The following is a 105648-nucleotide window of genomic DNA, read 5'->3' on the forward strand; positions in this document are numbered from 1 at the left end:
CCTTTGGGGCACGGTCGTTACTGTGCCCCGCTTGACCGCGTCCAATATAAAATTTTCCTCAATAGGTAATTTTACTGATTGAAGCAAAAACCAAAAGAGATAATATCTTAATTAAGTTATTAAGGTATTTGAATACCTTAATTAAGGTTGGTGAAAATGCATGGCGAAAGTAGCGGGTTTCAGCGAGGCAACATACATAGGGCTTCATGCAATGGTCCTGATCTCACAGAAAGATGGCGAAAGGATATCTATAAGAGAAATGGCAGAGACGATCTGCGTCTCGGAGGCACATCTTGCTAAGGTTGTTTTGAGACTGGCCCATACCGGACTAATCAGTACAACAAGAGGCCCGGGCGGCGGTGCGGTCCTTGCCAAAAAGCCAAAAGAGATAAGCTTTTTGGACATCGTCGAAGCAATAGAAGGTCCATTGGAAAATTCGAAATGCGTTTTTGGAAAAAGCAAGTGCTCTCGTGAGGGATGCATATTCGGGGATTTCCTCGTAAAGATGACCAAAGAAGCAAAAGAGTGGCTTAGATCTAAAACATTGGATGAATTTTAAAAATAGAAATTAATTCTGAGGAGGAAAAAAAATGAGAAAGATAATCAAGATCGACGAGGAAAAATGTGACGGATGCGGACTTTGTGCAGATGCTTGCCACGAAGGTGCGATAGTTATAGAGAACGGCAAGGCAAAATTAATAAGCGACAGCTACTGTGACGGCCTTGGAGACTGTATCGGGGAGTGTCCTCAGGGCGCAATCTCCTTTGAAATGAGAGAAGCTGCTGCCTACGACGAAGCAGCTGTTAAGGCGAGGATGGCAGCCAGAAAGAAAGAACCCTGCAGCGGGACCCTTCCCTGCGGGTGTCCCGGAAGCATGGCTAAAGAACTGAAGTCAGACAAGCCTGTACAGAAAGAAGAAAAAACTTCATGCAGGCAGGAGTCTGAACTCCGTAACTGGCCTGTACAGCTCTCCCTGGTGCCTGTTCAGGCACCATACCTTGAAGGGGCAAAACTTCTTTTGGCAGCAGATTGTACAGCATTTGCATGCCCCAACTTCCACAAGGACCTTCTTCCGGGCAAGGTGTGCCTCGTAGGATGCCCGAAACTGGACGAGGTAGAGCCATATATTGAAAAACTTGCACAGATCATAAAGCTGAACGGGATTGAAGAGATCGACGTGGCATACATGGAAGTTCCCTGCTGCGGCGGACTTGTCAAACTTGTTGACACCGCGGTAAAGAAATCAGGCCAAGCTGTGACTTTGAAACTTATCAAACTTTCGATGACAGGCAAGTTTCTTGAGGTAAGGCAGATATTCCCGAACTAGGGAATTTATTTTACATCGCCGGGATATCGGCAGAATAATTAAGGAGAGTGACTTCGATGTTTTGTTATCAGTGTGAACAGGCAGCAAAGGGTACAGGATGCACAGCAATGGGAGTATGCGGCAAAGATCCGCAGACAGCGGCACTTCAGGACCTTCTTCTTTATGAGACGATGGTTCTTTCAAAAGCAGCACTTGAATCAGGAGACAGTTCCGACGAAGTGTCCAAGATGGTCATCGAAAACTTATTTACGACAGTAACAAATGTAAACTTCGATCCCGAAACTCTTGCAGAGATGGTCAGAAATACAAGAAAGGCAACAGACGAGTTTGCCGGCGGATGCTCATGCTGCTGCGGATGCGGAGCTTCAGAAGAGCCTACGACCGACGAATTGGTCGAAGAGGGACAAGAGTACTCACCCCAGGCCGACATCGACAAGTACGGCGCAGACCTTGGCGGCCTCAAATGGCTTGCAGTATATGGACTTAAGGGCGTCGCCGCTTATGCCGACCACGCATGGATCCTTGGCCAGAAGGACAGGGAAGTCAACAAGTTCTTCCTGGAAGCAATGTCAGAACTCCTAAACGAGGATATTACAGTTGATTCAATGCTTGCGCTCAACCTCAAAATTGGCGAAGTCAATCTCAGAGTGATGGAAATGCTTGATGCAGCCAATACCGGAACATACGGACATCCCGAACCTACTATGGTCAGAGTGACCCCCGTGAAGGGCAAAGCTATCCTTGTCTCAGGACACGACCTTGGCGATCTTGAAGAGTTGCTGAAGCAGACAGAGGGCAAGGGTATCAACGTCTATACGCACGGTGAGATGCTTCCCTGCAATGCTTATCCTGAACTTAAGAAATACCCCCATCTCGTTGGCAACTACGGCGGAGCATGGCAGGATCAGCAGAAGGAATTCGACGAATTCCCCGGTGCGATCCTTATGACGACCAACTGCATCCAGAAGCCCAGGGAGAGTTACATGGCAAGGATCTTCACATGTGGACTTGTCCAGTGGCCCGGAGCAGTACACGTTGAGAACAGGGATTTCGCTCCTGTGATAAAGGCAGCGCTTGAGGCTCCCGGATTCACGGAAGATGCCCCTGAGAAGAGGATCATGATAGGGTTTGCCCGCAATTCAGTCCTTGGTGCCGCAGGCAAAGTTGTGGAACTTGTCAATGCAGGAAAGATCCGCCACTTCTTCCTTGTCGGAGGATGCGATGGTGCAAAGTCAGGACGCAACTATTACACTGAGTTTGCCGAGAAGGCACCTAAGGATACTGTCATCCTCACTCTTGCATGCGGCAAATTCCGCTTCAACAAGCTTGAATTCGGAGATATCGAAGGCATACCACGCCTTCTTGACTGCGGACAGTGCAATGATGCCTATTCTGCGATAAAGATCGCTGTAGCTCTTGCGGACGTTTTCAAGACAGATGTAAACGGGCTCCCTCTCTCGCTGATCCTTTCATGGTACGAGCAGAAGGCGGTATGTATCCTTCTCACGCTGCTTCACCTTGGAATAAAGAACATAAGGCTCGGTCCCACGCTTCCAGCATTTGTCGGCCCGGCAGTCCTTGACGTTCTTGTACAGAATTTCGGAATCAAGCCGATCGGAACAGCCGAAGGGGACCTCAAGGCGATTCTTGGCCAGTAAGCAAACAGAAGGCATAAAACCTTCTGCATAATTTAAAAAAAGGGACCCGGTCAGGCTGTCAAAAGCCAAGCCGGGTCCTAAAATATCCGGGGTGTTCAACTCATGTATGAAAAATAAAATGTTGTGTTGATCTTTCTTTGAGATCAATTATTTTGAAATGGCTTTTGATACTATCTCTTTTGCCTCATCGTTTATAGCGTCAAGGTGTTTACTGCTTATCAGGCTTTCCGCGTAGATCTTGTAGATATCTTCGGTCCCCGAAGGCCTGGCTGCGAACCATCCGTTTTCAGTCGTGACCTTAAGTCCGTCGATCGGGGCTCCGTTTCCCGGAGCAGTTGTCATCTTTGCGATTATTTCTTCACCGGCAAGTGTGTTCACTGCCACATTTTCAGGCGAGAGTTTTTTCAGTTTGCTTTTTTCTTCATGTGAAGCAGGTGCATCTTTACGGGAATAGTAGGAATGTCCGAATTTTTCAGTCAACCTTCTGTAATGTTCGGCCGGGTTTTTTCCTGTTACTGCGGTCATTTCAGCAGCAAGGAGATCCATTACGAAACCGTCCTTGTCCGTAGTCCAGACTGTTCCGTTTTTCTTCAGGAATGTCGCGCCGGCGCTCTCTTCTCCGCCAAAGCCAAGCATGCCCGACATCAGGCCGTCGACGAACCATTTGAAGCCCACAGGAACTTCATAGATTTTCCTGCTGATCGAATCCACAGCCTTATCGATCATTGAGCTTGAGACAAGCGTCTTGCCTGCCATACAGTTGTCGCTCCAGCCCGGGCGGTGAGTAAAAAGGTACTCTATTGCGGCTGCCAGATATGAGTTTGGGGGCATAAGACCCTCTTTTGTAACTATCCCATGACGGTCATAATCCGGGTCATTACCAAATGCTATGTCATATCTCTCTTTAAGTGCTACCAGGTTTGCCATCGCATAGGGGGAGGAGCAGTCCATGCGGACTTTGCCATCGTGATCAAGCGGCATAAACGAAAACGTAGGATCCACATCCTTGTTGATCACATCGATATCCAAGCCCCAAATATCAGCTATCGGCTCCCAGAAGTGTACTCCGGAGCCTCCCATCGGATCAGCTGCCATTTTCAGCCCGGAGCTGCGTATAGCCTCGATGTCAATGATCTGCTCAAGTGCCTTGACGTAGGGAATGATGTAGTCGATCAAGCGAACATTGTCAGAGGAAAGCGCATTTTTGAAATCTATACGTTTCACATCTTTAAGTCCGTCGGCAAGTATCTCGTTCGCCCTTTTTTCGATCAAAGACGTAATGTCAGTGTTTGCAGGGCCTCCGGACGGAGGGTTGTATTTAAAGCCTCCATCTTCAGGGGGATTATGCGACGGCGTTATGACTACGCCGTCAGCGACCGGAGCCCCGAAACCTCTGTTCCAGGAGAGTATCGCATGGGAGATCACGGGCGTAGGCGTGTAGCCAAAGCCGCTCTGGATCCTCACAAGGACACCGTTTGCTGCGAATACTTCCACGCTTGTCCTTAGGGCAGGTTCTGAAAGGGCGTGCGTATCCATTCCAATAAACAGCGGTCCTTTTATTCCTTGCGCATACCTGTACTCTGAGATAGCCTGTGAAATTGCCATTATGTGGTCTTCGTTGAAACTCCCTTTGACAGAGGATCCTCGGTGTCCCGATGTTCCAAATGATACCCGATGAGATCGTTCATTTGTGTCAGGATGCTCGGTATAGTATGAAGAAATAAGCCGGGGAATGTTTACGTCAGCTCTTTTTAGCATGTCCATCACCTCTTGAGCAATATTGTAACCCCTGGAACTGAGCAAAGATAGCTATGGTGTTTAACTTAGGATATCATTGTTAAATTTGTATATTTACATTAATAAATCTAAGTATGGAAAAATTATCAAAGAAATAGTTTCAAAATGCATGGTTGTAAAATGAAATCTGTAGTTACAAAAATGTATTATCATGCTAAAATCGCGACAAGGCAGTATGTAAATAATTATTGAATGAAAAGGGGAGATTCTTATGAGAAGACTGCAGCTTTTTATCACAGTAGTTTTTTTGCTATTTGTTTTTGCCACCCCTTCTTTTGCTGTAGCAGGACCGACTTATGATGAGGATAATTTGGCACTGATCAATGCGGCTGTATCAAATGAACTTGCATCAGCAGATATACCTGCTGGAATAGAAGTGAACGTTGAATTTGGTGAGATCACCGGATATATAACAAGCTTGGATGCGGCTGTCGGCAAGGAGTTGCAGTTTGTCAACCAGCTAGACATTGATTCTGAGAAATCAGGCGCAAAATGGGCAGAAGAAGAGGCAGAAGAAGCAATTACTTTTGAAACCTTCCTGGGAGCCGCTGGTTTTTATTTGGGACTGAATGATGGAGCGGTAGCCGATGGGAAGACCGGAGCAGTAGTAACTACACTTGAAATGACACTTACTAAAGCTTTCCTTGTAGAACAGGGAGTCTCACAGGCTGAGGCAGATGCGCTCTTTGCAGCTGATCCGGTCAATGCACAGATCACATTTTTCGATAAGTTTACGTATTTTAAAATTTTTGACGGCGCTGACCCCGAGATAGATCCGAGGGACATAGTTGAATTTGTAAAATCAAAATACACAGATGCGTTGCCGGGGTTCATTGAGTTTGCGGTAGACAAAGAAAACCAAAAACTGACTGTGGGTATAAGGTATATACTTATGGACGAAGCACCTGGAGATGGAGAACCTTTTGTAATAGACAAAAATATTGTAATTTACGAAGACTCGGAAGAAGATGCACAGGGAGTATTATTTATTTTCGACGGCAGGAAGAATGACGAACTTAGAGATCCTGTGAGTTTGGGCAATGAAGAAACACCTACTCCGCCCTCAGGATCATCAGGCGGATGCAGCACGGGCCTCCCGCTTATGCTGGCTCTTCTCGGCCTTCCTGTGATTTTCTACAAGAAGAAGTAACCAATTTTACAGATAAAAGGAACACTGTGTGAAACTGACTCCCGGACCTTCTGGTCCGGGAGTTTTGTTTTCTTTTTCGCTAAGATGCTTTGCCTCTGCTTTTTTAGCTTATAATAGTGGTTTGAAAGGAAGGAGAGGTGTCTGAGTAATGCATTTGTTTTTAGGTATAGCATTGGCGGCTCTTCTTGTGGCTGCGTATATCATAGCATCGGTGGCGAGATTGAAAGAGAACAGCGCTGCTATGGAGCAGGTCTCAAGGGAACTTCTGGTCAGGCTGCAGAATATCGAAGGAAAGCTTGAGGATACCGAACGCGACATCAACTCTGAATTTGTTTCTATGAGAAAAGAGCAAAGGGATGAAGCCAGGGCGGGACGCGAGGAGCAGTCAAAGGGCCTTACATCTTTTGGCGAAGCTCAGTCAAAGAGGATAAAAGAGATAGGAGACCTGCAAAGGGAAAGCCTTGAAGCTTTTTCACAGCAGCTTACCAACATCAGCCGTCTGAACGAGGAAAAGCTTGAGGCCATTAGAGGCACAGTCGAGTCTAAACTCCAGGAGATACATAAAAATAACGAGGAAAAACTTGAAAAGATGCGCGCTACAGTTGACGAGCAGCTTCACTCTACTCTTGAAAAGAGGCTCGGAGAAGCATTTTCGACCGTTTCGGAAAGGCTGGAGCTGGTGCATAAGGGACTTGGGGAGATGAAGGCTCTCACAGCTGACGTTGGAGACCTTAAAAAAGTCCTTTCCAACGTAAAGGTCAGGGGCACCTGGGGAGAGACTCAGCTTCGCGCACTGCTTGAACAGATACTTACAAAGGACCAGTATGCAGAGAACGTCGCAACCAGGCCCAACTGCGGCGAAAGGGTTGAGTTTGCGATCTCCCTCCCGGGAGCCAATGACTCAGCTTCGCCTGTGTGGCTTCCTATTGACTCGAAGTTCCCTCTTGAAGACTATCAAAGGCTGGTGACAGCTTCAGAAAATGGAGATGTTCAGGCACTGGCGGATGCCCAGAAAGCCCTTAAGAGCCGTGTAATAGAAGAGGCAAAGACAATAAGGGACAAGTATCTCGAGCCTCCATACACAACGGATTTCGGTATTCTTTATCTTCCGGTCGAAGGTCTATATGCAGAGATACTCCGGATAGACGGGCTGTGCGACACACTTTCCCGTGAATACAGGGTCGTTCCGGCGGGTCCGACAACAGTGACAGCCCTCCTGAACAGCCTGCAGATGGGTTTCCGCACCCTTGCGATAGAAAAGCGCTCAAGTGAGGTCTGGATACTCCTGGGAAAGGTCAAGACAGAGTTCGACAAGTTCGGGAACGTACTTGAGAAGACAAGGCAGAAGATCGAACAGGCAGGAAAAGAACTTGAGAATGCGGAGGTAAGGACCAGGGCCATCAAGAGGACTCTTAGGACCGTGGAAGGTGTCGCCCTTGAGGAGGGAGACGAAGATATCTCTGAAAACTGCGAAATGCTTGAATAGGAGAAAATATAAAATAGTATCAACAATGCTATTTGTATCATATGTGCGAGGGTTTTGATATATTGATATCAGCGCAAGAAGTTATTTGCAGCCGATATCAGAATTTGGGAATTACGGTTTTGCGTAACGGCCGATAAAGAGTATGGCCCCGGTGCCATTGTCCCTTATTATGTAGATGAAAGGCCTGTCTGCCTTGAATTCTATGATATCTCCGGTGTCCGGATTCATCGAGGTCTTTGTCATTATGACAGCCGTTGCCGCCGCTGCTTCCGTTCCTTCTTCCCCCACTTCAATGAAAGTCTTGTGGAGGGCCGCGCCAATGTACATATTTCTCTTCCCGTTCATACCTGAAAAATCAGCCCTGCCGGGGTCAAAAGCCTCAGTAATGCCCATTCCCTTCAGAGCCTCGCTTAGCTCAAAGCTTTGCTCCGTTTTAAATTTGGGAATGGTAAGCTTAACTTTATGAGGCGACATGAGGGTCGCCCACTCAGTAAATTTTGTGTAGTCAAGCTTTCTGTCTATCTTCCGGAGATCTGTTCCCTTTTGCGGCAGGAGTACAAGCATTGAAAATCTGTTGTCCTTGTAAGGGATCTCCGCGATCTCGATGCCGTCCTCTTTGAGATATCTGATCCCGCTCTCAGTCTTTGTCATCATAACTGTCGGGATCTGCTCCGAGGCAGCGGCGTAAAAAGGCATTGCACGGGAATTTCCCGGTTCGAACTTTGTCGCCCAATCTGATCTGAACCAGACGGCATTGGTAAGTACCAATAAAGTGTCTTTATTCAATATGCCGTCACCGATCAGGTTTTTTATTTTATGTTCTGTCTCTTTTTCCACCCATTTGTTTATCGTTGTCCGGGCTTCTTCCGTTTTGTCTCTGTAATCAAGCGCTGTCAGCAGGGCTCCGTAAAAACGGCTCATCATATCTTTGTATTTAGGAAGCAGCTTTTCGCCTTTCGCCGGCCATAGTGCGTTTGCCGTCTTTACAGCCGCTGTTCCTTCGGGTACTGAGTTGATGTCGTTTATCAGTGCTGCCATGCTTCTGTGCATATCGGGATCAAAGTGGAGCACACTCCTCATTTCTCCGGCAGTCTCGCCTGCCGCCCCTGCGTATGTCATTGACAGGGCGGATGATATGCTGTAGGGGGAGATGAAGAGGCTGTCCCCGGACTTTGCCGCCATGTACCTGTAAATGTCGAATGTGAATTTACTGACTGCTTTTGCTGCCTGGAAGTTAAGGGGTCTTTCCTTCGATCCCGGTCCTCCGGTCTCCACTGCCGAGAGCCCTGCCGCAAGGGCCAGGTCTTCCAGTTTTGTCCTCATCTTTTCGAAATCGCGGCCCTTTGCCCCGAGTTCGTTCCTGTAACCGTTGATCAGCTGGCGCATAGCGCAAAGGATATCTTCACTCATTAATGACGGTTCGGCAGAGATCTTCTGAAAGGCATAGACGATCATCTCCGCTGTCTGCTCTTTTGTGTAGGAGCTTTCGCCGGGATCGACCCTTTCATTTATCAGGGACCGGTCCGAAAGTATCTCAAGGGAGTGGTATGTCCAGTGATATGCCGGTATGGAATCATTCGCCGAAAGCGGCGTCGGTGTGATCGTTAAAAGTATTGAAAGGATAAGGAACAGTTTTTTCATCATTCTGTCTCCATTCCGTTTTGTTGTCTCTGACCTGGCATTATAGAGTGATATTACAATAATTGATTTAGTATTCATGCTGATTTTATCCTTACATCAGAAAAATCAGCCTGATCACACTGATCCGGATAGTCGTTTCTGTGACCTTTTCCAACATTTCTCCCGAGGTTGGTATAATAGTCACTGTATCTGAGACTATCAAAAGAAGGGAAGTAGTATCATTGCCGTCAATGACAGTTGATCCTTCAAAATGCACAAAATGCGGGACATGCGTAAAGGTCTGTCCTGCAGGAATAGTTAAGGTTGGGGATACGGGTCTGCCTGAGATGGATGTAAGGCTGGCAGGGCGCTGCATCGAATGCGGCCATTGCGCACTCTTCTGTCCCGAAAGCGCCAATTGTCTTTCCTTTCTGAAAAATGATGAGATGGTCGCATCCGCGGATCTCGGTATGCCCTCAGCGTCAGAGGCGCTGAACTTTTTAAAGACCAGGAGAAGCATAAGACGGTTCAAAAGCGAGCCTTTGCCTCAGGATGTTTTTGACAGGATATTCGAGGCCGTAAAGAACGCCCCCACCGCATCCAACAGGCAACCGGTAAGATGGATAGTTTCATCGGATCCTGAAAAGACAGTGGAGATCACCAACCTTATCCTCTGCTGGATGAGGGAAGAGATATTCAAGGATCCGACATCACAGATCGCCATCATAGGCGCTGCGATGATAGCAAAGGCGAAAGCCGGGGAAGATGGCCTGCTGAGGGGAGCGCCTCATGCCGTGATCGCCGTGGTGCCAAAAGATCACATGTGGCCGGAGGATGCATCCATCGCGCTTACATACCTTGAGCTTGCAGCACATGCCATGGGGGTGGGAGCCTGCTGGGGAGGCTTCCTTACCGCCGCTGTCAGAAACTTCAAAGGCCTGAGGGAATATCTTGGCATAGGCGAGGATGAACATGTCTGCGGGGCACAGATGATCGGATATCCGTTGATAAAGCCCGTCAGACAGTTCCCTCCGAGGAAAAAGCAGAATATTGAATGGATCAGGCAGAGGAAAGAGGACCTGTTAACATAAGATTTTCAGTCCGTTAAGTTTATACATTATAATGTCCGGGGGGATAGCGTCAGTTTTCCCTTTTCGGCAGATCAAACAGCCCGGGAGGCACACTGAATGACAGAGAAAGACTACACGCTTGCTTCTACGATAAGGGTCAGATATAGTGAGACCGACCAGATGGGGGTCGTTTACTACGCTAATTATCTTGATTGGTTTGAGGTTGCAAGGACTGAATTCTGCCGCCTTATGGGGATTCCGTACTCAAAGTGGGAAGAAGACGGACTGATCCTTCCGGTAGTCGAAAGCCACTGCCGCTACAAGCACCCTGCCAGATATGACGACCAGATACAGCTTTGGTGCAGGATAACGGATGTCAGGATCTACAGCGTGACATTTGAATACAGGCTGCTGAGAGCATCTGACTACAAACTGACAGCAGAAGGCTGGACAAAACACGGATGTACTGACTGTAAAGGCCGTCTGTATAAAAAGGAACATCCGTTTTATAACTGGATAATGTCCCGTGAAGAGGCAAAGACGCCGGGAGAGTAGGTAAAAATAGAAAATAAAAAGGGTTTTTCGCTCATAGAGCTGCTTGTCGTCATGCTGATCATGGGAGTGATCGCCGGCGCTTCCTGCCTGGTCTTTGCAGACGGGGAAGACGGCGACAGGGTCGTACGGGAAGAGGCCGATAAATTTGCTGTCTGGCTGACGGAGATGATGTCAAGGGCACAAATGGAAGAGTGCGGATTCAAACTTTCCATGTCACAGCAAAGCACAAGGAATGCTTCTTTCAAGCTGACATGGCAGGGAGGTCCGAGGCATGGGTCGGCAGAGGTCTATGAGTCTTCAAAGGCGAGAATATTTCCTCAGAGCGGAAATCTTTCAAAATCACGGATTTTCGACGGGGAATGGAGCTCCATGACACCGGCAGTTACTCTTGACGTAAAACCAGTGCCTCCCGGCAAAGCCAAAACTTTATATATCGTAGTGTCAGGGGCAGGATGTGTGTCTGTACGGGACAGGATAAACTGAACGCCTTGCCATCTGACTTTATAACTCTACTGTGATGACAGGATAGGATGTGCTCTTTTGGAAAAGAAAAAATCATGGCATTACGAGATCGATTTCAGATGCTCCTTCGGCATCTGGCCCTTTAAAAAAACTCTTGAGATAACGCCGAAGGGATTTTACTGGTGCGGAGAACTGATCCCAATGAAAGATATCACCAGGCTGAGATGGGGAGTAGACCTCAGAAGGGGTGGAGTTTTCCCCAAGAGGGTCTATGCGGCAGTCTTCGGCACTTCAGAAAAAGAGTACACGATAAAGACCAAACAAAAAGATTTTTATGAACACCTCACTGACAAATACTGGAAGGCAGCGGGGAGACGCCTTCTCTCAGAGATGATGGACGGTCTTGCCGAAGGCAAAAAGTATCAGTTCGGTGATATATCGGTGGAGGACGAGGGCATCACAGTTTCAACAAAATCAGCTTTCTCCTCCGTAAAAGAGTCATATTATCCATGGAGCGAACTTATGTGGGGTATAGTCAACGGCAGCCTTTGTTTTGCCAGGAAGGAAGAACCGGGCAGGATACTTGCAGGCTGTTCGTTCCTCTGGGTCGACAATGCCCATGTTCTCAATGTTGCGTTGGGCCTCCTCCAGAACAGCGAAAACAAGAAAAAACTGAGTCTGCTGAAAGTCTGAGCACTTGCCGGAATGCGATGAACGGAGCGAAGCCCGGTAATACCAGGGCTCCGCTCCGTTCATCGCATTTGTATGCTGTTGTACGCACTTAAAGCTTGAATTTGCTGAATTCGTCCCTCATGCCTTTTACTGCCGCTGCAAGAGCATCCGGTTCAAGGACCATCTCCATCATGGAGATCTGCTCTTCCCACTGCGCTTCATTGCATTCCGAACGGATCTCTTCATCAAAAACGTGGTATACCGCGAGTCCCAACGAGACTCCCGCAAGTGGCCCTGCAAAAGTAGGATCGCCGTTTGTTACGGTCTCGGCGTAGATCTCTGCGCCTTCCGCGTCAGAAGAACCAAGTATCACTACACAGTTCCCGGCTCCGTACTTCTCAGCCGCATCGACGATGCGCTGCTGGTTCTGCAGGTCCATTGCCCCTGCCGCGGTTCAGACAAAGCATTCAGTGGCAGAAAATACTATCTCAGCCCCGCTCTCTTTCAGACATGCCTCCATGGCCGGTCCAGGGACGCCGTCCCTTTCTCCCAGGAGGAGAAGTTTCTTACCTGCCAGTTTGCCCATGGCTGAACACCTCCTTAGGTTTGTATTTTGCGCGTCCTTGAAGGACGTTGACGCCTATCCGATAAGTTTCACTATCTCCGCCCTGATCGCTTCAGGGGTGCATTCTTCCTTGGAAAGGCGTTTTACCTCCACTCCGTCTTTCCAGAAGAGGAATGTCGGAAGCCCCATTACGCGGAATCCCATTGCGACCCTCTTGTTGACAGAACAGTCTACCTTTGTAAATTTGGCCTTGCCCTCAAATTCCTTTGCCATCTCTGTGTAGTGGGGCATAAGGCCCATGCATGGAACGCACTGGGGTCCCCAAAAATCCACCACGACAGGAAGTGCCTTCTCCTCGCGTACCTCAGCGTCACAATTTTCCTTGGTCAGTTCGATCATTTGGTTTCGCCTCCTGAAATACTAGATACCCAATAGACATCTCCTGCTTATGGTATCACTAGTCCTGATTAAATATAAGCCCCGGGGTCCAAAACTACGAAGAAATGCTGTCCAGAATGGAAATATCCCTGAGTGCCCTCTGTAGCATCTGCCGGTCGATAAGCGCGAAATCCTCCTGCGGTTCCGAGCAGTTTCTCTCCCTCTCTATCAGATATCTCTCTCTTGCTTTCTCTACCGCGATTATCCCGTCCTTGTCGTACTGTCTCTCTGATTCCTCTATCACCAGGGACCTGTAAGGTCCGCGCATTATTGGGACGTTCGGAGGAAGGGGCGCGGAAAGGAGGCGCCACCCATGCTGCAGGAGTTCTTGGGTCCTGTCCAGCACGTCGATAGGATCTCCTTCCGTTGAGATGACGCCGTAAGGCATCTCCGGACTCCAGTAGATCTCGGGGTTGTTGGTAACTATCTGAAGTATCTTTTCAGCCATTTGCTCTCTCCCCAACAGTTCCAAAGGGCAGGACGGGGAGCCTTAAAGATCCCCATGCCTGCCGTAAAGGATCATTTTTCAAATATTGTCTGCTCAGTTATCTGTGTTGTAATAGCTTTGAAGGAACGGAGCAGAAGTTCTCTCCTTACAGCCCTGTCTCCCTCGGGACCAAGAGCCGGATTCCCGGTCGGATGCGGTATCGCAACTCCCGGTACGATCCTGTTCGTTCCTACCGTAAGCATTATGGGTACTATCGTTGCGATCTGTACGACCGGAATGCCTGCCACTCTTTCTATCTCGCGGGTCATCGATGCGCCGCATCGAGTGCAGGTTCCTCAGGTGGATGTCAGGATCGCTGCGTCGACGCCCGCCTTTTTGAGTTCCTCACCGATCTCCCTGCCAAACTTTTCGGCATTTGCGACGGCTGTTCCGGTTCCCGTGGTCGTGTAGAAAATTGGATGGATCTTTCCGAAGACCCCCTCCTCCTCAAGTTCGCGCATAACGTCGAGAGGAAGCACCACGTCGGGGTCGACATTTGCCCATTCGCGGTCATAACCGCCATGGATGGACTCGTAGTTCTCCGGAGTCATGTTTTTGAGTTCTGATATGTCGTAAGCTCCGAAGTTTTCAGCTGATGAGACCCTAATGTGGTCGGGGTTTCCCTTAGGCACTATGCCGCCGGACGATACGAGGGCTATCGTGGCCTTCCGGAGGTCTTTGACAGGGGCCGCAGGGGGGATCTTGTTGAAGACGGGCATCTCGTACTCTGTGCGGAATCCTTCTCCCTTAAGTTTTGCGAGCAGCATATCAACAGCTCTTTCGGCACCGCTCTTCTCATGGAAGAAAGATTTTCTTATGCCGCGGTGGATATAACCTTCCAGCCTTGCGGGCCCCATCTTTTCGCCCTTCAGAAGCTTGGTTCCGATGCTTACCATTGCAGGTATCGCCTTAGCCATTCCCCTTGCGCTGTCTGATGTTATTGCGATATATGTTTTTTTGGAATAGAGCTCGACTCCGGGGTTCTCCGGGTACATTGCGGTAACTGTCGGTATCCCGAGTTCTTCCCCTGCAGCCGCCGCTATGTCCCCGCACGCGAATCCGTATCTTCCTGCGTTGAAAGCCGGTCCCGCAAAGAGGATGTCGGGCTTTAGCCCCTTTATCATTTCAAGGCATGCTTTTCTTGCTTCCTCGGTGTTCTCTCCGTAATACCCGTCTCCGCATATCACAGTTCCGACGACCTTGCCCTCCCCGTTGAAGAGCTTTTCGATCTGCATGCCGGGGCCGACAAAGCCCTCCCTGAGTTCAGGCTTGTGGTCAGCCATTTCCTCGCCGCCTATGCCCGCGTAAAACTGGTTAATATAGTGAACTATCCTGTATGTCATGTCAGCCGCCTCCTTTAGACCCATTCGCAGCCAAGTTTGTTGAAGCCGATCTCAGCGGTCGAGGCAATAACGGACTGAAGTTCGACGTACATTGACCCGTCGGGCCTCAGACTCTCTTCGGCTCCGCCTGAAAGGAGTGAGATAGCTTCTTTGCATCCGATGACTTTTTTCATCGCCGGGACCTCGATCATCTCGTTTACATTCCCTGTCGATATGAACGCGTCAAGTTCGGGGGTGGCATCCGCCAGGCTCTGGCTCGCCCCGTCAGTTCCCGCTGACTCATCGGATACCAGCACCGTTTTGATCCCCGCCTTCTCAAAGTATTTTGCATTGAGGCAAAGGTCAGTGTCGGGATTTCCGTAGCCCTCTTCGGATATTACCGCGCCGTCAGCTCCGAGCTGCTGCGCTATGGAGAGGTTCATGCTGACTGCCCTGAGTTTTCCGTCGAGAACGGTGCTCTCCTGTGTTGGGATCATGCCCAGGAAGTTGATCTCCTTGCCGTGCCTTGCATAGAGGGCCTGGACTATCGGATTGTGGAGGTGATGCCATGTCGTGTTCTTATCGCATGCCGAGACGCAGTTTCCTGAGACCATCGCCCCGTCCAGCACTTCGTTGGGGTGTAGAAGGGTGGGAAGTGCAGGTCTGAGATCGCTTGCATAGAGGTATGTGTCATGAAGGAGGCCCTGAGTTATATTCATGCACACATATACGATCTTAGGCAGATCAGGAAACTTCGCCGTCTCTTCAAAAGTATTGTCCTTTTCGAATACCTGTACCTCGTCGGCCTTCCATTCATTTTCGGAACAGCAGCGGGCGAGATATACCCCCAGCTTCAGTCCGGCTTCGCGGAGTGCCGCTTCATAGTGGTGCTTTTCGAGTCCTTCAGCGGGTTCAACGTAGAGCACCACGTTATAGGTCTTTGAGAAAGGTGTGTATGGCGCTCCCGGGCCGCTCATGTCAATAAAACCCTCCTGGAAGGCCACGATCGGCCCGCAGGTCACCACAGCCGCACCGTCAAGAACAAGAGTCGCACCCGATCCGGCTTTTTCCATGGGTGCGAAGAATCCCGGGAAATACCCGCTGCTGCCAAGTTTCACCCTTGGTTCTACAACATCCTTGACCGGAATTATCCTTGTGCTCTCTCCGGGAGAGGCCAGATCCAGTTCAACTTTCGCAAAACGCCTGTCTTCCGCTATCAATGCCCCGGCCTCTTCTTTGCTGATGAAAAGGGTACCGCCGGAAGTGTATGTCTTTTCGGCGAAAGCAAGGCCGGTAATGTGTATCTTGTGCAGTTCCAGCCGCATTTAAAAATTCCTCCTTTGTCATTCTGATTTCCATGTCGCCTTATTGAATTCTAATTGCATTTTGGACCAAAAAGCATTATGCTTCAGAATATATATATTTTTAAAAAACACTTAAAAACTATGCTCATGAATAAAAAATGGGGTGTGGAAGATGTTTAAAAAAATGGCCCAGAATATTGCTAAAAGCACCAGCGAAGTCATAGGGTACGGAGTACTGGTAACAGACGAAAAGGGGATGATAATTGGATGCAACGATGAGAAAAGGATCGGAGAATACCATCCGCCTTCTCTTCAGGTCATGCAGGAGAACAGGCCTATGACGACCTCCACCTCGGATGCCGAAAATTACGGCAATGTCCTTCCGGGCTACACCCTGCCCATTCAGTTCTTTGACAGAGTACTGGGATCGGTGTCGATCGCCGGCCTCCCTGAGGAGGTAGAGCGCTATGGCCTGCTCGTGCAGAAACAGGCGGAGATAATGCTTCGCGAACAGGCCTTCCTTGAGTCTAACCTGCTTAGGGAGCGGTCTCTGCGCGACCTGATAGAGAACATCTCATCCTACGACCCAAGAGTAGGCAGCGGGGAACTTATCATAATGCAGGCCAAGGAGCTTGGTTTCAACATTTTAAAGTGCAGGATAGCGATAGTGATCGAGATGAACAGGTGGTCAAACGAAGCTGCAGAGTCCGCCTTTCAGAGAATGCTCAGAGAGGTCAGGACAAGTTTCTCCAATCCGAGGAACGTTATATGCCCGCAGGAGAATTACAGGGTGACGATCCTCCTGTCTGCAAGTTCGGACAGGGATCCTGATAAAATTTATGAAGCTGCCGAGGTCCTCTCAAAAGATTTTCTTGATAGCATCGGGGCAAAGGGCATCCTCGCGGATGTCTCGGTCGGGTTTTCTGCTTTCGATCTGCAGGGACTCTCACGTTCCATAAACTCTGCAAGAAATTCTCTTAGGCTGGCTAAGCAGCTTGGAACAAAAGGAATGATCAGGTCAGAAAAATTTACGGGCGAGGCTTTGCTGGATGCTCTTCCCCCTGGAGTGAGGGAAGAATATGTGACGAGGATCCTGAAGGGGCTGTCTTCGAGAAATGATTTCAATGAAATGAAGGAGACCTTTCTGGCATGGTGCGGATCTCCGTTTGCCAGCGGAAATGTTGCCGAAAACTTATCAATGCACAGGAACAGCCTTCAGTACAGGCTGAAAAAGATACGTTCGCTCACTGGAAAGGATCCCTGGAATTTTAAAGATGCCTTCGAACTGTGGGCTGCCTTTGTCATTTCAGATATTTCAAAAAACTGACGGAACAGAGAAGGGGCTCCAGATCCTGAGCAGTTTAAACCCAGGATAGAGATTGCCGTGCAATTGGCGGGAGTATATAATACCCTGATGTATAATTTGTTTCGATTTCATTTAGCAACGGAGGAGATATAGATGCCATACGATTTTGGCGCCATAGAACCAAAATGGCAGAAGGAATGGGCCGGATCAAAAGTTTTTGAAGTCGAGGCCGACAACAGCAAAGAAAAATTCTACTGTCTGGAGATGTTCCCTTATCCGAGCGGAGCCCTGCACATGGGGCACCTCCGCAACTATTCCATCGGTGACCTCCTGGCAAGGTTCCTCAGGAAGAAGGGCTACAATGTCCTCTATCCGATGGGCTTCGATGCCTTCGGGATGCCTGCGGAAAACGCGGCGATAAAAATGAAACTTCCTCCGGCTGAATGGACATGGAGCAACATCGAACATATGACGAATCAGCTAAAAAGGGCCGGGTACAGCTACGACTGGAGAAGAAGGGTAGAGACGTGCAACGTCAATTATTATAAATGGAACCAGTGGCTTTTCCTCCAGTTCTACAAGAAAGGACTTGTTTACCGCAAGCATGCCCCGGTCAACTGGTGCGAGGACTGCAAAACTGTCCTTGCCAATGAACAGGTGGTGGGGGACGGTGTCTGCTGGCGCTGCGGCACCCCTGTCGTGAAGCGGGGCCTTGAGCAGTGGTTCATAAGGATAACCGACTACGCTCAGGAACTTGCGGACTGTCTTGATGACCTTGACGGATGGCCGGAACGGGTCGTAACCATGCAGAGAAACTGGATAGGCCGATCCGAGGGCGTCCATTTCAAAATGGATATAGTTGATACAGACCTCAGCATTGAAGCTTTCACTACAAGGATCGATACCGTCTTCGGAGTGACCTTTGTCGCTATAGCCGCAGAGCATCCCTTTGTCGAGGCATTTGCCGGGAAGGTCGGAGGAACCAAGGCTGAAGAACTGAGGGCTTTCGCAAAAAGGATGTCCTCACGGAGCGCGATAGAGCGTACCGCGGTCGGTACGGACAAAGAGGGTATAGAAACAGGATTTTATGCCATAAATCCTGTAAACGGCAAAAAAGTGCCCATATGGATCGCAGACTACATACTGATGGACTACGGAACAGGAGCGATCATGGGTGTTCCAGCTCATGACCAGAGGGACTTCGATTTCGTAAGGAAATACGGCATCCCCGTTATCCCGGTCGTAAGGCCGGCGGACGGACCTGTCCCCGACGGAGAGACGATGACCGGGTCAGTCGACGCTGACGGCATAGCATGCAATTCAGGCGAGTTTGACGGCTTGCCCACTCCCCAGGCTATCGAAAAGATAGGTGAATGGTTCGAGGAAAAAGGACTTGGCAGCAGAGAGGTCCAGTTCAGGCTGAGGGACTGGCTCATCTCAAGGCAGCGGTACTGGGGCACTCCCATCCCGATGGTCTACTGCGACCACTGCGGGATAGTTCCGGTACCTGAAGACCAGCTTCCGGTGGAACTGCCTCTTGACATCGAGATGCCCGAGCATGGAGGCAATCCGCTAGCCCTTCGTGAAGACTGGATAAATACGATATGCCCGGTATGCGGAAAACCTGCAAGGCGTGAGACCGACACAATGGACACGTTCTTCTGTTCTTCGTGGTACTTCAGCAGGTATACTTCGCCGTGGTGTACAGATCAGCCCTTTGACAAAGACGAGGCAGCCTACTGGATGAACGTCGACCAGTACATCGGCGGTATTGAGCACGCATGCCTTCATCTCATATACGCAAGGTTCTTTACAAAAGTATGCGCAGACCTCGGCCTCCTTCCGAAAGAGATGAGAGAGCCCTTCAAAAGGCTCCTTACGCAGGGAATGGTGATAAAAGACGGGGCCAAGATGTCCAAATCTCTTGGCAACGTTGTCGATCCTGATGAAATAATCAACAAATACGGAGCTGACACGGCAAGGCTCTTCATCCTTTTCGCATCTCCGCCAGAAAAAGACCTTGACTGGTCAGAGAGAGGCGTCGAGGGAGCCCATCGTTTCCTTGGAAGGGTGTGGCGCCTCGTCGAATCGAACCTTGAAGGGATAGCGGCAGCTTCCAGGATCCGGGTGCCGATGAAAGAGATAAATACTTCTGATATCAGGGATATCAAACGCATTATCCACAATACCCTCGACAGGGTCACCAGGGACATAAGTGAAGAGCGTCAGTTCAACACAGCCGTTGCCAGGCTCATGGAGCTTACCAACGCTCTCATCGGATTCAGGCCCGGTACTCCTGATGCATGGTCAGTAATGAGGGAGGGTGTGGAGACCCTGCTCTCATGCCTTTCCCCCTTTGCGCCCCACATAACGGAAGAACTCTGGCACATGATCGGGAACGATACCTTCCTATCAGTTGAAAAATGGTTTGAAGTTGACTCGGGATCTCTCGTGGAAGACATGGTGACTGTAGTGCTTCAGATAAACGGCAAGGTCAGGGAGCAGTTCACTGTGAAGGCCGGTCTGTCGAAGGAAGAACTCAGCGAGGAGATCCTCTCGAGAGCTGAGACGAAGAAAAGGACCGAAGGCAAACGAATTGTCAAGGTCATCCCGATCCCCGGCAAGCTGGTTAATATTGTGGTGAAAGACTGATGCCCTCTCTCCTCCTGATCTCTGCCTCGGGCACGGCACAGAGACGGCTCCTGGAGGAGACAGTTGCTGATTTTGAAAAAAAAGGTCATGTGATATCAGGAAGACAGGAGGGCGGCGAATGGGGCCCCCTCCTGTCCGATAACCTCTCAGGAGGCCTCTTTGACGAAAAGAGGATCATTGTTGTTGAATCAGCTCCTCTTTTGGGGCCTTTCCCGGAAAACTTCGATACGATGGTGGATGCTGATTCACCTGTGGTCATCCTTCTGATCTATGAGTCAGACCCTGCAAAGATCTTTCCCCCGCATACGCTTGAAAAGTGCACTGTCCTGAAAGCCGCGCCCTTCCCGCGGTGGCCGCGTGAAAGAATGATGTGGACAACGGACCTGGCAGGAAAGATGGGGATAAATATTGACAGAGAGGCTGTCTCGCTGATCATTGAGCTTACAGAGGACCCGGAGGAGATAAGGCGTCAGCTCCTGAGCCTCTCAATGCTAAAAAAAGGCAGATCTGTCAATTTGTCTGATGTTGAAAGCATGTGCCTGGACGACGGGACCGGAAATCTTCTGAAGCTTCTGGATGGCCTCTGCAGCGGTGACCATGTCAAAACGGTCAGGAGCCTCAACGCTGTCTCCAAAAACGGAGATCTTATACCCCTTGTGTCTGCGATACACAACAGAATGAGGCTTGCCTGGTACGCATCGATGCATCCGGGTAAGGGAGCTCTCTTTGCGCAGTCGCTCGGAGCGAAGAACTACGCATGGACGATGGCCGGAAACGCCGCACGAAAATACGGTGCGGGCCCGATCGGCCGATTTATATTGGGGCTCATAAAAATCAACATAGATGAAAAGAGCGGTACCGGATCAGGATGGGCCGGTCTTGAGACCCTTGTGATCGAATTGATGGGCAGATAAAAAACAAACGGAGAGGGTAACTTGGCCTCTCCGTACAGATCTGTAATATTGATCGGGTCACCTAGGCAGAAAGGGATTTAAATCTAGCTGCCATCATAGCCTTGCGGCGGGACGCTGTATTCCGGTGGACGACGCCCTTTACTACCGCCTTATCCAGTACACCCTGAGCCTCGTTCAGCCTCTTTGCTGCAAGCTCGGAGTCTTTCTGTTCAACTGCATCCAGAAGCTTCTTAACTGCATTTTTGCAGCGGGTTTTCCAGAAGCGGTTGTAAATGCGGTTTCTTTCAGTGACCAGAACTCGTTTTTTTGCTGATTTCTTATTTGGCAATGCCGTCACCTCCTTCACAAAAGACAGCGGATATATTAGCACATATTGGGCATATCCTGCAACAGCTCATTCTATTTTACCCCAATTATTTGTGTTCGGCAGTAGAATTTTATTATGCATTATATAATTTTTCTTGCTCCATAGAGAAGTGTATGATATATTTACTAGGTTGCTTATAAGACAATTATGGTTATCAGAAAATGAACCACAGGAGGTGTAGTCTGTGAAACGAACATTTCAGCCGCATAACACCAGACGAAAGCGTTCAATGGGCTTTCTCGTACGTTCTGCCTCCCCAAGCGGACGCCGCATTTTGAGGAATCGTCGCCGTAAGGGTAGAGCGCGTCTTGCTGTCTAATCAGCCGTGAATTTCGGCTTTTCGTCAGCTGTCAGGCTCAGGCACGGATGGCAGTTCGACCTTGTATTCCGCACCGGACGTCGTGAAACAGGCGAGCTGGTGCGGTTGTTGTTTGTTGAACGCCCCGGCGATCCCGTACTGGTGGGAGTGACTGTGGGGAAAAAAACAGCAAACGCCGCAAAGCGTACAAGAGGCCGAAGGATGATGAGGGAAGCATTCAGGAGGCTTTTACCATGGATAAGGGACGGAGTATGGATAATAGCGTCGCTCAGGGAGAAAGCTCTGGAAAGGTCTTCCGTTGACATCTACATGGATATCGCGCATTCGCTCAAAAGAAGGGGACTCATGAGGCAGGACTGGCCCGGACCGGACTGGAATGCTGACAAGGCAGGACGAACATGCGCCTAGCATCGATGGCAGGACTTTTTCTGATCAGGTTCTACCAGGCAGCAATATCACCGGTACTGGGAGGAGGAAAATGCCGCTTCATCCCGACATGCTCCGAATATACAGCTGAAGCGGTAGAAAGATACGGTCTTATTTACGGAGCGGAACTCGGACTGCGGAGGATACTGCGCTGCGGTCCATGGGATCCGGGAGGGTACGACCCTGTGCCCGGACAGGAAGATTTAGATACACGGATCCGGATAGGAAAGTTATTTAAAGGACTTCGAAAGGTTAGGTGAAAGTTTTGGGCGCGATTTGGAATGGAGCAAGCGATCTGCTTCTCATGATCCTTGAATTTTTTTACGGCCTCACAAACTCTTTTGGAATGGCCATAGTGCTGTTGACAATAGCTGTAAGGATAGCACTTTACCCCCTCAACCAGAAACAAATGGTCAGTATGCAGCAGATGCAGAAGATACAGCCACGTCTGAAGGTGCTGCAGGAAAAATATGCCAACGATAAAGAGAAACTCAACCAGGAGACGATGCGTCTCTACAAGGAGAATAAAATTAATCCGGCAGCGGGATGTCTGCCTCTTCTGGTGCAGCTGCCGATCCTCATCCTTCTCTTCAATGTACTTAGGACATATGATTTTGCCGGGACATCCTTCCTCGGGATAATACTGGGTTCGTCGACGACCGCAGGCCTTGCCCAGGCGGTTGGCGTAGCGGCAGATCCGACAGGAAACTACGGCCTTATGTCAGTCCTGACAGGCATCATGCAGAATCCGTCGGGACTCTCAAATGCCGGACTCTACATGGGCAACCTCATTTTGCTCATAAGCATTTCATTCCTTACCTGGGCTCAGCAGAAACTTTCTTCAGCAGGGGCAAACCCGCAGATGGCTATGATGAACACAATAATGCCGTTTTTCATGGCGTTCATCTGCCTTTCGATGCCTGGCGGAGTCATGCTTTACTGGGGGCTTTCATCGCTTATCGGAGTTGCTCAGCAATACTTCGTAATGAAAAAGACGAAAGAGGAACTTCAGGTCAAGCCTGTCCTTCATAAGAACAAACCTACGCCGGCCGCAGTTGAGGACGATGACGATGAATACGAGGACGACTACGATGACGACGATGATGAATAAGAAACGGCCTCTTGCCGGACAGGACAAGAGGGACGCATGATGGACAGGGACATGGAAGAGAGGATCCCGATGCCGGAGATCGGTTCGGCGGTCTTTGAGTGCGAGTCGGTGGAAGAGGCCCGTGAGAAGGCGGCTGAGCTTTGGGGTATCAAAACTGATGATGTTGAGGCTCAGATAATATCCGAAGATAAAAAACTCTTTGGTTTCCTTGGCTGTACATACAAAGTTGAGGTAAAACCATTTGCACCCGTAACTTTCATAAAGTCATGCCATTTTGTCAACGATATTTTGGAGAGGATGGACCTTGACCTTATCCCCGAGCTGAATGAGGACGGTATGATCAACCTCGTCGGAGAAGATGTCGGGGTAGTGATCGGAAGATACGGTGAGACGCTTAAAGCGCTGGAGTATCTTACCAACCTTGCCTGTCATGATGACATGTCCACACGAAGGGTCCGTTTCGACTGCGGAGGGTACCGCCAGCGCAGGGAACAGACGCTGACCAGGCTTGCAGAATCGATAGCCAGAGAATCTCTCCGCAAGGGGACCCCGGTCAGCCTGGAACCTATGTCAAGCTGGGAGCGTCGGATAGTCCACCTTGCACTCAGGGACAATAAAGAGGTAGAGACGAAATCTATCGGTGAGGAGCCTTCAAGAAGGGTGCTTGTCTGTCCGGTGACCCGTTCAGACAGGGGAAGCTCGGATAGAGGAAGGAAAAGATCTTCCCGAAGCAGGTAGCGATCATCCGGGGCCACTAAAGATAATAAAATGAGCGAAGAGACATTTTGCCCTTCGCTCATTTTATTGTCTTTATGACTTCCGGCAGCTTTCTTTTCCGGGTCCTGTGTAAGTTTTGATAAAGTCCATCAGAGCATCCTCATCCATAGGCTCAGAGATCAGGAACCCCTGTATGTGCCTGCAGCGGCACCTCCGGACTGCGTCAAGCTGATCTTCTGTCTCCACACCCTCCGCAATGACCTCAACACCGATAGATCCTGCCAGTGCCGTTATGCTTTTGAAAAGATTGAAATGTTTTTCTGAACAGTCGATCCCTGTGATGAAACTCCTGTCGATCTTGAGAAAATCTATGGGGAGGTCTTTAAGGTAAGAGAGGGAAGAATAACCGGTCCCGAAATCATCGATAGAGACCATTATTCCTTCTCTTCTGATCATCTCGAGCTTTTCGATAAAGTCAGAAGTTTCGCCGCAAAGGCAGGATTCCGTTATCTCAAGGCCTGCGCTATCTTTGGGAAGGCTCCGGGATCTGAACTTGTCCCTGAGTTTTTCCGCAAAGCTGCTCTGTGAGAACTGCATCGATGAGACATTGAAATTCACCAGGATGCCCCTGTCTTCAGAGCACAGCCTCGATGCGAGATCCAGTGCTGTGTCAATTGCGAAATCGCCAAGTTGGTTTATGAAACCGCACCTCTCTGCTATAGCTATGAAGATGGAAGGCGGGACATTCCCATATCGCTCGTTTTCCCATCTGAGGAGCGCTTCTACTGCTGTTATCCGGTCAGGACCGAAAGAGTAGACAGGCTGGTACTTAACTTTAAGTTCGCAGTTTTTTATCGAGTTTATCAGATCTACCTCCATATCAAGTTCTTTTATGGCGGACAAATAAGACTCGATGTCAAGTATAAATACCCCTTCACTCTTCTTTGCAAGCCTTCCGGCTATCTCGCCGTATCTGAGCATGTCGCTCGGACTGATCTGTGCTCCTCTCAGATATTCTGTGCATGAGACAAGTCCTATTCTTAAGCTGACCTCGTACAGCGCGTCTCCCAACGTGAAGGGCATTGCAAAAGCGCCGTAGACCTTGTTTGCTACTGAGCACATCTCGCTGTCGTCCTGATAATCGTCTATGACGATCACAAAATCATCGCTCTCCAGGTTGAAGATCTCCCCGCCATGGGCGGCGGCAACAACGGAAAGCCTGTCAGCAGCATCACGCAGCATTTTTTCAAAGAGCCTGTGTCCTAATATTTCCAGTATCCTATGGCTGTTGTTTATGTCAATAAAAAGAAGCCCGCTTTTGAAAATCATTGACGTGCTCTTCCTGTTCAGGCTTTCAATTTTGAGGATAAAGCTCTCCTTGTTTGGGAGTCCCGTAGTCTTGTCGGTATATGCCAGGTCCCTTACCTTTTCCTGCAAGAGTTCATCATCAGTCACGTCTATCGCGAAGGCAGGGTAGAAGTCCCTCTCCTTCTCCCCTATGATCTGGACAAGAAGGAAAATATCCTTATCTTCGCTGTTCTTTATGGAAAGCCTGAGCTTAAAAGATGTATCACGATCCATCCCGGACATGGGGAAGACCTGTTGTTCCTCATTGAGCAGCCTTTTGAAGCTGAAAACTTTTTTATCATTATGGATGCCGAGAAAAGAGGCGAAGTCGTCGTCAAAGTCCATGACATCCCCGTCAGGCGATACTTTGAAAAAATTGAACCCGGCCTTGCTTATCGTGGTGTTTGAGAGTTCACGGATCCTCATGTATTTCCACCTTATCACGTAAAGGTAGACAACGGTCAGCGTGATCAGGAATATACACAATAATATCAAAGCGCCGATTTTGATGAGCAGGCTGTTTTGCTGTGATCTGATGCTGTCTTCCGACGAAACCGCGACGAGCTTCCATCTGTCTGAATGGGGAAGGGCCGCGAATGAAAGGATCCTGTCATTTTTACTGCTTTTGTGATGCTTTATCACAGTTCCGGCAAGGCCGGCAAGTTCTTCTTTAAGGAAAAGCAGTTCATCAGACTCTATCAAAGTTGACAGAGGGCTGAAAAAATTGAAACTCCTGGTGAGATGCGGAAACTCCCTCAGGAAGCTGCCGGAGTACTCTACAATGCTGTTGTTCCCGTCTATCAGGCACAAAAAAGTGCCGCTGTAGGGAATGTTTATATTCTCCAGCATGGATATTTTATCTACATTTATGGCAGCTGTCAGAACTCCGATGACGGAAGCCCCGGAAAATACAGGTACGCTGAATATGACCATTTTATTGTCCGAGGATCCGCTTGTTCCGGTCATATCATTGCTCAAGATGTTTGACACAACGCTAAAGCCTCTGATCGCTCTGTAGAAATGTTCGTCCTCAACGATGATCGCTTTTTTCCCGCTCGTGCTTACATAATTTCCCTCTTGGTCCGTAAGCTGGATGAAGTCATAACCTATTTTTAATGCCTCGTGCTTTATCTGTTCTAGTCTCCTTATAAGGAGGTCTTTGTCCGACAGGTCTTTTTGTGAGGATGCAGTGTATCCGAGAGCCTGAAGCTGGATCAGTTTCGCGTTGATGCGTTCGTCCACCATGTTGGCTGCCAGTGATACCACCGACTGGTTCTGAGCGTCTGCGTGAGAAAAAAATATCGACCTTAGATGGTCAAGAAGGGCAAAGATGGCAATAAAAGTGATAGCCAGAAAGGCTATCAGAATGAAAAATGCACGGGTGGTCGGAAAATAGGATCGGAATATCTTCCTCATCTAGTAACTCCACTGTGGTCGGATTATATTACTTTAATATTATAGCAGGCAGAGATGTAAAGAACAACGAGACATAAAACAAAATAGAAGTATAAAAAAGTTGATTTAAGTTTTTTCACCTTCTTTGCCTTACGTAATATCCTTGATGCAATTTGCAGGGGATTAATTAGAATATTAGCCGTGCAACAATATTTCTCATAATCAGGAACGCGGAGGTGTGTTCATGAATAAGGATAATTTCATAACTGCTGTCAAAAAATTTGGAATAGCTGCCGCAGCCGGAGCGATCATGTTTGCGGGAGGAGCCTTCGGGACCTTTATTGCGTCGGAATACAGCGTTGTTAAGAATATCAGGGAACCTGAAGTCAGGACTGTCGCTTCGACCACTCCCGGGGCATACGCACAGGATGTTTACACAGGCAACCCCATAGTCTCGATAGTCAAAAAAAGTTCCCCTGCTGTTGTTAACATAGACACTGAAACAATGGTGAAACAGAGGATAATGACAAATCCTTTCGGAGGGGATCCCTTTTTTGAAGAGTTCTTTGGGGGAGATATCTTCGGAGGCGGCGGAACGCAGGAGAGAATGATCCCTCAGAGAGGAAAGGGCTCCGGCTTCATAGTTACGAAGGACGGCTATATCCTCACGAACAACCATGTTGTCGAGGGTGCCGACAAAATAAAGGTAACTCTTCTTGACGGAAGGTCCTTTGACGCAAAAAAAATCGGACAGGACCCTACCTTCGATCTTGCAGTAATACAGATCAAAGCTCCTGATCTTCCCGTACTTTTGCTTGGCGACTCCGATGCGACAGAAGTCGGTGAATGGGTCGTGGCCATAGGCAATCCTCTGGGTTTTGAGAATTCAGTGACAGCGGGAGTCGTTTCCGCCAAAAACAGGACGCTCCAGGCTCCGGGTGTCAATTTCCAGGGCTTCATGCAGACAGACGCTGCGATAAACCCGGGCAACAGCGGAGGGCCCCTGATAGATCTCAGCGGCAGGGTCATTGGTATCAACACTGCCATCGTCCCCTATGCACAGGGAATAGGATTTGCAGTCCCTATCAACATGGCCAAACAGATCATGGATGACCTCATAAAGCACGGAGAAGTGCGCAGGGGATGGCTTGGCGTAACAGTTCAGCCTCTGACGGCTGCTCTTGTCGATTCTTACAAAATACCTGTCAAGGAAGGGTCGATCATTGCAGACGTAGAGCCGAACTCACCCGCGGATAAGTACGGCCTCAAGAGGGGCGACGTTATCGTATCGATCGGAGGCAAGGAAGTTAAAAACAGTCAGGACGTGGTCTTTTCCGTAAGGAATAAAATGGCCGGCGACAAGGTGGATTTCGGGATATACAGGGACGGGAAAAAGAGGAACGTACAGGTCGTCCTTGGTGAGATCGACAGGGGCGAAGGGGAGAAGAGCGGCAGCAAGCCGGCCCCGGGTCCCAAGAGCTCATCGGGCTCATCAAAGCAGATGGGGATCACCGCAGCTGTTATAGACAGCGAGCTTCAGAGGCAATACAGGCTTGACTCAGACGAAGGCCTCGTAGTGACAGACGTTGACAGGGGAAGTCTCGGAGCCAGGCTCGGCCTCCAGCCGGGAGATGTCATCCTGGAAGTGAACAGGACAAAGATGAAAACGCTGGATGACTGGAACAGGGTGATGGGAGCGAAGAACAGATCTCTGGGGATACTGATGTCGAGGGGCGGCCAGACCCTCTTTATTTCGGTCGAACTGTAGCGCTGCCCATCATATAACCGTCCTTTTCTATAAGGACCGCTGCAATACCGATAAGCGCAAGTTCTTCGGATATCAAAGCTAATGACTGAGACAGGCCGGGTATATTCTCCCGGTCTGTCTCGATTTTTGCGGCCCTTCCGTCATAGCGCATCCTCAATTGAGCGTTTGCCGGAAGATATTTTTTGATTATGTCCTCTCCCGCATCTATCTTCAGGATCAGCTCTTCCGTTATGGCTGTCCCAGTCGGTATCCGTGAAGCCAGGCATGCCGCCGATGGTTTGACCGCGGTCGGCAGTTCCAGATGAGATGATATCTCCCTTATGTCTTTTTTGGAAAGGCCGCATTCAAGGAGGGGGGAGAGGGTGATCTTCGATTCCCTGACAGCTTTCATGCCGGGCCGCCAGTCGTTCAGATCGTCAATGTTGGAGCCGTCAAGCATCCAAGGGATATCAAGCTCTTCTGCCAGTGAAGTCAGGGCATCCAGCCTCGCCGATTTGCATATATAGCACCGCTCAGGACTGTTTTCGCAGAAATCTTTGCAGCTAAGGTCGTTGTGTTCGATTTTGAAGAGCCTTATCCCGTATCTATCCGTAAAAGATAAAATATCTCTCTTGTCATCCGCGGGCAGCAACGGAGACCAAAGTGTAAATGCACACGCATTATCTCCCAGGGTCTCCTTTGCCGCATAGGCAAGCAGAGAACTGTCGACTCCGCCGGAAAAGGCTATTGCCGCCTTTCCCAGTTTTCTAATCGAGTCCGTCAGTTCTCCGTATTTTTCTTTTATGATGAGGAGGTCATCCTTTTTTCCTGTAGCAGAAATCACAGAGATCTTCGCCCTCCATAAGTGTCTTTTGTCTTACTAGCTCGAGCTCAGGGTCGAAACCGTCAAGGAATGCCGCATCACGGTCGCAGGAAATAAGGGTTCCGATATCACCGAATCCGAGTTCCCTGTAAAGGTCTGCAAAATCGCATCTTGTGACGTCAAAAGCCAGAATGGTGTCCGAGTCTTCCCTGATGCTGACCTCCAGCGCACCTCCATCATTCCATTTTGAGATGCACTTTGACTTGAGGTTTTCAAGTCCGCCGCCCCCGAGAGACTTTTCTTTGCCAAGTCCGCGTGATATTTCCTGCATCGTCCTGCGCACAAGATCATAGGTCTTTTCTTTTCCAAACTCAGCTGCAAAAGCTCTTATGACAGGTCTCAGCACCCTCATTTCGATCTCGCGCTGCTGAAGCAGCGGGACTTCAACGTAATTTTCCTTCATCTCATTTCCTCCTGCCGAACATAATATCAATAAGCAAAACACACTATTATTTTAACCTCTTATTCCCCGAAAATACTCTATCATGATAAAATAGCGAAACAGAAACATATATGAGAGGCACAAGACGGGAAAAATCAGGAGGAGGAATTACCATGACAGAGGTCAAGACCAGCGAAGATGTCATAATGGAACTCAAGGCTGAGATCGAGGCACTGAAATGCGCTATCGCGGAACAGCAGGAAAAGGCCGAGGCCAAACGAGTCATAGATTTCAACAAGGTCAAGAGCACCTTGGATGACGGCGCCAAAACCCTCCTGGCCGCAGTAAAGCCTGTGATCGAAAAATATGAGGAACCCGGAAGGGCTGCTGTCGCCAAAGTCGGCACCAGAGTATCGGATAATCCTTTCCTGTCTGTAGTGATCGCCTTTGGAGCCGGTATAGTGATAGGAAAACTTCTCGATTACTGCTGCTGGAGACCCGAAGAGGAATAGCACCCGGACCTTCTGGGCCGGGGGACAGGCAGGGTGGATATTTTGGAAACTTTAACCAATCTGATAGTCAGTTTTTTTGATCTGATCGAAGCAGAAGGAAGGACTTTCAGGGAAAAATCAGTCCTCGTCACAGAAGGATTCCTCATCATGTTTTTTGGAGTCTCTCTTGTCATCTGTGGTGTCTTTGCCGTTGGAGCAGCGTTCTACTTCTGGCTTAGCGAGTATTTGGGGAGACCGGCATCAGCGCTTATTGTCGCGGCTATCCTCCTGGGATCCGGCGCATGGACGATCTTAAAGGGAAGAATGATATCTTACGGAAAAGGGGCGTCCCGTCTTGGAACGGAGCAAAAGAGAACTGACGCTTGAAGAGGCTAAGGCCAATTTCAGGTCAGCCATGATGGAGATGGACCCTGTCCGTATGATCCGAAGGAAGCCCCTTCATGTTGTGGGCGCCGCTGTGCTTGCCGGCCTGATGATGAGCATTGCGGGAAAAAAAATTTCCCGTGCTTTCTTTCCTGGACCCAGACTGATCTCGGGAATGATCAAAAAACTGATCTAGTCACTTATCTGTGCAAGAATAAAAATGGCAGCCAGACCGTTCCGGTTTGAGCTGCCTTTTTGTCTTTTTTGACATTAGCTCCGTACTGTTAAATGTCTGGTAAGAATGGATCAGGGACCGATCCTGCCGTACAGGATCGCGAACCCGCTTGGTCCTCTTACGATCTTGTAGCCTACGCTGCCGTTCGAAAGAGCTTCCTTCTGTCTTTTGATATCCCTGATCGGTATCCTCAGATGTCCGTGTGTCCATAAAGGATCTTTGGGGTGGAACTCCTTTTTCAGCACAAAACGGAGATAACCTCCGTATGTCCATTCGATGGAAATAATATAGTATCCGCATGCAAGCACATTCTGCAGACTGAAGATATTTTTGGGCGATACAGTCGTTACGACCGAGTCAAATCTCCTTGAAACGATGTTCTCGGCATAAAACTGTGTCAGAAACTGTATGTTGTTTCCCCTGAACTCCCTGTCCACTACACAGAAACCTGTTACTGCAGAATGCTCGTATCTTTCCGGAGACAGGCTGTAGTCCGCAAGGGATTCCCTCACCCAGTCAGGTGAGATCTTGAGAGTCCTCAGGCAGACCAGGCGGCCGTCATACCTTGCCCCAACTGCTATGCCGTCTTCAGTCAAAAATCGCCTGAGTTCTTCTTCTGTGCTTGCGGCAAAGATGTCACGGCTCAGACCTAAAGCCACTTCATTGTGTAGTTCTATAGAGAATTTCTCATCTTTTTCTGACAGTACTTCGATCGTACAGGGGACTGTGAGGGATCTTCCGTCGGGCATGTGCCTCTGTACGAAGAGCTGCATTACTACATTGTTTTCCAAAGTCTGCGGCCTCCTCTTATAGAGGTTGCTTTAAAATAATTATTAAATTTGCGCAATAGTAATATTTTATCGATGATTGTCATTATTGCATAAAAATATGTATTTACACAACGATTTTTTTTTGTGTGAGATAAAAAAATGAAGATGATCACGATCCATAGCGTTATAATTGGACGGCATCCTGTTCACTGAGAACAGGCCGGCGCACAGAAAGAAAAGGGGTCGTATCATGCCTGCAGCGGGAACGGACAAACCCTCAAAAGCAGCATTGGTGTTTGCTTATCTGATGGTGTACATCATATGGGGATCCACATATCTGGGGATCAGGTTCACGGTCGAGACCATACCGCCTTTTTTTTCAGGCGGTGCAAGGTTTCTCAGCGCGGGGATCATACTCTTTGCACTTAGGTCAGTGATGTCGGGATACAGGACCACTGTCAGCGGATGGAAAAATGCCTTTTTTGCATCCCTTCTTCCGTTCGTAGTTTCATACGGACTGATAACAAGCGCCGAAACTGTAGTGCCGTCGTCTATAGCCGCACTTCTCGTGGCGCTGGAACCGCTCTGGTTCTGCCTGATAGGCTGGCTCTTCTTCAAGGGTGCGAGGCCTGCGGGGAGTCACTATATCGGGATCACCTTAGGCTTCCTGGGGATCTTTTTCCTTGTTGCGGGAGACCCCAATGCTGACTTCTCCTTTGAATCGAGCTATATCATATGGGTCCTGATGCTGATCTTGAGCGGGATCACCTGGGTAATGGGGGCCTTTATTTCAAAAAATCCCCAGATCCATCAGGACCTGCTCATGTCTTCTGGCATGCAGATGATGTGCGGCGGAGCTGTAATGATGCTGATCCATTTTTTTGTTTCGGCGTTCACGGGAAATTATCAAAATATGGCCTCTTTTTCCTCCAGATCGGTCTTTGCACTTATCTACCTGATCATCTTCGGCTCTCTGGTCGCATATTCCTCTTTTCTCTGGCTTATGAGGGTGCAGCCGGCAAACAGGGTCGCTACTCATGCCTTCGTTAACCCCGTCGTCGCAGTCTTTCTGGGGTGGCTTCTGGGAGGAGAACATCTGAGCATGAACATGCTGATCGCAACGCCTCTGATAGTCGCATCGGTCATCTTCATGATAAGGGATCCCCGCAGAGATAAGCGTTAGATACGGATCCTCCCGGCTTTGACCCGCAGCGTTAGAGCGGACGAAAAAAATCCCAGGGAACTTCCCCTGAGATTTTTATCTGTACGTTTATCAAATTATTTTGGAGGCGGCACCCAGATTCGAACTGGGGATGAAGGATTTGCAGTCCTCTGCCTTACCGCTTGGCTATGCCGCCACGAAGGAGAGTATAACAACCAGAATATTGAGTGTCAAGGCACAGAAAAGCCGGAAATTTCAATTGAATATCGAAATCTTTGCATAGGAATATAAATGTATTATAATAAAGTATAGAGAAGTGTTTCTTTTTAAAAGCATATCTAAAATGTGAAATAAGACTCTATTTAGCAAAGGTTGAGGGTAAAAATGAAAATATTTGCAATCAACCCAGGAAGCACCGGAATGAAGGCTGCGCTGTACGAAGATCTGGAGATGCTATGGTCTGAATCTGTGGCATACAGTCAGGAAGAAATCGACAGATGCAAAGGGTCGCCTGAAAAAGAGGAACTCTTCAGGTTCACCAATTCGGTCGAAATACTTAAAAAGCATGGGAACGGCGTTTCCGAGCTCTCCGCCGTGGTCGGCAGGGGCGGACTGCTGCGCCCCATCTCAGGCGGTGCATGGATAATTAACGAGGAAATGGCCGCAGACCTGAGATCATGCAGGTACGGAAGGCACGCATCGAACTTTGGCGGGTTGATCGCAAAAAGGATATCGGAGGAGGCAGGATCTATTCCTGCCTTTATCGTTGACCCGGTATGCGTAGACGAGATGTCCGAGGTCGCCCACGTGAGCGGGATGCCCAATCTCCCCAAAAGGTCTGTGTTCCACGCCCTGAACCAAAAGGCAGTGGCTTACAAGGTCGCCCAAAAAATGGGAAAACATATTGATCAGTGCAGATTCATCGTTGCTCACATGGGAGGCGGAGTCACGGTCGGGGCGCACTGTGAAGGCAAAGTTATCGACGTGAACAACGGGCTCGGAGGGTACGGCCCGATGTCGCTTGAGCGTGCCGGTACCGTCCATGCGTGGGACCTTATTGATCTATGTTTTTCCGGCACATATTCACGGAAAGAGATAGAGAGGATGGTAGTAGGTGAAGCAGGAGTTGCCGCTCACATTGGAAGCAGGGATTTCCGGAAGATCGTCGAAAGGATCCACTCAGGGGACGTGAAGGCGAAACTTATAGTGGACGCGCTTGCCTACCAGATAGCCGCAGAAATTGGTTCAAGGGCCGTAAACCTTTACGGGAAGGTAGATGCCGTGATACTGACCGGAGGTCTCGCAAACAGTGCATACCTCTGTGATCTTATCAGGGATAGGGTCTCCTGGATATCGGAAGTCATCTGCGTACCGGGCGAAGATGAACTGAGGGCTCTCGTCGAAGGTGCATATAAAGTCCTTTCGGGGGAAGAAGAGGCGCATGTCTATGAAAAAGAATAATGATGTCCACGATAACAACCTCGCATTATTGAACAGTATAAAATGGGATCATGTTGTCGCAGTCACCGGCGCACTCGGCTCAGGCAAGACAGAACTGACAATAAGCCTGGCTTCAGCTATGGCTGCTGCCGGAGACAAGGTAGTCCTGTCTGACATGGATATAATAAATCCTTATTTTTGCCTGAGGGCACTGGCAGCCGACATAGCGAAAGAGAACCTGTCCGTGCTTTCTCCTCCCGGAGATATCAAGTGGGGAGACATGAGCTACATTAACCCTCTGATCAGGACAAAGATCCATGACGGATCCCGCCGATTGATAATCGACGTCGGGGGAGATTCACAGGGCGCGCTTGCACTAAAGCAGTTTGAACCTGAATTGATCAAAGCCGGATATGACCTCATATTTCTTATCAACCCCTACAGGACCCACACAAAAACTTTTTCAGAGATCGAAGCGATGAAAGACAAACTGGAAGCAACATGCGGACTGAAGGTCAGTTTTACGGCTGCCAACCCGCACCTTATGGACAAGACGACGCCGCATGACTGTGCAGAGGGGATCCTTTTGGTGGATGATTTTTCAGAAAAACTGGGCATCCCGATGCTTTTCGGGATGGCCGAAGGATCCATCTCGGCCGGTGTAAAGGACATCCTTCGGGATCGTATCCCTCTGTGGATATTGCACAGAGAGATACTGTTGCCATGGGAAAGAGACAAGGTGCGTATTTAATACAAAAGGAGTGTTTCAAATGCCAAAGGGAAGAGTCGAAATACTCGAGCAATACTGCAAAAGCTGTTCCATGTGCGTGGAGGCGTGTCCCAAAAGTGTCCTTGAGATATCGGACAAGATCAACAAAAAGGGATATCGTCCAGTCGAAGCGGCAAGACCTGAAGACTGCATAGGGTGCGGGATGTGTGCGATGAGATGCCCTGATGCGGTGATCAGGGTCTTTCGTGAAGAATGAGGGGAAAAGGGGTGATCAGCATGGGTAAAACTTTGATGAAGGGGACTGAAGCGATCGCCGAGGCTGCCATCCAGGCCGGATGCAAGTATTTCTACGGTTATCCGATAACCCCTCAGAATGAGATCCCGGAATATATGTCGAAACGCCTATTTGAGGTCGGGGGGGTCTATCTTCAGGCAGAGAGCGAAGTTGCAGCTTCAAACATGATACTTGGTGGCGGCGCGACGGGCGAGAGGGTGATGACCAGTTCCTCAAGTCCGGGCATATCTCTTATGTCAGAGTCCATAAGCTATATAGCCGGGCAGGAAGTACCCGTAGTGGTGGTCAATGTGGTCAGGGCGGGCCCGGGATTGGGAGGCATACTGCCTTCGCAGTCAGACTACAACCAGGCTACCTGTGGCATAGGCCACGGAGATTTCAATCTGATCGTCCTGGCTCCTGGGTCGCTCCAGGAGGCGGTGAACATGATGCAGAAAGCATTCGACCTGGCACAGACATACAGGACTCCGGTAATGGTCCTCTGCGACGGAGTGATAGGTCAGATAATGGAAGCAGTAGAGATCCCGCCGGGACATGGGAAAAACCTTTCACAGCCGGAAAAATGGGCGTGCGGATACATGAGGGAAAGGGGCGGGAAGCGAAACATAATCAGGAGCCTCTTTCTCGATCCTGAAGAACTGGAAGCGCACAACAGGAAGCTGGAAGCGAAATGGCATGAGATCGAAAAAAACGAGACCTCATGCGAAAAATATCTTACTGACGATGCTGAAGTCGTGATCTCAGCGTTCGGGACCGTCGGAAGGATAGCAAGATCCGCAGTGGATGATCTCCGTTCGGAAGGGTACAGGGTCGGCCTCATAAGGCCCCTGATCGTCAGTCCCTTTCCGTATGATGATTTCGAAAGCCTTATGCCCAAATGCAGACATATCCTTGACGTGGAAATGAACTGGGGGCAGATGCTGAAAGATGTTAAAAGAGGCGTCAGATACAGCCTGCCGGTAAGTTTTTACGGGCGTTCGGGCGGCATGTGCCCGGGTGTGTCAGAGATCGAAGAAGAGTGCCGCAAGATATTCGCGGAGCTCTCCGGCAAGGGAGGGGACCTATAATGGCAGAAAAGATAGTATACCAGAGGCCCAGAAGCTGGATAGAGGGAGTCCATTCACACTATTGCCCCGGGTGCACCCACGGGATCATCCACAGAATGATATGCGAGACTCTTGATGAACTGGATATCCAGGATATAACTACCGGCGTCGCCCCTGTGGGATGCGCTGCGCTCATGTACGGTTACATAGACACGGATTTTATTGAAGCTCCCCACGGCAGGGCTCCCGCCGTAGCGACAGGGTTCAAGAGGATAAGGCCTGATAGGCTGATATTCACGTATCAGGGGGACGGTGACCTTGCCTCGATAGGCATGGGAGAGATAGTCCATGCTGCTAACCGTTCAGAGAACATCACCGTAATATTTGTAAACAATGCCATATACGGCATGACCGGGGGACAGATGGCGCCGACCACGCTGATCGGGCAGAAGACTACGACCACCCCCGGCGGCCGTGATCCGCAGAGGGCAGGTTACCCGATCAGGATGTCTGAACTGCTCGCATCCCTTGCCTCTCCCTGCTACATAGAAAGAGTTTCGGCCGCGAAGCCTGCCCATCTCAACGGACTCAAAAAGGCAATAAGGAAGGCATTCAAAAACCAGATGGAAAACAAGGGCTTCTCATTTGTCGAGGTCCTCTCAACATGTCCGACCAACTGGGGAATGAGGCCGACAGACGCGTGCGACTGGCTTGTCAATAACATGATCCCCTATTATCCCCTTGGGGTATTCAAGGATTTTAAGTAAGGGAGGTCCGGCTGGATGTCTGATCACACACGAACGCTCTTTTGCGCAGGTTTTGGAGGTCAGGGTGTAATGGTCCTGGGGCAGCTCGTGGCATACGGGGCCATAAAAGAAGGCAAATACGTTACCTGGCTTCCTTCGTATGGACCCGAGATGAGAGGGGGGACAGCGAACTGCGGGGTAACTGTCAGCGACAGGGAGATAGGCTCGCCCTTTGTAACAAGACCGGATGTGGTGGTTGCTCTCAACCAGCCTTCTCTCGATAAATACGAAGCCTCTGTCAAATCCGGCGGTGTTTTGATCTATAACAGTGACATGGCCAAATACACGCCCACGAGAGAGGACATCAGGGTCATTCCGGTCGATGCCTCGCAGATCGCGGGAAACCTTGGCAACGAAAGGGCGGTAAATGTAGTCATACTCGGAGTTGTCATAGCAATGTCCGATTTCATTTCTGACGATACCGCCAGGGAGATCATCAGACAAAAACTTGGCGCCAGAAAACCCGAGTTCCTTGAAAGCAACATGAAAGCCTATGAGGAAGGAAAAAAGATCGGGCTTTCAAGCTGACGAAAACATTTTTTACATTGCCCATTATTGCCGCATTACAGCCGGCAGCATGATAAACCTCCGCACATTTCTGACCGGATATGCGGGGGTTTTTTATGTTCTGACCGGACAGCGGCGGTATCAGCTTCGGCAGATCACCATAAAATCCACACATTTACATCATAAAATCTCCATAAGCTCTTGGTAGGCTTGCATCACCGGATATCAAACGGTGATTCTGACAATAAAACTGGAGGTCGATGTAGATGAAAAAGAAAATACTTGCAGCGGCAATATTGGTCCTCGTATTTGCGGGAAGCGCAATGGCGGCTCCCGGATGGGGAGGAAAAGGAGGTAAATGCGGACCCGGCGGGGGCATGCCTATGGGCTTCGGCCAGCAGATGTGGCAGGACTCAGCTCCCGAAGTGAGGGCGAAGATGGATGAGAGAGCGAAGCTCCATATCGATCTGAGGGCAGAGCTCCAGAAGGATATTCCGAATAAGGCAAAAGCCCGTGATATACACGAGAAGATACAGAAGCTGGACCGGGAGATCGAAGCCGCCCAATTTGAGGAGATACTTAAGGATCCCTCAAAGTTCAAAGCCAGGGCAACGGGTCCCAGGCACGAATTTTCCCCTGAGGACAGAGCAACGCTGGAAGAGATAAGGAAGCTCCATTCCGAGATGAGGACCGAGCTTCAGAAAGAGACGCCGAACAAGGCAAAGATCCGCGATCTTCACACAAAGATACAGAAGATAAAAAATGACCGTGACAATGCACGCTTAGAAGAGATGCTCAAAAGCCCCGAGGCTTTCAAAAATAGCCGCGGTTATGGCTGGGGATGCAAAAACGGTCAGCCGCAGCAGTAGTTTGGACCTTCGAAGCCGAAGCCATACAGATCGACGGCTCCGGCTTCGAAATACCGTCATTATTTTTAATTTTTACTGCAATATAATTTCCTGATTTATGACAAAATAGTTATTGATATTTATGTATGATAATAAGAGGCGGGACGATCAAAGATCTTTTTCGGGGCGGTGGGAGCGGTGACAAAGATACTTATTGTAGAAGACGAAAAAGCAATAGCGGATGTAGAAAAGGCCTACGTGCTCCGGGAAGGATACGAAGCAGACATTGCGAGGGACGGGGTGGAAGCCCTCAGGATGTTCAATGAGGGAGTCTACGATCTTGTGCTTCTCGACCTGATGCTGCCAGGTATGAAAGGCGAAAGGGTCTGTGAAGAAATAAGGGCGGCGTCAACAGCTCCCATAATAATGGTCACAGCAAAAAGCGGTGAGGATGATGTCATAGCAGGACTTGACGCCGGCGCGGATGACTACATCATAAAGCCGTTCAGTCCAAGGGTCCTCATGGCACGGATAAGGGCCAACCTCAGAAACACCGACCGCTCCGGGACAGGAAGCACCGGGATATTAAAAATAGGACAGGATGTAGAGATAGACAACGACAAACTGACAGTGACTAAAAAAGGCAAGCATATCCCCCTCACTAAAAATGAATTTATGATCTTTTCAAAGATGGCCTCAAGGCCGGAAAAGACATGGACAAGGGACGAACTTATAATCCATGCACTTGGATATGAATACGAAGGTTTTGAAAGATCGATAGACAGCTATATCAAAAACATAAGAAAAAAACTTGCAGATCCCGAACACGATAACGGATACATAAAAACAGTCCATGGTTTCGGATACAGGATCTCGGAGTAAGCTGATGAAGCGTTCACTGCGGACCCAGATGCTTTTCCAGTACGTGGTCATCGTCATAATATGCATGCTGGTGATACCTGCCGGTATATCAAAACTGCTGGACAGGCAGTTTCGCCTTTTTTCTTCCGACAGGCTCCGCGAAGATCAGCAGGAGGCAGTACGGATCCTCGAAGAGAACTACGACTTACGAGGTCATTGGGACATAACTGCTCTCTCCGGACTGAGGGGGGACATCCTCCGATGGCCTATGGTCCATGCGGCTCTCTATGATCCGGAAGGGATACTGATAGCCGAGTTCAGGCGGCCGATGAGACATGGCGCCATGAGGGGACCTATGATGAACAGCAGCAGTGATGACCGGGGTTTTGTCAGTCCCGGAAGAGGTGAACTGGCAATGAACGAATTTCCGGTGTCTTCCGGAGGCAAGGTCGTTGGCAGTGTCCGTTTCCTCTGCCTGCCCTTCATTGAGAGCAGGGAAGGCATCTTCCTGAAGAAATTCAATTCCCATATGAAATATGCAATAGGGTTCATGCTCATAATTGCGGTCATCATATCTTTTGTAATGGCTGACTTGATCAGCCGGCCTGTCCTGAATGTCTCAAAGATGGCGTCGCTTATAGGCAAGGGCAGGTATCAGGCGGATGAAGGCCTGAAGTCGGATATCACGGAACTTCAGGCACTCATAGACAGCATTAAAAGGCTCGGCCTGGGCCTTGAAGAACAGGAAGAGCTCCGTAAGAGGCTTATGAGCGACATAGCGCACGAACTCAGGAACCCTCTCGCGATAATCAAATCACACCTTGAGGCTTTTGAGGACGGGGTCTGGGAACCTACAAGAGAGAGGATCAAGCTCACTGTGGATGAAATAGACAGGCTTTCAAAGATGATCTCCGAGATCGAAAAGCTAACTTCGATAGAGAATGCCGGAAATGGCATCGTGCTTGGATCGGCTGATCTGTCCAATTTGACGGAGAGGGTCGCCATGACGTTCGACCCCCTCTACAGGTCAAAGTCCGTAGATCTGAAAAGGGAGATAGAGGCAGATGTATTCCTGGCAGCAGATGAGACGAAGATAAGGCAGGCAGTCGAAAACCTTCTTTCCAACGCGCTCAGATACACCGACAGCGGCGGGACCGTGACTCTCTCCCTTGTCAGATCGGACGGCGCGGCAGATATCAAAGTCAGTGACACGGGCATAGGCATATCCGAGCAGGACCTGCCATATATCTTTGAACGTTTCTACAGGACAGACAAGTCACGTACCAGGTCAAGCGGAGGACTCGGCATAGGCCTGGCAATAACCAGGGCGATAGTTGAAGCCCACGGCGGCAAAGTCATGGCCGAAAGCAGGGAAGGCGAAGGCAGTACATTTACAATTACGCTTCCTCTCAATAAATCATAGATAGTTAACTCGGAGGTGCATTGTCCGTTGAGAAATAAACTGATCGCTGCGGCACTAATGATTTGGATCCTCTCAGCCGGAACTGCAATGGCGGAGACATTGACACTTGAAGCCTGCATAGATACTGCATTGGAGAAGCACCCGGATATGGTCGCAGCAGCGGCAGAAGTTGCTTCAAAGAAGGCCGCGGTAGGGCAGAGCGCCGCGGACAGCAGGCCGCAGGTGAGTGCAGGGGCTTCCTATACAAGGAGCGACAGTACCGACTCCACAGACGATTCAGGAAGGTACAGCACCTCCGTTTCGCTTGAACAGTCTGTCTACGACTGGGGTAAAAGGGGCCTCCGGATAGAGGGGGCAAAGATAAACATGAGTGCCGCGGAAGCGGAATACATGGATACAAGGGACAAGGTCATCGCAGCGGTCAGGTCGGCATATTACAACCTTAACAGAGCTGTAAGGCAGCATGAGGTTGCAAAGGCCAGGTATGACAATTACCAGAAGAGGCTCTCCTGGGCGAGGTCCTACTACGAGGTCGGTACAAAGCCCAAAATTGAGGTGACAAAGGCTGAAGCTGACCTTGCAAATTCAAAGCTGACGCTTGTCAAGGCCGGGTCAGCGGCAGAGCAGTACAGGGCGCAGCTTGCCTCGGCAATGGGCCTGCCGATGATGGAAATAAAAGACTTTGCAGATGTCCTCACCTATGAAGACTGGGGGGTGCCGATCGGAGAAGCGGTAGAAAAAGCTCTTTCAAACAGGCCCGACCTTGTTTCACAGCGCAGGAAGGTCGAATATGCCGAAACCCTTGTTGCATTGCAAAAAAAAGGACTCTCTCCCGAAATCAGCGCTTCAGCGGGATACACCGCATACGGAAGCGCTCCCTTTGACGACAATGGATGGAACGCCAAACTTTCACTAAGTTTTCCCATATATGACGGGGGACTTACCAGAAGCAGAGTCGAAGGGGCCGAGGCTGACCTTGTTTCGGCAAAGGCACAGTTTGATGCCGCATCGAACAATGTGATGCTTGAGGTAAGGAAGGCCTGGCATGCACTGGCTGAGGCTAAAGAGGCGCTTAATGCCTCCCTTGAAGCCGAGAGGCAGGCCAGGGAGACTTATGAACTGGCTGAAGGGCGCTACGAAGCGGGAGTGGGAAGCAGTCTTGAGATATCCGATGCAGTCGAAAGCTACGCCTCGGCCCAGACAAACACCATCCTCTCGCTCTATGAATGCAAGGCAAAGCGCCTTGATCTCGAAAAGGCCATGGGAGGTCTTTAAGAATGAACATTGCAGGCAGGAAAATTTCAAAAAAACTTAAGGGCAGGATCATCGGAGCAGTACTCTTGCTGGCCGCGCTGTTTGGGGTAATTTACTGGAATTACGGCAGAAGTTCTGATGAGATAAGCTACAGGACAGAAAGGGCAGTCAGGTCGGATCTGCGTTCAGTCATACAGGCCACCGGCACCCTTGATGCTGTGGAAACTGTGGATGTCGGTACCCAGATATCAGGCACAGTCAGGGAAATATACATCGACTACAACAGTGTAGTAAAAAAAGGACAGATCATTGCTGAGATAGATTCGGCCACACAGGAGGCCGACGTTGCACAGGCAGAGGCGAACCTTATGGCAGCCAGAGCAGATCTTATGAATTCTGAGGCAGTATTTGCCAATGCCGAAAAGAGCCTTTCCAGAACAAGGAAATTGGCTGAAAAGGACCTGATAGCAAAAGCTGATATCGATACAGACGAAAAAACCTACCTTACTGCAAGGGCACAGGTCGCTGCGTCAAAAGCAAGGATCAGTCAGTATGACGCCACTCTGAGAAAAACAAGGATCAACCTGGGTTATACAAAGATATACTCTCCAGTGGACGGGGTGGTGGTATCCAAGAACGTTGAGAAGGGACAGACTGTCGCGGCAAGTTATCAGACCCCGAGCATTGCGGAGATAGCGAAGGATCTCAGCCAGATGCAGGTCGAAGTCAATGTCGACGAGGCCGATATCGGAGGAGTGAGGGAGGGACAGAAGGCGACCTTTACAGTTGATGCCCATCCCAACGAACCGTTCGAAGGAAAAGTTACTCAGGTGCGCTTTTCGCCTACAACTACCGACAACGTAGTTACATATGCGGTAATAGTGAGAGTCTCCAATGATAAGGGACTCCTGATGCCGGGGATGACTGCAAATGTCTCGCTTATCGTTGAAGAACGGCAGGATGTGATCGTGGTTCCGAACAGCGCTTTCAGGTTCAAGCCCGCGGATCCTTCAGCAAACCAGAAGCAGCAGGGGCCTCCCGGGATGGGTGCACAGACAGTGGCTGAAGTAAAGGCCCCGGCTGTATACATGCTCAATAAAAAAGCCCCGGTAAGGATCGAGGTCAAAAAAGGCATATCAGACGGACAGAACACGGAGATAATCTCCGGGCTCAAAGAGGGCGATGAGGTAATTACGGGGATCATCGTTCCCAACGGAGCGAAATAGATGACATTGGTAGAACTGAAGGATATCCGCAAAAGCTTCAGCATGGGCAGAGAGGAAGTGGAGATACTCCATGGGATAAGCCTCTCTGTTGAAAAGGGTGAGTTCGTTGCGATGATGGGCCCTTCGGGCTCAGGAAAGTCAACTACTATGAACATTCTCGGGTGTTTGGATAAACCAACATCCGGGACATATTTTCTTAACGGACAGAATATCAATGACCTTGAAAGCGATGAGCTTGCGGTGATAAGAAACAGGACGATCGGTTTCGTCTTTCAGGGATTCAACCTGCTGCAGAAGACAAGCGCGTTGGAGAACGTAGAGCTTCCGCTCCTATATGCAGGAATGCAGAAAAAAGAACGCAGGGAGAGGGCTAAAGAAGCCCTCATCCAGATGGGACTGGAAGACAGGCTATACCACGAGCCGACACAGCTTTCGGGGGGCCAGCAGCAGAGAGTCGCGATCGCACGGGGCATAGTAAACAGGGCCCCTATCCTTATGGCTGATGAACCTACCGGAAATCTTGACTCGAAGACAAGCGACGAAATAATGGGACTGTTCAAAAAGATCAACGAGAAAGAGGGGACAACGATACTGTTGGTCACCCATGAACCTGACGTCGCCGCTTACGCAAAGAGGATAGTTCATTTCAAGGATGGCATGATAACGAGCGATGAACCAAACCGGATGGTGAAAAGCGCATGATATCGATGACAGAGATCTCCCGCACCGCAGTAAGGGCGCTGCGCCGGAACAAGACCAGGTCGATGCTTACTGCCCTGGGCATCATAATCGGTGTAGCGGCCGTAATAGCAGCTTTCGCCGTAGGCCAGGGAGCGAACAAGAGCATAGACGAACAGATCGCCTCCTTCGGAAGCAACTTTATAATGGTATTTCCTGACAGATCAGCATCGTCAGCTTCGGGCACCGTCAGATACATCACATATGATGATGCCCTTGCCGTAGAGCGGGAGGTCTCCGGGATCGAGGCAGTGGCGCCAATGATCAATACATCTGCCCAGCTTGTTTACGGCAACACTAACTGGAGTACGAGCGTCATAGGAAGCACTCCCGCATATTCACTGGTTCAGGACAGGGAGGTGGAGTACGGCAGGAACATCAATGACAGCGACGTAAGACAGGGTGCCAAGATTGCTGTGATAGGGAAGACCATCGCGGATAAGATGTTCTTTGGTGAAGACCCTGTAGGCAGGTCAATAAGGATCAAGAAGGTCCCGTTCACGATAATCGGTGTATTCAGAACGAAGGGCCAGAATACCATGGGGCAGGACCAGGACGACCTTGTCCTCGTTCCCCTGACGGCAGCGCAGAGGAGGCTTGTCCGCTGGAACACTCCCGGAAGGATAAGCACCATATACGTCAAGGGTGTTTCGATGAACGCGCTTCAGTACATACAGAATGAGACGGAGGTCCTTATGAGGGAGAGGCACAGGATCAGGCCCGGAGAACCGGACGACTTCTCCGTCAGGAACATATCCCAGATGCTTGAGGCGCGCCGGAAGACTACGGCCATCATGTCTATGCTCCTCGGCTCCATAGCTGTAATATCCCTTGTGGTCGGGGGAATAGGCATAATGAATATAATGCTCGTCTCTGTCACTGAAAGGACCAGGGAGATAGGGATAAGGATGGCAGTCGGGGCTAAGTCACGGGACATCCGTTTCCAGTTCCTTATTGAGGCGGTAGTTCTTTCGATGGTAGGCGGCACACTGGGAATAATACTGGGCGTCTTTGCGGGGCATGCGCTTGCTTCGTTTACAGCAGCCCCGCCTATATTTTCCGCCGGGTCCATAATACTGGCATTTGTCTTTTCGGCCCTTGTCGGCATAGGTTTCGGCTATTACCCGGCATGGAAGGCCTCCCTTCTTGATCCGATCGACGCGCTGAAATACGAATAAGACCAAGGGGCGTCCTCTCTTTAGAGCTCGCCCCTCAGCGCGTCTCTCACCGCTCTTTCCCACATGTCCGTCTTTTCCCTGTCTCTGCCGGCGCATGCCGGACTTGTAGATAACAGTGTCGTATGGGGCAAATGCGGCTTGCCGAAATAATTTCTGTAGCTTCTGAATGCAAAACCGCCGTTAAAAATTATGGATGATATGGCAGGATATCCTTTAAGCAATCCGGGAACATCGTTCGGGATCGCGGTCCTGATGCTGCTGTCGCTGCTCCCGGTGCGCTCAGCTGACTTTATCACATCCCACAGTGCGATGCGGTTTTCAGCCAGAAGCCCGATCTTAGTCCTGTAATCTGAAGAATAAGGCATTACAAATACAGAGAACATAATTTTCCAGAAACTGTTCTGTCCATTCGCGTAGTACTCATTCTCCCTCAAAGACCTCACCCCCGGAAGCGAGCCGAGAATAAGCACCTTTGACCTTTTATCTATTATTGGCTGAAAGCTGTATTCCACGTTTTCCATCCTCCCGGACCAATTATAACCCGCAATGAAAATTATAAATTTATGCAACCGATTGAACTTTTGCTGCAACCTGATTTTCCGGACAAAAAATACTCTTGACGAATCCCAATTCCACGTTATAATACTCAAGAACTTTGAACCGCAGGTAAATATACAAAATATACAAAACTAAATTTTAGGTTTAGTTAACTATCCTGCCGGAGAAAAAGCGGAACTTATTTTCCATTTTTAATGGTGATGAAGGGGATAGCAAAGATGAAAAACAAAGTCTTCTTGACACTTGCGGACGGAAGCGTATGGAGCGGAAGGGGCGAACTCTGCACTCCCACCGAAGGCGAAGTGGTCTTTACGACAGCCGGATGCGGATATCCCCAGACCCTTTCAGATCCTTCGTACTGCGGCCAGATCGTTGTCTTCGCATACCCTCCGGTGGGAACATACGGTGTAGACACCGAGCGCCTCGAAGGGCGACGGGCATGGCTTTCCGCGGCACTGGTATCCTGTCTCGACGAAACTGAAAATGGACGATTCAAGCCTCTCAGTTCATGGATGGAGGAAAATGAAACTCCGTTGATAGATGGGATCGATACAAGACAGCTGATCTTAAAAATAAGAGAGACCGGTTCGATAATGGGCAGGCTCGATCATTCGCCTGCACTTCCCGAAACAATAGAGCTTCCGCATGATCTGGTCAAAAGAGTCTCATGCAGAGAGATTGAAGTGACTGGAGACGGGGATGTCTCAGTCGGGGTAATGGATTTCGGGGCCAAGGAGAACATCATAAGGAGCATGGCAGCACGGGGTTGCAGGGTAGTCAGATTCCCCAACACTGCCAAGGCAGAAGATATTCTTTCAAGCGGTGTCAGCGGCATCATACTCAGCAACGGTCCCGGCGATCCCTCCGTTCTTGATAGTGAAACGGAAGAAATAAGGAAAATTTTGGGCAAAAGGCCTGTGCTTGGAATATGTCTTGGTAATCAGCTTCTTGCGAGGGCATGCGGTGCAAAGACCCATAAGATGAGATACGGACACAGGGGAGCCAACCAGCCGGTGATGGATCTCTCAACAGGCAGGGGTATATTGACCAGCCAGAACCATCAGTACGTAGTCACTGAAGAGAGCATGGGGGGGACAGGGCTTGAAGTGGCCTTCAGACACCTCGGCGACGGAACTGTAGAAGGCTTGCTTCACAGGGGATTTGATGCATCAAGTGTCCAGTTCCACCCTGAAGCGTCGCCGGGCCCGGAAGACGCATCATACATATTCGATGATTTTGTCGCACATATCCGCGAGTCAGGAGATAGATAGGATGAAGGATAACAGCATAAAGAGAGTCCTGGTCCTGGGTTCGGGACCGATACGGATCGGTCAGGCTGCAGAATTTGACTACGCAGGCAGCCAGGCGTGCCGTGCTTTGAAAGAGGAGGGCTGCGAAGTCATACTTCTCAACAGCAACCCTGCCACCATACAGACCGACCTGACAGTGGCGGACATCGTCTGCATCAAGCCGCTCCTTCCGGAGGTCGTTGAAGAGGTACTGAAAGAATACAGACCGGACGGAGTGGTCGCTACCCTTGGAGGGCAGACCGGGCTCAACCTATGCATGGAGTGCGAAAAGAGAGGGACGTGGAAGAAGTACGGCTGCAAAGTGCTTGGCACACAGCCTGAGGCTATTGAACGGGCCGAAGGAAGGGAACCTTTCAGGAAGGCCATGATCGATGCAAAACAGCCGATCATCGCCAGCAGGGGGATATCCTCCGTGGCAGGGGCTCAGGAATTTGCGATACTGACTCCGCTTCCGCTCATACTTCGTCCGGATTTCACACTCGGAGGGTCCGGAAATTCTGTGGTAAGAAACATAGAGGATCTTGTGGTCAGGGTAGAGGATGCGCTTACTGCTTCGCCTGTCGGCAAGGCCCTTATCGAGCGATATCTTGAGGGATGGCATGAGATAGAGGTCGAAGTCGTCCGCGACAATCTTGGTAACGCTCTTGCTGTCTGCAGCATGGAAAACGTAGATCCCATGGGCGTCCATACAGGGGATTCTATTGTTGTTTCGCCTGCCCTTACCCTGACGGACAGCGAGTGGCAGATGCTCAGGACCGCAGCTCTGAATATAGTTGACGTGCTTGAGATCAGAGGGGCCTGTAACGTTCAGTTCGCACTCTCCCCCGACGGAAAAGAATATTATGTTATCGAAGTCAACCCAAGGGCAAGCAGGTCCAGTGCGCTTGCGAGCAAAGCAACAGGATATCCCATAGCCCGGATGGCGGCAAAGATCGCGATCGGGATGAACCTTACCGAAATGGCGAATCCCGTCACCGGCGCTGGAAGTGCCCTTTCGGAACCCGCGCTTGACTATGTCGCGGTAAAGGTGCCTTCGTGGCCCTTTGATACCTTTCCTCAGGCAGATTCATCGCTCGGCCCGAGGATGAAGGCTACCGGGGAGGTGCTGGCACTCGGGGCAAGTTTTGCCCAGGCTCTTGTGAAGGCCTGCCGTTCGCTTGAAAGGGGCAGGTATCTCCCTGACAGGAGAATGCGTTCCTGGGAGACGAGAAAACTCTGGGAACAGGTCACTGCTCCAACATATCTAAGGCTTGAAGCGATAACCGAACTGCTCAGGAGGAGCTCGGTCACTGTCGAAGAGATGTCAAGGAGAACTCACATCAGAAGATATTTCATCGAACAGCTCAACAGGATCCAGCTGGCAGAGAAATACCTTGAAGAGGACGGCCCGGTCAACGGCAACGTGGTCTCGGCAAGGCTGAACGGAATGTCGATAAGCCGAATATCCTCATCCGCTGGCATATCGAAGGAAGCGACGCTTAAAATACTGGAAGAAGAGAACTGCTGCACCGGATACCGTGAAGTGGACGGATGCGCCGGAGAGTTCCCATCAGGGTCCGGGTACTATTATGCAGCTTACGGCGTTAGGAGTGACCCATGGGACGAGTCCGAGGGGGGAGTGGCTGTCCTCGGTTCGGGCGCCATAAGGATAGCTCAGGGCGTCGAGTTTGACTACTGCTGCGTGAAGGCAGTCGAGGCCCTCCGCAGGCGGGGCATAAGGGCTATCATGATGAACGTCAACCCGGAGACGGTGAGCACCGACCACGACATCTCCGACGCACTGTACCTTGAACCTCTCTATGTCGATGACGCATTGGCAGTGCTCGAAAGGGAAAAGGCAAGGGGCGTCTTCGCATGCTTCGGAGGCCAGACATCGCTCAGGCTTGGCCTTGACCTGGCATCACAGGGGATAAGCCTCCTGGGGCCTGATCAAAATATTATAGATGCTGCTGAAGACAGGGGAAAATTCTCGAGGCTGCTGAAAAAGCTTAAGATATCCCAGCCTGAAGGAGTCGATGTGGCCTCTATCGAGGAAGCTCGTAAAGTCGGTTTGGAATTGGGATATCCGCTTATGATAAGGCCAAGCTTCGTAATAGGCGGGGTTGCAATGAAGACGGTCTACAGCGAAGAGGAGATGCTCGAAGTTCTTTCCGAGGCATTTGAGGCGGTCTCCGGGCAGAAAGTAATGGTAGACCGTTTTCTTCAGGGGAAAGAGTTCGAGTGCGATGCCGTATGCGACGGCGAGGATGTGCTCATACCGGGCATATTTGAACACATCGACCCGTCGGGAATACATTCAGGGGATTCGATCGCGGTATTTCCAAGCTTTTCGCTCAGCGACGAGCAGAAGAAGAAGGTCCTTGATACCGTCAAAATGATCTCAAAAGAGCTGGATATCCATGGCCTTCTGAACATACAGTTCGTCCTCAAGGACGGGATCTTCTGGATCATAGAGGCAAATCCCCGCGCAAGCCGCACAGTCCCTATCTGCAGCAAGATATCGAAGATCCCGATGGTGGATCTTGCCGTCGGAGTCGCACTGGGTGAAAAACTGAGCGAAATGGGCCATGGAACGGGCATCCTTCCGAAAAGCGGGCAGTGGGGGGTAAAGGTCCCTGTCTTCTCGAACGACAAGCTTCCCGGGATAGATCCTAAGCTTGGTCCGAAAATGATGTCCACCGGAGAGAGCCTCGGTCTTGGGGATGACCTTGCCGATGCGATGATGGACGGTCTCAGGGGAGCCGGGTGGCTGCCTCCGGTCAAAGGGAGGATACTTATGAGCGTAGCAGACTCCCAGAAAGCAGAATCCATGCCGACTGCATCACAGTTCACCTCTCTGGGCTGGAGGGTAGACGCAACGTCAGGAACAGCGGAATACCTTTTAAAATGGGGGATCGAGGTCAACACAGTTCCCCAGGAAGATCTTGTTGACAGGCTAAGGATGGGCGACTGGGACCTCGTGCTGAACATCCCCGGCGGGAACGACCGCCATATCATGCACGGTGCAGAACTCAGAAGAAGTGCCTCGGCGGCGGGAGTTCCCTGTCTCCACTCAATTTCGGCTGCCTGGGCTGTAGCAAACAGCCTCACTAAAAACTTGAAAGGCAACAACGGAAAGCAGGATTAGCAAAGGAGAGCTGTTCGTCACACATATATTTTGGAAATGAATTATCACTTTTAATGATCACAAAAAAAATTACGGCTGCTCTTCCATTTTTACAAATAATGCTTTAATATATAGGTGTGCATTAAACAAAACAGTTTTATTTGATAAGGAAGCGGAGGTGTATCCATGTTAACCGGCAAATTGCTAGATGACATCGGAATACAGATACTGAAAATACTTCAGGAAGATGGAAGAATTTCATTCAATGAGCTGGGCAGAAGAGTCGGTCTCTCGTCCCCTGCGGTTGCGGAAAGGGTCCGCCGCATGGAGGATGCCGGGATAATCACAGGTTATAAGGCTGTCGTGGACCAGTCAAAAGTCGGATATCCGATAATGGCATATATCCGCCTTGCCATCCCTGTCGCGCTGCTCAACCAGTCGGATGAGCTTGCCAGGGCGATACCGGAGGTCCTTGAATGCCACCACCTTACAGGAAGCGACGGAGTAATCCTCAAAGTCGTAGTATCTTCGGTGGGGCATCTCGAAGACGTCATAAGCCAGATGGGAAGCTGCGGAATGACTACCACGGCGATAGTCCTTTCATCACCTGTACTCGGAAGGTCGATAGACCCGGTAAAACCGACAAACAACAGCCATTGACCGGAGCCTGAGTTCCGATGAATCGGATAAGCCGGGAAGCGATAGACAATATCCTCAGCAGGAGAAGCCTCCGGAGGTTCGATCCGTCAGTAAAAGTTGACAACGCTTCTCTGAAGACTATTTTGGAGTGCGCGTGTGCCGCACCCAGCGCAAATAACTACCATCCGTGGCATTTTGTGGTCGTGGACAGCAGGGAGACGCTGGACAGCATGGCAGATCTGCACCCTTACGGAAAGATGCTGAAAACAGCCGCACTGGCGATAGTCGTCTGTTCCGAAACGGAGCGTGAGGGCAAGGTTTTGAGGTACTGGGAGGAGGACTGTTCGGCAGCAATGCAGAATATCCTTCTTTCTGCAAATGCCCTTGGATTCGGATCGGTGTGGCTGGGTGCGAAGCGCGGAGACAACGACCTTGAAGGAAGACTAAAGTCGCTTCTTAACGTTCCCGCCGGGATAGCGCTCATGGGAATTGCCGCGATAGGCCGGGCACTTGAAACTAAAGATCCTCACAAAGGGATAGACCCACATTCGCTGCATTCCAACAAGTGGTGAAAAGGTCCCCGTCTGGTGGTAAAATAGACTGGTCTTTAAGATAAAGCGGCGGAAACACCGCCGCTTGTCATATGGTTAAGAAGTTCGGGGGCGTGAAAGTGGATCACAAAAATAAACAGGCGAGTATATTCGAAGTCAACAAGGTGATAACCCTTCCGTTGGAAGAGGAGATAAAACAGAGCTACCTGAATTACGCTATGAGCGTCATAGTCGGAAGGGCGCTGCCGGACGCAAGGGACGGACTCAAACCGGTCCAGAGAAGGGTGCTTTACGCTATGCTGGAACTGGGCGTAAGGCATAACCAGGCATTCAAAAAATCTGCACGTATAGTCGGAGAGACCATGGGAAAATTCCACCCCCACGGAGATTCTGCGATATATGATACTATGGCCAGAATGTCTCAGGACTTCAGCATGAGGTATCCCCTGGTGGATGGGCAGGGCAACTTCGGTTCCATAGACGGAGATCCCCCCGCGGCAATGCGCTACACTGAAGCCAGGCTGCACTCTCTCGGAGAAGAAATGCTTTCGGATATCAACGAAGAGACTGTAGAATGGGGCCCCAATTTTGATGAATCACTTGTCGAACCGCTGGTCCTTCCTTCGAGTATCCCAAACCTCCTTGTAAACGGCAGTACGGGGATAGCAGTCGGAATGGCGACCAACATGCCTCCCCACAATCTGGGAGAGGCTGTTGATGTATGCTGTGCCCTGCTGGATGACCCTGACATGGAGCTCGGGGAGCTGATGGCTTTGATGCCTGGGCCGGACTTCCCGACAGGCGGAATAATAGTCGGGCGCGAAGGCATAATAGATTCATACAGGACCGGAAGGGGAAGGCTTATAGTAAGAGGCCGTGTGGATGTCGAAGAGACCCGCAAGGGCAAAGAGAACATAGTGATCTCAGAAATTCCCTACATGGTCAACAAGACAAATTTTATCGAGACGATAGCCAAATGCGTACAGAGCGGAATGATAGACGGCATATCGGACCTCAGGGACGAGTCTGACAGAGAGGGAATGAGGATAGTCGTTGAACTTCAGCGCGATGCCGACCCCAACCTCGTCCTGCGCCAGCTGTATACAAGAACGCAGCTCCAGAGCACCTTCGGAGTTATCAATCTGGCGATCGTAGACGGAGAGACAAAAGAACTTCCCCTCAAAGATATGGTCTTCGTTTTTCTTGACCACCGCAGAACTGTCGTCCGGAGAAGGACGGAGTTCAGGCTCCGCAAGGCAGAAGACAGGGCTCACATAATCGAGGGACTCTTAAGGGCCCTTGACGCCATAGACGAAGTCATAAGGATCATCAGGGGATCGGACAACGCCGCTACTGCGAGAAACAGCCTGATGGAAAGGCTTGATTTCACCGAGATCCAGGCCCAGGCGATCCTTGACATGCGCCTGCAGAGGCTGACAGGACTTGAGAGAGAAAAGCTCGACAGTGAGATGGCGCAGCTTATCATGGACATCGAACGCTACAGGAGCATACTTGGCAGCCCGATCATCCTTGATTCCGTAGTAAAGGACGAACTTATGGAAGTACGCAGGCAGTACTCCGACAAGAGGAGAACAGACATAGAAAACTCTGCCGAAGAGGTCTCCGAAGAGGATCTGATCCCGGAAGAGGAGATAGTCGTAGCCCTGAGCAGGGACGGCTATATCAGGCGGATGCCGCTGCAGGACTACAGAGTCCAGTCAAGGGGCGGAAAGGGTGTTAAGGGTGTTTCTACGAAGGCGGAAGACGAGATCGCACTGCTGACGATCACGAACACTCACAGGACGCTGTACCTCTTTACCAGCAAGGGAAGGGTATTCGGAATAAAAGGCTATATCCTGCCGGAACCAAAAACAGGCAAGGGGAAACTTGTTGGGACCATAGTGACCCTTGACAAGGACGAACGCGTTGTTGCGATCAAGGACAGCAACCTTGACGGGGCGAAATATGTCTTCTTCGTTACCTGCAAGGGAACTGCGAAACGCCTGCCTGTCGAAGAGCTGGACGGCCTCACGAGGGCCGGCCGCAGGGTACTAACCCTGGCTCCGGATGACAATATCGCCAGAGTCCGTGTGACCGGCGGAAAGGACGAACTCCTGCTTACCACATCGATGGGACAGACGCTGAGGGTCGCCGAAGAAGAGTTCCGCCCGCTTGGAAGGCAGGCCCAGGGTGTACGCGGAATGAAGCTTGACGACGGAGACTGCGTAGTCGGATGCGACGTTGTGACGGAAGGGCGCCAGGTCTTCTTCATCAGCGATTTCGGTATAGGCAAGAGGACCAACTACTCCGAGTTCACACAGCACCACCGTGCCGGATATGGCGTCAGGGCCATGAAGCTTTCGGATAAGACGGGCAAGCTCGTCGGCGCGTGGGGAGTTGCGGACGATCAGGAGATAGTCGTCATAAGCGGAAAGGGCCGCATGGTACGCATCAATACAAACGAGATATCAAGCCTCAGCCGTACGGCAACGGGATATAAGGTCGTAAGGCTTGACGAAGGCGACTCCGTGGCTGATGTAAGCATAGTGAGGACCGATGAAGAGGTAGAACTCGATTGAAGCTGGCGCGCGACGGTCTCCCGACTATATTCGGACTGGCGTTCATGATGATCGGCGGAGGGCTCATATCACCATGGATATCTGTCGTGCTTGCCTTTCCCATGATGCTTGCTTTATGGTTTTACCGTGACCCCGAGAGGATCCCGGAGGCTCCGTCGGGCTGGGTGAGCCCTGCTGACGGCAAGGTCGTGGAGATCGAGGAAGTTGATCACGAATATACCGGCAGGACTGTAAAGATAGGCATCTTCATGAACGGACTTGATGTTCACGTCAACCGTTTCCCGGCTGCCGGAAAAGTGGAGTATGTAAGATATGTTCCGGGCAAGAAATGGTTTGCCATAGCTCCGAAAGCATCGGAGATAAACGAGCGGTTCTACGTGGGTGCCCAGTCGGAAAACGGACGCTTTCTGCTTGTTCAGATAGCCGGCATACTTGCGAGAAGAATAGTCTGCAGGGTAAATAAGGGGGACAGACTGGACAGGGGCCAGCGTTATGGTATGATTAAACTTGGCTCAAAAGTCGATATTTACCTGCCTCAGGCCGTTAAACCAGCAGTTGGACTCAACAGCAGGGTAGTGGCCGGTGAGACGGTGATCGGAGTGGTAAAAGAATGAGAAAACGCGACAGGAAGATAAGGAACATACCGATCAGCAAGATCATTCCCAACATGATAACCAGCGGAAGCGTATTCTGCGGAGTGGCTTCACTGATAATGACATACCATCAGCACTTTGTGCCGGCAGCAGTTCTTATTTGTTTTGCGGTATTTTTTGATGTAATGGACGGAAGAGTGGCGAGGAGTCTGGGAGGAAGCAGTGTTTTTGGAGAAGAGCTCGACAGCCTGGCTGACGCGATCAGCTTTGGTGTAGCTCCCGCATTCCTTATCTACGCGGCATACATTGGAATGGAAGGCGGAGTATGGGGTGCTGTGGCATCCTCCTTCTTTGCTCTCTGCGGAGTCCTCAGGCTTGCCCGCTTCAACGTGATGCACGTGCCTTCGGGACCTTTCCAGGGCCTTCCGATCCCTGCGGGCGGACTGACCCTTGCTGCCTTTGTGATCGCCAAAGTGCCGCTTACACCACTGGCTGCGATAGCGATAATGTTCTTCATAGGCGCTCTGATGGTAAGCTCAGTTCCTTACTGCAACGCGAAGAAGATGAAAAAGGATAATGTTAACAAAGTCAAGCTCTACGGCGTTGTTGGGATACTTCTCATCTCTTTTGTGGTCCTGAGGGAAAAGGCATTCCTGGCCATCTCGCTTCTGTATATTTTTACCGGTCTTGCAAAGATAGATGTTGCCGAATGGGTCCTTGAAGAAAGGCCTGCAGAAAAGGGAGAATAGAAATACCTTGTTGATCCGATTTTTTTAGCATGTTTATGATCCCGACTTCGGCCAAAAAAGCCGGGGCCGGGATTTTTAAAAAGGGGGCAAACTGATGAAGAAAATCATGACAGGCAACGAAGCAATAGCCCAGGGCGCCTGGGAAGCAGGGCTGCATGTGGCAGCCGCATACCCGGGGACACCTTCCACTGAGATCCTAGAGAACTTGTCAACTTACAAAGATGTATATTCAGAATGGTCAACAAACGAGAAAGTCGCGCTTGAAGTCGCTGCCGGAGCTTCCATGGCCGGAGGAAGAGCCCTTGCTGCAATGAAACATGTCGGACTCAACGTTGCTGCTGATCCTCTCTTCACGCTTGCTTACACAGGAGTCAACGGGGGCCTTGTGGTCGTCACCGCAGATGACCCCGGACTGTTCAGTTCTCAGAACGAGCAGGACAACAGGTATTACGCCTCACACGCCAAACTGGCGATGCTTGAACCATCTGACAGCCAGGAGTGTCTTGACTTTGTCAAAGAGGCCTTCGACATTTCTGAAAAGTTTGATACCCCTGTGCTTTTCAGGGTCACGACAAGGATCTGCCACAGCAAGACACTTGTCAAAACATCTCCCAGAAAAGAAGTCCCTGTAAGAGCATACACAAAGGATGTCTCCAAATATGTTATGGCGCCTGCATCGGCAAAGAAACGCAAATACATAATGGAAGACAGGATCGAAGCGCTGAAGGAATTCAGCGAAACTACCACGCTTAACAGGATAGAGAGTGCATCCGGTAAGGTAGGAATAATAACAAGCGGAATTTCTTACAACCATGCAAAAGAAGTATTCGGAGATGAAGTATCATATCTGAAGCTTGGTTTTACATGGCCGCTGCCCGAAAAACTTATAAGGAAATTTGCAGGTATGGTCGATACTATTTATGTGATAGAGGAAAATGAGCCCTACATCGAAGACTTCGTTAAGATCATGGGAATACAGTGTACCGGCAGAGAAAAGCTCCCATGGGTGGACGAACTGACTCCGGAAATAATAAGAAGAGCTTTCTTTCCCGGCAGCGAAGATCAGGGAGGCTATGCCATTGACGCAGAAGTTCCCCCGCGTCCGCCTGTTCTTTGCGCTGGATGTACCCACAGGGGATTTTTCTATGAGGTCGGAAAATATAAAGATGTTGTTGTAACAGGAGACATCGGCTGCTATACGCTTGGAATAGTGCCTCCTTTGAGTGTTACCGACTCTGTCATCTGTATGGGAGCCAGCGTTTCCGGCGGTGTGGGGTTCAGCAAGGCGGTAGAAAAAGCCGGCAGAAAAGAGAAGGTCTTCGCGGTCATCGGAGACTCTACCTTCTTCCATTCGGGAATAACGGGTCTGATCGATGCTGTCGTCAACAAAGCCCCTATAGTGATCAACATACTTGACAACAGGATAACGGCGATGACCGGACATCAGGAAAACCCGGGAACGGGACGCACATTGATGGGCGAGGATACTCATCAGGTAGATCTTAAATCTCTCTGCGTGGCATGCGGCGTAAAGGAAGAGAACGTTCGTCTCATAGATCCGTACGACCTTACAGAAACCAAAGAGGCCGTAAGGGCCGGGTACGAGTCCACAGAACCATTTGTGATCATCACGACGTCTCCCTGTGCCCTAATAAAGGATGTCATCAAGGCAAGGGCGAACATGAAGTGCGTGATAGATCAGGATAAGTGCATAAAGTGCAAAATGTGCATGAAGGCCGGATGCCCCGCCCTCAACTTCAGAGACGGCATCGTATTCATTGATCGCGCGTCATGCAACGGCTGCGGTATATGCCTGCAGATATGCCCGAAGAATGCCATTTCGAGGGAGGTATAGGACCATGAAGAAAAACGATACCAAAAGCATCCTTCTTGTTGGAGTAGGCGGACAGGGGACCATACTTGCCTCGAAGATACTTTCAGAGGGGCTTGTGCGCAAAGGCTACGATGTAAAGATGTCAGAGATCCACGGGATGTCTCAGCGCGGTGGAAGCGTTACTACCCATGTGAGGTTCGGCACAAAAGTGGCATCTCCCGTCGTTCCTGAAGGAGAGGCTGACGTCCTTGTGGCATTTGAAAAAGTCGAAGCGGTACGCTGGCTTAAATATCTCAAAAAGGGAGGGAGACTTGTCGTCAATAATTTCGAGATATACTCCCTGCCTGTCCTTACAGGTGCAGCGAAATATCCCGATGAAGTAGTTGAAAAGCTTGAGAAGGAAGTTCCCAACTGCAAAGTATTCAATGCGGGAAAGATCGCCGAGGACCTTGGAAACATCAAGGCACAGAACATAGTGCTGCTGGGTGCACTTGTCAAGGCAATGGGACTTGAGGACATAGACTGGGAATCAGTCCTGAAAGAGCTTATTCCTCCGAAACTTCTGGATCTTAACCTTAAGGCCTTCAAAGCGGGCCTCGAACAATAGCTGTCGCACAAATAAAAAAGGGGCCGCCCAATAAAAGTCGGCCCCTTTTTCAATGGTGCGCTGTCGTAAGGCTACCAGGTAAGCGTTGACTCGGAGACCTCTCCGCCGCTCCATGTAACAGAGATATTGAGTTTTCCATTTTTCTTTGCAAGATACCCGTTGTCCTGCATCAGAAGCTGGAGAGTTTTTGTGCCGTTTACAGGAATGCGAACCGTTCCGTTCTTTTGGTTGAGGACTTTGTTGCCCTCTCTTACTCCCAGAAGCCACCTTCCGTTGTTGGCAGGAAGGGTGTCCCAGCCTTTTCCTGTGTTGTCTGTAAGGACTATGGCAGTAACGTTGCCGCTTCCTGTGACTTTGATGTTGACGGAGGTATCCTTTGATCCGCTGGCAGAAAGCTTCTTGTTCTTGCCCACGAGGTCTACGTTGACCACTGCAGGTTTGGCTGATGCAAAGACAACCGCTCGGTCTGCCCTGGTGACTGTAGCAGCGGGAACAGCCTGTTCCGCCGGGGCCTTGCCCGTCGATGCCTCCAAGACCTGTCCGTTGGACATTACAAAGGTCACATGGTAGGGTCCCACATTTCTGCTCTCTTCCTCGTCAAACCACAGATCCAATGCCTTTTCCCCGCTTACAGGAATGGAGATCGTGCCATCAGAATGGTTCAGCTTGGGACCGGAGACCAATACGACCAACGGGTTTCTGTTGCCTGCGATGGTGTCCCAGATCTTTCCGCTTGTTGCGGATCTGACCCTGACACCAGTGATGGTCCCTGATGCGTTTATTACAGCACGGATCGATCTGTCAGGTTTTAGATTGGATTCCATTTTTTCATTTTGTCCTGTGAAGTCATAGCTTCCGGTACCTTTGTACTCAACAGAAAGCGTCTCTTTGAACGCTGTTGCATTGCTGTCCGGGACGGCATCTCTTTCGAAGATGCGTCCGTCAGCGAGGCTGATAGTTATTCTTGCCTTGACTGACTGGTCAGCCATTATTCCGTCTGTGTCCTGAGTAAGGAGAGTGTATTTGTGTGTACCTCTTACGGAAAAGGCGACAGTACCGTCTGTCCTGTTCATTATGTTGTTTCCGCTGTCGACAACTGTTACTATCGGGATGTTGTTTCCAGCTGCGGTATCCCACTGAGCATTTTGGGAGTAGGTCTGTGCCGATATTTTTACGCCCCTGACAGCTGCATCTCTGAAATTAATGGACAGTGTGAACTGCTGGTCTTTTCTGCCGTCAGCTCCGACTTTTTCATTTCTTCCGGCGTAGTCGTGCTGGCTGGTCCCGTTTATCTCAAATGCGTATATACCTTCTGATGAATTGGGAGAGGCAGCTACGGGAGCTGCAGTGTTGAATCCCTTTACGCTTGTCTTGCCGGTGACCTCCTGGTTGTCGATAAGCCTTACGATCACAGTGAAATCTGAATCACTTGGTATTGAACCTTCAGCATCGTTAAAGTAGAGCTTAAAGTCAGCCCCCATAAGCACGGGTGTGACCGGAAGCCTGCCTGAAGTGTTCAGGATACTGCCTCCGCTGTTCTTTACTGTAAGCAGTCCGACATTGTTTGACGGAGAGGTGCTCCACATTTTCCCTGTAGTCTCGTTTTTGAGCGAGATCTCTGTTATAGCCTGGGCTCCGGTTACTGCAAGGGTAAAAGAAGCGTCGAGCGTGCCGTCTGCTATCCTTGAAGTGCCTGTACCAACTATGTCTACTTTTTCATCCGCATTGAAGTATATTGAATCAACGTCAAGCCCGAACGATGCAGCAAATGCTGCGCCTGAAAAAACAATTAAAAAAAGTGCGGCCATGAACGTTTTTAATAATCTCTGCATTTTTAAATGCCTCCTAAAATCGTTAAAATATTATAGGACAAGCTTACATCTAATTATTTAACAGCTAAGGTATTATTGCTTAAAATAATATAGAATAGGCATTAATATAGGCATTAATAGCAATTTTCAAAGGGGAGTCTAAATTGAACAATATAGCTGAAGTATCAAAAATACTATATGTCGACTGTTCCGCCGGGATAGCCGGAGATATGTTTTTAGCCGCGCTCCTGGACATGTCCGGCGGTTTCGGATATCTAAAAAAAGAACTTTCAAAAGTGCCTTTTTCAGGATATAACCTGGACTTCTTTAGGGACAAGAGGGGAGGCATCTCGGGTCTGCGCTTCGATGTTGATCCGGGAGAAGGACATGTTCACAGGCATCTCTCTGATATAAAAGAGATGCTGCTTGGGAGCGAGCTTTCAGATGAAATCAAAAAAATGACCGTCAAGGCCTTCACCCTTCTGGCCGAAGCGGAGGGCAAGGTGCACGGCGAGCCGGCTGACCATGTACATTTTCATGAGGTCGGGGCTGTCGACTCCATAATCGACATAACCGGTGCGATGATCATGCTTGAATATCTTGGATGGCCCGAAGTATCCTTCTCACCGCTCAATGTAGGTTCGGGAACGGTGCGGTGCGCACACGGCACATTGCCTGTCCCTGCTCCTGCGACGCTGGAACTTCTTAAAGGCCTTCCTGTCTATTCATCGGGCGACCCGATGGAGAGGGTCACTCCTACGGGTGCTGTTTTAGTAAAGGCTCTCGGAGAGAGGATATTCTCAGGGATGCCGGAAGGCGAAATAAAAGACACAGGCATAGGGCTGGGAAGCAGGGAAGGCACACCACCAAATATCCTGAGGGTGACGATGCTTAAAAAAAAGGAGGACCTGCTTCATGACAGGGGAGTCGAGCTCTCTGCCAACATAGACGATATGTTGCCTCAGGATCTTTCCTACCTTATGGAGAGGCTCTTTGACGGCGGTGCTCTCGATGTCTGGTTTGAGAACATCCAGATGAAGAAGAACAGACCGGCGGTAAAGGTCTGCGTACTGTGCCATGAAAGCGGTTCAGAACTGCTGCAGGAGACCCTCCTCAGGGAGAGCTCTTCTCTTGGAGTCAGAAAGATATATGTTGAGAGATCTATGCTTGAAAGAAGTACTGAAATACTGGAAACATCCCTTGGTCCGGTCAGGATAAAAATGGCGGTCATGAAAGGCAAAATGATAAAGGAAATGCCCGAATTTGAGGACATTAAAAAAATAGCTTCAGAGCGGTCCATACCACTATCAGAGGTCCGTTCTCTGATCGCGCGTGAAAGGGAAACGGCTGTAAAATCCTCGAAACTTATACAGGGAGACTTTGAGACAAAACTGAATATGACCAAAGAGGACTTGAAGGATCCGCATGGTCATCATCACGGACATCACCATCCCCATAGCCACTCGCATGACCATTCTGAAATCGGGGAAGAAGGAAAATGACGCTGATTCTTGATGGCAGGATCACTTCGATAAAAATTAAGGACTGGGTAGCGGCTTCGGTCGATGCCATCAGAGTAAGAGACGGTTGGGTGCCTCAGATGGTAACAGTCCAGGTGGGCGATAACCCTGCTGCTGAAAGGTACATCAGAAACCAGCTGAAAGCCTCTAATGAAGCAGGTATATCAGCCAGACTGGAAAAATTTGACTGCGATATTCCAAAAGAAGATTTTTTGAAAAAACTGGCGGCGATAGGCAGAAATCAGGAAGTTGACGGAATAATACTGCAGACCCCATTTCCGAAGGGTTGGCCTGTTGACGAGATACTGAACGGCCTTCCATCAGGAAAGGATGTTGAGGGCGTCCATCCTGAAAACCTTGGCAGATTGTATCTTGGCGAAACAGCTATTCCTCTTCCCTGTACAGCATGGGCGGCTATCTCGCTGCTTGAATGGTACGGCAGGAGCTCTTTTGAGCAAAGCAGGTGCGCTGTTATCGGAAGGAGCCCAAACGTTGGCAAGGCTGCCGCGCTGATGCTCATGCATAGGCATGCTACGGTGACAGTATGCCACACAAGGACTTCCTCTGAGCAGCTCAAAGACGTGCTTGCCGGTTCGGATCTGGTTATTGCTGCCGCAGGAGTAGCAGGCATGGTAGACCCGGATCTCCTGCCATCCCATGCATGGGTGGTCGATGTAGGAACTAATGTCACAGAAGAGGGAAAACTGGTCGGGGATGTGGCACCAGGGGCAGATGGGCATGTGGAAGCGCTGAGTCCGGTTCCGGGAGGTGTGGGACCCATAACGGTCTCCCTGCTGCTGGCGAATCTCCTTCTCTGTGCCACGAGGCGCAGACTGGGGAAGAGCCTGCTGCTTCCTGACCTGAAAAAATTACGTGAGGAGTGATCTTATGGATATGGATAGAGAGAGCGGAGCGCGGTGGTTTGCTGAACAGATCAAAAAAGGCAGAGTCGTTATCTTTAGCGGTGCCGGGCTGAGCACTGAATCGGGACTTGCCGACTTCAGGTCCAAAGAGGGAATGTGGGCTCACGTCGACCCGATGCAGTATGCCTCGGTAAATGCGCTTGAACGGGACTATGATTCATTCAGGGAGTTTTATAAATCAAGGCTTTATGTTCCGGAGAGCGTAAAGCCGAATAAAGGCCATAAATACGTTGCACAATGGGAAGCAGATGGCTATGTTACGGGCATAATTACCCAGAATGTTGACAGGCTTCATCAGAAAGCCGGTTCAGTTAAAATAGCCGAACTGCACGGCAGCCTGGAACCCGTGAGATGTCATTCCTGCGGCAAGATATGGGACAAGGAGCATTTTCTCAACGGCGAAAAATGCGACTGCGGAGGACTTCTCAGGCCCGGAGTAGTGCTCTTCGGGGAGATGCTTCCGGACGGACCGCTGAGGCTTGCCGACGAGTGGAGCTCCGACTGCGATGCCTTTGTGGTCCTTGGTTCATCACTGGTTGTCTCTCCCGCCAATTACTTTCCCCGTCAGGCAAAGAACAGCGGAGCAAAACTGATAATCGTCAACAGGGACGAAACTCCGCTGGACAGGATCGCTGACCTTGCCGTGCACGAGGGCATAGGGGACTATCTTGAAAAAGTCGCAGGTTATATGAAATAGAGATGCAAAGAAAAAGGGGCTGTATGTGATACTACGATCCCACACAGCCCCTTTTTCTTTTATTGGCAGGATTCTGTCGTTACAGTGCTTTTTTGACCCTGATGAAGCATTCGGCGTAGGGGGCTCCGCATCCGGGAGCCTTCTGTGCTTCTGTAAGAAGGTTTATGCCGGGCACGCCCTGTTTTGCTGAAGCCAGCCCCTCTCGCAGGGAACTCTCTTCTACAGCGCACATTATTAGATGTTCTCCGTTCCTTGAATATACAACTACCCTCTCACTGTTTGTCAGGTCAAGTTTTTTCATGTCAGCGGCAGACATATAAATATCCGGAATGTCGGGTATATTTGGGGCGTCGAAGCTGTGTCCGTTTATATACTCTTTCACGTGGAAAGTGACCAGCCTTAGTTCTCCTTCTTCAGGGAGACTTATCACAGGGACACACTCCGGCAGTTTTGCCATAGTTCCGGGGTCGGTCCAATATATTGGTTCTTTCCACTCATAAAGTCCTTCCGATACCTTTTCCAGCCTTTTTTCACTGAGCATCAGCCTGTCCATTTCTTCATAAAGTTTTACAAGATCCGTCTTCAGTCCAAGAGTTTTTGCCAGCCCGTTAAATATCTCTATATCCGACTTCACCATTCCCTGAGGTTCGACTATCCTCTCACTCCTCACAAGGAAGCTGTGCCAGTATGACCCCAGCCAGTCATGATCTTCTTCAAGGTAGGTCGCTGCGGGCAGCACCAGGTCGCATTCTTTCGCAGTTTCTGTCATGAATATCTCTGTACAAACCTTGAACGGGACCGATCTCATGGCCCTGACTATGCCTGAACTTCCCGGGTTCTGCATAACAGGGTCTGCCGTTGTTATGTGAAGCACACTTATCTTTGGTGAGGCATCAAGGATTTCTTTTCCCATCGTGCCTGTTCCGAATTTACGTACATTGTCAGAGCGGGGAATAAGTTCTTTTGGAAAGAGCGCATGCTCGTCCTTTCCAAAACTGAGGCCTGAACGCGGATCTTCGAAACCGCCTGAGATCACAGATAAGGCAAACATCCACTTAAACTGCATGTCTCCGTGGAGATATCTTTGAGATCCGTAAGAAGGCATATATGTCACAGGACTGAATTTTATCAGCCAGAGTAATATTTCCTCTGCTGCAGTCTCATCTATACCGGCTGTATCAAGAAGCTTTTCTTCTTCGAGACTCTTTAGGCTAACAAGGAATTCCTCGTAATTTACGACCCTGCTCTTCCACTCATTCGAAGATACTCCCATACTGATCAATTTTTTGCAGAGCCATGCCGCCAATGCGAAATCTCCGCCCGGAGATATGTACCATGATCTGTCGGCAGCTTCGGATGTTTCAGTATTTCTTATTTCAAGAGAGGCGATCTCACCGCCTTTATCTCGTATTTTGCGGAAGATCTGCCTTATCTGTGGCTGCGTTACAAGGGAATTTCTTCCCCAAAGCATTATGCCCTTTGCCTCAGACTGAAGCTCAGGAGTCAAAAAGGGAACTCCCCATCCGAGTGTGGCTTCCTTTAGTCCCGATGATCCGATGCTTGAACAGAGAGATCCCTTTGTTCCGGTATATCCTCCAAGTTCATTGAAGATGTGTGGGATAAGGGTCTTAGAAAAGTACATGGATCCGGCGCTTGAGTAATACATCAAAGATAGGGGCCCTGACTCAGATATCCCCGAAGAAACCTTGTCTGCCCATATGGACCATGCTTTTTCCCAAGTGAGCTCTTCCCAGCCGCTGCCGGATCTGAGCAGTGGGGTCCTTAACCTTCCGGGGTCAAAAACCCGATTCGCATAGCGGAGCCCCTTTGGGCAGATAAACTCAGTCCACCTATTCTTTTCATGAGGCTTCATCTCAATTTTATTGTTAATGGATCTTGCCCTCATGGTACAGGCACAGGGGCAGTCGTGCGGGCAGGCGGTTGTTTTCCATTCCGATCGCATATCAGTACCTCCGAATAAGATGATCAATAATTATAAAGGCAAATTGGTCGGCTACATATAATATAACTCAACTTTTCCATCGTCTTTCCCGCATGCTTTTGATTGATCGGGAGAATGTTGTTTCCTGTTAAGGAAACATATAAAAACACAATAGCATTCGAACCATTTCGAATGCGTTTTGAGATCGGGAATCGAGCGACTTCAATATTTTAGAGCCACTCGATCTCCGTTAAAATACATGCAGAGAAGACGAAAAAGAGAGGTTTTGAATCCAAGAGTGGCAAACGGCGGTAAGGTTGAGCTATAATTGGAAAATCATCAGGATGAAGGAAGTTTTTGCACGGAAATGTTCCTTAACCCCTGTCAGCGAGAGACTTATATGATAAAATGAGTCTACAGGCCTATATGACACAGTAAATATACTTGTATAATCTTACACAGCGGGATATTCCCCGCATACATCCGAATCTTGACAATTTGGACCCCAAATAGCTTGGACTTCTGCAAAGACCCTTGACGGCACGAAAGGTGGTGGAACACAACCCCCGCCAATAAAGGAGAGCAGAATGATAAGGCAGATGCGAAACATGGGAGAGAGCCGCGGAACAGAGAAGAGGAAACCTTGGAGACTTGTTTCTGTTCAGAGGCGACCCCCCGCGCAGATCGTCTGCGATATAAAAAAACTAAAAAAACAACCAAGGGGGTTGTACATTACTATGAAAAAGTTTTTGGCAGTATTTGCAGTAATCGCGCTGGTAGCTTTCGCAGCACCGGCATTCGCAGCAAACCCGTTCATGGATGTACCCGCAGGCCACTGGGCATATGATGCAGTAGCACAGCTCGCAGCACGCGGCGTAGTATCCGGTTATCCCGACGGCGCATTCAAAGGCGCACAGCCCGCAACACGTTACGAAATGGCATCAGTAGTCGCCCGCGCACTCGCGAAGATCGACGCTGAGAAGGCAAGCAAGCAGGATCTCGAAATGCTGAAGAAGCTCGTCATGGAATTCAAAGACGAACTCGATGCACTCGGCGTGAAGGTCGACAAAATCGACAAACGCGTAGCAGTCCTCGAAGACCGCCTCGGCGGCTGGAAGCTCCGCGGATCCTTCCAGTTTGACGCCAACTTCTCAGGCGACGGTGCTTACAATGAAAATGGTGCAGAGACAGAATTTCACAAGGAATGGTTTGCACTCGTACTGACAAAGCAGATCGACGAGACGACTTCCCTCTATGCGCGTCTCCGTATGGGACAGTACGTTGCCGGTACAGGCCGCAACGACATGGCCGAGACCCGTTGGGACCGTATCTATGTAGACATGAAGCTCCCCTACGATGTTGATTTCCGCGTAGGCCGCTGGCTTCAGGACTTCGAAGGCGATAAGGGCCTCTACTGGGCATATGACGCCAACCCGATGTTCGGAAGCTACCGTATGGATGGTTTCCGCGCTGCTAAGTCATGGGGTAATTTTACCGGTACGGCTATCGTAGCACGTAACGCAGGTATTTCCCCAACGGACCGTGAACTCGGAGAATACATGCACTACGCTCTCGACCTCAACTTCCGTCCGAACGAGAAGTTCTGGATCGGCGCAACAGGCTACTGGCTCCAGGGCGATGCCAATGTATTTGTTGATGAAGATGAAGATGGCTTCGATGATGATGGCATAAATCCCGATGCAGACGATGCCGATGCCAACACATATGCCATCTACGCAGGCTTCGCATTCAATCCCAATGTAGAACTTAAGGGAATTTACTACATGCAGGATCTCGGTGCGGATCTTGTCGGCGGATTCGATGACAGCCCGAGCGCATGGAAGGCAGTACTCGATGTGAAGCAGGACATGCTTAAGTTCACGAGTCTCTGGGTGCAGTATATGCAGATCGACAACAGCTTCTATGGACTCAACCAGCAGAACAACATGGACTGGGGCATTTCACTTTCTGTAACAGACGCTATGCCGCTGAATGACAACCAGACGACAGTTTGGATGATTGGCGCGGAACAGGTTTGGAACGACAAGTGGACCACCTTCCTGAAGTACGCGAAGGCTGATTTCGACACAGAAGGCGTCGAAGATGCAGAGAACTACACAGCAGGCGTAACCTACCAGTACACACCTGCAGTCGCATTCCAGCTCGTCTATGACAACATCGACTTCGGTGCTGACAACGACGACCATCTTATCAAGTTCCGTACGAGCGTTAGCTTCTAGTCTGATTTAAGTGTTACTTAAGAGAGACCCGAGAGGGTCTCTCTTTTTTTAGGTAAAATATGCTTGTCATAATCTGCGGCCCGGACTTATAATTAGTAGAGTTTTTCAGGGTTCAAATATGTATCTGGGGAGGACCACAATTTTGAATAGGAAGTTTTCATTTCTTTTGCTTATTATTGTTGCATTTCTGATCGTTGCTCCGTCGATCGTTTCTGCTGACTCTTTTGAAAATGTACTCCAAAGGTGGACAAAAAGTGTAAAGTATATCGACAAGGAGAACATGATCGACAATTTAGAGATCCGTGCTACTTATTATTCTGCGGAGTTCATAGAGGCTCTCACACAGAACGAAGCAAAAAAGAACCTTTGGACACAGCAGGAGACCGACGACTATAAATATAATTTTTTAGGGGCGCTTCGTCTTGACGAAATGATCCCGATACAGATCGAATTTATTAACAACGGTCCTATGATGCACCTTGGCCCCTTCGATATAATGGCAAAGTTAATGATAGGGAACAAGGAATACAAGATGGTCGATTATGATAAGAGGTTCAACTTCAAATTTCAGGGCAAAAAAGATGGGCTTGTCTACTTCCCCCGATTTGACGAAAAGACGGGAAAGGATCTGTTAAAGGGCGTGAAGTCTGTCAGATTGATTTTTTCTCCGTCAATATCTCCGGTCGTGGAAGGCAGAAGGATCGAATTTATGTGGGACGTTTATAACGACGACCCCTCGAAGCTTTACCAGGGAAAGACTGCGGCGCGGTTTGAAACAGACCGCCTTCTGAAGCGGCTTGAGAAACTTCGCAAGGACAAGGCTGAGCACGAGAAGCAGCTTCAGGGGATAAACGAGGAGATATCAACGGTCCAGAAGCGTCTGGATGAGCTGGCAAAACAGTAAGGATCAATACAGAAAACAACAGGGCAGAGGCTTCGGCACTCTGCCCATTTTTTATCTTCATATGCTTCTGTTACATTTCTGTAACATAGTGTAAAGATAGTATTAACCTTCTCGGAATATACTTCATACAACATAGATAAGAGGAGGAATAAATAATGAGAAAAATAATTTTTGCAGCAGTGTTGGCAGCGGTGATGGCATTCTCGGCAAGCGCCTTTGCGGGGCAGATAGTAATGGATGGATCAACTACGGTCCTTCCCTTCGGACAGGCCGCGGCGGAGCAATTCTCAAAGCAGAACCCCGACGTTAAGTTCTCAGTCTCCGGGACTGGAACCGGCAACGGTTTCAAGTCCCTTGCGGACGGCAGCGCCCAGATCGCGAATGCATCTAGATTCATAAAGGATTCGGAAATCAAATCATGCATGGACAAAAAGGTCTACCCCGTGCCCTTCGCAGTCGCCCTTGACTGCCTTGTGCCGGTCGTCCACCCATCAAACCCAGTCAAGTCACTGACAAAGGCCCAGCTTAAGGACATCTACTCCGGTAAGGTCACCAACTGGAAACAGGTAGGCGGAAGCGACGCTCCCATAGTTGTGATAGGACGTGATACAAGCTCCGGAACATATGGCACCTGGCAGGAAATGATAATGGACAAGGGCGAAAAGACAAGGATCACACCCAAAGCACAGGTAACTGCCTCCAGCGGAGCAATGATGACTGCGGTGGCGCAGAACAAGAATGCTATCGGATACGAGGGTATGGGTTACGTAAGCAAGTCGGTCAAAGCCCTTGCGGTTGACGGGATCGCCGGAACCGCGGCAGGCGCAAGAAGCGGGAAATACCCCCTCGCACGCTACCTCTACATGTTCACCAACGGATGGCCCGAGGGCGATGTCCTCGACTTCATCAACTACATGCAGAGCCCGGCAGGGCAGAAGATAGTAAACAGCACAGGCTTCGTCTCCCTTCAGGAAATGAAATAGAAAAAGGCCGGCGGGAAGTTCGTCTGAGAAAATGGCAGACGAACCTCCCGCTGTGAAGCTGCGACCAAAATGCGGCTGAGCAATTGCTGAGCGGTTGCTCAGCAATCGTTTGACTGTTCTAAAGCAACCGAAACAAAATAAACGCATGGCCGCGTAAAGATGAACAATCAGAGAGGAAAAAAAACATGAAAGAGCGGCAGAAGAAAATTCTCAGTGGTTTTGGGGGCAGGGGGGACAGGATCATTGCGTATCTTGTCCGCTCAGTTTCCATGATCGGGATCCTGATAATGCTCTTTATCCTTGGATTTTTGATAGTAAATGGAATGCCGGTCCTGAAGGAGTCGTCCATTTCGGAGATATTTCTGAGCCGGGACTGGTATCCGGTGGAAGAGCCGCCTGCACTGGGGATGCTTCCCCTTATAGCGGGGACTCTTTCAGCGACGCTGCTTTCAAGCCTGATCGCCCTTCCCATAGCGATAGCACTGGCGATCTTCACGGCCGAGATAGCGCCGAGGAGGCTGAGGAGTATTTTCAAGGTGCTAATGGAACTGCTTGGATTCCTGCCCTCTATAGTGCTTGGATTTCTTGGCATGATGGTGCTGGCTCCATGGATGCAGGAGACCCTCAATATAGCCTCCGGTCTGAATCTCCTGAATGCCTCGATACTGCTCGGATTCCTCGTTATCCCGGTTGTCGCCTCGCTCTCAGAGGAAGCTCTCTCTTCGGTACCCAGGGAACTGAGGGACGCCTCTTATGCCCTGGGGGCTACAAGATGGGAGACGGTACGCAGGGTGGTAATTCCGCACGCACTATCCGGAATAACGGCTGCCTCACTTTTGGGCGTTATGAGGGCTCTCGGTGAGACGATGGTCGTCCTGATGGCAGCGGGCGGAGCCGCGATCATCCCCCTTATGCTGACAGATCCGGTCAGGCCGCTCACGGCCACCATAGCTGCCGAGATGGGGGAGACCCCTGTAGGGAGCACCCATTATCACGCGCTCTTTTTTGCCGGCCTCATACTTCTTGCTGTAACGCTTGCAATAAACCTGACCTCTTTTTACATCGAAAGGAGGAAGAGATAGAAGATGGACAGAAATGTTTCCCGAAGGATAAAGGACCGGACCATGACCGGCCTCTTCTGTATAGCTGCCCTTTCCCTTGTCCTTGTCATAGGAGGGATGGCGGCATTCCTCTTTAAGGAGGGTTGGCAGATGCTCTCGCTCGACTTCCTTATAGAAGCTCCAAGGGACGGAATGACCGCGGGAGGAATAATGACCCCTCTTGTGGGGACAATTCAGCTTGTCATTGTCTCTATGGCAGCGGCTCTCCCGATAGGCATTATGACGGGACTCTACTTTGCCGAGTATTCAAAGGATGACTGGCTCTCCAGGATATTAAGGGTGTCCATAAGGTGTCTTGCCGGAGTCCCCTCTGTAATATACGGACTCTTCGGACTCTCCCTCTTCGTAGTCTTTCTGAATTTCGGATCGAGTTTGCTCTCCGCCGGACTGACCCTTGGATGCCTTTCCCTGCCGCTTATAGTTACGGTATCAGAACAGGCTTTCTTGGCTGTTCCTCAGGATTACAGGGACGCGTCCTACGCACTCGGAGCGACAAAATGCCAGACGATACTGAAGGTGGTCCTGCCCTCGGCGGCTTCAACTATAATTACAGGAACGATACTTTCAATAGGAAGGGTGGCGGGGGAGACGGCTCCTATCATGTTCACGGGAGCGGCATTCTTTGCACCTGAAGTGGCAAAGAGCATTTTTGATCAGGTCATGGCGCTGCCCTATCACATATATGTACTGGCTACGGCATCTACTGACCTTGAGGCTACCAGGCCTATACAGTACGGAGCGATCCTTGTGCTTATAGGACTTGTCCTCGGGACCAGTGCGGTCGGCGTCTTGGCGAGATCACGCCTTGCGGCCAGAAGCGGGAGGCAATAATATGAACACCACAAACTTTGATCCCCAGATAAAGACGACAGACCTTGACCTCTACTACGGGGATAACCGGGTGCTGAAAAACATCACATTTGACATCGGGCGCAGGACCGTAGCAGCATTCATAGGCCCCTCGGGCTGCGGCAAGAGCAGTTATCTCAGATGCCTGAACAGGATGAATGACTTCATACCGTCGGCCAGGATAACTGGCAGGATAGAGATCGAGGGAGAAAACATCCTCTCTCCGGATACCGATGTTATAGCGCTGAGGCGCAGAGTGGGGATGGTCTTCCAGAAACCGAATCCTTTCCCAATGTCGATATATGAAAACGTAGCCTACGGTCCGAGGCTGAACGGCATAAAGGACAAGAATACTCTTGACGAGACTGTTGAAAAAAGCCTGAAGGGCGCCGCACTATGGGATGAGGTGAAAGACAAGCTCTCATCTCCGGGAACAGGCCTTTCGGGCGGGCAGCAGCAGAGGCTCTGCATAGCGAGGGCGATAGCCACCCAGCCGGAGGTGCTCCTCATGGATGAACCCACGAGCGCGCTGGACCCAATGTCGACCGCCAGGGTGGAAGAACTTATAAGGGAGCTCAAGGGAGATTACACAGTTGCCATAGTCACGCACAACATGCAGCAGGCCGCCCGTGTATCAGACTATACAGCCTTCTTCCTTCTGGGGGATCTCATAGAATACGACCGGACAGCGAAGATATTCACATCTCCCTCGGACAAGAGGACCGAGGACTACATCTCGGGAAGGTTCGGCTAGAGTAAAAGACGGCTGAGCAATGGCTGAGCGGTTGCTGAGCAATAGCTTAGCGATTGTGAGGATCAAGGGCAGAGGCGGGCAAGCGATCGTGAGAACCAAAAGCACAGTCGTTCCCGGACGCTTCTAAACGGGGATCCAGAGGCTTTTGTTTAGGCCTAAAAAGCTAGTAATAGTAAAGATCTAGAGTCACTGGATCCCCGATCTCGAAACGCACTCGAAATAGTTCGAATGCTAAGGAGTTTTTGAATGTTTCCTTAGAAGAAAACGGCATTCTCCTGATGCAAGCGCTCGGGGACGACGAAAAAGGGCAAGAACCTTGATTTTAACGATCGTTTGACCATTGTTTGACAACTGTTTGACGATCGTTTGACAAGCTCTAAATCTTTACGATCGCTCAGCGACTGCTCAGCCACCGCTCAGCAATTGCTCAGCCGCATTTAATAGTTCGCAGCTTCACAATTAAGGGGGGGTATAAAAATGGATTCAATAAACACAAGAAAGAGGCTCGACGAGGACCTTTCCGAGCTTAAAAGAATGGTCTTCAGGATGGCCAGAATGTCTGGCGAAGCTCTTGAAAACGCAGTCTGGGCACTGAAAAACAGGGATGAGGCGTCTGCCCGCGAGGTCCTTGAAAAGGACGACCTTATAGATGATCTTGAAGACAAGATCGACGAAGCATGCATGGAGTTTGCAGCCCGCTATCAGCCGCTTGGCGAAGACCTGAGGACCGTTACTTCGATAATGCATATGGCTGTGGACCTTGAGAGGATAGGGGACTACGGCGGCAACATAGCCAAAACTGCCATAGACCTGGCCTCCAAAACTCCGATAAAGCCGCTGATAGACATCCCGCGCATGGTAGAATGCATCAGGAGGATGCTCGATACGGCGATGACCGCTATTGATACCGGGTCAGCCGAAAAGGCGATAGAGGTCTTCCCGATGGATGATCAGGTCGATGACCTTGAAAAACAGATAATGAGGGAACTTTTCCTGATGGTCATGGAAAAGCCTGAGAGGATCGAACAGTCGCTTCAGCTCATGAACGTATCCCGTACACTTGAGCGGGCAGGCGACCATGTAACGAACGTGGCTGAGAGGATCGCATACATGTACACGGGAAAGACGGTCAAGGCCTCCCAGCACAGGAGAAAACGGGATATATAGGAGGAAGCCCCATGGCTGAAAAAATTCTCATCGCAGATGACGAGGAAAGCCTTGTAGAGTTTATCGGAAGGGCCTTGAAAAAGCACGGTTACAGGGTCATAGCGGCATACGACGGAGACAATGCCCTCTTCCTGATCGGAGAGGAGCTTCCCGACCTTGTCATCCTTGATCTGATGATGCCCCTTATGGACGGCTGGGAGGTCTGCAGGAGGGCAAAATCAGACCCCGCGACAAAGGACATTCCGATAATCATGCTCACTGCGAGGAGTTCCGCAGACGATGCAGTCCAGGGCCTTGACCTGGGCGCAGACGACTACATGAGAAAACCTTTCAGTCTGGACGAACTTCTGGCCCGCGTAAGGGTCCTTCTCAGAAGGAAAAAAGACGACGAAATGAGCAGGATCGTTGAAGAGGGCGGCCTTAGGATAGACAGGGAAGAGCGCGAGGTCTTTCTGCGAGGGACCCTTCTTGACATAAGCCCCATGGAGTTTGAGATACTGGAGCTCATGGTGGGAAGGATGGGGCGGACCCTTTCAAGGGAGGAAATATTGAAGAAGATATGGGGCATCGGCGGAGAGGATACCAGGACTGTCGACGTGCACATCTCAAGGCTGAGAAAAAAGCTTGATGACGGTGTGAAACCGCATCTTGCCATCCAGACGCTTAGGGGCCGCGGATACAGGCTTTCATGGGAGGATGAGCAGGAACATGTTTAAAAAGATGACCCTAAGAAAAAAAATGGCCCTGCTGCTTACGATCTCTGTCGTCTTCATAGGCATTGCAGTCTGGGGATTTATTTACAGGAACGAACGCAGGGAAGTGATCGAAGAGAACAGGGAGGTCCTTTCCCGCTACCTTGGCCTCTTTGCCGCTGAGGGAGAAGGCAGGGGCATAGAGGGCATCAGGGAAGTGCAGGCCTTCTGGGAAAAAACATATCCCGAGGGCAGGCTCACCGTCATCAACACGATGGGAGAAGTCGTGATAGACAGCAAGAGCGATCCCAATGAGATGGACAACCACTACAAAAGGCCTGAGATAATAAAGGCTTTTGAGGACGGCAGTGGGTCCGAGCTGAGATACAGCAAGACTCAGTCTGAGTGGCAGAATTACATGGCTAAAAGGGTGATCATCCCCGGAACTCCGGCCCAGGGAATGGTCATAAGGCTGTCCTACCCGCTTGAAGAGCTGAACAGCCTTGCTCTATCCATGGCAAAACCATTCCTCTATTCACTGGAGATCATGCTTTTCTTCGTATTGTTAGGTTCATATCTGATGCTCCGTTTCGTAACAAAGCCGCTTGATCTGCTGAGCGAATCTGCACAGACGATAGCGGCCGGAGGAACAGCAAGGTTCCCTATAACAAACGATCCTCAGATACAAAACCTCTCTAACGCGTTGAATTCGATGTCAGATTCCCTTAAGCTCAGCGTCAAAGAGGCGCAGGAAAGGAAAGAGGAACTCTCTCTGCTTGTTGGTGCGCTCCCTGTCGGCGTGATCCTCATCGATGAGGCTAGAAAAATCCGTTACATGAACAGTGCCGCTTCAAAGATATGCGGAAGGGCTGGCAACGAGCCTGCGAGAGGTCTCTCCATAGAAGTGATCCTTCCTTCCGATGAGATGTGCAGCATGCTTGATGAAGGAGACGGAAGAAGGATGATAAGCCTATCCCGCAGCGGAGGCTCAAAGATCGAAATGTCGACGCTTACACTTACACGCGGCAGGATGATCGTTCTTGAGGACCTGACGGATAAGATCAAGCTGGATGAGGCCAGGCGGGAATTCTTTATAGATGCGGGTCATGAGTTCCAGACTCCGCTGACAGTAATTAGAACGGGGCTTGAACTTCTGAAATCAGGCGACTCTCTGACAGATATTGAGGATATTAAGGCCGTTGACAGTATGATACGCCAGCAGGAACGGATAAGCGGTCTTGTTGAGGATCTTCTCCTGTTGGTGAAACTTGATGTTGATCCTCAGGGAAACAGAAGAGAAGAAGTAGATCTTAAAGAGATAGTCCGCGACATAATATCTGACGTAAAAGAGCTTCCAGCGAGCAGGAAGATAGAGATAAAGGCAATCCTGCCGGAAGAAGACATTACGGTCAGAACAGTATACGGAGACCTTCGAAGGGCTCTTTTCAATCTGGTCGAAAACGGTGTAAAGTATGTCTCATCTTCCCGGGAGACGGAGGGAAGAGTCGAAATTACAGTTAAAGAAGATGATCATCATATTCATATACTTGTGGATGACAACGGCCCGGGAGTAACTGAAGAAGATAGGGATATAATCTTTGAAAGATTCAGAAGGGGAGACTCACACCGTGCCAGAAGCCGAAGCTCTGCAGGGGGATACGGTCTTGGGCTCTCTATCTCCAGGAAGATCTCGGAACGCGAGGGCGGCTCGCTTGAGTTGGGCAGATCTTCTCTTGGAGGAGCATCTTTCATAATGACACTGCCAAAGACAGAACTGACAGGCAACGAAGAAATATAACAAACGAAGAGAGAGCCATCATGCTCTCTCTTCGTTTTTGCCTTTTACCTTGTATAGAACTGAAGCCTAAAGGTCAAAAATTTCAAGAACTTCAGGCTTTTCCCCTTTTCCGAGATAACTCCCTATGACAAATACAATTACAGAGATCAGCAGTGTAGGTACTATGGCTGTTGTTCCGGCTATGCTGGTCTTTGTAATGTTGAACCAGAAAAAGGCCGCGCAGCCTGTGATCATTGAGAGTATCGCACCGGTAGAGTTTGCTCTCTTCCAGTAGAGCCCGAAGATCGTAGGGCAGAAAAATACTGCCTCCAGGCCGCCGAATGCGAAGAGGTTTATCCATACAAGCAGGGAGGGGGGCTTCATCGCAGCAAAGAATACGATCGTCCCGACCACACAGGTCACTGTAAAGCTCATTGACTTTACCTTCGAAGGAGGCAGGCGGTCAGGGTCGTTCTTTGCCACGTAGTGGAAATATAGGTCCTTGACTATTGCGGCCGAGCACATGATGAGCATCGAGTCGACGGTGGACATTATCGCGGCAAGCGGGCCGGCTATGAAAACACCTGCCCAGAAGGGCGACATCAGTTTTACGGTAAGCGTCGGCACTGCCAGATCGCCGATCTCGATCCCCGGGATGACTGCCCTCCCCATCGCGCCTATCAGGTGCATTGCAAGCATTGTGAAACCTACGGCGAAAGTGCCTATCACCATTGCGTTGTGCATCGACTTTGAATCTTTGTATCCGAGACACTTCTGTGTCGTCTGGGGAAGTCCCAGTATCCCGAATCCGACAAGCACCCAGAATGACAGGATAAAGGGCTTTGGGATGGAATTTCCGGCTCCCCCTGGAGTCAGAAGGTCAGGGTCGATCGACCTGAGGGTGTCCATGATGTTCGCCACCCCTCCTCCCGCCGAAGTGACGGCAAAGAGCAGCGCAACGGATGCCAGAAGCATCATGATGCCCTGGATAGTGTCTGTGAGGACAACTGCCCTGAAACCTCCTATGGTCGTGTAAATTATTACCGTTATGCCGAATATGATCAGACCTGTCCGGTAAGAGTACCCCGTTATCGACTCAAAGAGCCTTGCTCCGCCTATGAACTGGGCCAGCATCGATGCCATGAAGAAGACGAGCAGCGCCACCGAGGCTGCGATCACGACACAGTCACTGCTGTAACGGGCCCTCAGGAAGTCAGTTATAGTAACGGCCTTTGTCCTCCTGGCTATCAGGGCGAACCTTTTTCCCAGCACCCCCAGGGTCAGGAATGCCGTAGGGACCTGTATCATTGAGAGCAGTATCCATCCAAGCCCCACTTTGTATGCTATTCCTGGGCCGCCTACGAAGCTGCTTGCGCTTATGTAGGTCGTAATGACCGCCATTGCGAGTACGAACCCGCCCATCGATCTGCTGCCGATGAAATATTCCTCCATGAATCCGGCGGTGTCAGTTTTTTTTCTTGATCTGGCATTTCCCCAGAATGCTATCCCCATTATGAAGGCGAGATAGATGACAAGCGGAAATATCATTCCTGTACGGTCAGTCATCTTTACCGGCCTCCTCGCCTTCCTCGAGGTCTATCTCAGTGAAGAAGTACCTGACACATACCCAAAGAAGCGACGAAATGCCCACATATCCGACAATGCAGCTGTAGAAGAACCACTCCGGAAAACCGAAAACATAACCGTACTCCGAGGGATCGTCCCCAAATCCGTAAGCTGTCACATACCACCATGCAAAAAAGAGCAGATACAGGCCAAGAACTATCAAAGTCTCTTTTTTTACGTTTTTTTGAATAGCTGAGTCTTTCAATGTCAGTCCTCCCCGTCTTTGATCGCCAAGATAAGTATAGACCTCTAAATGCAAAAACTGTATGATTGTAGCATATTGATCAATGTCAAAATGCCATGAAGGAGTGAAAGCCGTGGATCTGAATGAAGCTAAAACTAAAGGATATGAAAAACTTGGAGAGACTGTCTGCAAAAAACTGAACAGCCTGGGGTACTGTGCCTGGTTCGTAAAAAACAAGGAAGATGCGTTAAAGGCTGCTCTGGGACTGATCCCCGAAGGAGCCTCCGTAGGAGTGCCGGGAACCGTTACCGTGAGGCAGATAGGCCTGATAGACGAACTTAAGAAGAGGGGGTCGAAGGTTTCCGTCCACTGGGATCCTGACCTCAAGCCGGAAGGAAAAGCCGCAAGGTTTTTGGAGGAACTATCCTCGGACTGGTTCGTAACGAGTACCAACGCCCTGACTGCCGATGAGGGCGTATTTGTGAATATCGACGGAACGGGCAACAGGGTGGGCGCAATGGCATGGGCTCCGGGCAAGCTGCTCTATATCGTAGGGATAAACAAGATCACCACAGATATTCCGACTGCTCTTAAAAGGGTCCGTGACAGTGCGACCCCGCCGAATGTCATACGTTTGAACGGTAAGGCTCCCTGTGCATCCGTCGGCCACTGCGTAAACTGCAACAGCACAGAGAGGGTCTGCAGAATAGTCACTATGATGGAACGCCCTCCCTTTGGAAGGGAATGCCATGTGATAATAGTGGGCGAAGAACTGGGGTACTAGCATGAAGGGATATTGGGGCAGGATCCTTTCAATAGACCTGTCCGACAGCACCATAACTGAAATAACTCCTGATGAAAAGCTGTACAGGGATTACCTTGGCGGAAGCGGTATAGGCGCCAGACTGTTGTTTGACATCACAGGACCTGATACAGACCCCCTCGGTCCGGATAACCCGATAATATGGATGACCGGACCATTTGCAGGGACAAAGGTACCGACTTCAGGCCGCCACCAGATAACCTCCAGATCGCCGCTTACAGGGATATTCGGCGAGAGCGATGCCGGCGGCAGGTTTGGAACAACGCTGAAACGTTCAGGATGGGACGGACTTATCGTCAGAGGGATGTCTGACACACCTGTCATCATTGTTATCAAGGACGATAAAGTGGCCATAGAACCCGCAGGGGACCTGTGGGGAAAGGACACCTTCCATACAGACGAACAAATGAAGGAAAGATTCGGACCTTCATGTGAGACGTCGTGTATAGGAGCAGCGGGCGAGAGACTGGTGCCTATATCATGTATAGGCCATGACGGTGCAAACGCCAGAATGAGCGGAAGGTGCGGATTTGGAGCCGTTATGGGATCGAAGAAACTAAAGGCCGTGGCGGTTATCGGAAACAGGGAGCCGGAGATCGCAGACCCTGAAAGGCTGATGGCACAGCAGAAAAAAATGGTCCCGATCATCGTTGAAAAGACAAAGGGCATCCACCTGCTCGGTACAGCCGGGGGAACTGCCGCAGCCGAAAAGATGGGAGATCTGCCGGTCCAGAACTGGCGAAGGGGAAACTGGCCCGATGCCGAGAAGATAACAGGACAGGTCATGGCTGATACGATACTCAAGAAAAATTATTACTGCGCGTCCTGCCCGATCGGATGCGGCCGTGATGTGGAGATAGCAGACGGCAGATGGGCGGGTGTCAGGGGAGCCGGCCCTGAGTACGAGACACTGGGAATTATGGGCGGATCATGCCTGGTCAACGACATGGAAGCCATTACCTACGCAGCGGACCTCTGCAACAGGCACGGCGTAGACACGATAGAGGCTGGAAGCGCGGTCGCGATGACAATGGAGTGCTTTGAACACGGACTGCTCACGGCAGAGGATCTTGACGGCATCAGTGCAGAGTGGGGAAGCGCGGAAGCCCTTGTTGCCCTGACCGGGAAAATATGCATGGGTGAGGGGGCTGGAAAACTTCTCGGTCTCGGAGTCGCGGGCATGACAAAAATGATACCCGGATCTGATAAGTTCGCGATACATGTCAAAGGACTGACGCTTCCGGCGCATGATCCCCGCTGCTTCAGCACGATGGCGGTCGGCTATGCTACCAGCAACAGGGGCGCATGCCACCTTACGGGAGCAACATACTTCTTTGAGAAGACCGCGGTCATGCCCGAGTTCGGCTACGAAAAGCCCCGCCCAAGGTACACAGAGGGCGGCGAGGGGATGATCAACTTCCACGCGCAGAACCTGATGGGGTTGATGGACTCCCTCAAGATGTGCAAGTTTACGATTTACGGCGGAGTCAATGTCACTGAGATCTGCGAATGGTATGAAGCGGTCACAGGCATAAAGACGTCCGTCAAAGAGATGGCTTTGGCCGGAGAGAGGATATTCAACCTGAAAAGGCTCTATAACGTACGCCTTGGCCTCTCCCGTAAGGAGGATGGCCTTCCCGAAAGGATACTCACAACACCGAGGAATGACGAAGGAACGGGTAACTATACCCCTGTCCTTGAGCCTATGCTCGACGAATATTATGAGATACGCGGCTGGGACCGTGACGGGATACCTAAACGGGAGACGGTGGAAAGGCTCGGGCTGGATCAGAAATATTTTTAAGGAATATCTTTATGTTGGCCGGAGTCTCTTTTGACCTTCCGGCCATTTTATTATGAGGAGCGGGCAGGATAAATGAAGCTGAAGGTCAGGCCGGAATATGCTGAAATATACGGGACAGATATCTCCTCACTTCCGATGCCGAAAATAGGAGAGAGCATAAGGGATTATGTGCTCCGTTCAGGTCTTGGAAAAGAGGAGGATATCCTCGCGGTGGTCAACGGCAGGGCGAAGTCCTGGGACTATACACTTTCCGAGTCAGATGTTATTGAGATATACCCGATGGCCGCAAGCGGCTGATGATCGTCTGAGGTCATTCGGACGGCCTGGAACATTATCCGACCATGCCGGTCATTTCAGTATCAGAAACTCCCTGCCTTCGGCATCTGTGAGAAGATATTCCTCTGCGGTTATCTGGACAGGGACTTTTTTCATCTCGTCGGGAAACCTGAAAGTGTGGATCTTTCCCAGCGGTTCTGTCTTGCCTTCGGGCGTTACGGCCGATCCTTCCCCCACAAAAACCGTTCTTCCGTCGCGGTATACTTGGGCCCGGTACTCTGCAGACTGTGGGCTCCTTGAATTCCACCCGGAGGTCACTGAGGATGTGACTTCGACATAGCCGTCTTTTTTTACGATAAATACTTTAACTGCCCAGTTTCCCCTTATCTTCATGTGATCTATCATCAACTCTGTGTCGATGTCGCTGAAATTCTCCCAAATGCTCGGTTCCATTGCAGTCCTTTCGGCAAGGAGCGTGACCGCAGAAACCGCGAGTATCCTTGTCTGTTCCTTCTCATGCGCCTCATAGGCAGGTTTTGTATAGACCCTGTAGCCCATAAAGATCAGTGAGGCTGCGAAGATCAGCCCAAAAATGCCTGCCATTATCTTATGAAGTGTGGATGACCCGTTCTCATTCATCATGTGAAGATTATACCCTATGGATGGAGGGGTCTTACGGTACATTCAAATAAGCCTGAAAGAAACGGATAAAGTGGTAGAATGGACGACGGTGATGAAAATGGATACAAAAGTATTAAGGGAGCAAATATTACTGATGAGCTCCCTTTTCAAGTGGACTTTCTTTGCAGTAATGGCCGGTGCGGTCGTAGGAGCAACAGCGGCAGGCTTTCTCTTGGCTCTCGACATGGCGATCGGATACGTATCTTCCTTCAGCGCATGGAGATACTTTCTTATATTTCCTGCCCTTCTGTTCAGCCTCTATTTTGTCCGTACGTTTGCCCCTGAAGCTGCAGGTCACGGGACAGAAAAGGTCATTGATGCCGTTCACAGGAGGGCGGGAATAATCGATTTAAAGGTAGTTCCCGTAAAGCTGATAGCAACGATCGTTACCATTGCCGCAGGAGGTTCGGCAGGTAAGGAGGGGCCGTGTGCACAGATCGGCGCAGGCTTGATGTACGGCATTTCCAAAATTTTCAGGCTGGATGAATCAGACAGGAAAAAACTCGTTATCTGCGGCATTTCGGCTGGGTTTTCAGCGGTTTTCGGGACTCCCATCACCGGTGCGGTATTTGGCGTAGAGGTCCTCTTTGTCGGCCAGATGTTCTACGATGTACTTCTTCCCTCCTTCATAAGCGGGATAGTATCATGCTTTGTCGCATCCCACCTCGGAGCGGGACATCTTCCGGCGTTTGCGGTCAATGTTCCGGTCCTTGCTCCCGGCCTGATAGGCTGGTCACTCTTTGCGGGGATCTTTTTCGGCATCATCTCAGTTTTCCACATAGAATGCCTCCATGCGGTCGATAAAAAATTCAAGTCACTGAATATCCCGGACTGGCAGAAACCGCTTCTCGGCGGTGCGATCCTCCTTGTGCTCAGCGCCTTCTTCGGGACCCGATATCTTGGTCTGGGAATGGATACGGTCGACCAGGCTATAAGGGGATATGATGTGCCGATAGCGGCCTTTGCGCTCAAATCCTTTGCCATGGCGGTCACCCTTTCGTGCGGAGGAAGCGGCGGGGTGCTGACCCCAACGCTCTTTGTGGGCGCTGCGGCAGGTTCGCTCTTTGGAAATCTTTTCGGCCTTGACCCTTCGGTCGCAAGTGCCCTTGGTCTTGCCGGGGTACTCGCAGGATCGACGAACACCCCCATAGCATCCACGATACTTGCCATGGAACTCTTCGGGGCTTCGATAGCTCCTTTCGCCGGGCTTGTATGCGCGGTATCATACGTCGTGGCGGGACACAGGAGCCTCTACCCGAGTCAGGTGATGCTGAGGCCTAAGGCAAGAACCTTCGTCAGGCGCAGCGTCGACGGCAAAACAAAGATCACCGGCCGTTTTGAAGGAGTGTCATACGGGAGGATCATTCGTTTCCACCTGGAAAAGATATACAACAGGATAATCAAAAGAAAATAAAGTGTCTGAAGAGAGGCGATATTTTTATGGATCCGGAAAGGATACCCAAAAAAACGATCAACAACATCCTGACAGTTATCGCAGCGCTATTTCTCATGTTCTGGGCATGGAAATGGTTTGGCCCCGGATCCGCTGAGATCAGGCAAAGCGGAGAAGCCGAGCTCAGGCGGAGTGGACTGAGCCTGGCGGACCTTATCTGGGTCAGCGTCGCCGTGACTTCAGCGGGTTATCTTCTCTGGAGGGGGCTCACTGCCCTCTTCTGGCACAAGTACTTCAAAGACGGGACTCCTCCTGACGATATGGAGGAGTAGATATATCAGAGCCTGTGATATTCAAAGACCTCGATGCCCTTTTCGGCGGCGACGGTCCTTACCCTTTCTTCGTCTTCGCAGGGATAACTGCATGCCAGGCCGCAGCTTGAAGATATCTCTCGGGGAACGGGGATGATCTTTACTTTAAGACCGAGGCTCCTGCATGATTTTTCAAAGAAGAGAGCCATGTGTGTAGTATCAAAAGTCGCAATGCATTCCAATGTGGTTTCACCGCCCTGTCTTGCTATAAACCAGTTATTCCGCAATTATACGTGGACGCTGGTTATTTTGACAGGTAAAATTCACTAGTCGACTTACTTATTAAGTTTCATTTTGTCCAACTATCAGAGGGGGTAAAGGAATAATGTTTCCAGCAAAAAAAATCACAATAAGTCTCTTTGCCGTGCTTTTCCTTTCATTGATCATCACCGGTGCGGCATTTGCTCAGGATGTAATGGGCTGCGTAGATCCTCAGAAGATAATGTTCCAGCATCCCAAATTCGAGCAGATACAGAAACAGATCCGTGATGTAACGAACAAGAAGCAGGAAGAGGCCAAGGCGGCCATAGAAAAAGAGACCGACGACAAAAAGAAAGCCCAGATCTTCCAGAACAAAAGAACAGAAGCTGCCAACGAAGAAAGAAAACTCATGGAGCCGATCTTCAAAGATATAAACCTTGCAATAAGGACGGTAGCAAATGCAAAGAAGATCACTGTAGTGGTGGATAAGGGAGCCGTCTTTTACGGAGGTACGGATATCACAGACGACGTAATTGCTGAGCTTAAGAAGAAATAGGTACCAAAACATTATAATATCGACAAAAGCCCCGGTGCGGAATATCCGTGCCGGGGCTTTGCATATGTGCCGGATCTCCCTGCCCGGGAGAGATCATGAGTCAAATAACGGACATTTTGATATACTTGTCAATATCAGAAACTGAGGAGGTAGTGGACAATGTCATGCAGTGTAAATATCGGTATGGAGCAGGTGGCCATCCCTGAGGGATGCAACATCATAATAGGACAGAGCCATTTCATCAAGACGGTAGAGGACCTTTACGAAGCTCTTGTGACATCGTCTCCCGCGATAGAGTTCGGTATAGCTTTCTGCGAGGCTTCGGGAGACTGTCTTGTAAGGCACGACGGCAACAAAAAGGATCTTGTGGATGTGGCAATAGAAAACGCCAGGGCGATCAACGCAGGCCACGTATTCGTTGTCATTCTGAGAAACTCTTTCCCGATCAACGTCCTTGACAGGATAAAAAATGTGCAGGAAGTCTGCCGTATCTTTACGGCGACAGCAAACCCGCTGCAGGTGCTCGTTGCAGAAACGGAACAGGGCAGAGGGGTCATAGGTGTTGTCGACGGATCAAAGACAGTCGGAGTTGAGGATGAAAAGGGTCAGGAGTGGAGAAAGGACCTGCTTCGCAAAATAATTGGGTACAAGAGATAACTTTCTTCCGTATCGGCATATAAGGCCGGCATCCCCTGCAATGGGGCATCGCCGGTCTTGTTTTTATATATACACTTTTTTGTGTCTGGTCCCGATAACGACGCAGAGGGCCGATATCGCAAGTCCCGGAAAGAGAGGATCCCCTGGGAGGGAAGAGAGGCCCCAGACCACAGTGCCGGAAAGGCCGGCGACCGAGGCGGCAAGTGCCCACTTTGGAGAGAGGGAGCCGGGACGGATCACAGCCGCGGCAAAGGGCAGGAATGTTCCCGATCCCCTGAGCCCCATGCTTAGGTAGCTCCACTCAAGTATCATCGACCCGGCCCCCGTGATCCCCGCCAGTGCCGCGGCTGCGACAATGATACCGATGAACAGCCTGTGGATCATTACTTCCTTTTCACCGTGCGCCCGCATGAATTTTACAGGGACAAGGTTTTTGACTATGTTGGTCGATACTCCGAGGATCAGGCCGGAGGCACAGCCGATAACCGTGATGAGTATTCCCCCCCATATTATTCCTCCAAGGAAAGGGGGGAAAGAATCCATAATGAACCAGGAGAGAACTTCATCCGGCCTCATCTCAATGCCCTTCGCCCTTACGGTAAGCCCCACCCAGGCTCCAAGAAGACCCATAGGAGGCATCAGGATCGCCGATGCGAAGGCGCCTTTCCTCGCGGTCCCGGCATCTTTGGCTGCGGCAAGCGACTGGATGTAGATCTGCGTGGTGAAAACACCAACTATCATCGACGCAAGGTAACCTATCTCCGGAACAAAGCCCCTACCGAAAGGGTCAAACCAGGGATCAAAGAACAGCCTTGAGGCTACGTACCCAAAAGAGCCTCCGCTCAGGATCGCCATTACGAAGCAGGACAGCAGGACGAAATAGAGCAGGATTATCTTTGCCCCGCCGAGCGTGCTGAAGCTTCTCAATCCCCCTGCGGCGATGAAGCCTATTATAGAAAGGCCGGCGAGGAGAGAAGCTAAAAGCGATGAGATGGGAAAGAGCCCCTTCAGCAGGGCTATGCACGAAAGAAACTGAGCGGCTATCGATATGAAGGTGCCAATCGTAGACGAGAGGGTAGCGGTGAATGATATGGATCGTCCGCATATGCTCTCTTTCCCGCCGTAGTTTTCAGCAAGATAATCGGCTACAGTAGTAACATTTGAATTTCTGAGCGGAACGGCAAACCTCAGCCCAAGCAGGAGGCAGCCGACCCCGCCGCCCAGGGTGAACCATATCGCGGTCAGCCCATGGCTGTATGCCATCTGTACAGTGCCCACTGTTGACGCACCTCCGACGAGTGCGCCGAGAAGTATCCCTGTCACTCCGGCAGCGGAAGACTTCCTCCCCCCGAGAGAATAATCTTTCGGCTCGGAAGCCCTGGTCCCTATCAGAGTTCCCGCTCCTACGAAAAGAGCAAGAGTTGCTGCGGCTGCCAGGTAAAAATAAAACAATACTCCACCCCGTCTCTTGTCAATACGCGGATATATTACCTCTTTTGAGGTCCGAGCGCTATTATATAACTTGTGGCGTTCGAGCCTCTCTGATATTCTCTACCCGGAGGATGAAAAAATGGCAAAAAAAGAGATGAACAGATATAAATGCAATGAATGCGGATATGTGAGCCTGACAATGGTCGGCAAATGCCCAAAGTGCGGCGTATGGGGAAGCATGGAGGAGGAAGCCCCTATCACCATGACGAAGGAGGGAATACCTCCTGACGTAAAAGCCGCTTCTCCTCTCAGAGGCCTTGACGTGGAGGAGCAGGAGCGCGTTTCGTCCGGGATTGCCGAACTTGACAGGGTGCTCGGGGGAGGATGGGTCCCCGGAGGTGTGGTATTGCTCGGAGGCGAACCGGGGGTGGGCAAGTCGACCCTGCTGCTTCAGGTGTGCGCGCAGATGGCACAGGGCGGAAGAAAGGTCCTCTACATATCGGGAGAGGAATCCTCGGGACAGCTGGCGATGAGAGGCAGGAGGCTTGGCCTCATGCCTGAAGGACTCTATCTTCTATGCGAGTATGACCTCCCGTCATCGCTGAAGGCCGCGGAGAAATATGATTTTGTCGTCGTGGACAGCGTCCAGGCCTTCAGAGCCGATGCAGAAAACGGATGGGCCGGCTCCCCGAACCAGGTCAGAGGCGTCGCCTCTATGACGGTCGAAATGGCAAAAAACTTCCGGGTACCTACGGTCATGGTCGGCCACATTACAAAGCAGGGCCAGATCGCCGGTCCTAAACTGCTTGAACACATGGTCGACGTAGTTCTTCTCTTCTCCGGAGAACAGAACTCGCCCAACAGACTGCTCAGGGCAGAGAAGAACCGTTTCGGAAGTACGGATGAGCTCGGGATATTTGAGATGTCTGAAAAGGGGCTCTTTCCTGTCCTTGACCCGAGCAGGCTCTACTGGGACGGTACAGATCTGGGAAGCTCCGGCGTAGCTATAGCGATGGTGCTTGAGGGATCGCGCTCCCTTGCGGCGGAAATACAGGCTCTTGCCTGCAATTCTCCCTTTCCCTACCCCAGGCGGACCTCAAGAGGCCTTGAAACGAACAGGCTCCAGCTCCTTCTCGCAGTCCTTGAAAAAAGATGCGGCATATTTTCAAGGAACAGCGATGTATACCTGAACATAACAGGCGGACTGACGCTGAGGGACCCCGCTGCCGACCTTGCAGTATGTGTCTCGCTTGCCTCGACGCTCAAAGATATCCCCCTGCCGGCTGACGTCTGCTTCATAGGCGAAGTCGGGCTTGCCGGAGAGGTACGGCCTGCCGGAAGGACGATGATGAGACTGAAGGAGGCATCAAGGCTCGGTTTTAAAAAGGCAGTGATAAGCAAAAGAAGCCCGAAGGATGATTACCCGATGGAGACTGTAAGAGTATCGTCGCTGAACGATGTGCTGGGGCTGTTCCTTAAGGGATGAACCCTTTTGTGAAACTGCGACGAAAAGGCTGACAAGCTCTAGGCAAGCGGTTGGCAAGCAATAGGCAAACGGTCGTAGGGGCCAAGGGCAGGGGTGGGGAATTTGCGGCGTGGTCAATGCCGCGGGGAATTTGCAGCCTCTGGGCTGCGGAGAATTCGCGATGTTCGTCGCTGGGGAATTTGCTCGCTTCGCATCGCGGAGAATTGCGACCAAAGGCCGCGGAGGTTTAAAAGCACCGTCGTTGCCGGCAGTGGCCTAACTCTCAAAGGGACGTGCGTTTATGGATCCGTCTGTCAGCCTCAATGTAAACTTCATTGTCAGCGCGGACACCGACAATAATAATCAACATTTCATCATTGGTGCGAACTAATTTATAAACGATGCGAAGTCCGGATCTCTTTAGTTTGATTTTAAACAGGTCTGCCAGCTTTGCAGTATTTCTGTTCCCTAACGGGGTACCATGGCCTCCTTCAGATTTTGACTTTGGATTTGACGATACTTTAGCAACAGCTTTGAGTACCAAAAGTTTTTGTGAATTATCCAGCCTTTCCAGGTCTTTGTTGGCTTCGGGAAGATATGATACTTTCCAGTTCATTCAAATTCGATCTCATCGGTATCGGAAAGATCCTGATCGTTATACCCATATTTCCTCTTAATTTCTTCCGAGGATATTAATTTGTCCGGATCATAATTCTTCATTCGCTCTTCAGACAATGCCATAAGTTGAAAATTTTCAAGATCTTCAAGCATGATTTTATATTGTTCAGGTGATATCAAAATACACTCAGGAATATTATTTTTGAAGACTACTTTGGGACGGCCGGTTTTGACGCTTTCAAAAATTTTCCCTGCCCGTCCTTTGTTGAATTCTGTGATAGATATTATGTCATCAAATAATGAAGGGCTCATGGTTTTGGTCATTTCTACACATCCTTGCTCTGCATTTTGTTACATATTAAGTAATATAAATAAATTTGTCAATAAATATGTCAATATAAGTTATTCTAAGTTTAAGAGCGGCTGAGCAATTGCTGAGCAATAGCTGAGGTTGTAGGGGCCAAGGGCAGGGGCGGGGAATTGCGGCGTGGTCAATGCCGCTGCCTTTAACGACGGCTGTGCAACCGCTCGCCACGCTCAGCCATTGCTCAGCCGTAGTATTTAGAAAAGCTGTTCGGCTTTGAGGGGACGTGCGAAGAGTTCTCTCATTATAAGTTCGGGAGACTCTCCGCCGTAAAGTATCCGGTAGACTCCTTCCGCAAGCGGCATCTCCACATCGAACTTCTTGCTGTTTTCGACCACGGCCCTTACGGTATATGCTCCCTCTGCGACCTGTCCCAGTTCTTTCGCCGCCTCATCGAATGTCTTGCCGCTTCCAACTGCCAGTCCAAGCCTGAAGTTCCTTGAATGCATGCTGTAGCAGGTAACCATCAGGTCGCCTACCCCGGCGAGCCCCGAGAGTGTCATGGGATCGGCCCCCAGTTTTTTGCCGAACCTCATGATCTCTGCAAGACCTCTGCATGCGATCGCGGCAAGTGCGTTGTCGCCAAGTTTCATTGCCTTTGAGATCCCTGCGGCCACGGCATATATGTTCTTTGTTGCGCCCCCGACTTCAAGTCCCACCACGTCATCTGACGTGTAGACACGGAAGTTGTTGCCGGTCAGGATCTTCTGCCAGCTTTCTGCCTCGCCTTCCTTAAAGGAGGCAAGGGCGACGGCGGTGGGGCAGCCTATGAGTACCTCTTCCGCGTGGCTCGGTCCTGAAAGGGCTGAATAAATGTTGTCGGGTGATTCCTCTTCGTGTACTTTATGCAGCAGATATCCTGTGCTGATCTCAATGCCTTTTGCCAGGTTCAGCATGTGTAAGTTCTTTTTACCTGTTGCAGCAGCGACCTTCCGGCAGACCTCTCTCTCAAACTGGGTCGGTATCGCCATTATGACGCGGTCAGAAAAGCTCAGTGCCTCGTCCATATCGAGCGTGCATTTTATATTGTCAGGCAGTACCGTGTCCTGAAAGCAAAAGGTGTTTCTCCCTGTGCTGTTGATGGAGTCAGCCTGCTCTTTGTCTATTGTCCACATGAGGATATCGTTGCCAAGGTCAGCAAGGTGCTTTGACATTCCCGTTCCGAAACTCCCTGCGCCCAACATGGTTATTTTCATTTGAAGGTACCTCCGTTATCGATCATTTTTGGACAGTTCGTGGCCATTATAGCCTTAAGCGGGTTATAATACCAACATTCTTTCTCTTCCGGGAGTTTTTGCAATGATAAGAAAAACAGCCATTTCAGGAATGATCGCGGCATTGTACGCAGCGCTTACGGTCGCCCTTTCACCTCTTTCCTTCGGCCCGGTCCAGTTCAGGGTGGCTGAGGCGCTGACCCTGCTTCCCTTTTTTATGCCCGAGGCGATACCGGGACTTTTTATCGGCTGTTTCCTCTCAAATATTGCGGGTGGTTTTGGCCTGATAGACATAGTGATTGGAAGCACAGCTACACTTGCGGCAGCATGGCTTACATATAAAATGACCAATATCTGGCTTGCCGCACTTCCGCCTGTGCTGATAAATGCGCTGGCTGTGGGTACATACCTGGGTCTGATCACAGATACACCCGTTGTCTATTCGATCCTCTACATCGGCATAAGCCAGGCAGTCATATGTTTCTGCATTGGGGTACCCCTTTGCTTGCTGATCGCATCCCGCACGGAGATCTTTGACAGGGAGATGCTCGCCCGAAGGAAGATCAAAAAGTGGGTAACGGTAGAAAAAAAGAAGAACAGGGCTAACCCCTGAAAGCTGTCCTTATCCCGAAAAAGACCAACACAGCTCCGACAGCGGCATTAAGCGCCGCTATAAGGGATCCCGGCAGGAAACTTCCTGTAAGGACTCCCGCCGCCGCAGTAAATGACATGAATACAAGGGTCGAAAGTATCGCTCCGACAGCGAAATAGGATACTTCGTTTCTGTCCATCTCTCCGCTTGCCGCTTTGGCAGAAAAGATGCCTGCCCAGAATACTATTGTGAGGGGGCTGGAAAGGGTCAGCAGAAGCGCGTTGATAAAGGCGCTTTCAGAACTTGTCTCTGTCATTCCCCCTATACCCGGGAGGATGTTCACGCCGAAGGCTCCGAGTATCGAAGATATCCCAAAGAGAATGATAACTGCCGCGCCAAGGTACCTGAATATGCTTCGGGCCGGCCTGTTCTTTTCTATGATCGTCCCTGCCCCGAGAAGGGCAGCCGCGACATAGAGCGAATCCGCCAGAGTTACGGCGAGTACAGCTGCTTCTGCCGCAAAAAAACCTGACGAAGCCGCGGTCTGGAAGATAAAGAGGCAGACAGGGCCGACCGCTATCTGCAGGAGCGCCCCAAACCTGAACCCTCTCCATATGTATCTGTGCATCTGGCTGCTTCCCTTCGAAGGAACAAAAAATATTTTGTTAATGATCTGCACAAAACTAAGCGTAAAAATTTTATTTTTAATGTGAAAAAGGGAGGCTGAATATGCTCAGCCTCCCTTTTTGAAAATCAAACGGGATCAACCTCCGCTGATGTTGTGTATGACCTGGACCTTTGCTTCATTGGGGATCAGCCGTGTGGGATATTCCTTCTTTTCGACCGGATGGTCATTGATCCACACGGAGATCATCCTGAAAGTGTAGTTCTCCCTTGCCAGGAGCTTCTCGACAGTGAGACCCTCTTCCCACTCTGACCGGTTCCCGTTTACTGTTATCATTTCTATTTCTTTCCTACGCGTCCTCGAACTCATCTTCCGGTTTGAGGTGTTTCTCAAGGAGAGCAACAACTTCCGGATAGTCGATGCCAAGACGTTTAACGGTCTTCATTGTTGGGATGCCGTTCTTGTTCCATCCGCGGCGTTTGTAGACAGCGGCCTTGAGTTGGGCCCACTGGGAGCGGCGGTGCTTCTGGAGAAGTTCTATCTTTTCTTTTACGGACTTGCCTTCGATCTCCTCGCCGAACTCCTTCAGCTTGGCGTCAAAATAGTCGGGCCTTGCCATCCACTCGTCTTCCCAGACGGGGCCGAGTCCGCGGTCCGGCGCTTCATGGAATTTTGAAGTACCCTTGCCCATGCGGAGGTTGAAGATACGCTCGAAGTTGTAGACCTTTTCAGACTGAAGGATCATTCCGTCCCTGTCAAGCGGCTTGCCTGTGATGGCCGTGTATATGGTCAGGTAGTTGTTGAGGTGCTCAGGTACTCTTGCTGCCTCTATGCCCTTATATTTGATGCTGTTGTCGATGGGTTCGATGTCGTTCCATGGGAGCTTGCAGAGACCATGGAGCGAGAACCACAAACGGAAGCATGGGAAGAAGTAAAGAGCCTCAGCCTTGTCCTCGTAAGTCGGCAGCTGTTTGTTGACCATGTCCATGAAGATCAGCCATGCCTCGTCATGCTGAGGGCCTTTAAGTGTGAGGAAGTATCCGCCCCACTGTGCCATCGACTCCTGGCACCTGTACTCCGAAGCCTCAAGACCCTGACATACCATTCCAATCTTTTTCATGACACCGAGGTCGGCGCCGTAGTGCTTCGCGTAGTATTCGCGCGCGGCTTCTATGCCCCAGCCTGTTGCGACCGCGAAGTCGTCAGAGGCCTTCGCCATGCGGTGGATCAGCTCCATGAGGTCTTTCTTGTTGCCGAAGGTGACTTCAAGACCGTGCGTGTGCTCCTTGTTGATCAGTCCGAGCTCATAGCACTCACATGCCCAGGCGAGGGTCGTTCCGAGCGAGATCGTATCGAATCCGTAGTGGTCGGCGTAGAAGTTGGCCTCGATCGTCCAGTAGGGATCAAAAACTCCGACATTGGACCCGAGTCCGGCTGCCGTCTCATATTCGGGTCCGTCGACCACGACTTCTTTGCCCTTCCAGGGGCCGGTCTGGAGCGGGAAGTGATCCACCGCCTTGGCGCATGCGAGCGAGCATCCGTACCAGCAACCGTCAGCCATTCCCTGGCTGAAAAGTTTGATGTACTCATGTGAGCTTATATTGTTGATGTCCTTGTGGCTCCCGAATTTGTAGTTGTTTACGGGCAGCAGCTCGTAGTCGTCCATGATCTCGGTAAGGTGCGCGGTACCTGCCGCACGCATCTTGCACTGTTCGTTGTCGTGGTCGTGAATGCGCTTGTGAAGGCTTACTCCGGCCTTCATGATCGTTTCGACGTCTACGGGATCATTTTCCAGGCCCGTGAACTTGGTGCGTTTTACGACTATTGCAGCAACGTTCTTGTCGCAGAGTACCGTGCCGCCGCCGCCGCGTCCTGCCTGCTTGAGCCTTACGGCCTTCCTGCGGACGTCATAGAAGCTGAAGTTGAGACCTACAATATAGCTCGTCTTTGCAGCCATGCCTGTAGAAATGACTGATATCGTACGTTTATCCTGTTCGTCTTTTGCGAAATAATCGTGGAGTTCCTCGGAAATATAGTATGCGTTGTTGTCTTCGAGGGTCGATTCGAACACCTGTACTTTATAGTTGTCCCCGTCGATAAAAACTACAACGGGCCTGTCGGCCTTGCCCTGGATCTCAAGGGCGTCGAAGCCCGAGAACTTGAGGAAGGGACCGAAGTATCCCCCTGCATTGCTGTTGTAGGTCTGTTTCGTGGCAGGGGAGAGGAATACGGTGTATGATTTTCCCGTGCCTGGATACTGGGTTATCCCGCAGAAGGGTCCGCCCGCGATGACCAGTTCGTTCTCCGGGTCGTCCCATTTCGTTGTCTCTTTCACTGCGTCCCAGAGCAGCTTGAGACCGAAACCGCGTCCGCCCGTGAACTTTTCGATCATGTCTTCGGAAACGGGGCGTTTCTCGAATTTGTAGTTGCCGTCTTTATTTCCAAGTCCGACGTAAAGGGTCTCACCCGCATATCCGCGATGGATCTTCGCCGGTTCGTAAGACCATTCCGATAAAAGTTTCATCTCTTTCATATCCATTTTCGTCACCCCTTCTTACTTTGATTCCGGTGTGGTGAGGAGCTCGAGAGCTCCGGTCGGGCACGCTTTTGCGCAGATGCCGCAAGAAATGCACTTGAAGGGTTCGGTCTGCTTTGCGCCGTTAAACAGCATGCTCGCGGAGGGGCAGAAACCCACACACATGAGACAGGATGTGCACTTGTCCTTGCGGACCTGCACGATCCCGTTGGCGTCGCGCTCAAGCGCCTTTGTCGGGCAGACTTCAATGCACGCGCCGCACTGGTTGCAGACGTTGATGTTAGGATATGTCGCCTTGTTTTCCACCTTGATCCTTGAAAGCGCGGGAGAGTCTTCCTTGAACCATGCCTTGGAACATGCGGACATGCATTCCTTGCACTGTACGCACTTCTCCGTTCTTAGCTGAAGTACTTTCACACAAAATCCCTCCTGAGTTGATGATGATTTAAAAACAGACCGGCGATCATAAAAGCAAATGCCAGTCTTCCCCAATATGAAAATTTTAACATATATTTCATATTGTTGTGCAGAATTTCACTATTTTTATCCCATAAATATAGTTTTGCTCACTTTTGTTCATGTATAATCAGTTGATAATTAGGTGTACAGATACCGGGAAAATTGTTTAAGTCACTGATGTCCGGCGGTTTTGCGGATCTAGCCGCCATTTGTTTTAACAGAACAGACAGGTCAGAGTAAATTTGACCTTATGGGGGAGACAGGTTCAAAAATAGGAGAGATCCTTCAGGAAAGATGATCAGGCCGGTTTCGGCGAAAATGAGCAGACGGTCGGCGGCGGGCGTAAGGGGGTACTTCACGGCTGCAGTCCGGTCAGGCAAAAAAATAAAAGGATCATCAGGACCGGATCGTCAAATCGGCAATGCAATAGAATTATCTTCTTGCCAAAGATCGAACTAGCTGATAAAATCCACTGCGTTGCAAGCTTATTCAACAAACCCAAATCGTATATGTCGGGGTGGCGGAACTGGTAGACGCGCTGGATTCAGGATCCAGTGGGCTAGCGCCCATAGGGGTTCAATTCCCCTCCTCGACACCACTAAATCAAAAACAGGCGACACCTGTCTATTGACAGTTGTCGCTTTTTTGTTAGAATACTCATTTGTACGATTGTACATTCTCACCAAATATTCCATTCAGGGAGGTTGCTCCCATGCAGGTTAAGACACCATCAGGCAAGGCTTTTGAGCAGCGCAGGGTTTTTGGAAAAGAAAAAAATCTTATCGCTCTACCGGATCTTGTTGAGGTCCAGCGCAATTCATATCAGTGGTTCTTTCAGGCTGATACTGATCCCGACGCCAGATCCTCTCAGGGTCTCCAGGAACTTTTCGATGAAGTTTTCCCCATCGAAAGCTACGACGGTTCATTCGCACTTGAGTTCGTAAGATACTATGTCGATCCTGTAGTCATGAGTCTGGATGAGGCGCGCAGCAGGGACCTTACATGGTCGAGACCTCTGCGTGCGACGATTCGGCTGGCTAACAGAAAGACGCGCGAGATCAAGGAAGAGGAGATCTATCTTGGCGATTTCCCGGCGATGACAGAGAGAGGAACATTCATAATCAACGGCACAGAGCGTGTCGTCGTTAATCAGCTTGCGAGATCTGCAGGCGTCTATCTCAGCGCTGAACTTGGCATCCCCGGCCAGGAATCGTTTATGGCCAAACTGATACCGGACCGCGGGGCATGGATCGAATTTGACCTGGCCCCCGGCGAAGTCCTGTCAGTCAAGATAGACAACAGGAAGAAGATCCCCGTGACCATGATGCTGAGAGCTTTCGGCATCCAGAGCACGGAAGAACTTCTTTCCCTCTTCGGAGCGAAAGAAGTGGAAAGAGATCTTGTCGAGGACGAAGTCAGGGGCATGCTTCTGGCAGAAGCCATCATTTCAGGCGAAGGAGAAGGATCTGTCGCCATCCAAAAAAACAAAAGGCTCACGAAAGAGGACCTAGAGGCCCTCTGGGAAAGCGGCAGGACCAAGATCTGGGTCTGGGACGTAGATCCCGCCATATCCGCGACCATCGAAAGAGACAACACGAGCACGCCCGATGCGGCGATACTTGAGCTTTTCCGTAAGCTGAGGCCCAACGAACCGGCCCGAATGGAAAATGCCAGGGAATATATCAACAGCATCTTCTTCGATCCCCGAAGATACAACCTCGGAAGGGTCGGAAGGTATAAGATAAACAGAAGGCTGAGTCTCGATATCCCAAGCACGGAACGCCTTCTTACAGTTGAGGATATCGTAGCGATAATTAAGAGCCTTATAAGGCTCCGCGACGGAAACGAACACATGGACGACATCGACCACCTCGGCAACAGGAGGGTCCGCGCAGTTGGTGAACTTCTTCAGAACCAGGTCCGTATCGGCCTTTTGAGGATGGAAAGGATCGCAAGGGAGCGTATGACCACGACTCCCGATCTTGCCACAGCAATGGCCAAGGACCTTATCAACGTTCGCCCGATCTCGGCTGCGTTAAGGGAATTCTTTGGTTCAGGACAGCTGTCGCAGTTCATGGACCAGACAAACCCGCTTGCCGAGCTTACACACAGACGCCGCCTTTCGGCACTCGGTCCCGGAGGACTTAGCAGGGAACGTGCCGGATTCGAAGCCCGTGACGTCCACCATACCCACTACGGAAGGGTCTGTCCGATAGAGACGCCTGAAGGCCCCAACATAGGCCTGGTCACCTCGCTTGCGACCTTTGCAAGGATAAACGAGTACGGCTTCCTTGTATGTCCCAGGAGGAAGGTGGTAGACGGATACCTGACCGACGAAATAGTATACCTGTCTGCGGACGACGAAGACGAATACTATGTCGGACGCGCAGACACCCCTATATCCGATGAGGGGCAGATCCTCCCCACGGACGGCGGTACCGGCATATATGTCAGGCATCATGACAACACGATAGAGATACAGCCTGAGCAGCTGGAGTATATGGACATTTCCCCTAAGCAGATAGTTTCCATATCGACTGCCCTCATCCCATTCCTTGAACACGATGACGCGAACAGGGCACTCATGGGATCGAACATGCAGCGGCAGGCTGTTCCCCTTGTCTTCCCCGACTCTCCGATAGTCGGCACCGGCATAGAGCACCGCATAGCCAAGGACTCCGGTTCGTGTGCCGTATCCAGGAGAGCCGGAACAGTAACATATGTAGATTCTGACAGAATAGAGATCGATACGGAAGACAACGATAAAGATATCTACACAATGCCGAAATTCAGAAGGTCCAACCAGGGTACCGTGATCCACCAGAGGCCTATTGTCACCCACGGCCAGCAGGTGGAGTCCGGTGAGGTCATCGCCGACGGCCAGGCCTGCGACGGCGGAGAACTTGCCCTCGGACGCAATGTGCTTGTCGCATTCGTCTCGTGGGAGGGATACAACTTTGAAGACGCCATACTCCTCAGCCAGAGACTTGTAAAGGAAGATTTCTACACCTCCATACATATAGAAGAGTATGAGGTCGAATCGCGTGACACAAAACTCGGCCCCGAAGAGATATCGAGGGACATCCCCAACGTGGGGGAAGACGCTCTGAAGAATCTCGACGAGGACGGAATAGTCAGGATCGGCGCAGAAGTAAAGGCCGGAGACATACTTGTCGGAAAGGTCACCCCGAAAGGCGAGTCCGACCAGTCGCCGGAAGAAAAGCTCCTCAGGGCGATCTTCGGCGAGAAGGCAAGAGAGGTCCGCGATACCTGTCTGAGAGTCCCGCACGGTGAAGGCGGAAAGGTCGTCGAGATCAAGAGGCTCTCCAGGGATAAGAACAGCGAGGATATGAGCCCCGGTGTAAACGAGGTCGTAAAGGTATATGTCGCCCAGTTCCGCAAGATAACCGAGGGCGACAAGATGGCCGGACGCCACGGCAACAAGGGTGTTGTATCAAGGATAATGGCTGAGGAAGATATGCCCTACCTTTCGGACGGAACGCCAGTCGATGTCGTCCTCAACCCACTGGGAGTCCCGAGCCGAATGAACCTCGGGCAGGTGCTTGAGACCGTAATGGGTTTTGTCGCCATGCAGAACGGCTGGAAGGTCGTTACGCCGGTCTTCGAATCGGCGACTGCAGAAGACCTTATGCCTTACGTCAAGGAGATCCAGAGCACAAAATATCCCGAGATGAGGGATGACTGCAAGATAACCCTCTATGACGGAAGAACAGGGGAGCCGATGGCGAACAAGGTGGCGGTCGGAGTCATGTACATGCTCAAGCTGATACACCTTGTCGACGACAAGATCCACGCCCGCTCGATAGGACCCTACAGCCTGATAACCCAGCAGCCCCTGGGAGGCAAGACCCAGTTCGGAGGCCAGAGGTTCGGGGAGATGGAAGTCTGGGCCCTTGAAGGCTACGGGGCTGCCCACATGCTGCAGGAGATGCTCACAGTCAAATCGGACGACATCAGGGGAAGGCTCAAGACTTACGAACGGATCGTCAAGGGCGAAAACCTCGCCAAACCGGGCGTTCCCGAAAGCTTCCGGGTGCTTATAAAAGAACTTCAGGGCCTTGGGCTGGATGTAGAGATCAAATACTCAGACGGTTCGTTCGGAGAGCTTGTCCTTTCAGAAGAGGACGAGGACGGCGGCAGGGAAACCAGACGCCATGTTTCGTTCAAGCCTGATTCAACAGTCGACAGCCTTGAGGAAGATTTCGGCCTGAGCAGACCTTCGAGGTCGATATCTGACAGTGACCTATTCCATGAACATGCGTCGGAATACAGTTCTATAGAGCTGCACGAAACAGATGAAGAAAAAGAGGCTGAAGTCCTCAGGGATGATGTTGCGGATCTCTTCAATGACGTTGCTCCTAAGAAGGATGACCAGGGGGATGATATTTAATGGCTAACCTAAATCGCGAGATCGCCGGAGTGAGGACTAAACTGTCCTCCCCCGGAAGGATCAGGGAGCTTTCAAGCGGTGAAGTCAAAAAGCCTGAAACAATAAATTACAGGACGCTCCGTCCGGAAAAAGACGGACTTTTCTGCGAAAGGATATTTGGTCCGACCCGCAGTTATGAGTGCGCCTGCGGAAAATATAAGAGAAGCGGCCCCAAGTTCAGAGGGGTGGTATGTGACCGCTGCGGAGTGGAGGTCACAGACAACCGCGTACGCAGAGAGAGAATGGGTCATATCGAACTTGCCGCGCCGGTCGTCCATATCTGGTATCTCAGAGGCATTCCGAGCAGGCTGAGTCTGCTTCTCGGAGCTTCGACAAAAGAACTCGAAAAGGTGGTATATTTTGCCCCCACACGCCGCAGGGAAAAGGTCTATAAAGTTGTCAGCGAGGGGCGCAGGATAGACCTTGCCCGCAGAGGCAAGCTCATTTCAGCCTCCGAGGAACGCATCCACCGTTTCTATGATCCCAAGTTCAAGGCCGAAGAGGCTTTCAGGATCACAAAAGTCGAAGAGATCAATGTTGATGAAGGCGATGTCATTACCGCTGCCCAGGTCAACCGGATCAGGAACGAATACGGCGACGAACTCTTCAAGACAGAGAGCGCGTACCGGATTTTAAGGGAAGATCAGGAGCAGGCTTCAAATGCCATAATTCCTGAATCAAAGATAAGGTCAATGAAGGAGGCCGACAGCGGACTTAAGTTTGAAAAGGCCGTCCTTAACAACCAGGAAGCCTTCATAGTCACCTCTGTCGTGCATTTGCCATTCGTTAAGAATGACGTGATCTCGGAGAGCGAGTACAGGCTTTACAGCCAGAAGTATCCCAGGCGCTTCCAGACGGTTGAAGAGACAGAGACCCTGGAGGACCCCTGCTACATAGTCATCAACGGAGGGGAGTCTCCCTTTGAAAGGGCAGACATAATCCTCGAGAGGGAGCAGTCCATCTGCTCGGCTTACGATAAGACCTTCGGGGCGGGGATCGGAGCTGAAGGGGTCTACACGCTTCTGGAGCAGATGGATATCGACCTTCTCGTATCCTCGCTCAGGGAAGATATAGCAGAGTGCTCGGGACAGAAAAAGCGTAAACTGGTCAAGAGGCTCCAGGTCGCGGAGGATTTCAGGAAGAGCGACAGCAAACCGGAGTGGATGGTGCTCTCCGTACTCCCTGTCATCCCGCCCGACCTGAGGCCGATGGTCCAGCTGGACGGGGGCCGTTTTGCGACCTCAGACCTCAATGACCTCTACCGCAGGGTCATAAACAGAAACAACCGCCTTCGCAAGCTTCAGGAGCTGAAAGCCCCTGAGATCATAGTGCGCAACGAGAAGAGGATGCTCCAGGAATCGGTGGATGCTCTGATAGACAACGGCCGCAGGGGCAAGGCAGTGCTTGGGGCAGGCAACAGGCCCCTCAAGAGCCTTACAGACCTGCTCAGGGGCAAAAAAGGACGTTTCCGTCAGAATCTGCTTGGAAAACGAGTTGACTATTCGGGACGCTCCGTCATCGTTATCGGACCCAGCCTGAAGATCTACCAGTGCGGTCTGCCGAAGCAGATGGCGCTTGAGCTCTTCAAGCCGTTTGTCATGCACAAGCTGGTCGAAAGCGGCCTTACCCCCAACGTCAAGAGCGCAAGAAGATTTATCGAAAGAGGCAGGGACGAAGTCTGGGCCATACTTGAGGGCATAATCAAGGATCATCCCGTAATGCTCAACAGGGCGCCTACGCTTCACCGCCTTGGGATACAGGCTTTTGAACCCGTACTTATCGAAGGAAAGGCAATAAGGCTCCATCCTCTGGTCTGTACCGCATTCAACGCAGACTTTGACGGAGACCAGATGGCCGTCCACGTTCCGCTTTCACTGGAGGCTCAGACAGAGGCCAGGGTGCTTATGCTTTCCTCGAATAACCTTCTCTCCCCGGCGAGCGGCAAGCCTGTCGTAATACCGACACAGGACATCATCCTCGGCGTATTCTTCCTTACCAGCCTGAGAGACGGAATGAAGGGAGAAGGCCTGTACTTCTCGGGCGTTGAAGATGTAATGTCGGCCCTTGACCACTCTATCATCCACGTCAACTCAAAGATCAGGATCAAGGCCGATCCTTCGTGGAAATGCGAAACGGCTGGCGGGAAGTGGATAGAGACATCACCGGGGCGCGTGCTCTTTAATTCGGCACTCCATCCCGGCCTGAGATATATCAACAAGACCATAAACAAAAAGGAGATGGGCTCCCTTCTTGACGCTGCATACGACAAGGTCGGGCAGACCGCGATGGTCGAGATGCTCGATGAGATCAAGACGCTCGGCTACCACTGGTCAACACACAGCGGGATAAGCCTCGGTGTCGGCGACGTCGTCGTGCCTGCCGAAAAGAAGGAGATACTGGATGTGACTCTTGAACAGGAAGAGGATCTCACTTCACAGTATGAAATGGGTATCCTCACCGAAGACGAGTACATGAGGCAGAAGGACATCCTCTGGTCTGACGCTGGAAGGCTCATCGCCGACAAAATCATGGACAGCATGAACGAGACCAACCCACTGAGGATAATGGTGGATTCCGGAGCCCGCGGATCGCGCGGACAGGTCGCCCAGATGGCGGGAATACGCGGACTTATGGCAGACCCGTCCGGACGCATCATCCGCTATCCTATAGTTGCAAACTTCAAAGAGGGGCTCAATACTCTTGAATACTTTATCTCGACCCACGGAGCAAGAAAGGGGCTTGCCGACACAGCCCTCCGTACGGCTAAGTCGGGCTATCTGACCCGGCGCCTGGTCGATGTAGCCCAGGACCTCATAATAATGGATGAGGACTGCGGGACCGATCAGGGCATAGAAATACGCCCGCTACTGCAGCAGGACGGAAAGGCCACGATCTCGATGTCCGAGCGCCTCGCGGGAAGGACAAGCCTCAGGGATGTGACCGATCCCAAGAGCGGAGAACTTCTCCTAGTCAGGGATGAGGAGATATCTGCTGTGAAGGCCGAATACATCGAATCAAAGGGGATCAGTTCCGTCTGGGTCCGCAGCCCGCTCACATGCGGCCTCAGGCACGGAATTTGCCGCGCCTGTTACGGAAGGGATCTTGCGACCAGAAAGAGGGTCGCCATCGGTGAATCTGTCGGGGTCGTAGCAGCCCAGTCCATAGGAGAACCCGGAACGCAGCTCACGATGAGAACATTCCACACGGGAGGCGTACGCCAGTTCACCGGAGAAGACATCACCCAGGGTCTTCCCAGGATCGAGCAGCTCTTCGAAGTCCGCAGGCCCAAAAAGGTCGCTATCCTTGCTGAAGTCGGCGGCACTCTCCTTGAGATTAGGGAGATGGACGGCAAGAAAAAGCTCATCATCGGCGTGATAAAGGAAGACGGCACTGAAGAGAGGATATCCTACAACATCCCCGCCTCTCAGAACCTGCTCTCCGGCGTCGAAGAAGGCTGCACGATAACAAAAGGGATGGTCCTCACAGAGGGCTACATAGATCCTCAGCAGCTTCTGGAAGTCGAGGGTCTTGAGGCAGTCCAGCACTATCTTCTGGACGGCATCCAGGAGGTTTACCGTTCGCAGGGCGTCTCGATTAACGACAAGCATATAGAGACGATACTTCGCAAGGTCGCTCCGATCAACCGTGTACGGGTGATAGAAGAGGGGGACAGCTCCTTCGTTTCCGGCGAACTTGTCTGGAAGGGAGATCTCGAAGTAAGTGTCGGGCAGATCTCGGAACAGAATCAGGCCTCGCTGGACGAGTCATACAATTTCCTCAGAGACTGCAGGATAATCGACGCACCCGGAGATGTTCTCAGAAAAGACGGCGAGGCTCAGGAGTATATCACAAAAGCTGCGCTTGGAGAAATGCTTAGGCCAGGAGGAGCGTCAGGAGAGCTGACCGTCCAGGACAGGGAGGGCGAGCTCCGAGTTGTACTCGGAGACGCAAGCTTCAGGAGGACGATGGAAGGTCTTGAGCTGATCAAGGACTTCAGGCCGGATGAGAACGGCGAGGTCCTTATCAAAGCCGGGACAAGGCTCTCTTCCGCGGATCTTGTCAGGATCGCATCGCTTCCGCCGCAGCCCATGCTTGTAAGGGATACCAATGTACTTGATGAGAGCGAAGATGCAGCGTGGTTTGCCGCTGATGTTGAAAAGGACGGCAGGGTCGTTATCCCGATGGATGCGATAGTTGACTCGCTCGCGATAAAGACACTGAGTGCCAACAACATAAGCGAGATCAAGCTCTGGAAGAACCCTGAGCACATCAATCTCACTGATTCGATGCACCATGTGCTGATAGAGCATTACTTCGGCAAACCGCTTACCCAGGCGATCAATTCTGAAGGAGAAGTGATCGAAAACATCACACACGGCATTGACGGCTCAATAGTAAGAGGCATCGTCGAAGGCTCGATATCGGGCATCGAAAGCGAAGGCAACATAATAACGAGAGAAAAGGTGATCAGGCAGGTTCTCACTGAGAGGGCCCTCGGCAAAGTCCTTCTGGAAACCATCAGGGACAAAAAGGGAAACACGGTAGCAGAGGCAGGTCAGGAGATAACGAGCAAAGTCCTTGACAGCATAGCGTCCTCTGGCGCCGATGACATAACGGTACGTCCCAAGCAGGCACCCTCGGATCACAAACAGCTGATCCAGCGCGTCTCTTTTGTAAGGAGACTGAGGGAGGAACCGCAGTGGAGCCCTGTAGTACATGGAGTTACCAAGGTGGCACTTGCCACCGACAGTTTCCTCTCCGCAGCATCGTTCCAGCAGACGGCACAGGTACTTGCAGCTTCCGCAGTGAGAGGCGACGTAGACAACCTTGTCGGTCTTAAGGAGAACGTAATAATAGGACTGCTTATACCTGCCGGAACAGGGATCGAGAGGTACAGGAAGGTAGTGATCGCTGAGTCCTCCGAATCATCTCTTCCAGGGATGGAAGAAGCGATCATTCAGAAGGACTGATCGCAGCGGCCGGGGTAAGTAGTTTTACCTAAAATATTCCAATCAAATAAAATATTCAGCGGAAGCCCGGGTGTTTATTGACACCAGAGGCTTCCGCTGTTAATATACTCTGGTGCGCCTTTGCACAGGAGGTGTCCGTGTGCCTTTAAACGAACTCGCTTCATCCGGAAGGATAGCAGGAATAAACTCGGTCCTGAGGAAGCTCAAGGCGAATGAAGCAGTTAAGGTTTTTCTTTCAAAAGAAGCGGATGTGCGGCTGTTGTCAGAGATACTTGAAGAGGCAGAGAAGCGCGCAGTGCCCGTTGAGTGGGCAGAGACATCGCTGCAGTTGGGAAGGGCCTGTGCCGTGACAAGAAAGACTGCTGCGGCGGCGCTTCTTAAAAAGTAGAAAGAAATATTAACAGGGAAGGAGGGAGCTATTTGCCAACAATAAGCCAGCTTATTCGCACCGGCAGAGAGGACAAGAGGCGTCGTATGAGCGCCCCTGCTCTTCAGGAGAACCCGCAGCGCCGCGGAGTATGTACCCGCGTCTATACTGTTACTCCTAAGAAGCCTAACTCTGCTCTCCGTAAAGTCGCACGTGTGCGTCTTACCAACGGAATAGAAGTCACTGCTTATATACCGGGTGTAGGACATAATCTTCAGGAACACTCCGTAGTCCTCGTCCGCGGCGGACGTGTAAAGGACTTGCCTGGTGTCCGTTATCACATAATCAGGGGAACACTTGACTGCGGCGGCGTTGAAAACCGTCGTCAGAGCCGTTCGCTCTACGGCGCTCGCAGACCGAAGTAATTTGTATTATCAAAGGGAGGTTGGTCCTATATGCCACGCAAGGGACATGTAAAAAAACGTATAACGCCGCCCGATTCAGTTTATGCGAACCCGGCAATTACAAAATTCATCAACTGCCTTATGCTCGGCGGCAAAAAGAGCACGGCTGAGAGAATTTTTTATGGAGCACTGGATCTGGCTGGAAACAGGCTGAGTATTGAGCCTGGAGAAGTATTCGAAAAGGCGATGACTAACGTTCGTCCGCTGGTCGAAGTCCGTCCGAGGAGAGTCGGCGGAGCGACATATCAGGTTCCCGTTGAGGTCAAACCTGAGAGGGCGCAGGCTCTCGCGATCCGTTGGATCATTAATTTCTCCCGTTCGCGCAAAGGCATTCCGATGGTGGAACGCCTTGCCCGTGAACTTACCGACGCCTGCAAGGGCGAGGGCGGTTCCGTAAAGAAGAGGGAAGATACCCACCGCATGGCCGAAGCTAACCGTGCGTTTGCACACTACCGCTGGTAGTGTGAAGAACATTAATTTTAAAGTTTTAGTTTGGTGGTGTTGACGATGCAGGGCATCGACTTGAGTAAGGTGCGCAATATAGGAATAGCTGCGCATATAGATGCAGGTAAGACTACAACGACAGAGCGCATCCTGTTCTATACAGGCCGTAAGCACAAGCTGGGTGAAACTCACGAAGGCGCTGCTACGATGGACTGGATGGAGCAGGAACGTGAGCGTGGTATCACGATCACATCTGCCGCGACTACCTGTTTCTGGGGCGATTGCCTGATCAATATTATTGATACACCCGGGCACGTGGACTTTACTGTTGAGGTCGAGCGCTCTATGAGAGTGCTTGACGGGGCAGTATCCGTTTTTTGTGCAGTTGGCGGAGTCGAGCCTCAGTCAGAGACAGTTTGGCGTCAGGCAGACAAGTATCGCGTACCGAGGATCGCTTTCGTCAACAAAATGGACCGGGTCGGAGCTGACTTTTTCTCGGTAGTCGACCAGATGCGCAGGCGTCTCGGCGCCAGGGCTGTTCCGATACAGATACCTATCGGTGTGGAAGACGGATTTACGGGAATGGTGGATCTTGTCGCGAGAAAGGCGATAATCTATGATGATACGCTCGGAACAGAATTCCATATCGCGGATGTCCCGCCTCAGCTCGAAGAAGAGGTAGAGATCGCAAGGTCGGAAATGGTCGAGAATCTCTCCGACTACGATGACGAGATGATGAACCTCTTCCTTGAGGGAGAGGAAGTTCCCGAAGATCTGATCAGGAGGACCATCAGGAAGGCTGTCATAAGCCTGAATATCGTGCCGGTAATGTGCGGTTCGGCATTCAAGAACAAGGGCGTACAGCCGCTTCTTGATGCGGTCGTGGCATATCTTCCGAGCCCCGTTGACATGCCCCCGCTCAAGGCGCACGATCCTGACAACACGGAAAAAGAGATAGAAATAATCCCCTCTTCTGATCAGCCTTTTTCTGCTCTTGCGTTCAAGATCATGGTCGACCCGTTTGTCGGCAGGCTTGCTTTCTGCAGGATCTATTCAGGATCTATAGAGAACGGCATGTCGATCTACAACACGAACACAAGGCGCCGTGAAAGGATAGGAAGGATACTCAGGATGCACGCAAACAAGCGTGAGGAGCTCGAGAGCGCGCAGGCAGGCCTGATCGTAGCTATCCCCGGGCTCAAACAGGTCCGTACGGGAGATACGCTTTGCGATGAAAAGAAGCCTGTACTGCTGGAAAACCTGATCTTCCCGGAACCCGTTATATCGCTTTCCGTAGAACCCATGAGCAAGGCTGACCAGATAAAGCTTGCTAAGGGGCTTGACGCCCTTTCGGAAGAGGACCCGACTTTCCACGTTTCAGTCAACGAGGAGACAGGGCAGACCCTGATAAGCGGAATGGGAGAACTCCACCTTGAGATCATAGTTGACAGGCTCCGCAGGGAGTTCAACGTCGAGGTAAAGGTGGGACGTCCTCAGGTCGCTTACAGAGAGGCGATAAGGAGACCCGCGAGGGCACAGGGCAAATTTGTCCGTCAGTCCGGAGGCAAGGGACAGTACGGAGACGTTGTCCTTGAGGTCGAACCGCTTGCCGAAGGCAAGGGATTCGAGTGGGAAGACCGCATCGTTGGCGGAGTTGTTCCGAAGGAATACATCCCTGCCGCCCAGAAGGGTGTCGAAGAGGCGCTCAACAACGGTATTCTCGGCGGCTACCCTGTAATTGGCATCAAGGTGGCGATCGTCGACGGCAGCTACCATGAAGTCGACAGTTCGGAAATGGCCTTCAGGATCGCAGGCTCGATGGCGATCAAGGAGGCGATGAAGAAGGCCGATCCCGTCCTTATGGAGCCCGTAATGGATGTTGAAGTCGTAGTTCCGGAAGAGTATATGGGAGATGTAATGGGCAACATTTCCTCAAGAAGAGGAAAAGTCTCTGAAATGGGATCAAGGGCAAATGCAAGGATAGTCAAGGCCTTTGTGCCCTTGGCAGAAATGTTCGGTTACGCTACGGACCTGAGAAGCAAAACATCAGGAAGGGCTTCGTACACCATGACTTTCCACCATTATGACGAAGTGCCCAAGAGCGTAGCTGAAGAACTTCTGAAAATATAGCAAATACAAAAGATCATCAATCGATCAGGAAATATCTAAAGGAGGCAAGACAGAAATGGCAAAGGAGAAATTTGTAAGAAACAAGCCGCACCTCAACATAGGAACGATAGGCCATATCGACCACGGTAAGACGACCCTTACAGCGGCGATCACAAAGACGCTTGCGA

The 105648-nt window shown here is 50.6% G+C and carries 99 protein-coding genes and 2 tRNA genes; 73 read left to right on the forward strand and 28 right to left on the reverse strand.

What is annotated here, in order from left to right; translation table 11 throughout:
* The first annotated feature begins 160 nt into the window (after positions 1 to 160).
* From OLM33_01935 to hcp, 3 genes are read left to right on the forward strand one after another with little or no spacing between them, the layout of a single operon-like run.
* Positions 161 to 559: an Rrf2 family transcriptional regulator gene (locus OLM33_01935; GenBank protein ID MCW1712437.1), complete on the forward strand. Its 399-nt coding sequence runs from the start codon at positions 161 to 163 to the stop codon at positions 557 to 559.
* A gap of 31 nt (positions 560 to 590) precedes the next feature.
* Positions 591 to 1328, forward strand: a complete 738-nt coding sequence (locus OLM33_01940) for a 4Fe-4S binding protein (GenBank protein MCW1712438.1) — start codon at positions 591 to 593, stop codon at positions 1326 to 1328.
* 56 nt (positions 1329 to 1384) lie between these two features.
* Entirely contained in the window at positions 1385 to 2986 is a 1602-nt protein-coding gene (gene hcp, locus OLM33_01945; GenBank protein MCW1712439.1) for a hydroxylamine reductase, read from the forward strand.
* A 147-nt stretch (positions 2987 to 3133) separates the two neighbouring features.
* Here hcp and pgm read toward each other — a convergent pair whose 3' ends face one another.
* Positions 3134 to 4744 carry a phosphoglucomutase (alpha-D-glucose-1,6-bisphosphate-dependent) gene (gene pgm, locus OLM33_01950; protein MCW1712440.1) on the reverse strand — a complete coding sequence of 537 codons (1611 nt, stop codon included), beginning with the start codon at positions 4742 to 4744 and terminating at the stop codon, positions 3134 to 3136.
* A 250-nt stretch (positions 4745 to 4994) separates the two neighbouring features.
* Between pgm and OLM33_01955 the strand changes: the two genes are divergently transcribed.
* Together OLM33_01955 and rmuC are read left to right on the forward strand one after the other, a co-directional pair.
* On the forward strand, positions 4995 to 5933 hold the full coding sequence (locus OLM33_01955; GenBank protein MCW1712441.1) for an SYNERG-CTERM sorting domain-containing protein: 939 nt from the start codon (positions 4995 to 4997) through the stop codon (positions 5931 to 5933).
* A 148-nt stretch (positions 5934 to 6081) separates the two neighbouring features.
* Positions 6082 to 7419: a DNA recombination protein RmuC gene (rmuC, locus tag OLM33_01960; protein ID MCW1712442.1), complete on the forward strand. Its 1338-nt coding sequence runs from the start codon at positions 6082 to 6084 to the stop codon at positions 7417 to 7419.
* Positions 7420 to 7530: 111 nt separating this feature from the next.
* Here rmuC and OLM33_01965 read toward each other — a convergent pair whose 3' ends face one another.
* The gene (locus OLM33_01965) at positions 7531 to 9060 is read right to left on the reverse strand and encodes a serpin family protein (protein MCW1712443.1); all 1530 of its coding nucleotides are present in this window, start codon (positions 9058 to 9060) and stop codon (positions 7531 to 7533) included.
* Positions 9061 to 9200: 140 nt separating this feature from the next.
* Here OLM33_01965 and OLM33_01970 point away from each other — a divergent pair, with 140 nt between their 5' ends.
* From OLM33_01970 to OLM33_01985, 4 genes are all read left to right on the forward strand, one after another.
* Complete coding sequence (locus OLM33_01970; protein MCW1712444.1) at positions 9201 to 10130, forward strand: nitroreductase family protein; 930 nt, start codon at positions 9201 to 9203, stop codon at positions 10128 to 10130.
* Between the two features lie 96 nt (positions 10131 to 10226).
* Positions 10227 to 10664: an acyl-CoA thioesterase gene (locus OLM33_01975; protein MCW1712445.1), complete on the forward strand. Its 438-nt coding sequence runs from the start codon at positions 10227 to 10229 to the stop codon at positions 10662 to 10664.
* Between the two features lie 6 nt (positions 10665 to 10670).
* Entirely contained in the window at positions 10671 to 11147 is a 477-nt protein-coding gene (locus OLM33_01980) for a prepilin-type N-terminal cleavage/methylation domain-containing protein (protein ID MCW1712446.1), read from the forward strand.
* A 57-nt stretch (positions 11148 to 11204) separates the two neighbouring features.
* Positions 11205 to 11819, forward strand: a complete 615-nt coding sequence (locus tag OLM33_01985; protein MCW1712447.1) for a hypothetical protein — start codon at positions 11205 to 11207, stop codon at positions 11817 to 11819.
* 88 nt (positions 11820 to 11907) lie between these two features.
* On the opposite strand, the gene grdA is transcribed toward OLM33_01985, so the two are convergent.
* The 5 genes from grdA to OLM33_02010 all read right to left on the reverse strand — a co-directional run bounded on the left by grdA (position 11908) and on the right by OLM33_02010 (position 15935).
* Positions 11908 to 12384 carry a glycine/sarcosine/betaine reductase complex selenoprotein A gene (gene grdA, locus OLM33_01990; GenBank protein MCW1712448.1) on the reverse strand — a complete coding sequence of 159 codons (477 nt, stop codon included), beginning with the start codon at positions 12382 to 12384 and terminating at the stop codon, positions 11908 to 11910.
* A gap of 54 nt (positions 12385 to 12438) precedes the next feature.
* Positions 12439 to 12762: a thioredoxin family protein gene (locus OLM33_01995; protein ID MCW1712449.1), complete on the reverse strand. Its 324-nt coding sequence runs from the start codon at positions 12760 to 12762 to the stop codon at positions 12439 to 12441.
* A 94-nt stretch (positions 12763 to 12856) separates the two neighbouring features.
* Entirely contained in the window at positions 12857 to 13249 is a 393-nt protein-coding gene (locus tag OLM33_02000; GenBank protein MCW1712450.1) for a GrdX family protein, read from the reverse strand.
* Between the two features lie 71 nt (positions 13250 to 13320).
* Positions 13321 to 14631 carry a glycine/betaine/sarcosine/D-proline family reductase selenoprotein B gene (locus OLM33_02005; GenBank protein ID MCW1712451.1) on the reverse strand — a complete coding sequence of 437 codons (1311 nt, stop codon included), beginning with the start codon at positions 14629 to 14631 and terminating at the stop codon, positions 13321 to 13323.
* Between the two features lie 14 nt (positions 14632 to 14645).
* Entirely contained in the window at positions 14646 to 15935 is a 1290-nt protein-coding gene (locus OLM33_02010) for a glycine/sarcosine/betaine reductase component B subunit (protein ID MCW1712452.1), read from the reverse strand.
* Positions 15936 to 16086: 151 nt separating this feature from the next.
* Here OLM33_02010 and OLM33_02015 point away from each other — a divergent pair, with 151 nt between their 5' ends.
* From OLM33_02015 to OLM33_02025, 3 genes are all read left to right on the forward strand, one after another.
* Positions 16087 to 17241 carry a helix-turn-helix domain-containing protein gene (locus tag OLM33_02015; GenBank protein ID MCW1712453.1) on the forward strand — a complete coding sequence of 385 codons (1155 nt, stop codon included), beginning with the start codon at positions 16087 to 16089 and terminating at the stop codon, positions 17239 to 17241.
* A 132-nt stretch (positions 17242 to 17373) separates the two neighbouring features.
* On the forward strand, positions 17374 to 19872 hold the full coding sequence (gene leuS / locus OLM33_02020) for a leucine--tRNA ligase (GenBank protein MCW1712454.1): 2499 nt from the start codon (positions 17374 to 17376) through the stop codon (positions 19870 to 19872).
* Positions 19872 to 20786, forward strand: coding sequence for a hypothetical protein (locus OLM33_02025; protein ID MCW1712455.1), 915 nt, complete (start codon positions 19872 to 19874; stop codon positions 20784 to 20786). Before leuS ends, OLM33_02025 begins: the two co-directional genes overlap by 1 nt.
* 61 nt (positions 20787 to 20847) lie before the next feature.
* Here the strand turns inward: OLM33_02025 and rpsT are convergent, their stop codons facing one another.
* Entirely contained in the window at positions 20848 to 21114 is a 267-nt protein-coding gene (gene rpsT / locus OLM33_02030) for a 30S ribosomal protein S20 (protein ID MCW1712456.1), read from the reverse strand.
* Positions 21115 to 21337: 223 nt separating this feature from the next.
* On the opposite strand from rpsT, the gene rpmH reads away from it, so the two are divergent.
* From rpmH to OLM33_02055, 5 genes are read left to right on the forward strand one after another with little or no spacing between them, the layout of a single operon-like run.
* Positions 21338 to 21472 (forward strand): 50S ribosomal protein L34, encoded by a 135-nt coding sequence (rpmH, locus tag OLM33_02035; protein MCW1712457.1) that lies wholly within the window; start codon positions 21338 to 21340, stop codon positions 21470 to 21472.
* 6 nt (positions 21473 to 21478) lie between these two features.
* Positions 21479 to 21880 carry a ribonuclease P protein component gene (locus OLM33_02040; GenBank protein MCW1712458.1) on the forward strand — a complete coding sequence of 134 codons (402 nt, stop codon included), beginning with the start codon at positions 21479 to 21481 and terminating at the stop codon, positions 21878 to 21880.
* Positions 21871 to 22158 carry a membrane protein insertion efficiency factor YidD gene (gene yidD / locus OLM33_02045; protein ID MCW1712459.1) on the forward strand — a complete coding sequence of 96 codons (288 nt, stop codon included), beginning with the start codon at positions 21871 to 21873 and terminating at the stop codon, positions 22156 to 22158. The genes OLM33_02040 and yidD overlap by 10 nt, the downstream gene beginning before the upstream one ends.
* Before the next feature lie 5 nt (positions 22159 to 22163).
* Positions 22164 to 23009 carry a YidC/Oxa1 family membrane protein insertase gene (locus OLM33_02050; GenBank protein MCW1712460.1) on the forward strand — a complete coding sequence of 282 codons (846 nt, stop codon included), beginning with the start codon at positions 22164 to 22166 and terminating at the stop codon, positions 23007 to 23009.
* 39 nt (positions 23010 to 23048) lie between these two features.
* Positions 23049 to 23747, forward strand: coding sequence for a KH domain-containing protein (locus OLM33_02055; protein ID MCW1712461.1), 699 nt, complete (start codon positions 23049 to 23051; stop codon positions 23745 to 23747).
* 72 nt (positions 23748 to 23819) lie between these two features.
* Here the strand turns inward: OLM33_02055 and OLM33_02060 are convergent, their stop codons facing one another.
* A complete protein-coding gene (locus tag OLM33_02060) occupies positions 23820 to 26489 on the reverse strand; it encodes an EAL domain-containing protein (protein ID MCW1712462.1) in 2670 nt (889 codons plus the stop codon).
* 223 nt (positions 26490 to 26712) lie between these two features.
* Here OLM33_02060 and OLM33_02065 point away from each other — a divergent pair, with 223 nt between their 5' ends.
* Positions 26713 to 28236 carry a Do family serine endopeptidase gene (locus OLM33_02065; GenBank protein ID MCW1712463.1) on the forward strand — a complete coding sequence of 508 codons (1524 nt, stop codon included), beginning with the start codon at positions 26713 to 26715 and terminating at the stop codon, positions 28234 to 28236.
* On the opposite strand, the gene larE is transcribed toward OLM33_02065, so the two are convergent.
* Positions 28217 to 29059: an ATP-dependent sacrificial sulfur transferase LarE gene (gene larE / locus OLM33_02070; protein ID MCW1712464.1), complete on the reverse strand. Its 843-nt coding sequence runs from the start codon at positions 29057 to 29059 to the stop codon at positions 28217 to 28219. The two genes, OLM33_02065 and larE, sit on opposite strands and share 20 nt — an antisense overlap.
* Positions 29031 to 29501, reverse strand: coding sequence for an L-2-amino-thiazoline-4-carboxylic acid hydrolase (locus OLM33_02075; protein ID MCW1712465.1), 471 nt, complete (start codon positions 29499 to 29501; stop codon positions 29031 to 29033). Before OLM33_02075 ends, larE begins: the two co-directional genes overlap by 29 nt.
* Before the next feature lie 152 nt (positions 29502 to 29653).
* On the opposite strand from OLM33_02075, the gene OLM33_02080 reads away from it, so the two are divergent.
* Genes OLM33_02080 through OLM33_02090 form a run of 3 tightly spaced genes read left to right on the forward strand, consistent with a single transcriptional unit; the run spans position 29654 to position 30551 of the window.
* Complete coding sequence (locus OLM33_02080) at positions 29654 to 29992, forward strand: hypothetical protein (GenBank protein ID MCW1712466.1); 339 nt, start codon at positions 29654 to 29656, stop codon at positions 29990 to 29992.
* 33 nt (positions 29993 to 30025) lie between these two features.
* The gene (locus tag OLM33_02085) at positions 30026 to 30358 is read left to right on the forward strand and encodes a hypothetical protein (protein MCW1712467.1); all 333 of its coding nucleotides are present in this window, start codon (positions 30026 to 30028) and stop codon (positions 30356 to 30358) included.
* A complete protein-coding gene (locus OLM33_02090; protein ID MCW1712468.1) occupies positions 30327 to 30551 on the forward strand; it encodes a hypothetical protein in 225 nt (74 codons plus the stop codon). Before OLM33_02085 ends, OLM33_02090 begins: the two co-directional genes overlap by 32 nt.
* 110 nt (positions 30552 to 30661) lie before the next feature.
* Here OLM33_02090 and OLM33_02095 read toward each other — a convergent pair whose 3' ends face one another.
* Entirely contained in the window at positions 30662 to 31381 is a 720-nt protein-coding gene (locus OLM33_02095) for a hypothetical protein (GenBank protein ID MCW1712469.1), read from the reverse strand.
* A 169-nt stretch (positions 31382 to 31550) separates the two neighbouring features.
* On the opposite strand from OLM33_02095, the gene OLM33_02100 reads away from it, so the two are divergent.
* A complete protein-coding gene (locus OLM33_02100) occupies positions 31551 to 32543 on the forward strand; it encodes an EamA family transporter (protein ID MCW1712470.1) in 993 nt (330 codons plus the stop codon).
* A 101-nt stretch (positions 32544 to 32644) separates the two neighbouring features.
* On the opposite strand, the gene OLM33_02105 is transcribed toward OLM33_02100, so the two are convergent.
* Positions 32645 to 32718 (reverse strand) — tRNA-Cys (locus OLM33_02105).
* A gap of 188 nt (positions 32719 to 32906) precedes the next feature.
* On the opposite strand from OLM33_02105, the gene buk reads away from it, so the two are divergent.
* The 13 genes from buk to OLM33_02170 all read left to right on the forward strand — a co-directional run bounded on the left by buk (position 32907) and on the right by OLM33_02170 (position 44874).
* A complete protein-coding gene (gene buk, locus OLM33_02110) occupies positions 32907 to 33983 on the forward strand; it encodes a butyrate kinase (GenBank protein ID MCW1712471.1) in 1077 nt (358 codons plus the stop codon).
* Positions 33970 to 34713: a hypothetical protein gene (locus tag OLM33_02115; protein ID MCW1712472.1), complete on the forward strand. Its 744-nt coding sequence runs from the start codon at positions 33970 to 33972 to the stop codon at positions 34711 to 34713. Before buk ends, OLM33_02115 begins: the two co-directional genes overlap by 14 nt.
* 19 nt (positions 34714 to 34732) lie before the next feature.
* The gene (locus OLM33_02120) at positions 34733 to 34948 is read left to right on the forward strand and encodes a 4Fe-4S binding protein (protein ID MCW1712473.1); all 216 of its coding nucleotides are present in this window, start codon (positions 34733 to 34735) and stop codon (positions 34946 to 34948) included.
* Positions 34949 to 34968: 20 nt separating this feature from the next.
* Positions 34969 to 36054, forward strand: a complete 1086-nt coding sequence (gene vorB, locus OLM33_02125; GenBank protein ID MCW1712474.1) for a 3-methyl-2-oxobutanoate dehydrogenase subunit VorB — start codon at positions 34969 to 34971, stop codon at positions 36052 to 36054.
* Entirely contained in the window at positions 36054 to 36800 is a 747-nt protein-coding gene (locus tag OLM33_02130; GenBank protein ID MCW1712475.1) for a thiamine pyrophosphate-dependent enzyme, read from the forward strand. Before vorB ends, OLM33_02130 begins: the two co-directional genes overlap by 1 nt.
* A gap of 15 nt (positions 36801 to 36815) precedes the next feature.
* The gene (locus tag OLM33_02135) at positions 36816 to 37367 is read left to right on the forward strand and encodes a 2-oxoacid:acceptor oxidoreductase family protein (protein ID MCW1712476.1); all 552 of its coding nucleotides are present in this window, start codon (positions 36816 to 36818) and stop codon (positions 37365 to 37367) included.
* A 245-nt stretch (positions 37368 to 37612) separates the two neighbouring features.
* On the forward strand, positions 37613 to 38215 hold the full coding sequence (locus OLM33_02140; protein ID MCW1712477.1) for a hypothetical protein: 603 nt from the start codon (positions 37613 to 37615) through the stop codon (positions 38213 to 38215).
* Positions 38216 to 38392: 177 nt separating this feature from the next.
* The gene (locus OLM33_02145; GenBank protein ID MCW1712478.1) at positions 38393 to 39076 is read left to right on the forward strand and encodes a response regulator transcription factor; all 684 of its coding nucleotides are present in this window, start codon (positions 38393 to 38395) and stop codon (positions 39074 to 39076) included.
* A gap of 4 nt (positions 39077 to 39080) precedes the next feature.
* Entirely contained in the window at positions 39081 to 40478 is a 1398-nt protein-coding gene (locus OLM33_02150) for a HAMP domain-containing histidine kinase (protein ID MCW1712479.1), read from the forward strand.
* Positions 40479 to 40505: 27 nt separating this feature from the next.
* Positions 40506 to 41753 (forward strand): TolC family protein, encoded by a 1248-nt coding sequence (locus OLM33_02155; GenBank protein MCW1712480.1) that lies wholly within the window; start codon positions 40506 to 40508, stop codon positions 41751 to 41753.
* Positions 41754 to 41755: 2 nt separating this feature from the next.
* The gene (locus OLM33_02160; protein MCW1712481.1) at positions 41756 to 42958 is read left to right on the forward strand and encodes an efflux RND transporter periplasmic adaptor subunit; all 1203 of its coding nucleotides are present in this window, start codon (positions 41756 to 41758) and stop codon (positions 42956 to 42958) included.
* 6 nt (positions 42959 to 42964) lie between these two features.
* Positions 42965 to 43660, forward strand: coding sequence for an ABC transporter ATP-binding protein (locus tag OLM33_02165; protein ID MCW1712482.1), 696 nt, complete (start codon positions 42965 to 42967; stop codon positions 43658 to 43660).
* Entirely contained in the window at positions 43657 to 44874 is a 1218-nt protein-coding gene (locus OLM33_02170) for an ABC transporter permease (GenBank protein ID MCW1712483.1), read from the forward strand. Before OLM33_02165 ends, OLM33_02170 begins: the two co-directional genes overlap by 4 nt.
* 20 nt (positions 44875 to 44894) lie before the next feature.
* Here the strand turns inward: OLM33_02170 and OLM33_02175 are convergent, their stop codons facing one another.
* Positions 44895 to 45386, reverse strand: a complete 492-nt coding sequence (locus tag OLM33_02175) for a DNA-deoxyinosine glycosylase (protein ID MCW1712484.1) — start codon at positions 45384 to 45386, stop codon at positions 44895 to 44897.
* A 264-nt stretch (positions 45387 to 45650) separates the two neighbouring features.
* On the opposite strand from OLM33_02175, the gene OLM33_02180 reads away from it, so the two are divergent.
* The 9 genes from OLM33_02180 to OLM33_02220 all read left to right on the forward strand — a co-directional run bounded on the left by OLM33_02180 (position 45651) and on the right by OLM33_02220 (position 57400).
* A complete protein-coding gene (locus tag OLM33_02180; protein ID MCW1712485.1) occupies positions 45651 to 46703 on the forward strand; it encodes a carbamoyl phosphate synthase small subunit in 1053 nt (350 codons plus the stop codon).
* A 1-nt stretch (position 46704) separates the two neighbouring features.
* Positions 46705 to 49869, forward strand: a complete 3165-nt coding sequence (carB, locus tag OLM33_02185) for a carbamoyl-phosphate synthase large subunit (protein MCW1712486.1) — start codon at positions 46705 to 46707, stop codon at positions 49867 to 49869.
* Between the two features lie 165 nt (positions 49870 to 50034).
* Positions 50035 to 50508 (forward strand): Lrp/AsnC family transcriptional regulator, encoded by a 474-nt coding sequence (locus OLM33_02190; protein MCW1712487.1) that lies wholly within the window; start codon positions 50035 to 50037, stop codon positions 50506 to 50508.
* A gap of 17 nt (positions 50509 to 50525) precedes the next feature.
* A complete protein-coding gene (locus OLM33_02195) occupies positions 50526 to 51059 on the forward strand; it encodes a nitroreductase family protein (protein ID MCW1712488.1) in 534 nt (177 codons plus the stop codon).
* A gap of 98 nt (positions 51060 to 51157) precedes the next feature.
* A complete protein-coding gene (gene gyrA / locus OLM33_02200; protein MCW1712489.1) occupies positions 51158 to 53617 on the forward strand; it encodes a DNA gyrase subunit A in 2460 nt (819 codons plus the stop codon).
* A complete protein-coding gene (locus OLM33_02205) occupies positions 53614 to 54231 on the forward strand; it encodes a phosphatidylserine decarboxylase (GenBank protein MCW1712490.1) in 618 nt (205 codons plus the stop codon). Before gyrA ends, OLM33_02205 begins: the two co-directional genes overlap by 4 nt.
* Positions 54228 to 54959 (forward strand): CDP-diacylglycerol--serine O-phosphatidyltransferase, encoded by a 732-nt coding sequence (pssA, locus tag OLM33_02210; GenBank protein ID MCW1712491.1) that lies wholly within the window; start codon positions 54228 to 54230, stop codon positions 54957 to 54959. Before OLM33_02205 ends, pssA begins: the two co-directional genes overlap by 4 nt.
* 94 nt (positions 54960 to 55053) lie before the next feature.
* Complete coding sequence (gene iorA, locus OLM33_02215; protein ID MCW1712492.1) at positions 55054 to 56814, forward strand: indolepyruvate ferredoxin oxidoreductase subunit alpha; 1761 nt, start codon at positions 55054 to 55056, stop codon at positions 56812 to 56814.
* Positions 56815 to 56818: 4 nt separating this feature from the next.
* The gene (locus OLM33_02220) at positions 56819 to 57400 is read left to right on the forward strand and encodes an indolepyruvate oxidoreductase subunit beta (protein ID MCW1712493.1); all 582 of its coding nucleotides are present in this window, start codon (positions 56819 to 56821) and stop codon (positions 57398 to 57400) included.
* Positions 57401 to 57471: 71 nt separating this feature from the next.
* On the opposite strand, the gene OLM33_02225 is transcribed toward OLM33_02220, so the two are convergent.
* Complete coding sequence (locus tag OLM33_02225; protein ID MCW1712494.1) at positions 57472 to 59232, reverse strand: hypothetical protein; 1761 nt, start codon at positions 59230 to 59232, stop codon at positions 57472 to 57474.
* Between the two features lie 143 nt (positions 59233 to 59375).
* Between OLM33_02225 and larC the strand changes: the two genes are divergently transcribed.
* From larC to OLM33_02240, 3 genes are read left to right on the forward strand one after another with little or no spacing between them, the layout of a single operon-like run.
* Entirely contained in the window at positions 59376 to 60713 is a 1338-nt protein-coding gene (gene larC, locus OLM33_02230) for a nickel pincer cofactor biosynthesis protein LarC (GenBank protein ID MCW1712495.1), read from the forward strand.
* The gene (locus tag OLM33_02235; protein MCW1712496.1) at positions 60710 to 61615 is read left to right on the forward strand and encodes a bifunctional 5,10-methylenetetrahydrofolate dehydrogenase/5,10-methenyltetrahydrofolate cyclohydrolase; all 906 of its coding nucleotides are present in this window, start codon (positions 60710 to 60712) and stop codon (positions 61613 to 61615) included. Before larC ends, OLM33_02235 begins: the two co-directional genes overlap by 4 nt.
* 4 nt (positions 61616 to 61619) lie before the next feature.
* Positions 61620 to 62351, forward strand: a complete 732-nt coding sequence (locus tag OLM33_02240; GenBank protein MCW1712497.1) for an NAD-dependent deacylase — start codon at positions 61620 to 61622, stop codon at positions 62349 to 62351.
* A 79-nt stretch (positions 62352 to 62430) separates the two neighbouring features.
* Here the strand turns inward: OLM33_02240 and OLM33_02245 are convergent, their stop codons facing one another.
* The gene (locus OLM33_02245; protein MCW1712498.1) at positions 62431 to 64314 is read right to left on the reverse strand and encodes a molybdopterin-dependent oxidoreductase; all 1884 of its coding nucleotides are present in this window, start codon (positions 64312 to 64314) and stop codon (positions 62431 to 62433) included.
* Positions 64315 to 65030: 716 nt separating this feature from the next.
* On the opposite strand from OLM33_02245, the gene OLM33_02250 reads away from it, so the two are divergent.
* The 9 genes from OLM33_02250 to OLM33_02290 all read left to right on the forward strand — a co-directional run bounded on the left by OLM33_02250 (position 65031) and on the right by OLM33_02290 (position 74801).
* Positions 65031 to 66533, forward strand: coding sequence for an S-layer homology domain-containing protein (locus tag OLM33_02250; GenBank protein MCW1712499.1), 1503 nt, complete (start codon positions 65031 to 65033; stop codon positions 66531 to 66533).
* 142 nt (positions 66534 to 66675) lie between these two features.
* Positions 66676 to 67437, forward strand: coding sequence for a hypothetical protein (locus OLM33_02255; protein ID MCW1712500.1), 762 nt, complete (start codon positions 66676 to 66678; stop codon positions 67435 to 67437).
* A 155-nt stretch (positions 67438 to 67592) separates the two neighbouring features.
* Positions 67593 to 68420 carry a phosphate ABC transporter substrate-binding protein gene (locus OLM33_02260; GenBank protein MCW1712501.1) on the forward strand — a complete coding sequence of 276 codons (828 nt, stop codon included), beginning with the start codon at positions 67593 to 67595 and terminating at the stop codon, positions 68418 to 68420.
* A gap of 185 nt (positions 68421 to 68605) precedes the next feature.
* Positions 68606 to 69502, forward strand: a complete 897-nt coding sequence (gene pstC / locus OLM33_02265) for a phosphate ABC transporter permease subunit PstC (GenBank protein ID MCW1712502.1) — start codon at positions 68606 to 68608, stop codon at positions 69500 to 69502.
* Positions 69503 to 69505: 3 nt separating this feature from the next.
* A complete protein-coding gene (pstA, locus tag OLM33_02270; GenBank protein ID MCW1712503.1) occupies positions 69506 to 70372 on the forward strand; it encodes a phosphate ABC transporter permease PstA in 867 nt (288 codons plus the stop codon).
* A 1-nt stretch (position 70373) separates the two neighbouring features.
* On the forward strand, positions 70374 to 71144 hold the full coding sequence (gene pstB / locus OLM33_02275; protein MCW1712504.1) for a phosphate ABC transporter ATP-binding protein PstB: 771 nt from the start codon (positions 70374 to 70376) through the stop codon (positions 71142 to 71144).
* 477 nt (positions 71145 to 71621) lie between these two features.
* Positions 71622 to 72311 (forward strand): phosphate signaling complex protein PhoU, encoded by a 690-nt coding sequence (gene phoU, locus OLM33_02280; GenBank protein ID MCW1712505.1) that lies wholly within the window; start codon positions 71622 to 71624, stop codon positions 72309 to 72311.
* An 11-nt stretch (positions 72312 to 72322) separates the two neighbouring features.
* Entirely contained in the window at positions 72323 to 73027 is a 705-nt protein-coding gene (locus OLM33_02285) for a response regulator transcription factor (protein ID MCW1712506.1), read from the forward strand.
* Complete coding sequence (locus tag OLM33_02290) at positions 73020 to 74801, forward strand: ATP-binding protein (protein ID MCW1712507.1); 1782 nt, start codon at positions 73020 to 73022, stop codon at positions 74799 to 74801. The genes OLM33_02285 and OLM33_02290 overlap by 8 nt, the downstream gene beginning before the upstream one ends.
* A gap of 66 nt (positions 74802 to 74867) precedes the next feature.
* Here the strand turns inward: OLM33_02290 and panF are convergent, their stop codons facing one another.
* Together panF and OLM33_02300 are read right to left on the reverse strand one after the other, a co-directional pair.
* Positions 74868 to 76346 (reverse strand): sodium/pantothenate symporter, encoded by a 1479-nt coding sequence (gene panF / locus OLM33_02295; GenBank protein ID MCW1712508.1) that lies wholly within the window; start codon positions 76344 to 76346, stop codon positions 74868 to 74870.
* A complete protein-coding gene (locus OLM33_02300) occupies positions 76339 to 76611 on the reverse strand; it encodes a YhdT family protein (GenBank protein ID MCW1712509.1) in 273 nt (90 codons plus the stop codon). Before OLM33_02300 ends, panF begins: the two co-directional genes overlap by 8 nt.
* 112 nt (positions 76612 to 76723) lie before the next feature.
* Here OLM33_02300 and OLM33_02305 point away from each other — a divergent pair, with 112 nt between their 5' ends.
* From OLM33_02305 to OLM33_02315, 3 genes are all read left to right on the forward strand, one after another.
* Positions 76724 to 77374 (forward strand): lactate utilization protein, encoded by a 651-nt coding sequence (locus tag OLM33_02305; protein ID MCW1712510.1) that lies wholly within the window; start codon positions 76724 to 76726, stop codon positions 77372 to 77374.
* Between the two features lies 1 nt (position 77375).
* Complete coding sequence (locus tag OLM33_02310) at positions 77376 to 79217, forward strand: aldehyde ferredoxin oxidoreductase family protein (protein ID MCW1712511.1); 1842 nt, start codon at positions 77376 to 77378, stop codon at positions 79215 to 79217.
* Positions 79218 to 79289: 72 nt separating this feature from the next.
* Positions 79290 to 79514, forward strand: a complete 225-nt coding sequence (locus OLM33_02315) for a hypothetical protein (protein ID MCW1712512.1) — start codon at positions 79290 to 79292, stop codon at positions 79512 to 79514.
* 51 nt (positions 79515 to 79565) lie between these two features.
* Here the strand turns inward: OLM33_02315 and OLM33_02320 are convergent, their stop codons facing one another.
* The gene (locus OLM33_02320) at positions 79566 to 80135 is read right to left on the reverse strand and encodes a hypothetical protein (GenBank protein ID MCW1712513.1); all 570 of its coding nucleotides are present in this window, start codon (positions 80133 to 80135) and stop codon (positions 79566 to 79568) included.
* 133 nt (positions 80136 to 80268) lie between these two features.
* Here OLM33_02320 and OLM33_02325 point away from each other — a divergent pair, with 133 nt between their 5' ends.
* Complete coding sequence (locus tag OLM33_02325) at positions 80269 to 81588, forward strand: chloride channel protein (GenBank protein ID MCW1712514.1); 1320 nt, start codon at positions 80269 to 80271, stop codon at positions 81586 to 81588.
* Positions 81589 to 81614: 26 nt separating this feature from the next.
* Positions 81615 to 81899 (forward strand): hypothetical protein, encoded by a 285-nt coding sequence (locus tag OLM33_02330; protein MCW1712515.1) that lies wholly within the window; start codon positions 81615 to 81617, stop codon positions 81897 to 81899.
* A gap of 5 nt (positions 81900 to 81904) precedes the next feature.
* Here OLM33_02330 and OLM33_02335 read toward each other — a convergent pair whose 3' ends face one another.
* The gene (locus OLM33_02335) at positions 81905 to 82120 is read right to left on the reverse strand and encodes a DUF3343 domain-containing protein (protein MCW1712516.1); all 216 of its coding nucleotides are present in this window, start codon (positions 82118 to 82120) and stop codon (positions 81905 to 81907) included.
* A 143-nt stretch (positions 82121 to 82263) separates the two neighbouring features.
* Here OLM33_02335 and OLM33_02340 point away from each other — a divergent pair, with 143 nt between their 5' ends.
* Both OLM33_02340 and OLM33_02345 read left to right on the forward strand, forming a co-directional pair.
* Complete coding sequence (locus OLM33_02340) at positions 82264 to 82695, forward strand: OmpH family outer membrane protein (protein ID MCW1712517.1); 432 nt, start codon at positions 82264 to 82266, stop codon at positions 82693 to 82695.
* Positions 82696 to 82854: 159 nt separating this feature from the next.
* On the forward strand, positions 82855 to 83352 hold the full coding sequence (locus OLM33_02345; GenBank protein MCW1712518.1) for an adenosine-specific kinase: 498 nt from the start codon (positions 82855 to 82857) through the stop codon (positions 83350 to 83352).
* Positions 83353 to 83415: 63 nt separating this feature from the next.
* Here the strand turns inward: OLM33_02345 and OLM33_02350 are convergent, their stop codons facing one another.
* Positions 83416 to 84804, reverse strand: coding sequence for a sodium:solute symporter family protein (locus OLM33_02350; protein MCW1712519.1), 1389 nt, complete (start codon positions 84802 to 84804; stop codon positions 83416 to 83418).
* A gap of 118 nt (positions 84805 to 84922) precedes the next feature.
* Here OLM33_02350 and radA point away from each other — a divergent pair, with 118 nt between their 5' ends.
* On the forward strand, positions 84923 to 86269 hold the full coding sequence (gene radA, locus OLM33_02355; GenBank protein MCW1712520.1) for a DNA repair protein RadA: 1347 nt from the start codon (positions 84923 to 84925) through the stop codon (positions 86267 to 86269).
* 262 nt (positions 86270 to 86531) lie between these two features.
* On the opposite strand, the gene OLM33_02360 is transcribed toward radA, so the two are convergent.
* The 3 genes from OLM33_02360 to OLM33_02370 all read right to left on the reverse strand — a co-directional run bounded on the left by OLM33_02360 (position 86532) and on the right by OLM33_02370 (position 88426).
* The gene (locus OLM33_02360) at positions 86532 to 86864 is read right to left on the reverse strand and encodes a type II toxin-antitoxin system RelE/ParE family toxin (GenBank protein ID MCW1712521.1); all 333 of its coding nucleotides are present in this window, start codon (positions 86862 to 86864) and stop codon (positions 86532 to 86534) included.
* On the reverse strand, positions 86861 to 87190 hold the full coding sequence (locus OLM33_02365; GenBank protein ID MCW1712522.1) for a type II toxin-antitoxin system Phd/YefM family antitoxin: 330 nt from the start codon (positions 87188 to 87190) through the stop codon (positions 86861 to 86863). The genes OLM33_02360 and OLM33_02365 overlap by 4 nt, the downstream gene beginning before the upstream one ends.
* Positions 87191 to 87427: 237 nt before the next feature.
* Positions 87428 to 88426, reverse strand: a complete 999-nt coding sequence (locus tag OLM33_02370) for an NAD(P)-dependent glycerol-3-phosphate dehydrogenase (GenBank protein MCW1712523.1) — start codon at positions 88424 to 88426, stop codon at positions 87428 to 87430.
* 103 nt (positions 88427 to 88529) lie between these two features.
* On the opposite strand from OLM33_02370, the gene OLM33_02375 reads away from it, so the two are divergent.
* Positions 88530 to 89057 carry a QueT transporter family protein gene (locus OLM33_02375; GenBank protein ID MCW1712524.1) on the forward strand — a complete coding sequence of 176 codons (528 nt, stop codon included), beginning with the start codon at positions 88530 to 88532 and terminating at the stop codon, positions 89055 to 89057.
* On the opposite strand, the gene OLM33_02380 is transcribed toward OLM33_02375, so the two are convergent.
* From OLM33_02380 to OLM33_02395, 4 genes are all read right to left on the reverse strand, one after another.
* Positions 89047 to 89664, reverse strand: a complete 618-nt coding sequence (locus OLM33_02380; GenBank protein MCW1712525.1) for a LysE family translocator — start codon at positions 89662 to 89664, stop codon at positions 89047 to 89049. The genes OLM33_02375 and OLM33_02380 overlap by 11 nt on opposite strands.
* A 135-nt stretch (positions 89665 to 89799) precedes the next feature.
* Positions 89800 to 89997 carry a sulfur carrier protein ThiS gene (gene thiS, locus OLM33_02385; protein MCW1712526.1) on the reverse strand — a complete coding sequence of 66 codons (198 nt, stop codon included), beginning with the start codon at positions 89995 to 89997 and terminating at the stop codon, positions 89800 to 89802.
* Positions 89998 to 90010: 13 nt separating this feature from the next.
* A complete protein-coding gene (locus tag OLM33_02390) occupies positions 90011 to 92194 on the reverse strand; it encodes an aldehyde:ferredoxin oxidoreductase (protein ID MCW1712527.1) in 2184 nt (727 codons plus the stop codon).
* Between the two features lie 21 nt (positions 92195 to 92215).
* A complete protein-coding gene (locus tag OLM33_02395; protein ID MCW1712528.1) occupies positions 92216 to 92614 on the reverse strand; it encodes a 4Fe-4S binding protein in 399 nt (132 codons plus the stop codon).
* A 553-nt stretch (positions 92615 to 93167) separates the two neighbouring features.
* Between OLM33_02395 and OLM33_02400 the strand changes: the two genes are divergently transcribed.
* The 8 genes from OLM33_02400 to OLM33_02435 all read left to right on the forward strand — a co-directional run.
* Positions 93168 to 93254: transfer RNA gene (locus OLM33_02400), tRNA-Leu, on the forward strand.
* Between the two features lie 114 nt (positions 93255 to 93368).
* The gene (rpoB, locus tag OLM33_02405; protein ID MCW1712529.1) at positions 93369 to 97067 is read left to right on the forward strand and encodes a DNA-directed RNA polymerase subunit beta; all 3699 of its coding nucleotides are present in this window, start codon (positions 93369 to 93371) and stop codon (positions 97065 to 97067) included.
* Positions 97067 to 102076 (forward strand): DNA-directed RNA polymerase subunit beta', encoded by a 5010-nt coding sequence (gene rpoC, locus OLM33_02410; protein MCW1712530.1) that lies wholly within the window; start codon positions 97067 to 97069, stop codon positions 102074 to 102076. The genes rpoB and rpoC overlap by 1 nt, the downstream gene beginning before the upstream one ends.
* A gap of 139 nt (positions 102077 to 102215) precedes the next feature.
* The gene (locus OLM33_02415; protein ID MCW1712531.1) at positions 102216 to 102464 is read left to right on the forward strand and encodes a ribosomal L7Ae/L30e/S12e/Gadd45 family protein; all 249 of its coding nucleotides are present in this window, start codon (positions 102216 to 102218) and stop codon (positions 102462 to 102464) included.
* Positions 102465 to 102496: 32 nt separating this feature from the next.
* On the forward strand, positions 102497 to 102868 hold the full coding sequence (gene rpsL, locus OLM33_02420) for a 30S ribosomal protein S12 (protein ID MCW1712532.1): 372 nt from the start codon (positions 102497 to 102499) through the stop codon (positions 102866 to 102868).
* A gap of 30 nt (positions 102869 to 102898) precedes the next feature.
* The gene (rpsG, locus tag OLM33_02425) at positions 102899 to 103369 is read left to right on the forward strand and encodes a 30S ribosomal protein S7 (GenBank protein ID MCW1712533.1); all 471 of its coding nucleotides are present in this window, start codon (positions 102899 to 102901) and stop codon (positions 103367 to 103369) included.
* Between the two features lie 45 nt (positions 103370 to 103414).
* Positions 103415 to 105481: an elongation factor G gene (gene fusA, locus OLM33_02430; protein ID MCW1712534.1), complete on the forward strand. Its 2067-nt coding sequence runs from the start codon at positions 103415 to 103417 to the stop codon at positions 105479 to 105481.
* Between the two features lie 55 nt (positions 105482 to 105536).
* On the forward strand, positions 105537 to 105648 hold a 112-nt coding region (locus tag OLM33_02435; protein ID MCW1712535.1), incomplete at its 3' end, for a GTP-binding protein.

It is taken from the genome of Synergistaceae bacterium DZ-S4 (genome assembly GCA_025943965.1).
GTDB lineage: Bacteria > Synergistota > Synergistia > Synergistales > Synergistaceae > Caenicola > Caenicola nitritireducens.

What these genes read in the sequence shown, in the direction of transcription:
- OLM33_02375 (MCW1712524.1), top strand. Translation starts at nt 88,530, where the DNA reads ATGATAAGAAAAACAGCCATTTCAGGAATGATCGCGGCATTGTACGCA.
- OLM33_02190 (MCW1712487.1), top strand. Translation starts at nt 50,035, where the DNA reads ATGTTAACCGGCAAATTGCTAGATGACATCGGAATACAGATACTGAAA.
- OLM33_02135 (MCW1712476.1), top strand. Translation starts at nt 36,816, where the DNA reads ATGTCTGATCACACACGAACGCTCTTTTGCGCAGGTTTTGGAGGTCAG.
- rpsG (MCW1712533.1), top strand. Translation starts at nt 102,899, where the DNA reads ATGCCACGCAAGGGACATGTAAAAAAACGTATAACGCCGCCCGATTCA.
- OLM33_02370 (MCW1712523.1), bottom strand. Translation starts at nt 88,426, where the DNA reads ATGAAAATAACCATGTTGGGCGCAGGGAGTTTCGGAACGGGAATGTCA.
- yidD (MCW1712459.1), top strand. Translation starts at nt 21,871, where the DNA reads ATGCGCCTAGCATCGATGGCAGGACTTTTTCTGATCAGGTTCTACCAG.
- pstC (MCW1712502.1), top strand. Translation starts at nt 68,606, where the DNA reads ATGAAAGAGCGGCAGAAGAAAATTCTCAGTGGTTTTGGGGGCAGGGGG.
- pgm (MCW1712440.1), bottom strand. Translation starts at nt 4,744, where the DNA reads ATGCTAAAAAGAGCTGACGTAAACATTCCCCGGCTTATTTCTTCATAC.
- OLM33_02060 (MCW1712462.1), bottom strand. Translation starts at nt 26,489, where the DNA reads ATGAGGAAGATATTCCGATCCTATTTTCCGACCACCCGTGCATTTTTC.
- OLM33_02315 (MCW1712512.1), top strand. Translation starts at nt 79,290, where the DNA reads ATGAAGCTGAAGGTCAGGCCGGAATATGCTGAAATATACGGGACAGAT.
- OLM33_01935 (MCW1712437.1), top strand. Translation starts at nt 161, where the DNA reads ATGGCGAAAGTAGCGGGTTTCAGCGAGGCAACATACATAGGGCTTCAT.
- leuS (MCW1712454.1), top strand. Translation starts at nt 17,374, where the DNA reads ATGCCATACGATTTTGGCGCCATAGAACCAAAATGGCAGAAGGAATGG.
- pssA (MCW1712491.1), top strand. Translation starts at nt 54,228, where the DNA reads ATGAGAAAACGCGACAGGAAGATAAGGAACATACCGATCAGCAAGATC.
- OLM33_02365 (MCW1712522.1), bottom strand. Translation starts at nt 87,190, where the DNA reads ATGACCAAAACCATGAGCCCTTCATTATTTGATGACATAATATCTATC.
- OLM33_02310 (MCW1712511.1), top strand. Translation starts at nt 77,376, where the DNA reads ATGAAGGGATATTGGGGCAGGATCCTTTCAATAGACCTGTCCGACAGC.
- OLM33_02160 (MCW1712481.1), top strand. Translation starts at nt 41,756, where the DNA reads ATGAACATTGCAGGCAGGAAAATTTCAAAAAAACTTAAGGGCAGGATC.
- OLM33_02180 (MCW1712485.1), top strand. Translation starts at nt 45,651, where the DNA reads ATGAAAAACAAAGTCTTCTTGACACTTGCGGACGGAAGCGTATGGAGC.
- OLM33_02115 (MCW1712472.1), top strand. Translation starts at nt 33,970, where the DNA reads ATGAAAAAGAATAATGATGTCCACGATAACAACCTCGCATTATTGAAC.
- OLM33_02120 (MCW1712473.1), top strand. Translation starts at nt 34,733, where the DNA reads ATGCCAAAGGGAAGAGTCGAAATACTCGAGCAATACTGCAAAAGCTGT.
- OLM33_02130 (MCW1712475.1), top strand. Translation starts at nt 36,054, where the DNA reads ATGGCAGAAAAGATAGTATACCAGAGGCCCAGAAGCTGGATAGAGGGA.
- OLM33_01965 (MCW1712443.1), bottom strand. Translation starts at nt 9,060, where the DNA reads ATGAAAAAACTGTTCCTTATCCTTTCAATACTTTTAACGATCACACCG.
- OLM33_02150 (MCW1712479.1), top strand. Translation starts at nt 39,081, where the DNA reads ATGAAGCGTTCACTGCGGACCCAGATGCTTTTCCAGTACGTGGTCATC.
- vorB (MCW1712474.1), top strand. Translation starts at nt 34,969, where the DNA reads ATGGGTAAAACTTTGATGAAGGGGACTGAAGCGATCGCCGAGGCTGCC.
- carB (MCW1712486.1), top strand. Translation starts at nt 46,705, where the DNA reads ATGAAGGATAACAGCATAAAGAGAGTCCTGGTCCTGGGTTCGGGACCG.
- OLM33_02260 (MCW1712501.1), top strand. Translation starts at nt 67,593, where the DNA reads ATGAGAAAAATAATTTTTGCAGCAGTGTTGGCAGCGGTGATGGCATTC.
- OLM33_01955 (MCW1712441.1), top strand. Translation starts at nt 4,995, where the DNA reads ATGAGAAGACTGCAGCTTTTTATCACAGTAGTTTTTTTGCTATTTGTT.
- radA (MCW1712520.1), top strand. Translation starts at nt 84,923, where the DNA reads ATGGCAAAAAAAGAGATGAACAGATATAAATGCAATGAATGCGGATAT.
- OLM33_02360 (MCW1712521.1), bottom strand. Translation starts at nt 86,864, where the DNA reads ATGAACTGGAAAGTATCATATCTTCCCGAAGCCAACAAAGACCTGGAA.
- OLM33_02325 (MCW1712514.1), top strand. Translation starts at nt 80,269, where the DNA reads ATGAGCTCCCTTTTCAAGTGGACTTTCTTTGCAGTAATGGCCGGTGCG.
- OLM33_02065 (MCW1712463.1), top strand. Translation starts at nt 26,713, where the DNA reads ATGAATAAGGATAATTTCATAACTGCTGTCAAAAAATTTGGAATAGCT.
- OLM33_02380 (MCW1712525.1), bottom strand. Translation starts at nt 89,664, where the DNA reads ATGCACAGATACATATGGAGAGGGTTCAGGTTTGGGGCGCTCCTGCAG.
- OLM33_02340 (MCW1712517.1), top strand. Translation starts at nt 82,264, where the DNA reads ATGTTTCCAGCAAAAAAAATCACAATAAGTCTCTTTGCCGTGCTTTTC.
- panF (MCW1712508.1), bottom strand. Translation starts at nt 76,346, where the DNA reads ATGACTGACCGTACAGGAATGATATTTCCGCTTGTCATCTATCTCGCC.
- OLM33_02170 (MCW1712483.1), top strand. Translation starts at nt 43,657, where the DNA reads ATGATATCGATGACAGAGATCTCCCGCACCGCAGTAAGGGCGCTGCGC.
- buk (MCW1712471.1), top strand. Translation starts at nt 32,907, where the DNA reads ATGAAAATATTTGCAATCAACCCAGGAAGCACCGGAATGAAGGCTGCG.
- OLM33_02290 (MCW1712507.1), top strand. Translation starts at nt 73,020, where the DNA reads ATGTTTAAAAAGATGACCCTAAGAAAAAAAATGGCCCTGCTGCTTACG.
- OLM33_02015 (MCW1712453.1), top strand. Translation starts at nt 16,087, where the DNA reads ATGTTTAAAAAAATGGCCCAGAATATTGCTAAAAGCACCAGCGAAGTC.
- OLM33_02220 (MCW1712493.1), top strand. Translation starts at nt 56,819, where the DNA reads ATGAAGAAAAACGATACCAAAAGCATCCTTCTTGTTGGAGTAGGCGGA.
- OLM33_02245 (MCW1712498.1), bottom strand. Translation starts at nt 64,314, where the DNA reads ATGCGATCGGAATGGAAAACAACCGCCTGCCCGCACGACTGCCCCTGT.
- OLM33_02000 (MCW1712450.1), bottom strand. Translation starts at nt 13,249, where the DNA reads ATGGCTGAAAAGATACTTCAGATAGTTACCAACAACCCCGAGATCTAC.
- OLM33_02075 (MCW1712465.1), bottom strand. Translation starts at nt 29,501, where the DNA reads ATGAAGGAAAATTACGTTGAAGTCCCGCTGCTTCAGCAGCGCGAGATC.
- OLM33_02285 (MCW1712506.1), top strand. Translation starts at nt 72,323, where the DNA reads ATGGCTGAAAAAATTCTCATCGCAGATGACGAGGAAAGCCTTGTAGAG.
- OLM33_02250 (MCW1712499.1), top strand. Translation starts at nt 65,031, where the DNA reads ATGAAAAAGTTTTTGGCAGTATTTGCAGTAATCGCGCTGGTAGCTTTC.
- OLM33_02195 (MCW1712488.1), top strand. Translation starts at nt 50,526, where the DNA reads ATGAATCGGATAAGCCGGGAAGCGATAGACAATATCCTCAGCAGGAGA.
- OLM33_02010 (MCW1712452.1), bottom strand. Translation starts at nt 15,935, where the DNA reads ATGCGGCTGGAACTGCACAAGATACACATTACCGGCCTTGCTTTCGCC.
- pstB (MCW1712504.1), top strand. Translation starts at nt 70,374, where the DNA reads ATGAACACCACAAACTTTGATCCCCAGATAAAGACGACAGACCTTGAC.
- rmuC (MCW1712442.1), top strand. Translation starts at nt 6,082, where the DNA reads ATGCATTTGTTTTTAGGTATAGCATTGGCGGCTCTTCTTGTGGCTGCG.
- OLM33_01975 (MCW1712445.1), top strand. Translation starts at nt 10,227, where the DNA reads ATGACAGAGAAAGACTACACGCTTGCTTCTACGATAAGGGTCAGATAT.
- OLM33_02080 (MCW1712466.1), top strand. Translation starts at nt 29,654, where the DNA reads ATGACAGAGGTCAAGACCAGCGAAGATGTCATAATGGAACTCAAGGCT.
- OLM33_02140 (MCW1712477.1), top strand. Translation starts at nt 37,613, where the DNA reads ATGAAAAAGAAAATACTTGCAGCGGCAATATTGGTCCTCGTATTTGCG.
- hcp (MCW1712439.1), top strand. Translation starts at nt 1,385, where the DNA reads ATGTTTTGTTATCAGTGTGAACAGGCAGCAAAGGGTACAGGATGCACA.
- iorA (MCW1712492.1), top strand. Translation starts at nt 55,054, where the DNA reads ATGAAGAAAATCATGACAGGCAACGAAGCAATAGCCCAGGGCGCCTGG.
- thiS (MCW1712526.1), bottom strand. Translation starts at nt 89,997, where the DNA reads ATGATAACAGTAAACGGGAACCGGTCAGAGTGGGAAGAGGGTCTCACT.
- OLM33_02235 (MCW1712496.1), top strand. Translation starts at nt 60,710, where the DNA reads ATGACGCTGATTCTTGATGGCAGGATCACTTCGATAAAAATTAAGGAC.
- OLM33_01940 (MCW1712438.1), top strand. Translation starts at nt 591, where the DNA reads ATGAGAAAGATAATCAAGATCGACGAGGAAAAATGTGACGGATGCGGA.
- fusA (MCW1712534.1), top strand. Translation starts at nt 103,415, where the DNA reads ATGCAGGGCATCGACTTGAGTAAGGTGCGCAATATAGGAATAGCTGCG.
- OLM33_02320 (MCW1712513.1), bottom strand. Translation starts at nt 80,135, where the DNA reads ATGATGAATGAGAACGGGTCATCCACACTTCATAAGATAATGGCAGGC.
- OLM33_02345 (MCW1712518.1), top strand. Translation starts at nt 82,855, where the DNA reads ATGTCATGCAGTGTAAATATCGGTATGGAGCAGGTGGCCATCCCTGAG.
- OLM33_02390 (MCW1712527.1), bottom strand. Translation starts at nt 92,194, where the DNA reads ATGAAAGAGATGAAACTTTTATCGGAATGGTCTTACGAACCGGCGAAG.
- OLM33_02240 (MCW1712497.1), top strand. Translation starts at nt 61,620, where the DNA reads ATGGATATGGATAGAGAGAGCGGAGCGCGGTGGTTTGCTGAACAGATC.
- rpoB (MCW1712529.1), top strand. Translation starts at nt 93,369, where the DNA reads ATGCAGGTTAAGACACCATCAGGCAAGGCTTTTGAGCAGCGCAGGGTT.
- OLM33_01995 (MCW1712449.1), bottom strand. Translation starts at nt 12,762, where the DNA reads ATGATCGAACTGACCAAGGAAAATTGTGACGCTGAGGTACGCGAGGAG.
- OLM33_02330 (MCW1712515.1), top strand. Translation starts at nt 81,615, where the DNA reads ATGGATCCGGAAAGGATACCCAAAAAAACGATCAACAACATCCTGACA.
- OLM33_02025 (MCW1712455.1), top strand. Translation starts at nt 19,872, where the DNA reads ATGCCCTCTCTCCTCCTGATCTCTGCCTCGGGCACGGCACAGAGACGG.
- OLM33_02225 (MCW1712494.1), bottom strand. Translation starts at nt 59,232, where the DNA reads ATGCAGAGATTATTAAAAACGTTCATGGCCGCACTTTTTTTAATTGTT.
- rpoC (MCW1712530.1), top strand. Translation starts at nt 97,067, where the DNA reads ATGGCTAACCTAAATCGCGAGATCGCCGGAGTGAGGACTAAACTGTCC.
- pstA (MCW1712503.1), top strand. Translation starts at nt 69,506, where the DNA reads ATGGACAGAAATGTTTCCCGAAGGATAAAGGACCGGACCATGACCGGC.
- phoU (MCW1712505.1), top strand. Translation starts at nt 71,622, where the DNA reads ATGGATTCAATAAACACAAGAAAGAGGCTCGACGAGGACCTTTCCGAG.
- OLM33_02055 (MCW1712461.1), top strand. Translation starts at nt 23,049, where the DNA reads ATGGACAGGGACATGGAAGAGAGGATCCCGATGCCGGAGATCGGTTCG.